The organism is Rhodoferax sp. ZS1R25 (assembly GCF_056521335.1).
Window position 1 is genome coordinate 792,329 of the sequence record NZ_JBWMAZ010000002.1, and the last position, 115,343, is coordinate 907,671.

Sequence of the window (115,343 nt, forward strand, 5' to 3'; positions counted from 1 at the left end):
CCTGCAGGCGCTTGTCGCCCTTCAGGCTGGGCTGCATCTCGGCGCGCAGGTTCACCAGAAAGCGGATGCCCTGCGCATCGACGCTGAAGCGCTGCAACAGGCGGCGGCGCGGCGACACGGTGGCGCGGCGGTAGTGCACCTCGGCGGCGGCCTCGTCGGGCGTGCCCACGGCGGCGGCAAAGGTGGCTTGCGCGGCTTTCACCTTCTGCGCGTCGGCCACAAACATCTCGCTCATCAGCAGCCACATGTCGCGCCGGCGTGGCAGCGTGGCGCCGGCGTACCAGGCGGCCAGCGCCGTGGCGCGGCGCCCGCCTTCCACTTCGCTCACCCGGTCGTCGATCACGGCCTGCAGCTCATGCAGCGTGCGGCGCAGCATGCGCGGCGACAGGGCTTCGTCCCCATGGCGCAGCGTGGCGTGCAGGCGCTCGCGCGTGGAGCGCGCCGAGCCCGAGGCCTTGGTACCGGCCGCCGAGCCTGCCGGTGGTGGCGTGACAGGCGCTACGGTTTTAGGAGCTGCTGGCGCAGATTCTATGAGGGCTAGCGCCTCTTTTGGCTTGGAACTCTTGGGCAAGAGCCGCGCCACGTTGCGGTTGATCCACGAATCCTGGTTCATGCGAGCAACCTGCTTTTTTGGGTACGGGCCAACTCGCGCAGCGCCTCGCGCTGGCGCAGCAAATGGGTGCGCATGGCGGCGTCAGCCGCCTCGCCATCACGCGCCTTGATGGCGGCAAACACCGCCAGATGTTCACTCAGGCTTTGCTCCAGCCGCCCCGGCGCATGCAGCTGCTGCAGGCGTGCCAGCTTCAAAATCTTGCGCAGGTCGGCAATGCTTTGCGCCAGCCAACGGTTGTTGGCCAGGGTGATGATGGCTTCGTGGATGGTGAAGTTGGCCGCGTAGTAGTCGGTGATGCGTTTGGCCGCGGCGTGCTGCTGCAAGCTGGTGTGCAGGGTTTCCAGCGCGGCAATGTCGGCGTCTGTCGCATTGCGCGTGGCTTCCAGCGCGCAGCGGCCTTCCAGCAGCGCTATCACAGGGAAAATCTCATCCAGGTCTTGCTCCGTCACCTGGCTCACAAAGCTGCCGCGCCGCGGCTCATGCCGCACCAGACCCTCGGCCGCCAGCACCTTGAGCGCCTCGCGCAGCGGGGTGCGCGAGATGGCTAGGTCCGCACACAGTGCTACTTCGTCAATAAAGCTGCCCGGCGCCAGCACGCCATCGAAGATCCGCGCCCGCAGCCCGTCGGCGACTTCATCGTGCAGAGAGTTGTGGATCAGGCGCATGGGGTGGGCAATAAGATGACCATAATTTTCTGTAATTACCGATAATTACATACCTATGGCCTGCGCCGGTCAAGCCTTACCAGCCGGTGTTTACCCTCAATGGGGATCAGGATTGCACGCTGCGCCCGCCGGCCCAGCGCCACAGCAAGGCGCCGCCCACGACCATGGGCACGCACAGCCACTGGCCCATGCTCATGCCCAGGCTCAGCAGGCCCAGGTGGGCATCGGGCTCGCGGAAGAATTCGGCGATGAAGCGGAACACGCCGTAGCCGAACAAGAACGCCGCCGCCACCTGTCCTTGCTTGCGCGGCGTGCTGGCGTACCACCACAGCAGCACAAACAGCAGCAGCCCTTCCATGAGGAATTGGTAGACCTGCGAGGGGTGGCGTGGCAAATCACCCGCGCCGCGGAACACCATGCCCCAGGGCAAATCCGGGTCGCTCAGGCGGCCCCAGAGCTCGCCGTTGATGAAGTTGCCTACCCGGCCCGCCGCCAGGCCAGTAGGCACACAGGGAGCCACAAAGTCGGCCACCTGCCAGAACGGCTTGGCGCGCGAACGCGCAAACCAGGCCATGGAGGCAATCACACCCAGCATGCCGCCATGGAAGCTCATGCCGCCCTGCCAGACATAGAAGATTTCCAGCGGGTGGGTGGCGTAGAACACCGGTTTGTAGAACAGGCAGTAGCCAAGGCGCCCGCCCAGTACCACACCCACGACGCCGAGGAAGAGGATGTCTTCCACGTCCTTGAACGTCCAGGCCTGCGGGCCGGTCAGCGCATTGAACGGGGCGTGGCGCAGCCGACGGCTTCCCAGAAACATGAAGAGCGCAAAGGCCGCCAGGTAGGTCAGGCCATACCAGTGCACGGCCAGAGGACCCACTTGCAGGGCGACGGGGTTAATTTCAGGATGGATCAGCATGGGCCGCATTGTGCCCGCTGGATGCATGGGCGATCGCGTGAAAGGCCATGAAACGTTCCAGAGCCGGGCTGCTGCGCTGCCAGACCAGGCTGGTCTCGCAACCCGGCACTGTGCCCTGCACATGGCGGTAGACCACACCGGGCCGCTGGAACTGCTGCACGCTGGCCGGCACCCAGGCCACGCCCAGCCCGGCCGACACCAGATTCACAATGGTCTGCATCTGGATCGCCTCTTGGGCCACTACCGGCAGCTTGCCCGCGTCGTGGTACATGCCAAAGATGGCGTCGAACAGCGAGGGCACGATGCGCCGCGGAAACGTCACCAGCGGCTGCCCCCACACATCCTGCAGGCGCAGCGTCTTGCGCTGGGCCATGGGGTGCTGCTCTGGCATGGCCAGCACCAGTGGCTCTTGCGCCACGGTCAGGCGCTGCAGGCCTTCGGTGGCGAAACCACTGGCATGCAGCACAAAACCCGCGTCCACTTCGTCGGACTTCAGCAATTGCAACTGCACATCGCCCGTGGCTTCCACCAAATCGAGCTGCACGCCAGGAAACTCCTGGCGAAACGCCATCACCCACTGCGGCAGCAGTGAGAAGCCGACCGTGGACACAAACGCCAACCGCAGACGCCCCGACTCGCCCACCGCCAGCGCGCGCGCCTGCACCACTAGGCCCTGGGCGCGCTGCAGCAGTTCCTGCGCCTGCGGCAGCAGCGCCAGGCCTTGCGGCGTGAGCTGCACGCTGCGCTTGGTGCGCGCAAACAGCGGCAGGCCCAGGCTGCGCTCCAGCTGGGCAATCGCCTGGGTGAGCGGCGGCTGCGTCATGTGCAGCCGCAGCGCGGCTCGTCCAAAGTGCAGCTCTTCGGCCACAGTGACAAACTGGCGCCACAGGCGCAGTTCGATCCAGGGGGCAGATACAGGGGTTGTACTCATATGTAAAACATATTAATACACCTTGAATAATGGATTGGAAAGAATCAGTGACAACCGCGATACTCCGTCAGTCCTGAATTACCCCTGCCCCATTGGCAACCCCGAGAGAGACACCATGACCACCAAACCCATCGTCCTGAACCCCCGCAGCCAAAACATCACCCAGGGCAAGAGCCGCGCGCCTAACCGCTCCATGTACTACGCCATGGGTTACGAAGAAGGCGATTTCAAGAAACCCATGGTCGGCGTGGCCAACGGCTACAGCACCATCACCCCGTGCAACAGCGGCCTGCAGAAGCTGGCCGATGCGGCGATAGCCGGTATTGAAGAAGCCGGTGGCAACGCGCAGGTGTTTGGCACACCCACCATTTCCGACGGCATGGCCATGGGTACCGAGGGCATGAAGTATTCGCTGGTCAGCCGTGAAGTCATCAGCGATTGCATCGAGACCTGCGTGCAAGGCCAATGGATGGACGGCGTCGTCGTCGTCGGTGGCTGCGACAAGAACATGCCCGGCGGCCTGATGGGCATGCTGCGCGCCAATGTGCCCGCCATCTATGTCTACGGCGGTACCATCTTGCCCGGCACCTACAAAGGCAAAGACCTGAACATCGTCAGCGTGTTTGAAGCGGTGGGCGAAAACGCCGCGGGCCGCATGAGCGACGAAGACCTGCTGCAAATCGAACGCCGCGCCATCCCCGGAACCGGCTCCTGCGGCGGTATGTACACCGCGAACACCATGTCGTCGGCGTTTGAAGCCTTGGGCATTTCGCTGATTTATTCCAGCACCATGGCCAACCCGCACGACGAGAAAATGAACTCGGCCAAAGAGTCGGCCAAGGTGCTGATCGAGGCGATCAAGAAGGACCTCAAGCCGCGCGACATCGTGACGCGCAAGTCGATTGAAAACGCCGTTGCCGTGATCATGGCCACCGGCGGCTCCACCAACGCCGTGTTGCACTTCCTGGCGATCGCCCATGCAGCGGGTGTGGAATGGACGATTGACGACTTCGAGCGTGTGCGCGTCAAGACGCCCGTGCTGTGCGACCTGAAACCCTCCGGCAAATACCTGGCGGTGGACCTGCACCGCGCCGGTGGCATTCCGCAAGTGATGAAGACCCTGCTGGTCGCCGGCCTGCTGCATGGCGACTGCATCACCATCACCGGCCAGACCGTGGCCGATGTGCTGAAGGACATTCCCGATGTGCCACGCGCGGACCAGGATGTGATCCGCCCCATCACCAACCCCATGTACGCCCAAGGCCACCTGGCCATCCTGAAGGGCAACCTGAGCCCTGAGGGCGCCGTTGCCAAGATCACTGGCTTGAAGAACCCCGTGATGACCGGCCCCGCTCGCGTGTTTGAGGATGAACAGTCCGCGCTCAAGGCCATCCTGGACAACAAGATTGTTCCGGGCGATGTGATGGTGCTGCGCTACCTGGGCCCCAAGGGCGGCCCCGGCATGCCCGAAATGCTGGCGCCCACGGGAGCGCTGATCGGCCAGGGCCTGGGCGAAAGCGTGGGCCTGATCACCGATGGCCGCTTCTCCGGCGGGACGTGGGGCATGGTGGTGGGCCACGTGGCACCCGAGGCCGCAGCCGGTGGCGTGATTGCGCTGGTGGAAGAAGGGGACTCCATCACCATCGACTCCCGCCAGTTGATTCTGGAACTGAATGTGCCCGAGGCCGAGATTGCCAAGCGCCGTGCCGCGTGGAAGGCCCCCACGCCGCGCTACACGCGTGGTGTGCAGGCCAAGTTTGCGTTCAATGCATCGTCGGCCAGCAATGGTGCGGTGTTGGACAACTACTAAACCAATACCAAACCTCAGCCCACACTAGGGGGCTGTGCCTACAAACGCCGTTCAACAGCGCAGGCTGTTGGCGGCTTTTTTAACGGCGTTTTTTGCTGCCCAAGGTGCCGATGGCCTGGCGGTTTTTGTCGATGCGGGCCTGCTTGCGGGCGTTTTCACGCTCCACGGCTTTGCGCTTGGTGTAACCCGTGCTGTCCGCCCACCACCACCAGAGCATTGCCAAACCAAAGGGCGTCAGCACCATCCACCACGCCCAGGTGGCCACGGGTCCGATCTCCATGTATTTCATGACCAACAACAACAAACCAATACCCAGGAAATACATTGCCTTCTCCTACTCTGTGTGGCCTTGAGAAAAACGGGGTCAACCCGCGTCACTACAATGGCGTTGAGTGACTGTAAACCAACCGACGAGGCCCTGATGAAAAAAACCCTGATCACCCTTGCGCTGAGTGCCACGGCTGTGCTGTCGGCAACACCCGCATTTGCCGACCTAGCGCTGGCCACCTCCAAGAACTGCCTGGCATGCCACGCCGTGGACAAGAAGCTGGTGGGTCCCGCCTACAAAGACGTAGCTGCCAAATACAAAGGCGACAAAACGGCTGCCGACAAACTGGCAACCAAGATCATCAAGGGCGGCAGCGGTGTTTGGGGCGCTGTGCCCATGCCCGCCAACTCGCAAGTCAACGAAGCCGAGTCCAAGAAACTCGCAGCCTGGATCTTGAGCCTCAAGTAAGCGCTCAATACAAAAAAGCCCGCTGCACCATCAGTGCAGCGGGCTTTTTCATGCCTGGCTCGCGCCCAGCGTCAGTCGCTCAATAGGCTTGGCCCAGCTGGTCCAGAATGGCGGGGTTTTCCAGTGTGCTGGTGTCTTGCGTGACGGCTTCGCCCTTGGCCAGTGAGCGCAACAGGCGGCGCATGATCTTGCCGGAACGCGTCTTGGGCAGGTTCTCGCCAAAACGGATGTCCTTGGGCTTGGCAATCGGGCCGATTTCCTTGGCCACCCAGTCGCGCAACTCCTTGGCAATGGCCTTGGCTTCATCGCCCTTGGGCATGGGGCGCTTGAGCACGACAAAGGCGCAGATCGCCTCGCCGGTCAGATCGTCCGGACGCCCCACCACAGCGGCTTCGGCCACCAGGTCGGTCTTGGACACCAGAGCCGATTCGATTTCCATCGTGCCCATGCGGTGGCCGGACACATTGAGCACGTCGTCAATACGGCCGGTGATGCGGAAATAGCCGCGGTCGGCGCTGCGCACCGCACCGTCACCGGCCAGGTACAGCGTACCGCCCATCTCTTCGGGGAAGTAGGCTTTCTTGAAGCGCTCGGGGTCGTTCCAGATCGTGCGGATCATCGACGGCCAAGGGCGCTTGACGACCAGGATGCCACCGGTGCCATTGGGAATGTCTTTGCCCACCTCGTCCACGATGGCGGCCATGATGCCGGGCAACGGCAGTGTGCAGCTACCGGGTACCAGCGGTGTGGCGCCGGGCAGCGGCGTCATCATGTGGCCGCCGGTTTCGGTTTGCCAGAAGGTGTCGACGATGGGGCAGTTCTCGTGGCCCACGTTTTTGTAGTACCACATCCAGGCTTCGGGGTTGATGGGCTCACCCACCGAACCGAGGATGCGCAGGCTGGAGAGGTCCGAACGATCCGGGTGCACGGCCGCATCGCTTTCCGCGGCTTTGATCAAGGAGCGGATGGCGGTGGGCGCGGTGTAGAAGATAGAGCACTTGTGGCGCTCGATCATCTGCCAGAAGCGGCCCGCATTCGGGAAGGTGGGGATGCCTTCAAAAATGATCTGCGTGGCACCTGCGGCCAGCGGGCCATAGGCCACATAGGTGTGTCCGGTGATCCAGCCGATGTCGGCGGTGCACCAGAACACATCTTCCGGCTTCAGGTCAAACGTCCAGTCCATGGTCAGCTTGGCCCACAGCAAGTAACCGCCAGTGGAGTGCTGCACGCCTTTGGGCTTGCCGGTGGAGCCGGAGGTGTAGAGGATGAACAGCGGATGCTCGGCGCCCACAGGCACCGGTGCACAGTCGGTGCTCTTGCCGGCCAGGGCTTCGGCGAAAGTCTTGTCACGGCCTGCCACCATATTGCAGGCGGTCTGGGTGCGTTGGTAGACGTAAACGGTTTTGATCGACTCGCAGCCCCCCATGGCCAAGCCTTCATCCACGATGGCTTTGAGCGGCAGCTCTTTGCCACCACGCATCTGGTAGTTGCTGGTGATCACGGCCACGGCGCCTGCGTCGATGATGCGTTCTTGCAAAGCCTTGGCCGAGAAGCCGCCAAACACCACGCTGTGGGTGGCGCCAATGCGGGCGCAGGCCTGCATGGCGATCACGCCTTCGAGCGTCATGGGCATGTAGACCAGCACGCGGTCGCCCTTCTTCACGCCATCGGCCTTGAGCGCGTTGGCAAACTGGCTCACGCGGGCCAGCAACTCTTTGTAGGTGGTTTTGGTCACCGTTCCATCGTCTGCTTCAAAGATCACGGCCACCTTGTTTTCGGTAGGCGTGCCGATGTGCTTGTCCAGGCAGTTGGCGGAGGCGTTGAGTTCGCCGTCGTCAAACCATTGGTAAAACGGTGCGTTGGATTCGTCCAGCGTGCGGGTAAAGGGTTTGTTCCAGACCACGTTCTCACGCGCCAGGCGGGCCCAGAAACCCTCGAAGTCTTTCTCGGCTTCGGCGCACAGGGCGTTGTAGCCCTCCATGCCGGAGACGCGCGCAGCCTTCACCATGGCTTCGCTAGGGGGGAACACGCGGTTTTCAACCAGCAGGGATTCCATAGCCGATGTCGATGTACTCATATTCTTGTCTCCTGGGACGAATCAAAACTGCCCGGACTGTGGTGGTTTGCACTTACAAGCCACTGACTTGCTGCAGGCTTACGAATTTACGCCAAAAACTGGCTCGGTTGGCGCTGGGCGGCGTGCCTTGGGGCCGGTGGCCTCATCAGTCCGCTGCGCGGCCAGCAAATCGGCTACCGACCCCAAGGCACACCGCCCCGAGCATGAGTGCCAGCAGGTTTTAAGACTTGTTTGCGAGCATCTTCTCAACTCGCCGGGGTGGGGCGTGCCCCAGAGCCGATTTGCTGGCCGCGCAGCGGACTGATGAGGCCCTGGGGCACACCCCACCCCGGCAGGCACATAAGCGCGACAACCCGCAATCAGCGCCCCACCATCTCCGAAGGCACCACCCACTGGTCAAACTGCTCCGCCGTCACATACCCACTGGCAACGGCAGCCTCACGCAAGCTACTGCCCTCCTTGTGCGCCTTCTTGGCGATGAACGCCGCCTTGTCATACCCGATGTGCGGGTTCAGCGCGGTGACCAGCATCAGCGAACGGCCCACCAACTCAGCAATGCGTTCCAAGTTGGGGGTAATTCCCACCGCGCAGTGGTCGTTAAAGCTCACCATGCCGTCGCTTAGCAGCCGCACGCTCTGCAAAAAGTTGTGCGCCACCAGGGGCCGAAACACATTGAGCTCGAAGTTGCCCGACGCGCCGCCGAAGTTGATCGCCACGTCATTGCCAAACACCTGGGCCGCCAACATGGTCAGCGCCTCGCTCTGCGTGGGGTTCACCTTGCCCGGCATGATGCTGGAGCCAGGCTCGTTCTCGGGAATGCTCAGCTCGCCAATGCCGCTGCGTGGGCCGCTGGCCAGCCAGCGCACGTCATTGGCAATCTTCATCAGGCTTGCGGCCAGCGTTTTGAGTGCGCCATGCGCATGCACCAGCGCGTCCACGCTGGCCAGCGCTTCAAACTTGTTGGGGGCGGTGACAAACGGCAGGCCGGTCAGCCTAGCCAACTCGGCTGCCACCTGCTCCGCATACCCCTTGGGTGCGTTCAGCCCCGTACCCACCGCCGTGCCGCCCAGTGCCAGTTCGCACAAATGCGGCAACGCGGCACGCACATGCGCCTCGCCATGCATCAGCTGGGCCACATAGCCCGAGAACTCCTGGCCTAGGGTCAGCGGCGTGGCGTCTTGCAGATGGGTGCGACCTATCTTCACGATGTCGTCAAACGCGGCAGACTTCTGCGCCAGCGTCGCGCGCAGCTTGGCGATCGCGGGCAGCAGCCTGTGCGTGATCGCATCCACGGCCGCCACATGCATGGCCGTGGGGTAGACGTCATTGCTGGACTGGCTGCGGTTCACGTCGTCATTCGGGTGCACCAGCCGCTTTTCGCCACGTGCGCCGCCCAGCAGTTCGCTGGCGCGGTTGGCCAGCACTTCGTTCACATTCATGTTGGTCTGTGTGCCCGAGCCGGTTTGCCAGACCACCAGCGGGAATTCGTGCGGGTGCTGGCCGGCAATCACTTCGTCCGCTGCAGCCACAATGGCTTGCGTCTTGGCGGCGTCTTGCAGGCCCAGCGCGTGGTTGACCCGGGCCGCACTGCGCTTGGTTTGCGCCAAGGCCTTGATGATTTCTGTGGGCTGGCGTTCGCCCGAGATATCAAAGTTCTGCAGTGAGCGCTGGGTCTGTGCGCCCCAGAGCTTGTCGGCAGGCACTTCGATCGGGCCAAAGGTATCGCGTTCGGTACGGGTGTGCATGGCTGTATTCTCCGCCCGTCCGCGGCCTGGGGTGTATCCATGCGCAACCGCCACACCCAGCAAGCTTTTCTTGCCGTCTGCATGGCTTTAGGCATTAAACGTGCCCCTAGCCCCCGTCAACACTGCGCGAGCAGCTATGGTTAGGATAGCAAGTGGTTTCCCGCAATGGGGCTGTACCCCGCACCCGCGGCCAAGGGATAATTGGGGGCGTTTCGCTCCCCTCCACCCCAGCCAGGCCCTCCATGACCACGATCATCCGCCAAGCCGACCTCATCGAATCGGTGTCCGCCGCCCTCCAGTACATCAGCTACTACCACCCCGCCGACTACATCGCCCACCTGGCCCGCGCCTACGAGCGCGAGCAAAGCCCCGCGGCCAAGGACGCGATTGCACAGATCCTGACCAACAGCAAGATGAGCGCGACGGGCCACCGCCCCATTTGCCAGGACACCGGCATCGTCAACGTGTTCCTGAAAGTCGGCATGGACGTGCGCTGGGAAGGCTTTACCGGCAGCCTGGACGACGCGATCAACGAAGGTGTGCGCCAAGGCTACAACCACCCCGACAACACGCTGCGCGCATCCGTGGTGGCCGACCCTGAGTTCCTGCGCAAGAACACCAAGGACAACACGCCCGCGGTGATCTTTACCGAACTCGTGCCCGGCAACACCGTAGAAGTGACCGTCGCCGCCAAAGGCGGTGGCTCCGAGAACAAAAGCAAGATGTACATGCTGAATCCCGGCGACAGCGTGGTCGACTGGGTTTTGAAAACCGTACCGACGATGGGCGCAGGCTGGTGCCCGCCCGGCATGCTGGGCATCGGCATTGGCGGCACGGCGGAAAAAGCTGTGCTGATGGCCAAGGAAAGTCTGATGGACGACCTGGACATGTACGAACTGCAGGCCAAGCAGGCCTCCGGTGCGGCATTGGACAACGTCGAAAAACTGCGCCTGGAGTTGTTCGAGAAGGTCAACGCGCTGGGCATTGGCGCGCAGGGCCTGGGCGGCCTGACCACGGTGCTGGACGTCAAGATCAAGATGTACCCCACGCACGCGGCCAGCAAGCCGATTGCGATGATCCCGAACTGCGCGGCCACGCGCCACGCCCACTTTGTGATGGACGGCAGTGGCCCGGTCTACCTGACCCCACCTTCGCTGGACTTGTGGCCCAACGTCAACTGGACGCCCGACTACCAGCAAAGCAAAAAGGTCGACCTGAACACGCTGACCCCCGCCGAAGTAGCGAGCTGGAAGCCTGGCCAGACCCTGCTCTTGAACGGCAAGATGCTGACCGGCCGCGACGCCGCGCACAAGCGCATCAAGGACATGCTGGCCAAGGGCGAAAAGCTGCCCGTGGACTTCACCAACCGCGTGATCTATTACGTGGGCCCGGTGGACCCGATCAAGGGCGAAGCCGTCGGCCCCGCTGGCCCCACTACCGCGACGCGCATGGACGGCTTTACCGAAATGATGCTGGCGCAAACCGGCCTGATCTCCATGGTCGGCAAAGCCGAGCGCGGCCCGGTTGCCATCGAGGCGATCAAGAAGCACAAGAGCGCCTACCTGATGGCGGTCGGCGGTGCCGCCTACCTGGTGTCCAAGGCGATCAAACACGCCGAAGTGGTGGGCTTTGCTGACTTGGGCATGGAAGCGATTTACGAATTTGACGTGGTGGACATGCCCGTGACCGTGGCGGTCGATTCGGGCGGCACCAGCGCCCACATCACCGGCCCGGCCGAATGGCAGAAGAAGATTGCCACCGGCGAGTTCAAAAGCATTCCCGTCACCTCGCGCTAAGCCTTTGGACACCACCACGGCATTGCCCGCTGCCACACGCCCCATTGGGGTGTTTGACAGCGGCGTGGGCGGCTTGAGTGTGCTGCGCGCCTTGCGTGCCGAACTGCCCCACGAACACTTTGTCTACGTAGCCGACAGCGGCAACGCACCCTATGGCGAGCGGGACGACGACCACGTCACCACCCGCTCGCACGCTATTGCCGACTACCTGCTGGGGCAGCACCAGATCAAGGCGCTGGTGGTGGCCTGCAACACGGCCACAGCGGCGGCCATCAAAACCCTGCGCGCGGCCTACCCCAGCATTCCGCTGGTGGGCATCGAGCCCGCGCTCAAGCCCGCGGCGGCGGCCAGCCAGACCAAGACCGTGGGTGTGATGGCCACACGCGGCACGCTGCAGAGCGAGAAATTTCAGGCCCTGCTGGCCTCCCTGCACGGGCAAGCCACCTTCGTGCTGCAGCCCTGCGACGGCCTGGCGATCGCCATCGAACGCAACGACGCTACAAAAATAGAAGCACTCTGCGCAGAGTACACGGGGGCTATGGGCTTGTTTGGCTTAAATTCTTCCGCGATGGATACGCTGGTGCTGGGCTGCACGCACTACCCTTTTGTCGAGGCCGTGCTGCGGCGCTCCATTGGTACCCAGGTAGCCCTGCTGGAAGGCGGCGCACCCGTGGCCCGCCAAACACGGCGCTTGCTGGAGGCTGCTGGGTTGTTGGCGCCCGCGGCCGCAAACCAACCAGCGGCAGCTACCCAGTTTTTGACGACCGGCGAGGTCGAAGACCTGCGCAGCGCAGCCCTGCGCTGGTTGCAGCTGGACACCAGCGTCGGCGCCTTGGCGATATAAAAACAGGAAGGGAAGCGGAACAGAGCGCCGATTGGCCTGTCCGACAGGAATCGAACCTGTGACCTACAGCTTAGAAGGCTGTTGCTCTATCCAACTGAGCTACGGACAGAAAGAACAAAGGCCCTGGAAGGGCCTTTGTTTTTGAATAGTGGTCGGCGTACAAGGATTCGAACCTTGGACCCCCTGCTCCCAAAGCAGGTGCGCTACCAGGCTGCGCTACACGCCGACAGCTGGTATTCTAACCTCGGTTAGCGGCCCTCTTTGGCGAGCCGCTTCAATTAATTTGCTTCCCACGCGCACCATGGCTCCCCCCTCCCTCACCCTCCCCTGGCTGGAACCCGGCGATCCTTTTCCGGACGTCGCCACCGCCTGGGGTGCCGACAGCGAAGCCCCTGGCCTGCTGTGCATGGGCGCCAACCTGCAACCCCCTACGCTGCAGGCCGCCTACGCCCAGGGCATCTTCCCCTGGTTCAGCGAAGGCCAGCCCACACTCTGGTGGAGCCCCGACCCGCGCATGGTGCTGCAGGTAGCGGACTTTCGGCTACACCGTTCCCTGCACAAGACCATCAAGCGGCTGTTGCAAGAGGGTCGGCTGGAGATCCGCATGGACCATGCGTTTGGCGAGGTGATCCGGTCCTGTGCCCAGACCGCCCGTCGCGGCCAGCCCGGCACCTGGATTCTTCCCGAGATGGTGCAGGCCTATAGCCAGCTACACGCCCTGGGCACCGCCCACAGCGTGGAGACCTGGCTTGACGGCGAGCTGGTCGGCGGGCTGTACTGCATAGGCCTGGGTTGCGCGGTGTTTGGTGAATCCATGTTCACCCGCGTGCCCGACGCCTCCAAGATCGCGCTGACCGCCCTGATGGCGTTTTGCCGGCAGCACAGCATCCGCATGGTGGACTGCCAGCAAAATACCCCCCACCTGGCCTTCATGGGCGCCCGGGAGATGGCGCGGGGCGCGTTTTTGCAACATGTGCGCCACGCCCGTATAGAACCCGCGCCAGCATGGCGGTTTGACCCCGTATACTGGAATCAGCTTTTGTCTGCTTGATGCCGAATCACCATGACAAACCTGACCGACCTCCCTCTCCAGACGCTGCAGTTTTATGCGACTGCGCCCTACGACTGCAGCTACCTGCCGCAACGGCAAGCGCGCTCGCAGGTGGCCACCCCCAGCCATGTGATTGACAACGCCACCTACTCGGATTTGGTGGCCAAGGGTTTCCGGCGCAGCGGCATGTTCACCTACCGCCCCTACTGCGATGGCTGCCAGGCCTGCACACCGCTGCGGGTGCAAGCACAGCACTTCCAACCCGATCGCAGCCAGCGGCGCGCCTGGAAACAGCATCAGGCGCTGAACGTGCGGGTGCTGAACCTGGGCTTTGTGGCCGAGCACTACGCCCTCTATTTGCGCTACCAGACCAGCCGCCACGCAGGCGGTGGCATGGACGAGGACAGCGTGGACCAGTACACCCAGTTTTTGTTGCAAAGCCGGGTGAACTCGCGGCTGGTGGAGTTCCGCGAGCCCACTGGCGACGGGAGCCTGGGCACACTCAAAATGGTCTCGATTCTGGATGTGCTGGAGGACGGCATTTCAGCGGTGTACACCTTCTTCTCGCCAGAGGCTGGTACCAGTTTTGGCACCTTCAACGTGCTGTGGCAACTTGCCCAGGCCAAACGCCTGGGGTTGGAATTTGTCTACCTGGGCTACTGGATAGAACAAAGCCCCAAGATGCGTTACAAGTCCCGTTTTCAGCCCACCCAGGTATTCGTGGACGGGCAGTGGGTTGCGCAAGGTAACATCGGGCGCACAAACCCACCATGACCAAAAAAGACCTCGATCCCCCCAGCACCCCGGCCGTTCAGGTCATTGAACGCATGTTCACGCTGATTGACGTGCTGGCCTCCCGCGAAGAGGCGATTCCCCTGAAGGAGATCAGCGAGCGGGCCGGGCTGCACCCCTCCACCACCCACCGCATCCTCAACGATCTGGTATCAGGCCGTTATGTGGATCGCCCCCAGTCGGGCAGCTACCGGCTGGGCATGCGCTTGCTGGAGCTGGGCAATTTGGTCAAGGCACGCCTGAACGTGCGCGACGCCGCGCTCATTCCCATGCGCGAGTTGCACAAGCTGACACAGCAACCCGTCAACCTCAGCATGCGCCAGGGCGACGAAATCATTTATGTGGAACGCGCCTACAGTGAGCGCTCGGGCATGCAGGTGGTGCGCGCCATTGGGGGTCGTGCGCCGCTGCACCTCACGTCTGTGGGCAAGCTGTTCCTGGCTGCCGACGACCCGCAACGCATTCGCGCCTATGCCACCCGCACCGGTTTGCAGGGGCATACCAAGAACAGCATTACCGACCTAACCGCGCTGGAGCGTGAGCTGTCCAAGGTCCGCCAATATGGGCAGGCTGGGGATAACGAAGAGTTGGAGTTGGGGGTGCGCTGCATGGCCGCAGGCATTTACGACGACCAGGGCAAGCTGGTGGCAGGTCTGTCCATCTCGGCGCCCTCAGGGCGCCTGGAGGATGACTGGCTGCCCAAGCTGAAAGACACCGCCCGGCAGATTTCGCAAACCCTGGGCTACCACGGCACCTAGCCGCGGCCAAGGCCCACGGCCGCTCAGTTGGAGACGATACGGCGGTCCATCTCGTGGCTGGCCAACGGCGCAGAGCGCGTGGCAAGAGACGGAGTGGACTCGACCCAGCGACGCACACGCTCTGCATCGCCAATGCGGCTCAGTTTGCCCGCAGAGTCCAGAAACACCATGATGAGCTTGCGCCCAGCGATCTTGGCCTGCATGACCAAGCATTGGCCAGCTTCGGTGATGTAGCCGGTTTTTTGCAGGCCAATGTCCCACGCTGGGTTCTTCACCAGGCGGTTGGTGTTGTTGTACTGCAGGGTGCGATTGCCCACTTCCACCTGGTAGCCGGTCGAGGTAGACAGTTCACGCAATGTGGGATCGCTATAAGCGTAGTTCACCAGTGTGGCCAAGTCTTTGGCGCTGGACTGGTTGCGGCTGGACAGGCCCGTGGGTTCCACGTATTGGGTGTCGCGCATGCCCAGCATGCGCGCCTTGTTGTTCATCAAACCCACAAAGGTTTGCAGGCCACCGGGATAGGTGCGGCCCAGTGCATGGGCGGCGCGGTTTTCGCTGGCCATCAATGCCAGGTGCAACAACTCACCACGGCTCAGCTCAGTGCCTACGCGCAAGCGGGAGGAACTGCCCTTTTCGGTGTCCACATCCGCCTGGGTGATCTCGATGGTCTCGTCCATGGGCAGACGGGCCTCGCTCACCAACACACCCGTCATGAGCTTGGTGATGGACGCAATCGGCAACACGGCGGATTCGTTCTTGCTGAACAACACCTCTTTGGTGTCTTGGTCCACCACAAAGGCGACGCTGGACTTCAAATCCAACGCATCCTGGGCACCATGCAAACCGGCCAATTGACCAAATGAGGGGGCCTTGGGAGCAGCCACCACTTTGGCATGCACCACTTTGTGGTGGGCCTTCTTCTTTGCCACCACATGCTTGACCGCATGGGGCGCGATACGCACTTTTTTACGCTGGGTGGCGGAGGCCTCCAAGGGAAGCAACAACAAAGCGGCCACCAAACTGCCAAAACCGAGGTGTACAAGTGCGCGTTTCAACATACGTCCTTTGATTTGTGCAGGCTTACAGCGTGTAACACGGTGTACAAAAACCTGAAAGTGCCGACAGTTTAATCAAAAAAGTTACGTAAGATCAACTACTTGCGCACGAAAGTTCAAGAATATTTTGATGTACGCGCCCCACTAGCCCTGTGCAGCCACCCGATCTGCCTTGCTTTGCAGCTTGTTCAGGGCACTCAAATAGGCTTTGGCAGAGGCCACCACAATGTCGGGGTCCGCACCCACGCCATTCACCACGCGACCGCTGTTTTGCAGGCGCACAGTCACTTCACCCTGGCTTTCGGTCGATCCGCTGATGGCATTGACCGAGTACAAAACCATCTCAGCCCCGCTTTTCACGAATGACTCAATGGCTTTGAGCGACGCATCCACCGGGCCATTGCCATCGGAAGCGCTTTTGACTTCTTTGCCTTCTACCGTGAAGACCACGGCAGCATGCGGACGTTCACCGGTTTCACTGTGCTGGGACAGGGACACAAAGCTGTACTGCTCTTTGTCCAGCGTCACACTGTCGTCACTGACCAGCGCCAGGATGTCTTCGTCAAAGATGTCGCTCTTGCGGTCTGCCAGCTCCTTGAAGCGGGCAAACGCAGCGTTGATTTCAGCCTCGCTCTCCAGCTGCACGCCCAGCTCTTGCAAGCGCTGCTTGAAGGCATTGCGGCCACTGAGCTTGCCCAGCACGATTTTGTTGGCCGTCCAGCCCACGTCTTCGGCACGCATGATTTCGTAGGTGTCGCGCGCCTTGAGTACGCCGTCCTGGTGGATGCCGGACGCGTGCGCAAAGGCATTCGCCCCCACCACCGCCTTGTTGGGCTGCACCACAAAGCCGGTGGTCTGGCTCACCATGCGGCTCGCGGCCAGGATGTGTTTGGCATCAATGCCCAGCTCCAATCCAAAATAGTCCTTGCGGGTTTTGACCGCCATGACAATTTCTTCCAGGCTGCAATTGCCGGCCCGCTCGCCCAGGCCGTTGATCGTGCACTCCACCTGCCGTGCGCCGCCAATCTTCACGCCCGCCAGGGAGTTGGCAACCGCCATCCCCAGGTCGTTGTGGCAATGCACAGACCAGACGGCCTTGTCGGCGTTGGGAATGCGTTCACGCAGGGTCTTGATGAAGTTCCCGTACAACTCGGGGATCGCGTAGCCCACGGTGTCGGGCACATTGATCGTGGTTGCGCCTTCCTTGATCACGGCTTCCAACACGCGACAGAGAAAATCCACGTCGCTGCGGTAACCGTCTTCGGGGCTGAACTCCACGTCCGCCACCAAATTGCGGGCAAAGCGCACCGATTGCTTGGCCTGCTCAAACACCTGGTCCGGCGTCATGCGCAGCTTCTTCTCCATGTGCAATGGCGAGGTGGCAATGAAGGTGTGGATACGCGCGCTATTGGCGCCTTTGAGCGCTTCTGCAGCGCGCGAAATATCCCTGTCATTCGCACGCGACAAGGAGCAGATGGTGGAGTCCTTGATGGTGTTGGCGATGAGCTGCACCGCCTCAAAATCGCCATTCGAACTGGCAGCAAAACCGGCTTCGATCACATCCACCTTCAGGCGCTCCAGTTGGCGCGCAATGCGCAGCTTTTCGTCGCGGGTCATGGACGCACCAGGCGATTGTTCGCCGTCGCGCAAGGTGGTGTCGAAAATAATCAGTTTGTCAGCCATATTCGTTCTCCTGTTCTTCCAATCACATGTGCAAGCCGCGCTCTTCCGGCTCATCGGTCGAGGTGCTGATCACGCTGGTACGTACGCCACGGGCACGGCGCACGCCGTAGACCACATAGCCGCTGAAGCCATACACCACGAACACGCCAAACATTACGGTAGGCGGGTCAATATTGATCACGGCAATGCCCAAGGCGATCAGCACGATCACGGCAAAGGGCACGCTGCGCTTCATGCTTACATCCTTGAAGCTATAGAACGGCACGTTGGTCACCATGGTCAGCCCGGCATACAAGGCCAGCGCAAACATCAGCCACGGCACGGACAGCACAAAGGCCCCGAACTCGAGCACGCCGGTTCCCTTCAGGCCATTTTCGGTGAGCAACCAAATGAACCCGGCGACCAAGGCCGCAGCAGCGGGTGACGGCAAGCCCTGGAAGTAGCGCTTGTCCACCACGGTCGTATTCACATTGAAACGCGCTAGGCGCAGTGCAGCGCAGGCGCAATACACGAATGCCGCAATCCAGCCCCACCGACCCAGGCCCTGTAGTGCCCACACATAGGAAATGATGGCCGGCGCTGCACCGAACGACACCATGTCAGACAGCGAATCCATTTGTTCCCCAAACGCGCTCTGGGTATTGGTCATGCGTGCCACGCGACCATCCAGGCTGTCCAGCACCATGGCGCAAAAAACGCCAACCGCAGCCTGGTCAAAACGGCCATTGATAGCCATCACAATCGCATAAAACCCGCCGAATAGCGCTGCCAACGTGAACAGGTTGGGCAAAATGTAAATGCCCTTGCGACGCTTTTGCAGTACTACGCCCTCTTGGGGCGTTGACAGTGATTCAGATCCATCGTGCATAAATTCTCCTTGCGCTTGCAGCTATCAGTGTAAGTCAGCTGCGGACCTCTCTCGTCTGTGCGCCACCAACAACAAGGGCCACCGAAGTGGCCCTTGGCAATACGCGGCAAGCGTATTAGTTGCGGGTCTGGTCGACCAGCTTGTTCTTGGCAATCCAAGGCATCATGGCGCGCAGCTTGGCGCCCACGACTTCAATGGAATGTTCAGAGGTCAGACGGCGGCGAGCGGTCATGCTGGGGTAGCCGGTGCGGCCTTCCAGAATGAACATCTTCGCGTATTCGCCAGTCTGGATGCGCTTGAGCGCATTGCGCATGGCGACGCGCGATTCGGCGTTGATGACTTCAGGGCCTGTCACGTACTCACCGTACTCCGCGTTGTTGGAGATGGAGTAGTTCATGTTGGCAATGCCGCCTTCGTAGATCAGGTCAACGATGAGCTTGAGCTCGTGCAGGCATTCGAAGTAGGCCATTTCGGGGGCGTAGCCAGCTTCGGTCAGGGTTTCGTAACCCATCTTGATCAGCTCAACCGCACCACCGCACAACACGGCTTGTTCGCCGAACAAGTCGGTTTCGGTTTCTTCCTTGAAGTTGGTCTCGATGATGCCGGCCTTGCCGCCACCGTTGGCCATGGCGTAGCTCAGAGCCAAGTCACGGGCCTTTCCAGTCTTGTCCTGGTGTACTGCCACCAGGTGGGGCACGCCGCCACCTTGGGTGTAGGTGTTGCGCACGGTGTGGCCGGGCGCCTTGGGGGCGACCATCCACACATCCAGATCGGCACGGGGCACAACCTGGTTGTAGTGCACGTTGAAACCGTGGGCGAAGGCCAGCGAAGCGCCTTGCTTGATGTTGGGTTCGACGTTGTTCTTGTAGACGCCGGCGATGTCTTCGTCAGGCAACAGGATCATGACCACGTCAGCGGCCTTGACGGCGTCGTTGACTTCCATCACGTTCAGGCCGGCCTTGCCAACCTTGTCCCAGGAAGCGCCGCCCTTGCGCAGGCCGACCACGACCTTGACGCCGCTGTCGTTCAGGTTTTGTGCGTGGGCGTGGCCCTGGCTGCCGTAACCGATGATGGCAACTGTCTTGCCCTTGATCAGGCTCAGGTCACAATCCTTGTCGTAAAAAACTTTCATTTTTCTCTCCGAAATAAATATTGGCGAAAAGCGCCCAGTTGCAAAAACTACCCAAGCTCAGGGCGAACGGTAAACACTGTCGCCAAACAATCCCTGCGTGGTGAGCCAGCCGAAGCACACACAGGAAAACCGAGATCAAACCCGCAGAATGCGCTCGCCGCGGCCAATACCGCTGGAGCCCGTGCGAACCGTCTCCAAAATCGCCGCACGCTCGATGGCCTCGAGGAAAGCGTCGTTCTTGGATTGGTCACCCGTGAGTTCAATCGTGTAACTTTTTTCAGTGACATCGATGATGCGACCGCGGAAGATGTCCGCCATGCGCTTCATCTCTTCACGCTCCTTGCCAACCGCGCGCACCTTGACCATCATGAGCTCGCGCTCGATGTAGGCGCCTTCGGTCAGGTCAACCACCTTCACGACTTCAATCAGGCGGTTCAGATGCTTGGTAATCTGTTCAATGACGTCATCCGACCCGGTGGTCTGGATGGTCATGCGAGACAGGCTGGGGTCTTCCGTGGGGGCCACGGTCAACGATTCAATGTTGTAACCGCGGGCCGAGAACAGGCCCACCACGCGGGAAAGAGCACCAGGCTCGTTTTCCAGCAAAACTGCAATGATGTGTTTCATAAGTACCGATTCCTCTTTTCGTTGCCCTCCCCGTGCGGCGGTAACCGCACAGCTTGGCAGACAATAGATTCATTCAAAAATGATAGCAGCCAGCGCCCGCTCCACGGGGGCTAGACCGCTAAATGGCTTTCAACCGGGTTACAGATCCTCCGCACCCAGCAGCATTTCGGTGATGCCCTTGCCGGCCTGCACCATGGGGAACACGTTCTCCGTGGGGTCAGTGCGGAAGTCCATGAACACCGTGCGGTCCTTGAGCTTGCGGGCCTCGCGCAGTGCGGGCTCCACATCACCCGGCTTTTCGATCAGCATGCCGACGTGGCCATAGGCCTCGGCCAGCTTGACGAAGTTGGGCAACGCATCCATGTAGCTGTGGCTGTAACGGCCTTCGTACTCCACCTCTTGCCACTGGCGCACCATGCCCAGGTAGCGATTGTTCAAGGAACAAATCTTGATCGGCGTGTTGTACTGCAGGCAGGTCGAGAGCTCCTGAATGTTCATCTGCACCGAGCCTTCGCCGGTGATACAGAACACTTCGCTGTCAGGTTTGGCCAGTTTGATGCCCATGGCGTAGGGAATGCCCACGCCCATGGTGCCCAGGCCGCCCGAGTTGATCCAGCGGCGTGGTTCGTCAAACTTGTAATACTGCGCAGCCCACATCTGGTGCTGGCCCACGTCGGAGGTGATGTAGGTGTCTACGTCCTTGGTCATGTTCCACAGCGTTTCCACCACGTACTGGGGCTTGATCACATCGCCCTTGCCCATGCTGTACTTCATGCAATCGCGACTGCGCCAGCCTTCAATGGTGTCCCACCAAGCGCCCAATGCATTGGCATCGGGTTTGACGCTGCCTTCGCGGATCATGGCGATCATTTCGCTCAGCACATCTTTCACATCGCCCACGATGGGGATATCGACCTTGACGCGCTTGGAAATACTCGACGGATCGATGTCGATATGGATGATCTTGCGTTCGTTTTGCGCAAAATGCTTGGGGTTGCCAATCACGCGGTCGTCGAACCGGGCGCCCACGGCCAGCAGCACGTCGCAGTTCTGCATGGCGTTGTTGGCTTCCACCGTGCCGTGCATGCCCAGCATGCCCAGGAATTTGCGGTCACTGGCGGGGTAAGCGCCCAGACCCATCAGGGTGTTGGTGCAGGGGTAACCCAGCATGTCGACCAGGGTCCGCAGCTCTGCCGAGGCATTGCTCAACAACACGCCGCCGCCGGTGTAGATATAGGGGCGCTTGGCTGCCAGCAACAACTGCAGTGCCTTGCGAATCTGCCCGCCATGGCCCTTACGCACCGGGTTGTACGAGCGCATTTCCACGGTCTCGGGGTAGCCGTGGTACGGGACCTTCTTGAAGGACACGTCCTTGGGAATGTCCACCACCACGGGGCCAGGACGGCCCGTGCGGGCGATGTGGAAGGCCTTCTTCATGACCTCAGCCATGTCTTTGGCGTCCTTGACCAGGAAATTGTGTTTCACGATGGGGCGGGTGATGCCCACGGTGTCGCATTCCTGGAAGGCATCCAGGCCAATGGCGTGCGTGGGGACTTGCCCACTGATGATCACCATGGGGATGCTGTCCATGTACGCCGTGGCAATACCGGTCACCGCATTCGTCAAGCCAGGTCCGGAAGTGACCAAGGCCACGCCCACGTCACCGGTGGCGCGCGCATAGCCGTCAGCGGCGTGCACGGCAGCCTGCTCATGGCGCACCAGCACGTGCTGGATGGAATCTTGTTTGTAGAACGCGTCGTAAATGTGCAAAACCGCGCCGCCGGGGTAGCCCCAGACGAACTTCACGTTCTCGGCTTGCAGGGATTTGATCAATACCTCGGCACCGCGCAGTTCGGGAACAACGGGGGTGGCGGAAGATTTGGACGCAGAGGATGCCGAAGCGATTTCAGCTTTATTAATTTCCATGATGAACCTTTGTGAATTTCTCTAACGAAAAACCTTGGGTGCCCCTACGCAAACTCTTGTGAAGTCGTGTCGGAACTTGAGATCCAGGCCATGAGCGCACTGAATATTGCGCCGAACCAGGATCCGTTTGCCTTTTGATTTGCAACCCACATTATCGCATTGGTTTTCAACACCCGAAAATCCTCGTCCTGGCAGACCACCAAAATGCCATAATTGCGCCGCTCCGAAGCCTGCCAGCACGTGATTGACGCAGGCTATTTTTGACCCAACCTCCCAGCAAGGCTACTCCCGCTTGGCTACCGAACAAGAACTGTCTGATTTTTTGAAAAGCGTCGAGCGACGCGCGTTCAAACGTTCGGTCTACCACGTGCGCAACGACGAAGCCGCGCTGGACATCGTGCAAGACAGCATGATGAAGCTGGCCGAGCATTACGGACACAAACCCGTGGAAGAGCTGCCCATGCTGTTCCACCGCATCCTGTCCAACTGCACATTGGACTGGTTCAGGCGGCAAAAAACCCACAACGCCCTGTTTTCCAACTTGGGCGACTTCGAAGCCAGCCACGAAGACGGCGATTTCGACCTGCTGGAGACCCTGCACGCATCCAGTGCGCCCGAGCAAAACGAGAGCGCCGAAACCCAGACCGAGCGGGCACAGACATTGCTTTCTATTGAGGAAGAGATATTGCAGTTGCCCACGCGTCAACGCGAAGCCTTTCTGATGCGTTACTGGGAAGATATGGACGTTGCGGAGACTGCCGCGGCAATGGGCTGCTCGCAAGGCAGCGTGAAGACACACTGTTCTCGGGCGGTACACGCGCTCGGCGCGGCATTGAAAGCGAAGGGAATACGACTATGACGAGCAAATCGCACACCACCAATCGACCATTCAGCCAGGACACCCTGGGGCGGGCCATCACAGCCCGTCTGTCGGAGACAACCCAGGACCTGCCGCACGACATCACGCAGCGGCTCAAGGCTGCGCGCATGCTGGCGCTGGAAAAGCGCAAAGTCGTCAAGCTGAGCGTGGCCACAGGGGTGGCCGCGGCCGGTGGAAACGCCGCAGTGATGCACCTTGGTGATGCGCCGCAGGGTAAATGGCGCCAATTGGGGGCTTGGTTGCCCCTGTTTGCACTGGTTGCCGGCTTGTTGACGATCGGCTTTGTGCAAGATGACTACCGCGCGCGCGAAATTGCCGACGTGGACGCCGAAATCCTGATCGACGACCTGCCCCCTGCCGCTTTTACCGACCCTGGCTTTGCCCAGTTCCTGCGCGTGAACCGTGACGAGTAAGCTCTGAGCGCATGACACTGAGATTTTTGCCGTGAATTTCCGCCGTTTCAACCCGTTTTTGACCCAGGCCAGCCATGTCGCGCTGGCGGTGCTGGTTCTGGGTGCAAGTGCGTCCAGCGCGGCCCTGGCGCAAGCCGCCGCAGGAACCGGCAACAGCATGTCCTCCCCGCTCTCGGCCCTGGCCTGGACCGACCTGAGCAACCCTCAGCGCCAATCCCTGCAGCCGCTTGCGACAACCTGGGACACCTTGAGCGATGGCCACAAGCGCAAATGGATTGCCGTGGCCCAAAACTACGCCAACCTGGGCACTGCCGAGCAGACCAAGATGCACAGCCGCATGGCCGAATGGGCAGCCCTGAAGCCCCGTGACCGCGAACTGGCGCGGCTGAACTATGCCGAGGCCAAGAAGGTGGAGCCCGCCAAGCGCGCTGCCGACTGGGAGGCCTACCAGGCCTTGAGCCCCGAGGAGAAACAAAAGCTGGCCAATAAGGCCACAGGCAAACCCGCAGGCGCCGCGGTATCGAACAAGCCGCTGGTATCGGCCAGCAAACTCACACCGGTGCCCATCACACGGCACACGCCTGAAGAAGAGCGTTCCAAAATTACCGCCCAGCAGCAGGTAGACCCCAACACCTTGCTGCCGCTGGCGCCTCCCTGATTCGGTCGGGGCTGCGTTCAGCCCCCGAGCCCTCTCTACAATCGGCGCATGCTTTCTTCTGCGACCGCCTCCGAACTCCCCGTTTCCGTTCCTGACATCCCCGGCCTGGGCCGGCGCATGGCCTGCTGGTTGTATGAGGGGATTTTGTTGTTCGGCGTAGTGTTTCTGGCCGGCTACCTGTTCAGCACCCTGAGCCAGACCCGCCACGCACTGGACAACCGGCATGCGCTGCAGGGCTTTGTGTTCGTGATTTTCGGCATCTATTTCGTCTGGTTCTGGGCCCATGGCCAGACGCTGGCCATGAAAACCTGGAACATCCGTCTGGTAGACCGCAACGGCCAGCGCGTGACCCAGCTGCGCGCCCTGGGGCGCTATGTCTTGAGCTGGATCTGGTTTTTGCCACCGCTTGCAGCCGTGGCTCCCTTCCACCTGAGCGCCGGGGAAATCATTGTCATCACCATCGGCTGGGTGGCCGTCTGGGCATTGTTGAGCCGTTTTCACCCGCAGCGCCAGTTTTGGCACGATGCACTGGCCGGTACACGGCTGGTGACTTCCCTGCCCCTGAGCCGCTAGGCCAATACCTCCCTATGGAACCTACTTTGTCGTCTGCTGACACACCGGTAAACCCGCAAAAAGAACGCACCGGGCTAAACCGCGTGTGGCACGCCTTTGGCTATTCGCTGGCCGGGCTGCGCGCGGGCTGGGGCGAAACCGCGTTTCGCCAGGAATGCATAGCGGCCTTCGTGCTCGTACCGCTGAGTTTTTGGCTAGGCCGCAGCTGGGTGGAAGTCGCCCTGCTGGCGGGCAGCGTGCTGCTGCTGATGGTGGTGGAGCTGCTGAACACCGCGATTGAGACCGCCATCGATCGCGTGGGGCCCGAGTGGCACGACCTGTCCAAGCGCGCCAAGGATATGGGTAGCGCGGCGGTGCTGCTGAGCCTGCTGGTGTGTGCAGGCATTTGGCTGGCCGCGCTGGGCCAGCGCTTTCTTTAAACTGCCGATTCGTCCTGTTCGCCAGTGCGGATGCGGATGACACGTTCCACGCTGGTGACGAAAATCTTGCCGTCGCCGATCTTGCCGGTGTGCGCCGCCTTGACGATGGCGTCCACGCAGCGGTCCACGTCTTCGGTCTTCACGACCACTTCCACCTTCACCTTGGGCAAAAAGTCCACCACGTACTCGGCACCGCGGTAGAGCTCGGTATGGCCCTTCTGGCGGCCAAAACCCTTCACCTCGGTCACGGTCAGGCCGGTCACGCCACATTCGGCCAAGGCTTCGCGCACTTCTTCGAGCTTGAAAGGTTTAACGACGGCGGTGATTTGTTTCATGGTCTTGTCTCGGTGAAGGGATGAACGGGCAGGCTGGGCAGCTCAGGCCCGGAACTTACTGGTAATAGGATAACGCCAATCCTTGCCAAAGCTGCGGTGCGTGACGCGAATGCCCACGGGCGCCTGGCGGCGTTTGTACTCGTTGATCTTGATGAGGCGCGTCACCTTTTCCACATCGGCCCGCGCGAACCCGGCCGCGATGATGGACTCGATGCTCTCGTCGTTCTCCATGTAGCGCTCCAGAATGCCGTCCAGCACCTCGTAGGGCGGCAGACTGTCTTGGTCCTTCTGGTCGGGGCGTAGCTCGGCACTGGGCGGGCGCGTGATGATGCGTTCGGGGATAGGACTGGCGCCCGTGCCATACGGATCATGGCCATTGCGCCAGCGGCAGAGCTTGAACACCGTGGTCTTGGCCAGGTCTTTGATGACCGCAAAGCCACCCGCCATGTCGCCATACAGCGTGCAGTAGCCCGTGGCCATCTCGCTTTTGTTGCCCGTGGTCAGCACGATGCTGCCAAACTTGTTGGAGAGCGCCATCAGCAGCGTGCCGCGGATGCGGGCCTGGATGTTCTCCTCGGTCGTGTCTTCGGCGCGGCCCGCAAACTCCTTCGCGAGTGAAGCCTTGAAGGCTTCGAACTCCGGCACGATGGAAATCTCGTCGTAGCGCACGCCCATGCGGGCGGCCATGTCGCGGGCGTCAATCCAGCTGATGTCGGCCGTGTAGGGCGAGGGCATCATCACGGCGCGCACCTTGTCGGCGCCCAGCGCGTCCACCGCCACGGCCAGCACCAACGCGGAATCGATACCGCCGGACAAACCCAGCAACGCACCGGGGAAGCCGTTTTTGCCCACATAGTCGCGCACACCCAGCACCAGTGCGTCCCACAGGTCGGCCTCGGGACTGCGTTCAGGCTCCACCGATGCTACGATTTTTATAGCTGCTGGCGAACGTTCCACGCGGGCCAGGAACAAATTTTCCTTGAAGCTGGGGGCGCGACCGGCCACGGTGCCATCGGCATTCAGCGCAAACGAGTGGCCTTCAAACACCACCTCGTCTTGCCCGCCCACCAGGTGGGCGTAGACCAGCGGCAGGCCCGTGGACTGGCAGCGCTTCGCCATCATGGCCTCGCGCTCATAGCCCTTGCCCACGTGGAAGGGCGAGGCGTTGATGACGACCAGTAACTCGGCACCCGCCTCCTTGGCCAAACGCGCGGGTTCTTCAAACCAGGCGTCTTCACAGATCAGCAGGCCCACCTTGACGGCGTCAGCGCCCTCGCCCGCGGTAAACACGCAGACACCATTGCCGGGCGTGAAGTAGCGGCGCTCGTCAAACACCTGGTAGTTCGGCAGCTCGCGCTTGGCGTAGGTGGCGACCACCTGGCCTTCGCGCAGCACGCTGGCCGCGTTGTGGCGCTGCTGCACCGCGGTGGAGCGCGTTCGGCTGTCGCCACCCTGGGGGTGGCCCACCACCACGCTCAGGCCTTTTAACCCGGCAAGCTGCTGGGCCAGGGCTTTCACGGCATCATCGCAGGCGGAGATAAAGGCGGGGCGCAGAAACAGGTCTTCGGCCGCATAGCCGCAGATGGAGAGTTCGGGGGTCAACAGCAGGCGCGCGCCGTCCGCATAGGCCTGGGTCGCCGCATCCACGATTTTTTTGACGTTACCGTCCAGGTCGCCAACGATGAAATTGAGTTGTGCAACGCACAGTGAAAGAGTCATGAACCAGCCAGTCATTGTTCACAGCAGCGCCGCGGGCGCAGCCATCGCGCCAGCCATCGAGAAGAAGGCGCTCCATGGGTGAAGCCAATTATGTCATTGGGGTCCATGCCTCGGTGCTGGAGGTGGACGCTGCCGCCTGGGACGGCCTGCTGGCCGCGCAGGCCCAGCCCAGCCCTTTCATGCGCCACGCCTACCTGGCCGCGATGGAGGAAAGCGGCAGCGCCACCGCCGACACCGGCTGGGCGCCGCACTGCATCACGCTGCATGCAGGCGGCCTGCTGCAGGCCGCCTGCATGGTCTACCTGAAGCAGCACTCCTACGGCGAATACGTGTTCGACTGGGCCTGGGCCAGCGCCTACCAGCAGCACGGCGTGCCCTACTACCCCAAGGCCGTGATTGCCGTGCCCTTCACGCCAGTGCCGGGTGCGCGTCTGCTGGCGCGCAACGCACAGGCGCGTGCCGCACTACTTAAGGCCGTGGTGAGCTGGTGCGAGGACGTGGGCGCGTCGTCCCTGCACACGCTGTTTGCCAGTGACGACGATGTGCAGACCAGCGACGACGCTGGCTTGATGCTGCGCCACACCGTGCAATTCCACTGGCAGAACACCGCCCCCGGCTACGCTGACTTCGACGCCTTCCTCGCCAGCTTGGCGCAGGACAAGCGCAAGAAGATCCGCCAGGAGCGGCGCAAAGTAGCCGAGGCCGGTGTGACCTTTCGCAATGTGCAGGGCGCTGAGATTTCAGAGGCTGACTGGGATTTCTTCTACCGCTGCTACGAGCGCACCTACCTGGAGCACGGCAACCCGCCCTACCTGAACCGCGACTTCTTTACGCGCATGGCCCGCACCATGCCGGAAAACTGGTTGCTGTTTGTGGCGCAGCGCAACGGGCGCCCCATTGCTAGCAGTTTGATAGCTGTTGGCGCATATTCCACGGGGGCTAGCGTGGCCTATGGCCGCTACTGGGGGGCGCTGGAGCCGGTGGACTGCCTGCACTTTGAGGCCTGCTACTACCAGCCGCTGGCCTGGTGCATTGCCAACGGCTACCAGCGCTTTGAAGGCGGTGCCCAGGGCGAGCACAAGATGGCGCGGGCGCTGCTACCCGTCAAAACCACCAGCACCCACTGGCTGGCGCACCCGGCCTTTGCCGACGCCGTGGCCCGCTTTCTGGAGCGTGAGGGCCAGGGCATCGGCCACTACCTGGACGAGCTGAACCACCGCTCGCCGTTCAGGCACCCGACTTAGAAGGTTTCCCAATCATCGTCCCCACCCGCGGGGGTAAGCTTGGTGCTGGTCTTGGGCACCACGGTGGTGGGGGCGTGCGCCGCCGCGGCGGGCTGCACCTTGGGCTTGGCCGCAGGCGCTTTGGCAGTGTGCGCATGGGTTGCGGCGGGTTTGGCAGCCGCGGCAGCCGGTTTGGTGTCCCCACGGCGCTCCGGCCCCTTGAACGCTGGCACCTTGGGCGCGCTGGAACGCACCTTGGCGGGGGGCAGGTGCACACCCGCGGCATGACCCGGTGCTTCGTTACCCAACTTGAACACCGCCACCACCTGCACCAGGTCCTGCGCCTGGCTCTTCAGGCTGGAGGCTGCTGCGGCCATTTGTTCGACTAGCGCTGCGTTCTGTTGGGTGGCCTGGTCCATCTGGGTGACGGCTTCTCCTACCTGCGCCACTCCACTGCTTTGTTCACTGCTGGCTGCACTGATTTCTCCCATGATGTCAGTGACCCGTTTGATGCTGGTAACAACCTCGGTCATGGTGGAGCCGGCTTTGTCGACCAGGGCGGTTCCCTGTTCCACCCGCTCTACGCTGGTGCCGATGAGGGTTTTGATTTCTTTGGCAGCTTCTGCAGAGCGTCCGGCCAAGGATCGGACTTCAGATGCAACGACCGCAAAGCCGCGTCCCTGTTCTCCGGCTCTTGCGGCTTCTACGGCTGCGTTCAGGGCCAGGATGTTGGTCTGGAAGGCGATTCCGTCGATGACGCTGATGATGTCGGCGATCTTGCGACTGGACTCATTGATGCCTTTCATGGTTTCAACGACTTGGCCGACGACTTCTCCGCCTTGGATGGCGACGGTAGAGGCATTCATGGCTAGCTGATTGGCCTGGCGGGCGGAGTCGGCGTTTTGTTTGACGGTGGAACCGAGTTCTTCCATGGAGGCGGCGGTTTCTTCCAGGGCGCTGGCTTGTTGTTCGGTGCGGGCAGACAGGTCGTTATTGCCCTGCGCAATCTCTGCACTGGCCAGCGCCACGTTGTCGGCGCTGCTGCGCACCTGGCGCAGCACCTGCTGGGTTTTCTCCACAAACTGGTTGAAGCCACCGGCAATGCTGGCCAGCTCGTCGGCACCTGATGTAGCAATGCGGCGCGTCAAGTCGCCCTCGCCCGAGCCAATGTCCTGCATGGCGTTGCGCAGGACCACCAGCCGGCCTAGCACCTTGCTCAGCACCGCACCGATCACCAGAATGGCCAGCACCGCGATCACCACGCTCCATACGGCCGACGACCACACCATGGCCACGATGCCGCCCATGGCCTCCTGGCGGTTCAGCGCGACCAGCAGCGTCCAGTCGGTGCCGGGAATGGCCTCGGCATAGACCAGGCGGTTTTCGCCGCGGATCACTACATCGCTGAGCGCTGCGGTTTTCACCAAGGCATCCACACCGCCACTGCCCAGGCTGGGCGCGATGTCGGTCACGGGCTTGAGCACCAGCGCCGTGTCTTCGTGCACCACGATCTTGCCGTCCTTGGCGACGATGAAGCCGTAGGTGCCAGGCGTGGGCCGGATGGACGCCACATTGCGCACCACGCCGTCCATGAAGACGTCCAGCGCCGTGACCGCACTCACCTGGGTGCCGTCTTTCACGGCGGAGGCGAAGGTGATGACGAGCTTCTTGGTGCCGGCGTCCAGATACGGCTCGGTGACCACCGAGCCGGCCGCCTTGGCTGCCAGCTGGTACCAGGGGCGCGAGGTGGGGTCGTAGTCTGGCGGCAGGGTCTGCGGGCTGGAGAAGGCGGTGCGTTTGTCCGCATAGCCGATGTAGGCCGTATCCACATCACCAGCGATCTTGGCCTGTTGCAGGAACTTGAGGGGGTCGGCCTCGGGCACAGCACCGGCGAAGGACTTGACCACCTGCTGGCGGGCAGCCACCCAGTCGCCCACGCCCGCCGCATGCGAATGCGAGAGCGCCCGGGTCTGGTTGCCCAGCGACTCCAGCGCGTAGCTGCGTGCGGTCAACACATTGGTGATGGACAGGCCCAGCAATCCCGCCACCACAAGCAGGCCCACGGTGGCCACAATTTTCCCGCGCAGGGAGGTTAAAAAGCCCAAGGTCATCGTCTTTGCTCCAATGCGTTATCCAACTTATCACTCGTAAAAATCGCCCACCTGGGCGCACCCGTTGTCTGCCGGGTGTTCAGCGGAGCTACGCAGCCACCATGCCGATCTCTGCGTTGCCCATCAGGGCCTCCATGTTCATCACGATCAGCATGCGCTCGCCCACATGGGCCAGCCCGATGATGAAACGGGAATCCAGCGCCGACTCAAACTGCGGCGCCTGCTTGATGGCTTCGGCATTGAGCGTGACCACGTCAGACACCCCATCCACCACGGCGCCGACCACCTTGCCGCGCACGTTGAGGATGATGACCACGGTGAAGTCGTTGTAGAGCACCTGCGCCAGGTTGAGCTTGAGCCGCAGGTCGACGATGGGGACGATGACCCCACGCAGGTTGATCACGCCCTTGACGAAGCTGGGCGAGTTCACCATCTTGGTGGGCATCTCGTAGGAGCGGATTTCCTGTACGCGCAGGATCTCGATGGCGTAGTCCTCGTCGCCCAGTTTGAGCGTGAGGTACTGGCTGGTGTGTGTTGCGCTGCTGCCGTGGCTGGTGTCCAGCGTTGGAGAGTTGTGAAGAGCTTCCATAGCGTCACCTCAGCGGCACAGGGGTTGGAATTCCAGCGTTCTGCAATTCATCATACACGCGCAATTTCATTTCAGGGGCGGCCAAACCTGCTGGTTTTCCAGCATGGCACAGCCCTTGGCAAACCCTAGCTGTCGGGCGTGGTTTCGGCTGGTACGCTGCGTGCAGGAGACCTCCCCATGCAGACCTTGAGCGGCCTTGACGCCACCTTTTTGTACCTGGAAACCCCGCAGATGCCCATGCACGTGGGCACCTTTTGCCGCTACGCCCTGCCCGCCGTGCCGCGCTACAGCTTCCACAAGGCGGTGACCGAACACATCGGCAAGCGCATGCACCTGGCCGAGGTGTTCAGCCGCAAGCTCGGGCTGATGCCGCTGGACCTGGGCCACCCCGTGTGGCTGCGCGTGGACGATGTGGACCTGGGCTTTCATATCCGCAAGGTGAAGGGCCGCACGATGACGCTGGCCCAGGCGCAGGCGCACGCCACGGCGCTGCACACCGAACTGATTGACCGCAGCCGCCCGCTGTGGGAGTTCCATGTGTTTGACCGCGTGCTCTGCCCCGACGGCACGGTGTGCGGTGCCATGTACGCCAAGATCCACCACGCCACGCTGGACGGCAAGGCCGGCACCATCCTCAGCCAGGCCATGTTGGACGTAAGCGCCACCCCGCGTGAGGTGCCGCCGCCCAGCGCCCGAACGCGCAAGCCGCAGGACCTGAAGATTGGCCAGATGCTGGGCGCGGTGTTTTCCAACACGCTGGCGCAGTACGCCAAGCTGGCCCGCGCCCTGCCGCAGGCCGCGCAGGCGCTGGGCAGCACCGTGGCCCAGCAAACGCTGAAGGGCACAGGCACGGGGCTGCGCGCCAAGTCGCCCATAACGCTGGCGCCGCTCACCGTGTTCAACGTGGCGGTGGGCACCGAGCGCAGCTTTGGCACGGCCAGCGTGCCGTTTGCCGACTGCCGTGCCATGGCGCAGGCCGTGGGTGGTTCGTTCAACGACATCGTGCTGTGGATCTGCGCCACCGCGCTGCGCAGCTACCTGGCGCAGCACAGCAGCATTCCGCGCAAGCCCCTGCTGGCCGCCATGCCCGTGAGCCTGCGCGAAGCGGGGAACAACGACTACAGCACCCAGGCCTCCATGACCGTGGTGGAGCTGGGCACCCACCTAGCCCACCCGCTGAAACGGCTGCAAGCCATCATGGCCTCCACCGCCAAGGTGAAGAACGCCATGGCCAACCTCAAGACGATGCTGCCGACCGACTACCCCTCGTTGCTGGCGCCGTGGGTGGTGGGCGGGGTGGCCAAAGCCGCGTTCAAGACCTACAGCGCCACCGGCCTGTCCAAGCGGCTGCCCATGATGGCCAACCTGGTCATCAGCAACGTGCCAGGCCCGCAGGTACCGCTGTACCTGGCCGGTGCGCGCATGCTGAGCTTCCACCCCATGTCCATCGTGGTCCACGGCATTGCGCTCAACATCACCATCCAGACCTACGCCGGTAGCGTGGAGTTTGGCGTGATTGCCGACCGCGACGCCCTGCCCCAGGTGCAGGACCTGACCGGGGCGCTGGAAGCCGCGTTTGAGGAAGGCCGCGCACTGCTGGCCCGCGCCAACGCCGAAAAAGCGCCACAAACCGCCCCCGCAGTCACCAAGGCGACGAAAAAACAGAGTGCCCCAACTAAAGCCGCTGCACCACGGCGGGGCGCAGCGGCAAAAGCTGCTACTGTGAAAACCCCTTCTTCAAGAAAGCGGCCAGCGAAGGCCGCCTGAACAACGTCGTATGGCAAAAGCAAGCGCACCGGAAACCGATCACCCCCCTGCCCCGAACGCCTGGCTGATGGCGCTGGAAATGCGAGCCCCCTGGGAGCTGTGGTCTTTGCTACCCAGCTGGCCCGCCCTGGCCAAAGCCCCGACGGGCGATGGCCACCCGGTCATCGTGTTCCCCGGCCTATCGGCCAGCGACGGCTCCACGCTGCCGCTGCGCAGCTACCTCAAAAACCTGGGCTACGACATTTCGGGCTGGAACCAGGGCTACAACTTTGGCCCACGCGCCGGTGTGCTGGAAACCGCCAAGCGCCAGGTGCAAGAAACGGCCGAGGCCAGCGGCGAGAAGGTGAGCCTGGTGGGCTGGAGCCTGGGCGGCATCTATGCCCGCGAATTGGCCAAGGCCCTGCCCGACCACGTGCGCAGCGTCATCACCCTGGGCAGCCCGTTTTCCGGCTCGCACAAAAGCACCAACGCCTGGCGCCTGTACGAGCTCACCAGCGGCCGCAGCATCACCCAGGAGGTGGAAAACTTCGACCTACCGGCCGCACCGCCCGTGCCCACCACCTCCATCTATTCGCGCACCGACGGCGTAGTCGCCTGGTCCGCCAGCCTGCAGGCCGCCAGCCGCACCAACCCGCACACCGAGAACGTGGAAGTGTTCGCCAGCCACATCGGTCTGGGCCTGAACCCCACGGCCTGGTGGGTGGTGGCGGATCGGTTGGCCCAGGCGCAGGGCGCCTGGAAACCGTTTGAACCCACGGGCCGGCTGCAGCAGTGGGTGTTTCCGGACGCCAAACACAAAGAGCGCTGACCCGGCTGGGTCAGCGCTCTTCTTTTGATAGCTGCTCGCGCAGTATCGACGGGGGCTAGAGGCCTATTTGACCCCTAAACCCTGCCGCAGCCGGTGTTACGCCTGCTGCTTGTTGTAGTTGGCAATGCCGTCCATGATTTCCTTCTGGGCGGACTCTGGGCCTTCCCAGCCTTGCACCTTGACCCACTTGCCTTCTTCCAGATCCTTGTAGTGTTCAAAGAAGTGGGCGATGGTCTTCAGGCGGAAGGGGTTCAGGTCTTCCGGCTTCTTCCACTGGCTGTACAGCGACAGGATCTTGTCGACGGGCACGGCCAGCACTTTGCCGTCTTCGCCGGCTTCGTCGGTCATCTTCAGGATGCCGATGGCGCGGCAGGTCACCACCACACCAGGAATCAGGGGTACGGGGGTGATCACCAGCACGTCCACGGGGTCGCCATCGCCGGAAATGGTCTTGGGCACATAGCCGTAGTTGGTGGGGTAGTGCATGGCGGTGCTCATGAAGCGGTCCACAAAAATGGCGCCAGAGTCCTTGTCCACCTCGTACTTCACCGGATCGGCGTTCATGGGAATTTCGATGATGACGTTGAACGCCTCGGGGACTTTGCTGCCAGGGGTGACTTTGTCGAGGGACATGCGTGTGCTCTTTGTTGAAAGTAAGAAACGGGAAACCTTCGGGGAAACCTAGGGATTAACCCGGATTTTACTGACTTGGCACTTGCGTTTTCCCGGGACTGTCATCAAAGCACGCTACATTCGGCCCGTTGGCCAATCATCTCCCCTTGCATCGTGGGGTTGGAGCACTGAGGAAGCAACGCAGCGGGGGCATCGCTAGCGTTGTTCCCTCCTTCGCGAAACAACCATAGAGGAGTATTTCTATGACGGGCAACACAGCGCTATTTCTAGCGCTTGGCTGTGGACTGATCGCCGTGGTGTACGGTGTTTGGGCACGCAGCTGGATCCTTTCCCAAGACGCCGGCAATGCGCGCATGCAAGAGATTGCAGCCGCCATCCAGACCGGCGCCGCAGCCTACCTTTCTCGCCAGTACAAGACCATCGCCATTGTGGGCGTGGTGCTGGCGATTTTGATTGGCGTGTTTCTGGACTCCTTAAGCGCCGTGGGCTTTGTCGTGGGCGCGGTGCTTTCGGGCGCCTGCGGCTTCATCGGCATGAACGTGTCGGTGCGCGCCAATGTGCGTACCGCCCAAGCAGCGACCAAGGGCATCGGCCCCGCGCTGGACGTGGCCTTCCGCGGCGGCGCCATCACAGGCATGCTGGTGGTGGGACTGGGCCTCTTGGGCGTGACCGGCTTTTACTGGTACCTGGTGCCGGACGGCATGGTGACCACCGCCAAGCTCAATCCGCTGATCGGCTTTGCGTTTGGCTCGTCGCTGATTTCCATCTTCGCCCGTCTGGGCGGTGGCATTTTCACCAAGGGCGCCGACGTGGGCGCCGATCTGGTGGGCAAGGTGGAAGCGGGCATTCCCGAAGACGACCCGCGCAACCCGGCCGTGATTGCCGACAACGTGGGCGACAACGTGGGTGACTGCGCCGGCATGGCGGCCGACTTGTTTGAAACCTATGCAGTGACCCTGATCGCCACTATGGTTTTAGGAGCGCTTCTCGCAAGTGCAGCGGGGGCTACAGCCGTTTTATACCCTCTGGCACTCGGTGCGGTGTCGATTGTGGCGTCCATCATTGGCTGCTTCTTCGTCAAGGCCTCGCCCGGCATGAAGAACGTGATGCCAGCGCTGTACAAGGGCCTGGCGATTGCCGGCGTGCTGTCGCTGATTGCGTTCTACTTTGTCACGCAGTCGCTGTTCCCTGCCGCTGTCACCCTGACCGATGGCCATGTGATCACCGCTGGTAGCCTGTTCGGCGCCTGCACCGTGGGCCTGGTCTTGACCGGCGCGCTGGTCTGGATCACCGAGTACTACACCGGCACGCAGTACGCGCCCGTACAACACATCGCCCAGGCGTCCACCACCGGCCACGGCACCAACATCATTGCCGGCCTCGGTGTGTCCATGCGCTCCACCGCCTGGCCGGTGCTGTTTGTATGTGCGGCCATCTACAGTGCCTTCAGCCTGGGTGGCCTGTACGGTATCGCCATCGCAGCCACCTCCATGCTCAGCATGGCCGGCATCGTGGTGGCGCTGGACGCCTATGGCCCCATCACCGACAACGCCGGCGGCATTGCCGAGATGGCTGAACTCCCCGCCAGCGTGCGTGACATCACCGACCCGCTGGACGCGGTGGGCAACACCACCAAGGCCGTGACCAAGGGCTACGCGATTGGCTCCGCCGGGCTGGCCGCGCTGGTGCTGTTTGCCGATTACACCCACAAGCTGGACGCATTTGGCAAGCACATCACCTTTGACTTGAGCGACCCCATGGTCATCATCGGCCTGTTCATCGGTGGCCTGATTCCCTACCTGTTTGGTGCCATGGCGATGGAGGCCGTGGGCCGCGCTGCCGGTGCGGTGGTGGTGGAAGTGCGACGCCAGTTCAAGGAAATCAAGGGCATCATGGACGGTACCGGCAAGCCCGAATACGACACCGCAGTGGACATGCTGACCACGGCGGCCATCAAGGAAATGATGATTCCGTCCCTGCTGCCTGTGGTCGTACCCATCGTGGTTGGCCTGGTTCTCGGCCCCGCCGCCCTGGGGGGGCTGCTGATGGGCACCATCGTGACCGGCCTGTTTGTGGCGATCTCCATGTGCACCGGCGGCGGTGCCTGGGACAACGCCAAGAAGTACATCGAGGACGGCCACCATGGCGGCAAGGGCTCCGAGACGCACAAGGCTGCCGTGACCGGTGACACCGTGGGTGACCCCTACAAAGACACGGCCGGCCCAGCGGTGAACCCGCTGATCAAGATCATCAACATCGTGGCGCTGCTCATCGTGCCACTGATGATGAAGATCCACGGCGGCTGAGTTCTCCCCGCTTCCTGCAAAGGCCCGCCTCGGCGGGCCTTTTTCATGTAACAAACTGTCTTCGCTTTACGCTACCATGGCGCTTTGGGGCAGCCCCGCCCGTCTCGAAGCGACCCGTGAAAATACTCGTAATTGATGACCATGCCCTGGTGCGCGAAGGCCTGCACCAGGTGCTCAAAGGACTGGACGAAAACGTCAGCGTGCTGCAGGCGGGCACCTGCGCGCAGGCATTTGCCATTGCCGATGCCCACCCGGACATCGATCTGGTGTTGCTGGACTACCACTTGCCCGACATGACCGGCCTGCAGGCCCTGGATGTATTTGGCAAAGACCACCCAGAGCTGCCCATCGTCATGCTGTCGGGCTCGGCCAACATCCAGGTCATGCGCCAGGTGCTGCAGTCCGGTGCCTCGGGCTTTGTTACCAAATCCACCCTCAGCGACGAGTTGTTGAACGCCGTGCGCCTGGTACTGGACGGCGACGTCTACTCACCGTTAGAGCTGGAAGGCGATTTCGGGGCCCTGCCCTTTGATGCCGCGTCCTCCAAACCCCCGCTGACCCAGCGCCAGGAGCTGGTGCTGCGCGAGCTGCTGGATGGCCGCTCGAACCGCGAAATTGGCACCAGCCTGAACGTCTCCGAAGAAACTGTCAAAACCCATGTGGCCGCCATCCTGCGCTACTTTGATGTGCAGAACCGCACCCAGGCCGTTGTGGCCGCTGCGCGCAGCGGCTACCGCGCCAGCCAGGCCAACTAAGCCGGCCGCCTAAGCCTCGTCCACCACAGGCCCGGCCGCCATGGCCAGGCGGCGCAACAGGCTGCGCAGTTTGGCCGGACGCACCGGTTTGTGCAGCAGCGTCAGCCCGGCGTCCTTGGCAGCCTGAATCAGCGTGGCGTCCGTATCGCCACTCATCAAACACGCAGGAATCTCACGCCGGGCCGTGGCCCGGACCATGGCGATCACGTCCAGGCCATTGCGATCCTCACCCAGCCGGAAATCGCTCAGCACCACATCGGGTGGGGCATAGCCATTGGCAAAGTCCAACGCCTGCGCCACAGACGCCGCTGCATGCACCACGCAACCCCATGAGGTCAACAGATCGCTGATCGCCTCCAGCGCAAAGCCGTCGTCCTCGATCACCAGCACCCGCATGCCCTCCAGCCCCAGCAGCCCAGCGGGCTCTGGCGCCACCACCGCACTGAGGCTGTCCACCGCCTGCGCCACTGGCAGAAAAATAGAGAAGCGCGTGCCACACCCCAGGTCCGAGCGCAGGGCAATCGGGTGGCCCAACAGCTGCGCTGTGCGCTCCACGATGTTGAGACCCAAGCCCAGGCCCTGGGCCCGGTCCCGGCCCGAATTGCCCACCTGGTAGAACTCTTTGAAAATGTCCGCCTGGTGCGTGGGCGAAATGCCAATGCCGCTGTCGGACACGTCCAGCCGCAGGGTGGGCCCGCCCTCCACACTGCGGCAACTGATGAGCACCGTACCGCGCTCGGTATAGCGCAGGGCGTTGTTGGCCAGGTTCATCACCATGCGCTGCAGCAGCATGGGGTCGGTCAGTGCCCAGTGGCGGCTAGGGCGCACCCGCAGCCGCAGGCCTTTGCCCTCGGCCAGGGGCAGCAGCGCCTTGCGCAGGCTGGTGAACAGTTCGCCAATGTTGACCGCACCGCGCTGCACTTGCACAGCACCGGCGTCCAGGCGCGAAATGTCCAGCAGGCCGTCCAGCAAATCCTGCATGGACTGCACCGAGGCCTCCAGACTGGCCACCAGCTGGCGCGTGGGAATATCCAAGGGCAACTGCCCCAACCGGGCCACAAACATGCCCAATGCATGGGTGGGCTGGCGCAGGTCATGGCTGGCGGCTGCCAAAAACCGCGACTTGGCCAGCGTGGCGGTTTCGGCCTCTTCTTTTTTCAACCGCAATTCGCGTGTGGCCGACTCCACCCTGAATTCCATTTCCTCGCGGCCCCAGGCCAAGCGCTGCGCCATCTGGTTCAAACGGGTTTGCAACACATACAGGGGATCGGTGGGCAAGGCTTCCGAGCTAGGCGTCAGGTCACCCTCGCCGATACGCTCGATCATGCGTGACACGCGCAGCACGGGCCGCACCACACCTTCCCCCATGCGGGTGGCCAAAAATCCGCCCAGCACCAAGCCGGCAAAGCCCACGGCCAGCGCCACCAGCAGCAACTCGCGCTCACGCGCCAATAGGCGGCCCCGGGAAATCTCCACCACCACGTGGCCCAGCACCAGGGGGGCCGGTGGCGTGGGCGGGGCGACACTGGAGCCAAAGAAATCATCCAGCGGCACACTGCTGGAGGCCACCGGCTCGGCCAGCACATCCACGTCACGGCTGCGCTGGAAGGCCTGGTACACCGCGCCCTTGGCTTCTTGCAGACCTTTGTACTGCAGAACCCCGGTGCTGGCCAGCATGCGGCCATCCACGTCAAACACCGCCACGGAGCGCACATCGGCCTCGCGCTGTACGCCCCCCAGCACCACCTGCAGTGCCGACACGTTGCCAGAGAACAGCCCGTACTCGCTGGCCAGCGCCGCCTGGCGCGCCATCAGCTTGGCGCGCAGGTCGTGCGATTCGTCCAGATCCGCGACGCGGCTGGTCCAGAAAATGCCGACCAGTGCCACCACCACCAGGAAGACCGGGAGCAGCGCCGCAGCCAGCATGCGGGCGCGAATGCCTGGAAACATCATGGGCGCCTCTCCAGGCGGCGCAGGCGCTCACTGAGCACGCCTTCGTCCAGTGTCAACCCCAGCGACCGGGCCACGTAGTCGTTCACCACCACGCTGAACTCCTGCGGGTACTGCGATACGGGTACCGCCCCGCCCTGCAGCAGAACCCGGGCCATGGTGGCCGCCTGCCCGCCCACCTGGCGTGGAGCGCTGTGCAAAGACATCAGGGCCCCTGCCTTGGTATAGGCCGGCGAAAACGCCACCAAGGGGACACGAGAACGGTAGGTCGCCAGCAGAATATTGGAAATCGTGGTGCCGTTGTAGACGGCAGGATCGGCTACGGCCAGCAGCACATCGGTGTCGCTCAACACGGTTTTGAGCCCCGCGTACAGGGTGATGGGCGACGTCACGGTGCCGCCCACAATTTCCAGCCCGCGCGACTGCGCGGCGGCGATCAGCCCGGCCTGCTGCAGCATCGACTCATGGCCCCACAGCACACCTACCCGTTTGGCATCGGGCAGGGCCAGGTGCAGCAGGTCCAGCTGGCGCGTAAATGGCTGGTCCAGGTACAGCGCGGCCACACCGGCCGTGGACTTGTGCACCGTCTCGCGCACGATGCGCTCAAATCCCAGGCGCGGAATCAGGGCCGCAATGATGGGCGGGCGCCCCTCGCGCGGCAAGGCTCGGCCGAGGGCTTCTGCCCCCAAGGTAATCCAGACCTTGCCGCCCTGCAGGCCCACGACCTCGGCACCCGGCACGTCCGGTACCACCAGCTGTGCAATGTCGGCACGGTCCACCCCTGAGCGCACCAGCTCGGCCACCACGGCTTGGGCGGCTTCGGAATAGCCGGCGCTGCGTTCGCTGCTGAGAATGACAACGTCCGCGCCCCAGCACGCACCGGCACACCATAGCGCCAGCGCAGCCAGACATCGCGGAAGCACTGCCAGACCCAACATCCGTTCAGTTCTCCACACGCAGGCTCACCAGGGCCCTGCGTTCAAACATGAACTTGGCGTCGCCATCGCGTGAGGGCACGTCGAGGTTTTGTAACGTGAAGGCCCACTCGGCCTTGTTCTTGCCCAGCAAAAAGCCTTTGGCAATACGGAAGTCGGTGCGTCCTACGGAGTACAGCTTGTCGCTGCCCGACATGAGGCCAATGTCCTCGGACTGCTGGTGCATCAGCGACAACGTGGTGCCGGACGACAGCGTATGCACCGCCATCAACGATGCCGCAAAGCGTGCCGCGCCATGGGTGGTCTTGAAGCGCTCGGCGCCAGCAATTTGTGTCCAGGCCTGGGTGGCAAACAGCTGGGTAGCGGCGCTGGGCTTCCACTGGATCTGGTGCTCCACCCCGGTGATGCTGAAGTTCTCGATGTTCTGGTAGTCCTCCGGCGACAGATTGGCTGGGCGCTCAATGCCATCCGTGATGCGCTCGTCGAAGAAACGCACATCCCCTGAAACGCCCTGCTTCTGCAGGTTGTAGTTGTAGCCCAGCTCGCGGGTGAAAATTTTCTCCGGTAGCAGCTGTCCAGTGCTCTGCACCGTAGTGAGGGGGTTGGCGCCGTTGGCATCGTAGTAGCGCACCGCCGCGTATTTCTCGTACGCACTGGGCGGACGAAATGCACTCGACACCCCGGCACGCAGCGTGTGGCCAGGCAGCGCGTGCCAGTTCAACATCAGCCGCGGTGAAAAAGTGCCACCGCCCATATCGCTTTGCTCGGCCATGGCACCCGCGTTCAAGACCCAGTCGGGCTGCAAACGCCACTCGGCGCTGCCAAACAGGCGAGAGAAATTCGATACCACCTCGTTCCGCGTATCGAAACTGGAGTGCGAGGTCACCTGCTCCCGCCGGACCTCCAGCCCCCACACCGAACGCAGGCTCAAGGTATGCACCACGGTGTGCTGCAATGACAGCGCGTCATTCAGTTCCTGGGCGCCAAAGTCGACCAGGGCTCCGAAGTAATTGACACCATTGATGAGGTCTGTACTTTGGTAGAGAAAGTTGTCTTTGTGCGTGTTCTGGGTGTGAGAAAAACTCAGCTGTATATCCTGGTCACCTTCGAGTGGTTTACGCCAGTCGACCTGCACAAACTGCGAGCCCAGGAACCGCATACGCGCAATGTTGCCCGGCGAGTCGGCAGACCCGCGCCCGGAATCAATGCCCAATGCGCCCACGCGCATGTCCAGCTCCGCCCCGCCCCCAGCATCCAACGAAGCCACAGCATTCACCCGCGACACCCGGTTGCCGCCATAGGTGCGGCGCAGTCCCTGGTCACCCCGGCTGTCTACACTGAGCCGGTAGGTAGCGCCAGGCAAGCCCCAGCCGATACTGGCACCTGCGTCTGCCACATTGTTATCTCCCAGCGTCAAAGAGGCAGTGGACCCCACATCTCTAGCGTCTCTGGAAATGATGTTGATCACCCCCAAAAAAGCACGGGCGCCGTAGGTGGCGGAGTTGGACCCCCGCAAAACCTCGATGCGCGCAATGTCGTCCAGCGCCAGGGTCTGCAAGCCCAAGCCGGCCGAGCCCTGCAAATGGCCGGAGTACACCGAGCGACCATCCACCAGCACCTGGATGCGGTTGGCCCAGTCATCGCTACGGCCATGGTAGGAGGCCAGTGGCGCATCGGTTTCAAAGGACGTGGTGGTCTGAAAACCGGGCACCAAGCGCAGCAAATCTGCCACATCACGCGCGCCGGAGTTGCGGATGAATTGCCGGTCTAGCACGGTGACAGCGCCCGGCGCTTCGTCCACCGGTTGCGACAGACGCGACACCGACAACACCACAGGCATGTCGCCCAGAAAGTCGCGCTCGCTCACCGCCGCGCCCGTTTGGGCCTCGACCAGCGTACTGGACAGCAGGAAGGTGACAGCGATAAGTTTGGTAGACATAGGCGTTTCCCCAACGAAAGACCTTGTAATACTTGTAGGGTGATTTTGCACTGGGTTTCAGGGCGCACCAGGCAAGGCGTGGACAATATGCCCATGGCTGCACCCAGTACACAACGGATAGTCCCTCTGGTCGACCAGCGCTCGGCAGCGTTGCAGGTGCCGCGCTCTGTGCTGGAGTCGGCCGTGCAGGTCCCAGCAACCGGTCACCTGGGTGACCGCCTGGGCCGGCCTCTGCATGATTTGCGCATCAGCGTGACGGACCGCTGCAACTTTCGCTGCAGCTACTGCATGCCCAAGGACGTGTTCGACAAGGACTACGCCTACCTGCCCCACAGCGACCTGCTCAGCTTTGAAGAAATCACCCGCCTGGCGCGCCACTTTGTCGCCCATGGAGTGTCCAAAATCCGCCTGACCGGCGGTGAGCCCCTGCTGCGCAAAAACATTGAAGTACTGATTGGCCAACTGGCACAGTTGCGCACGCCCGAGGGACATGCCCCGGACCTGACACTGACCACCAACGGATCGCTGCTCGCACGCAAAGCCCAGGCATTGAAGGACGCCGGACTGCAACGGGTCACGGTGAGCCTGGACGGACTGGACGACACGGTGTTTCGTCGCATGAACGATGTGGACTTCCCGGTGGGCGATGTGCTGCATGGCATCGACGCTGCGCTGGCGGCAGGCCTGGGCCCGGTGAAGGTCAATATGGTGGTGAAACGCGGTACCAACGACCAGGAAATTTTGCCCATGGCCCGCCACTTCAAAGGAACCGGCGTGGTGCTACGTTTCATTGAATACATGGACGTGGGCGCCACCAATGGCTGGCGCATGGACGAGGTGCTGCCTTCGGCCCAGGTGGTGGAACGCATCCGTGAGGAATTTCCCCTGCTGGCGCTGGAACACAGCGCACCGGGAGAAACCGCGGAGCGCTGGGGCTATGCCGATGCAGAGGGTCTCCATGACACCACCGCCGGAGAAATTGGCGTGATCAGCAGCGTGACCCAGGCGTTCTGCGGCAGCTGCAACCGCGCCCGACTCTCGACCGAAGGCCAGCTCTACACCTGCCTGTTTGCCAGCCAGGGCCACGATCTGCGCAGCCTGCTGCGCGGTGGTCACAGCGAGGCAGAGCTGGCATCGGCCATTGCCCATATCTGGCAAGGTCGAAGCGACCGCTACTCAGAGTTGCGGGCCAGCCAGCCCGCGGACAGCACCACCAGCGCCCGCCGTGTGGAGATGAGCTACATCGGCGGCTGAAAAGGCAGAGAGTCTCGTCTCAGGCGGTGTCTTTCTTGGCGCCCGGTGCGTGCTTGCGTGCCAACAGGGTGTACATGGTGGGTACCACAAACACCGTGAGCAAGGTACCCACGGTCATGCCACCCACAATCACCCACCCAATTTGCTGCCGGCTTTCGGCCCCGGCGCCCTTGGCAAACGCCAGCGGAATGGCACCCAGCACCATGGCACCGGTGGTCATCAAAATCGGACGAATGCGCTGCGAAGCCGATTGCTGGATCGCCTGCAAGGTCGCCATGCCCTGCTCTCGCAGCTGGTTGGCAAACTCCACCATCAAAATGCCGTGCTTGGTGATCAGCCCCACCAGGGTGATCAAACCGATCTGGCTGAACACGTTCAGCGTCCCACCCGACCATTTGAGCGCCACCAAGGCGCCCGCCATGGACAGCGGCACGCTCAGCATGATCACCAAGGGGTCTACAAAGCTTTCAAACTGCGCTGCGAGCACCAGAAAAATGAACACCAGCGCCAGCAAGAACACCAGCGTCAGTGAATCCGACGACTTCTTGAACTCGCGGCTGGAGCCGTTCACGTCGGTGGCGTAGCCGGGTTTCAACACCTTTTTGGCCGTCGCATCCAGAAAATCCAGCGCCTGTCCCAGCGAGTAGTCGGCAGACAAGTTGGCGGTGATGGTGGCAGAGCGCCGCTGGCCAAAGTGGTTGAGCTCGCGCGGCACCACCACCTCACGAATTTTCACCAAGGCCGACAAGGGCACCATGGCATCTCCCTTGGCCCGCACAAAGATCCTGTCAATGTCTTCTGGCGCGTCATGGCCGCTGGCCAGGGTCTGCACCACCACGTCGTACTGCTCGCCCTCCCGTTTGTAGCGGGTCACGTTGCGCCCGCCCAATATGGTCTCTACCGAACGCGCAATGGTGTCCACGCCCACACCCAGGTCTGCCGCCCGCTCCCGGTCCACCTCCATACGGAATTCGGGTTTGTTCAGGCGCAAATCGGTATCCACTTGCAGAAAGCCGGGGTTCTTGGCCAATTCGTCCTGGAACGCACGCACGGCTTGCGACAGGTTCTGGTAGCTCTCGGAAGTGATGATCACGAAGTTCACCGGACGCTGGGTAAAGCCCTGTCCCAGGGACGGAGGCGTCACGGGAAATGCGGTCACGCCGGACAGGCCCGAAATGCGCGGCGTCATCTCCTTGGCCATTTCCAGCGTGCTGCGCTTGCGCTCCTCCCAGGGCACGGCCCGGAAAAACACGTTGCCCTGCGCCACGGTGGGGTTGCCGATGGTGGAGAAGACGCGGTCAAACTCCGGGTAGCTCTCCCCCACCTTTTCGATGGCACGTGCATAGCGGTTGGTGTAGTCCAGCGTCGAGCCATCGGGTGCATTCAGCTGTGCCAGCACCACGCCCCGGTCTTCCAGCGGAGAGAGTTCGCGCTTGATGTCGGACATCACCGACCACGACACCACACCGCTGCCCACCATCACCAACACCACCAGCCAGCGATGGCGCAACGTCCATGCCAGCACCCAGCCGTAACCCTTGGTAAAGGACTCCAGCAGATGCTCCATGGTGCGGTCAAACCACCCAGGCTTGGGGTTGTGACGCAACAGCACGGAAGACATCATGGGCGAGAGCGTTAGCGCGACCACGCCCGACACCGTCACCGCGCCCGCCAACGCCAGCGCAAATTCGGTGAACAGGCGGCCCGTGCGCCCTGGCGCAAAGGCCAGCGGCACATACACGGCCACCAGCGTGAGCGTCATCGCCACAATGGCAAAGCCCACTTCGCGCGCACCGCGGATGGCCGCCTGGAACGGCGGCATGCCATCTTCAATGTGGCGGTAAATGTTTTCCAGCATCACGATGGCATCGTCCACCACCAGGCCAATCGCCAGCACCAGGGCCAGCAGTGTCAGCGTGTTGATACTGAACCCGGCCAATGCCATCAGCGCAAAAGTGCCGATCAGGGCGACCGGAATCGTAACCAGCGGGATGATGGCCGCACGCAGCGTGCGCAGGAACAGAAAGATCACCAGCGCCACCAACACCGAGGCTTCCACGATGGTCTGGTACACCGCCTTGATGGAGCGGTCGATAAACACTGAGTTGTCGTTGGCCACATCCACGGTCACACCGGGTGGCAGGTCTTTCTGGATCTTGACCATCAGCTGGCGCACGCCAGCAGACAGGTCCAACGGGTTAGCCGTCGCCTGGCGAATCACGCCGACACCGATCGCATCGCGGCCGTTCAGCCGCACGCTGGTGCGTTCGTTGGCCGGGCCCTGCTGCACGCGTGCCACATCGCCAATGCGCACCGGAAAACCGTTCACCGACTTCACTACCACCTGCGCAAACTCCTGCGGGCGGCGCAAATCGGTAGCTGCCGTCACATTGAATTCGCGCAAGGTACTTTCGATGCGCCCCGCGGGTACTTCAATATTGGACCGGCGCAAGGCGTCTTCCACGTCCTGTATTGTCAGGCGATACGCGGCCAGCTTGGCGGGATCCAGCGCGATCTGCATGGAGAACTTGCGCTCCCCCTGCACCGTCACATCGGCAGCACCGGGTGCCGTCTGCAAAATGGGTTTGACCAGCGTGTTGGCCATTTCCGAGAGTTGCAGCGCCGAATGCGTGTCCGAACTCAGCGACAGGAAAATCACGGGAAAGGCATCCGCCTCCACCTTGGCAATCACCGGCTCGTCAATGCCCTGCGGCAGGCGCTGGCGCACGCGCGAGGTCTTGTCGCGCACATCGGCCGCGGCCGAATCAGCATCGCGTGACAGCGCAAAGCGAATCGATATCTGACTGCGCTCCTGGCGGCTGCTGGAGGTGATGACATCCACCCCTTCGATACCAGCCAAGGAGTCTTCGAGAATCTTGGTGACCTGGGCTTCCACCACCTCACTCGAGGCGCCGGAAAACTGCGTTGTGACCGTCACCACGGGCTCGTCGATCTTGGGGTATTCGCGCACCGACAACCGATTGAACGACACCGCGCCCACCAGCATGATCAGCAGGGACAGCACGGTCGCGAAGACCGGGCGACGAATGGAGGTTTCCGCCAACTGCATGGTGCGTCTGCCTCAGAAATTAACGGGAAGACGAGGCCGCGGCCTGCGGCGCAGATGCGGCGCCCGCAGGGGCAGCGGCGGGACGACCGAGCTCGACGATGCGCAGCGGGGTACCGTCTTTTTGCAGGCGCTGCTGGCCGGCCACCACAATGGTCTGGCCCTCGCTCACACCTTCCTGCACCTCCACCTTGCCCTGGCGGCGCACCCCCAGCTTGACCTCCTGGCGCAACGACACCCACTGGGTGTCGGCCGGCAGGCCAGTGGCAGTCGGAACCTGCGAAGGCTCCACCACCCGAATCACGAACTGCTTGCCACCCTGGGGAACAATCGCTTCCTCGGGCACTACGAGTGCCGAATCATTGACGCCAAACACGGCGGTCACGCGTGCAAACATGCCGGGACGCAACGGCCCGGTAGCGCCACCCTTGGCAGCACTTGCCGGTTGAGCTCCGCGTGCAGACTTCTGTACAGGTTGTGCGGGAGCTTTGGCAGCCTCCTTGGTCGCAGGCACAGCTGCCTCTCCCGCCGTATTGGGCAGCATGGCCCGGATGCCAATGGAACGGCCATTGGCATCAAGCAACGGGTCAATCGCCTCAATGCGTGCCTTGAACACGCGCCCCGGAAACGCGTCCAGCACCATTTCAACGCCCTGGCCCAGCTTGATCTTGCGCTGGTAGCGCTCTGGCAGGCGGAAGTCGACCAGCATGCTGCCGGTGTCTTCCAGGTTCACCAAATCCGCACCATCTTTCACATAGTCGCCCAGGTTCACATTGCGCAAGCCCACGGTACCGTCAAACGGCGCCACGATGGCCATGCGCCCCAGGCGAGCCTGGGCCAACGCCAACTGGGCTTGGGCCACCTGCACATTGGCGGCGCTCTCATCGAGCACACGCTGGGCCACGAAGTTCTGTGCCACCAGCTCCTGGTTGCGTTTGAGGTTGGCCTGGGCGATAGACACCTGGGCCTGGGCCTGGCTCAGCTCGGCGCGTTGCAGCGTATCTTCCAGTTGCACCAGCAGTTGCCCTTTGCGCACCGGCGCTCCGTCCTGAAACCCCAGACTCACCACACGGCCCGCCACTTCGGGGCGCAGCATCACGCTCTGGCGAGAGCGCAAGCTGCCCACCGATTGCGCATCGTCCTGCAAAGACACTTGCTCCACTTTGGCCACTTCCACCCCAGCTGCACGGGGAGCCGCGCCTGCCGGCGATTTACTGGCCGACGCGGCGTTGGCCGGGTTGGTCGTGATCTCTTGCGGGCCTTGTGGCCGGGATTGGTACCACCAGGCAGCGGCAGACAAGCCCGCAATGCCCAACACCGCGACCGAGGTATAGATAACTTTAGATGCCATGAAGTGGTAACCGAAAAGAATGGAAGTCAGCGCTCGCGAATGTAACAGGACGTTATTCCACCCCCATGTCTGCCGGGGGACGCGCGCCGGCTAGCGCGCTTTCAGCGCAACTTCTACGCCCTGGTTGGCCAAGGCGTCTGCGCGTTCGTTGCCCGGGTCTCCAGCGTGGCCCTTGACCCAGCGCCAATCGATCTTGTGGCCACCGCCTGATACCAGGGCGTCCAGCTGCTGCCAGAGGTCCACATTCTTGACGGGCTGTTTGGCCGCCGTTTTCCAGCCCTTGGCTTTCCAGCCCACCAGCCACTCAGTGATGCCCTTGAGCACGTACTGGCTATCCAGATGCAGCACCACGGCGCAGGGGCGCTTGAGCGCGGTCAGCGCCTGGATCACAGCCATCATTTCCATGCGGTTGTTGGTAGTACCCAGCTCACCGCCACATAGTTCCTTTTCGGTACCGTCGGGTGAGCGCAGCAACACGCCCCAGCCGCCAGGGCCGGGGTTGCCCTTGCAGGCGCCATCGGTGTAAATCACCACGGAATTCAAAGCTTGGTTCAATCGTTTTTCCTTGTTTCAATCGGGTGCATTCTCTGCGCTGCGGGGGCCGCCTGCTTCGCCAGTGCCGGTGTCGCACGCCAGGCCGCCCCCAGCATGCGCACACCGCGCACGCGTTTGACGGCCACCACAAAATAGGCGGCGCCAAAAATTGTCCACCAGCGCGGGCCAACGCTGTCCATCCAGGCCGTGCGCTGCAACCACTGCGGGCTGTCCACCGCCGGGCGGTAGCAGCCAAAGCGCCCCACTTCCACCTCGAAACTCAGCAGGCGCAGCCAATCGCGCAGGCGCCAGTAGCCGATATGGTCGCCACAGTCCGGCAGAAACAACGTGCCAAAGCCGAACTTTTGGTACAGGCGCGCGCGCCGCTGGCGCAGGCCCCATAGACTGGTGGGGTTCATTCCGCACAGCACCACGCGTCCGTCCGGCACCAGTACGCGCTCCACCTCGCGCAACGTCGCATGGGGGTCGGCGCTGAATTCCAGGGTGTGGGGCAGTACCACCAGGTCCAGGCTGCACGCCGGGAACGGCAGGGCCGCAAAGTCGGTCAACACATCAACGGTCTGCAGGCCCTCGCCCTGGGCGGCGTCGGTGTGCTGCACGGCCATCCAGCGGTGTGGCATGCGGTTGGCCTGCAAACCGGCCAGTTCGGGTACGCCCAGCTGCAGGGCGTGGTAACCAAAGATGTCCGCCACCGCGCTTTCCAACTGCTGGTGCTCCCATTCCAGCAGGTACTGACCCGCCGGTGTCTGGAACCAGTCCTGCAAACCTATAATTTGTTCGCTCATGAAGTTAATACCACTGCCCGCTTTTACTGACAACTACATCTGGATGTTGCACGATGGACAAGGGGCGCTGGTGGTGGACCCGGGGGACGCTGCGCCCGTATTGCAGGCGCTGCAGCGTGAAGGCGTACAACTTCGTGGCATTCTAGTCACTCACCACCATGCCGACCACACGGGTGGCGTAGACGCCTTGCGCGACGCCACCGGTGCCCAAGTATTTGGCCCGGCACGCGAAACCATCCCCGAACCCCTGCAACGCCTGACCCAGGGCGACCGCCTGGAATGCCTGGGGCTGCAATTCAATGTGATGGATGTACCCGGCCACACCGCCGGGCACATTGCCTACTTTTGCCCCGACATGGACGGGCTGCCGCTGGTGTTTTGTGGCGACACGCTCTTCAGCGGTGGCTGCGGGCGCCTGTTTGAGGGCACGGCGGCGCAGCTGGACCATTCCCTGCAAAGCTTGGCGGCGCTGCCACCGCAAACGCGGGTATGCTGCACCCACGAATACACCCTGAGCAACCTGCGTTTTGCCATGGAAGTCGACGCTGGCAATGCCGATCTGCAGGACTACCAAGCCCGCTGCCAAGCGCTACGCGCCCAAGGCCTGCCGACCCTCCCCTCTTCCATCGCGCTGGAACAACGCATCAACCCTTTTTTACGCAGCACGCAAGCCGCCATCCAGGCATCCGCCCGCCGCTTTGACAGCCGCAGTGTGGACCAGCATGGCGTGTTTGCCACCCTGCGACTATGGAAAAACGAATACCGATGAGCCTTTTCAAAATCGCTGGCCTGGCCGCCGTCCTGCTACTGGGCGCCTGTGCCACTACCGGCCCTGACACCACGGCAAGTACCGCCCCCCAGACCACCGCCTCCGCGCCAGCCCCTCGCTCCAACGATGGCCTGACCCTGCAATCCAGCCGCGAACTCAAACGCCCAGCCCCAGCGGCTGCGCCACGCCCCACCGACCGCAGCGCCGACAACAACGCGCCACTGAGCCCGATCGACACGCAGAACCTGTCGTCGCGCACCGTGGTCGCGCTGGCACCACCAGCCGACTTGTGGGAGCGCATTCGCCGTGGCTATGCCATGCCGGATCTGCAGAACGACTTGGTGCACGACCGTGAGCAGTGGTACGCCACGCGCCCGGACTACATCTTTCGGATGACCGAGCGCTCCAAGAAGTACCTGTTCCACATCGTGGAGGAGCTGGAGGTGCGTGGCATGCCGACCGAGTTGGCCCTGCTGCCCTTCATTGAGAGTGCCTTCAACCCCCAAGCGGTATCCGGTGCCAAGGCGGCCGGCATGTGGCAGTTCATGCCTGCCACTGGCAAGTACTTTGAACTCAAGCAGAACACCTTCCGCGATGACCGCCGTGACGTGCTGGCGTCTACCCGCGCTGCGCTGGACTATCTGCAAAAGTTGTACGGCATGTTTGGCGACTGGCACCTCGCCCTGGCCGCCTACAACTGGGGCGAAGGCAGCGTCCAGCGTGCTGTGGGCAAAAACAAGCGCGCGGGCCTGGCCACCAGCTATGTGGACCTGAACATGCCCATGGAGACCCGGTTTTACGTGCCCAAGTTGCAGGCCGTTAAAAACATCGTCTCCAACCCGGCCCAGTTTGGTTCCAAGCTGCCGCTGATTGAAAACCACCCCTACTTTCAGACCGTCACCATCCGCCGCGACATTGACGTGGCGCTGGCCGCCAAGCTGGCCGAGGTGCCGGTGGACGACTTTAAGGCGCTGAACCCCTCGATCAACCGCCCCGTGATCCTGGCCGCGGGCACGCCGCAAATTCTGCTGCCCTGGGACAACGCCGAGGTATTCCAGTCCAACCTGGAAGCCTATGGCGGCGGGCGCCTGGCCAGCTGGACCGCCTGGGTGGCACCGACCACCCTGCGCCCGGCCGATGTGGCCAAGCGCGTGGGCATGTCCGAGAGCGAATTGCGCAGCATGAACAACATTCCACCGCGTGTGCTGATCCGCGCAGGCTCCACCCTGCTGGTGCCGCGCTCGGCCCACATGCAGGACGTGACCGTCAAGGTAGCGGACAACGGCCAACTGTCCCTGGCGCCCGAGGTGGTGCTCAAGCGCAGCACCGTGCGCGCCGGCAAGGGCGAGACGGTGGCCAGCATCGCCCGCAAATACAAGGTGAGTGCGGCCACCGTAGCCGATTGGAACAAGGTGAGCGCCAGCGCCAGCTTCAAGGCGGGGCAGCACGTGGTGATTTACCTGCCCGCTGGCAAGGGCCATGCACGCAGCGCCAGCGCCAAGGCCGGCGGCAAACACGCAGGCACCAAGGTGGCGGCCAAGTCGGGCCACGCTGCTGCAGCCAAGGGCAAGGCGACCGCTAAAAAGAGTGGCAAGTCAGGCGGCACCAAGCTGGCCCGCCACTGACCTTGCCCGTGCAGCTGGGGCTTAGCGGTAGCCGACCAGCAAGATAGCGATATTCACCGCAAAGCCCGCCGTCCACACCACGGTGCGGGCCGTGCCCATGCCTGACACATACATCATGATGTAGAGCATGCGCACCACGACAAACAGGAAGGCCAGAATATCCAGCCGCGCCTGGTGGGCACCCAATTGGTGGGCAATGATGACCGCACCGATGAAGAACGGCAGTGCCTCAAAGCTATTGGCCTGGGCCGCGTTGGCGCGCGCGCGCCAATCGGTCTGGCGGGCCAGCCAATCACGTGGGTGCACATTGTCGAAACCGCCTTCGCGTCGCGGCATGTTGATGCGGCCGGACTTGGCCAGACCAGCGCAAACAATCGGCAGCACGGCGGCGATCAGCACACACCAATAGGCGACTGTGAAGTGGGCGTATTGCATGAACAACTTACTTTCTCAAAAACAAACGGAGGACTGCGCGGTTCAACGCCGGTCCACCAAAGCATGGGCAATGGTGCCCAGATCCACATACTCCAGCTCACTGCCCACGGGCACCCCGCGTGCCAGGCGCGTGGGCCGCAAGCCGCGGGCCTTCAGGCCCTCGGCAATCACATAAGCCGTGGCCTCGCCCTCGGCGGTGAAGTTGGTGGCCAAAATGACCTCCTGCACCACCCCATCGCAGGCGCGTTCGAACAGTTTTTTCAGCCCCAAATCATGGGGGCCCACACCGTCCAACGGACTCAGTTTGCCCATCAGCACAAAGTACAGGCCCTTGTAGGCCCCCGTGCGCTCCATGGCCGACTGGTCGGCCGGGGTTTCCACCACGCAGAGCTGGCTGCGGTCGCGCCGCACATCCTCACAGGTGGCGCAGACCTGCGCCTCGGTGAAGGTGTGACAACGTTCGCAGTGGTGCACCTGGGCAGACGCTTCATGCAAAGCCTGTGCCAGCAGCTGTGCGCCGGGCCGGTCATGCTGCAGCAGGTGAAACGCCATGCGCTGCGCAGACTTCACCCCCACACCCGGCAGGCGGCGCAGCGCCTGGATCAGGGCGTCAAGGGCGTTGGTGTCAGACACAACGGGGCCGCGGCGTCAGAACGGGAACTTCATGCCACCGGGCAGGCCAGGCATGCCCGCGGTGAGCTTGCCCATCTTCTCGGCCGAGGTTTCTTCAGCCTTGCGCACGGCGGCATTGAAGGCTGCTGCCACCAGGTCTTCCAGCATGTCCTTGTCGTCGGCCAGCAGGCTGGGGTCGATGGTGATGCGCTTGACGTCGTGCTTGCAGGTCATGGTGACCTTGACCAAGCCAGCACCAGACTCACCGGTGACTTCGATGTTGCCCAGCTCGTCCTGGGCTTTTTTCATGTTGTCCTGCATCGCTTGCGCCTGCTTCATGAGACCAGCGAGTTGTCCTTTGTTGAACATGGATTTCCTTGAGAGTGAGGGAGAGAAAAAGCAAAGCGCCCCGTTACAGGGGCTTGATGGAGCCGGGCACGATTTTGGCGCCGTAGTCTCGCATCATGGTTTGCACGAAAGGGTTGCTGAGGATTATCTTCTCGGCCGTGATCTGCTTCTCGGCCGAGGCCGCGGCGTTGCGCCGGCCCGGGCAGTCGGTCACGCGGCCAATTTCCACCGCCAGCGTGATGGGGAAGCCCGCGGCATTGAGCGCCTGCGTCAGTCGGTCCCGCGTGCCGGCCTGGTTCAGGGTTTCACGCTCCAGGCGCAGCAGCCACTGGTCGGTGTCGCGCGCCACCAGCTGGGATTGCAGGGCCAGTTCGCGCACAAAGGCGTTGATGGACTCGGCCGCGATCAGTTGCTGCACCGTGGCATGCCAGAAATCGCCCTCTTCGGTAGGAATCAGCACTGCGGGCGCTTGAGACGCCACGGCATCGGCCCGATTTTCCACTTGCGTGCGCACAGGAACCGCTACAACTTTAGTAGCTGCTGGCGCAATGGCTACGGGGGCTAGCGGCCCATTCTCCTCTTCATAGAGGTCGTCAGGCTCTTGCGGTTCGGCGGGACCGCTTTCACGCACCGACAGCACCTGGCCCGGCGGGATCACCTCGGGTTCTGCAGGGGCGTCCGATGCCACAGGGGGCACGGCGGGCGTGTCTTCCCAGGGCTGAACCACCGGGGTGGAGGGCTTCGCGACGACGGGCACGGCAGCCGGCACCGCGGGTGCCACGCGCACGGGAACCGGTACAGGGGCTTGCACCGGGGCGGGTACCGGAATCGGGGCGGCCGCTGCCGCCACCCGGGGCGCAGCGTCAGCTAGAGTTTTTTTTTCAGCCAGTGGCGCAGTGCCAACGCGGGGCGCAGCGCTGTCCGCCGCCGGCTTGAAGGCCAACAGGCGCAGCAACACCATGGTCAGCGCGGCGTATTCGTCGGGCGCCAGGCCCAAATCCGCCCGGCCGTGCAGGCAGATGCTGTACAGCAGCTGGGTTTCATCCGCCGCCATCAGGCCGGCCAGGCGCGCCGTGTCGGCAGCTTCAGGGTCGGAGTCGTCTGCCGCCCCGCCGCCCACGGCCTGCAGCACGGCCATGCGCTGCAGTACGGTAGACATTTCTTCCAACGTAGAGGCTGCGCTCAGGCCATTCAAGCGCAGCGCCTCAGAGGTCTCCACCACGGTCTTGCCGTCGCCCAGCGCCAGCGCCTCGATCAGGCGGAACACATAGCTCCGGTCCACGCTGCCCAGCATCTGGCGCACGGTAGCCTCTTGCAACTGGCCGGAGCCGAAGGCGATCGCCTGGTCGGTCAGGCTCAAGGCATCGCGCATCGAGCCCCGTGCGGCGCGGGCCAGCAGGCGCAGGGCCTGCACCTCGGAACTGACCTGCTCGACCTCCAGCACCTTGGTCAGATGCTCGCGGATGGTCTCGGGCGCCATGGGCCGCAGGTTGAACTGCAGGCAGCGGCTGAGCACGGTCACCGGCACCTTTTGCGGGTCGGTGGTGGCCAATACGAATTTCAAATACTCGGGGGGCTCTTCCAGCGTCTTCAACATGGCGTTGAACGCCGTGTTGGTGAGCATGTGCACTTCGTCGATCATGAAGACCTTGAAGCGCCCCTGCACCGGCTTGTAGACCGCCTGCTCCAGCAGGGCCTGCACCTCGTCCACACCGCGGTTGCTCGCGGCGTCCAGCTCGGTGTAATCCACAAACCGTCCGCTATCAATATCAGAGCACGCTTGGCAGACACCACAGGGGGTAGCGGTGATTCCGCCGTTGCCGTCCACGCCCTGACAGTTCAGCGACTTGGCCAGAATGCGCGACACCGTGGTCTTGCCCACGCCGCGGGTACCGGTGAACAGGTAGGCGTGGTGCAGTCGCTGGGTGGTTAGCGCATTGGTCAGGGCTTGCACCACGTGGTCCTGCCCCACCATTTCGGTGAAGTTGCGCGGACGGTACTTGCGGGCGAGCACGAGATAAGACATGGCTGGATTCTAGTGTGCTGGCGTCACCGCTCTCAGGTAGACTGGGCTGCAGGAAAGTCACTTTCTCTATCCACACCATGGTGTCCCGCCTGCGTCAACGCTTGCCACAGCTGCTCTGTGCCTGGCTGCTGTGCGTCTTGTCCTTGACGGTCCATGCCGGTGATGTGCTGCGGGTGCTGGCTTGGCCCGGCTATGCGGACCCTGATGTGGTCAAAGCCTTTGAGCAACGCACCGGCGCCAGGGTGGAGATCACCATCATCGATTCGGATGAAACGCTGTGGCAGCGCATCACCCAAAACCAGGCCGAAGACTTTGACCTGTTTGCCGTCAACACGGCTGAATTGCAGCGCTACATCCCCAAAGGCCTGGTGGTGCCCATCAACACCCGCGCCATCCCCAACACCCAGCGGCAACTGCCGCGCTTTCAGCAGCTCAAGCGCATTCCGGGCATCGTGCATGGCAACCAGGCCTACGCCGTGCCCTACACCTACTCTGAAATGGGGCTGATCTACGACCGCGCCCAGTTCCCCACCCCGCCCACCTCCATCCGGGCCTTGTGGGACCCGCACTACAAGGGCCGGGTGCTGGTCTACAACGGCGGCACGCATAACTTTTCATTAGCGGCCCAAATGCTGGGTGACACCACCCCCTTCCGGGTGGACGCCAAGGAGTGGCCCGCTGCGGTGCAACAGCTGCTGGCGCTGCGGCGCAACGCGCTCACCTTCTACACCCAGCCCGAAGAGTCGGTGGAATGGTTCAAGTGCAGCAAGGCGGCCCTGCTGTTTGCCAACTATGGCTCGCAGCAGGTCAAGCTGCTGAAGGCCGCGGGGGTGGATGTGGGCTATGCCATCCCCAAGGAAGGGGCGCTGGCGTGGTTGGACTGCTGGGCCATCACGCGCGGCGCCAAAAACATGGCGCTGGCCGAAGCCTGGATCGACTACATGCTGGAGCCGGAACAGGGCCAGGTGCTGCTAAGCCGCCAGGGCTTGGCCAACACCACGTCCGAGTCGCCCTACTTGCATCCCGGTGACCGGCTGATCTGGCTGGAACCCGTGGAAGACGTGGACCGCCGCAACCTGCTGTGGTCGCGCATTGTCTCGGGTGACCGGGCCAACAAGGTGCTGGCACCGTGAGGTTTGGCATCACCGCGCGCCTGGCGCTGGTACTGGCCCTGGTGGGCATGCTGGTATCCGGGTTCACAGGTTTCTATGCCTTCAGCGTGAGCCGCAGCCTGCTGGTGCAAAGTGCACAAAACGAGTTGCTCACCTCCACCCAGGTGCTGGCGCGGCGCCTGGCGCTGACCCGCCAGGAAATCTCGCGCAATCTGCTGGTGCTGGCCACGCACCCGGCGGCGCTGGCCAGCTTGCAGGGCAAAGACCCGGCATCCGAACAACAACTGCTCACCCTGTTCGAGTTGGTCATGGAGGCCAACCCGGCCTACTTTCAGGTGCGGCTGATCTCTGTGCAAGACGGTGGCCTCGAGCAGGTGCGGGTGGACCGGGACAGCGGCACGCTGCTGCACGTCACCGGCGATGATTTGCAGGAAAAAGGCCACTTCCCCTACGTCTACGAAACCCTGAAGCTGCCCTTTGGCGAAACCTACTTGTCGCCCATCACCATCAACCACGAGCGTGGCGCCCACGCCGGGCTGGAGCGCCCTACGGTGCAGCTGGCCACACCGGTGACCGATGCCAAGGGCACGGTGTTTGGCGTATTGGTGATCAATGTGGACCTGAACGGCGTGTTTGCCCTGTTGTCAGCGGACCTACCGCCGGATTTCCAGCTGTTTCTGGCCAACCGTAACGGGGATTTTCTGATCCACCCAAATCCCGCGCGTGCCTTCGGTTTTGACAAAGGTCGCCGGTACCAGGTGCAGCAGGAATTTCCTGAAACCGCAGATCTGGTCACCGGAAAGGCCACCAAGGCCATGGCCCAATCCAGCCAGGGTGCCTATGCCGACGCCCCCATTCTGGTCAGCTTCATGGGGCGCCCGTTGGATGTGGCCAGTGGCGAAGACCGGTTGATTTTGGGCTTGGGCCAACCGCTGGAGAGCGTGCTGCGACAGGCCGACCAGTTGGGTGCGGGCATCCTGCGCATCGTGGCACTGGTCTGTCTGGGCTGCCTGGTACTGGCCGTGTTTGTGGCACGCGCTGTTACCCGACCCATCAACATGATGAATGCGGCCGTCCAGCGCTTCTCCAACGACAACCACATGCTCACTCTGCCGGTGGCTAGGCAGGACGAAATCGGCATGCTGGCGCGCAGTTTTCAGCACATGCAAAACCTGATCAAGCGCCAGATGGAAGACCTGCAGGACAGCCGTGAAGAACTGGAGCACTTGGCCCAGCACGACATGCTGACCGACCTGCCCAATCGGCGCATGTTCATGGAGCGGCTGGAGCAGGCCATCGCGCGCGCGCTGCGCAATGACGAGGAATTTGCGCTGCTGTTCATTGACGTGGACAACTTCAAACAGATCAACGATACCCTGGGTCATGCTGCGGGCGATGCCGTACTGCGCTCCGTGGCCCAACGCCTGGGCGGCAGTACACGCAAAATAGACACCGTCGCCCGCCTGGGCGGCGACGAGTTTGTGGTGTTGCTGGACAATTTTTCGCAGCGTGAACAGATCGCAGGCTTCACCGAGAAGCTGCTGACGGTGCTCAAAACGCCGATCCCCTTTGGGGAGAATCCGATGCATGTGGAGTTCAGCATCGGCATCAGCCAGTTCCCGGAGAACGGGACCACCTCGGAAGACATCATCAACAACGCCGACCGCGCCATGTACAAAACCAAGGCCGGGGGGCGCAATGGCTACCGCTTCACCTCAGACGCCAACACCCAACCCAACTTGCTGTGAGAAGTCAGAAAGCGCAGCGCTGCATTGGGTACAATGCGTCTTGACGGGCCTTCCCGCATGGTGAAGCGGCCAACCGGGTCAGGTGGGGAACCAAGCAGCCCTAACTGTGGAGCCAGTGCCGGGGTCAGGCTCGTCAACTTCCCTTTCTCACCCTTGAGGAATTCCAGGATTGAGTTTCAAGGCGCTCTCTCGTTGGATTTTCTTGGTGTTGCTGGCGCTTGGCGTTAGCGCGGCCTGCGCACTCGCGGCGCCTGCCGACCCCACCTTCCCCTCACTCCTGCTGTCCGATGCCACCGGCACCAGCCACGACATTGGCACCCATATGGGTTACCTGGTGGACAGCAGCCGCGCGGCCAAGCTGGAACAGGTCAGCCTGCCGGGCCAGGACTGGCAAACCATAGACCGCACCAGCCCCAACTTTGGTTTTACCGACAAGGCCTACTGGTTCCGCTTTGCCATCGACAACCCTGGCGACAAACCGCTGCAGCGGCTGCTGGAGCTGCCCCGCCCCTTCTTGGACGACGTGCGCCTGTTCCACCTGGTCGACGGCCAGGTGCAGACCCGCTACGCGCTGGGTGACGAGCAACCCTTTGCCCAACGCGTGGTGCAACACCAGAATTTTGTGATGCCGCTGACGCTGGCACCTGGCCACCACGAAATTTACCTGCGCCTGGCCTCGAGTGGCACCATCGAGGCGCCCCTGCGCCTGTGGGAGCCCGCCGCGTTTTACGAGGCCGCCGCCCGCGAACACCTGCTGGCCGGCGCCGTGCTGGGCATGCTGGTGGTGATGATTGTTTACAACCTGTTCGTGTTCCTGTCCACGCGCGATGTGAACTACCTCTACTACATCGCCTTTGTGTCCAGCTACCTGTTGTTCTGGGCCACGCTGTGGGGCTACGCTTTTGCCTACCTGTGGCCCAACGAAATCCGCTGGAACAGCGAGGCGGTGCCCGTGTTCATTTCGACGGCCTGCATCTCGGCCTGCCTGTTTGCCAGCAGCTTCCTCAAACTCCAACGCTTCTCCCGGCCCGCCTACCTGTCGGTCAAGGCTCTGGCCTGGGTGAATGCCGCGCTGTTGCTCGCCAGCTTTTACCTGCCCTACCAGCTCGTCATCCGGGTGAACTCGGCCATGATCCTCGTGGTGGCGGTGGTGGCGCTGGGGATTGGCTACTGGCGCTGGTGGAAGGGTGCGCAGTTTGCACGCTTTTACTGCCTGGCCTGGACGTCGGTGTTGGTGGGCGTGTGCGTGCTGACGATTGGCAAGTTCGGCATTCTGCCGGCCAACTTCTGGACCGACAACGCCTCACAAATCGGCATCTTGATGCTGGTGGTGCTGCTCTCGTTCACGCTGGCCGACCGCATCAACACCGACCGCAGCCTGCGCATCGATGCCCAGGCGATTGCCCTGGTCCATGCGCGCAAGGCACGTGAGTCGCAGCGCGCGCTGATGGAGTCCACCGCCCAGGCCAACCGCGAGTTGGAAAGCCGGGTGCGCGACCGCACCGATGAGTTGAATGACGCACTGGCCAAGCTGCAGGTGGTGAACGCGGAGCTGCAACGCCTGTCCCACACCGATGGGTTGACCCAGGTAGGCAACCGCGCCTACTTTGATCTGGCGCTGGCGTCTGAACACAAACGCGCAAGCCGCCTCAAGCAGCCGCTAGCGCTGATGCTGTTTGACATCGACCATTTCAAATCCATCAACGACACCTGGGGCCACCCCGCGGGCGATGCCTGCCTGCGCTACCTGGCCGACTATCTGCGCCAGAAGGTGCAGCGCGCAGGCGATGTGCTGGCGCGCTACGGCGGAGAAGAATTTGTGGTGCTGCTGATCAACAGCACCCTGGGCGATGCGCTGGAACTGGCCGAAGAATTCCGCGAAGACATCGCCGGGCTAGTGATTCCGATTGAGGGGCAAACCCTGCGCATCACCGCCAGCTTTGGTGTGGCCAGTGCCATCCCCGATGCCAGCACCACCCCGCCCACGCTGGTGGCCGATGCCGACAAGGCCCTGTACGAGGCCAAGCACGGTGGGCGCAATTGCGTGCGTGCCGCTGCACCGCGCTTGCCGGTCTGAGCCTGCGGCAACGGGCGGGCGTTAGCCCCGCAAATGGGCCAGCGCGCCCTGCCCGGCTTTGGCGCCGCTGGCAAAGCAGGCTTGCAGCAGGTAGCCACCGGTGGGCGCTTCCCAATCCAGCATCTCGCCGGCACAAAACACGCCGGGCAGCTGGGACAGCATCAACTCCGGCGTCAGCACCTCAAACAACACCCCGCCGGCCGTGCTGATGGCTTCATCCTGCGGGCGCGTGGCCTGCAGGGTGATGGGCAAGGCCTTGATAGCCGCCGCCAGGCGCACCGGGTCATTCACGGCGTCCTTGGGCAGCAGCTCATGCAGGATGGCGGACTTGATGCCATCCAGGTGCAAGCGGCTCTTCAGGTGGCTGGACAGCGACCGGCTGCCGCGCGGGTGGCTGACCTCGGCCAGCACCTTTTCCAGCGGCATGGCGGGCAGCAGGTCCAGATGGAAGGTGGCGCTGCCACTGCGCGAAATTTCATCGCGCAACAGGCTGGACACGGCGTACACCAGACTGCCCTCCACCCCGTCGGCCGTGGCCACAAATTCGCCCTTGCGCTGAAACGTCACGCCCTCCGTGTTGGCAAATGCAATCGCCACGGATTTGAAGGGCTGGCCCGCAAACTTGGTGCGAAAAAATTCACTCCAGCCGCCCTGCACCTCAAAGCCACAGTTGGACGGCTGCAGCGGTGCCACGGTCACGCCCTGCCCCGCCAGCAAAGGCACCCAGGCCCCGTCGGAACCCAAGCGGGCCCAGCTGCCGCCGCCCAGCGCCAGCACCGTGGCTTTGGCGCGCACGGGCTGGCGCCCTTGCGGGGTATCCAGCAGCAGCGTGTGCCCATCCCAACCCACCCAGCGGTGGCGCATGTGAAACTGCACCCCCACGGCACCCGCGTGGGCCGGGTTGCGCAAGCGCTGCAGCCAGGCGCGCAGCAGCGGCGCGGCCTTCATGTCTTTGGGGAACACGCGGCCCGAGGTGCCCACAAAGGTCTCAATGCCCAGGCCCTGCGCCCAGGCGCGCAGGCCGTCTGCATCCAGCCCCTGCAGCAGCGGGGCCATGGCATCGCGTCGCACACCGTAGCGGCTGGCAAAGCGCTCAGCCTCGTCGGAGTGGGTCAGGTTCAGCCCACCCTTGCCGGCCAGCAAAAACTTGCGGCCCACGCTGGGCATGGCGTCAAACAGGTGTGCCGCCACGCTGGCATCGGCCAGCACCTGCGCGGCCATCAGGCCGGCGGGGCCACCGCCAATCACGGCCACCTCTACGTCCAGCACAGGGAGGGTTGAGAGGACGGCGGGCGAGGGATCAGAAACAGTCATTCAAGCAATATCCGGGGTGAGTTCGATCAGACGCCCTTGGGGCGTCAAAAAGGCAGCGCACACGGTCTGGCCGGGATAGGCCAGTTGCACGACACTGCGGTAGGTCAAAAGTTGGGCACGCAGCTCGGCCTGTTCTTGCGGTCGGGCGGTGGACTTGTAGTCCAGTACCCACCAGCTATTGTCGTCGCCCCGCTGCACCAGCCGGTCCATACGCAACACACGGCCCTGGTGCGTGATGGCCACTTCGTTCGCATGCCACTGCAGCGCCTGGGTGTCCCAAGCCCAGGCCCCCTCGCCTTGGAGAATGGCCAGCGCCATCTGGGCCGCGGTCTGGGTCTGCGCTGCGTCCAGTGCAAAGGCTTGTGCAGCACGTGCCAGCTGCTGCTCGGTCCACGGCGCCCACTCCAACAGCCGGTGCATGGCTTGGCCGATGCGGGAATCCAGGCTATCGGGCACCATCTCTGCTACTAAAACAGGAGCTGCTAGCGCAATGGATATGGGGGCTAGAGGCTGATTTGGCAATATTTTTAGCTGTACCACCCCGTGGGAGGCGTCCTGGGCATTCGCCGCGGCCGGCGGCGCGGCGACCGGTGCCTCGGCATATCCCAGAGGCCAGGGTGCCTCGCTGGCATAGGTCTGCAGGCGCTGCCACCAGCTGCCCGGGTTCTCGCGGTGCGGCGCCATGCTGGAGAGCACTAGCGTGGTTTGGGTGCGGGTCAGCGCCACGTAAAGGGCATTGAGTTCTTCGCGGCTGCGTGCCTGCTGCTCGGCGGCCAGCGTGTCAGCCACGCAAGCGGGCGGGCGCGACTCGCTGGCCAAAAACACAAAGCGGCGGGGGTAAGCGTCTTCGCCGGGCCAGTCCACCAGCACGCCCATGGTTTCGGACTTGTTGGGCTCGCCATCGGTGTCCAGCATCAGCACCAGCGGCGCCTCCAGCCCTTTGGCGCCGTGGATGGTTAGCAGGCGCACAGCGCGCGCATCGGCACGCACCGGAGCCGCAATGCCACCGGCGCGCAAGGCACGCACTAGCCCGTAGGCCGTGGTGTAGCGCCCACCGTCCACCTGCAGCACGGCATTGAGCAGCGCCCGCACATTGGCCAGCACGCTGTCGCGCAAGGTGGCGGGCGCCGCCGCGGCAAAGCGCGCCAACACATCACCATCGTCGTACATGGCACTCAGGGCGTCATGCGGCGGCAGCGTATCCAACCACTGCTTCCAGCGCGCCAGCGTGGTACCCAGGGGGCGCAAGGTGGGAGGCAAATCCGCAGCGGTCTGCAAGGTTTCCAGCCAGCCCACGGTGGGGGCGCTGTCATCCACCGCGCGGCGCTGGGCCTGCAAAGCGCGCTGCTGCAGCACCAGGGCCACCAGGTCATCATCACTGGCGCTGAACAGCGGAGACTTCAGAGCGCGCGCCAGCGACAGGTCGTGTTGCGGGGACACCAGCACGTCCAGCAGGGCCACTAGGTCCTGCACTTCGGGTGCGTCACCCAGCTCGTTCTTCTCGGGCTGCTGGGTGGGGATGTGCAGCTGCGCCAGCTCCTGCTGCATCAGCGCCAGGCGTTCGCGTTTTCGCGCCAGCACCATCACGTGTTGCGGCTGCAAGGTGTTGCCAGGCTGCGCCAGTTGCTGCGCCAGCCAGCGTGCGGCCTGGCGGCATTCCAGGGTTTTTCGCGTGTCTTCCACCTCGTGACGGGGCACGGTCAGGCTGTCGCGCCACGTGGCTTCTGGTGCGATTGATTCATCGGCATCACCCACATCGCGCTCCACGCGCGGCAGGCGCAGCACCGTGCCGACTGCTTGCGATTCGGTGCTGTGGTCACGGAACCCATCAAACGCACCCTCGCCCTGCGCCTGCAGCATTACGGCGTTCACCACGCCAATGATGCCGGGCGCATTGCGCCGCGTGTGGTCGCAGCTCAGCAGGTCGCCGCCCAAGCCCTGCACCACGAAGGCCTTGGCCGCACGGAACACCTGCGGCTCGGCGCGGCGAAAGCGGTAAATGCTCTGCTTGGGGTCGCCCACAATGAATACGCTGGGGGCATTGCCCGCCCCCGCGTATGACGACAGCCAGCTGCTGAGGGCCTGCCACTGCAGCGGGTTGGTATCTTGAAACTCGTCAATCAGCAGGTGCCGCACGCGCGCATCCAGCCGCTCTTGCACCCAGCCACTCAATGCTTCATCCGACATCAGCGTGAGCGCGGCACGCTCCAGGTCGCCCATGTCGATCCAGCCGCGCTCGCGCTTGAGCGCCGCATAGTCCTCCAGCAGACCGCGCGCCAGTCGCGCCATGCGTTGCTGGTGCAACCAGGCTTCATGCTGAGCCTGGGCATCCACCACCTGGGCCAGCAGCGCCTGCGCGGCTTGCACCGTGGCGAAGCCGGCCAGCTTGTCGCTGAACTTGCGTGGCGTGCCTTTTTGCGTCATCAGTGCGTCCACCACGCCGGCCAGGTCGCCATCGGTCAGCGCGCGCTCCAGGGCTGACGCCTGCTTGGTCGCTGTGACCAGCGTGCTGGCGCCCAGCGCACGCGCGCTGTCCCACAGCAGCTGTTGCACGGCGGGCTGCGCCAGACGGTCCTGCGGTGCGTCCAGGCCGGTAAAGTCTGGGTACTGCGCCGCGAAGTGGGTGACCGAGGCATCCACCACGCCGTGTGCATCGGCCAATGCAAATTCGGTGCGCTTGTTCAGCGCAGCCTCCAGCGCCTTGTGCGTCTGGTGGCGGCCAAAGGTGGCTACGGCCGCGCGGTAGTCGGCGCTGGCCACGTCGTCCTGCACGATGCGGCTTTGAAAACGCCCCCACACCTGCGCCACGGCTTGGGCATCGTTTTCCAGCAATTCATACTGTGTGGGCAGGCCCATCTGGTGCAACACCGACAGTGGCGCGCTGCGCAACAGCGCGGCAAACCAGCTGTGGAAGGTGCGAATCTGCACCGGCCGCCCGCTGCCCAACAGCTGGGCATGCAGGCCGCGAAGGGTTTGCAGCTGCGCGGCGGTGGGTTCACTCCGCAGGCCGCGCAGGTGCAGAGCCAGACGCAAGGTTGCGTCATCGGCCGCGGCAAATTCGTGCAGCCATTCCTGCAAGCGCTGGCGCATTTCGCCAGCGGCTTTTTTGGTGAAGGTAATCGCCAGAATGTCTTGTGGCGCAGCGCCTTCCAGCAGTGCGCGCACCATGCGCGAGACCAGCATCCAGGTCTTGCCCGCACCCGCGCAGGCCTCCACCGCCACACTGCGGCGTGGGTCGCAGGCAATCTCGTAGAAGCGTTGGCGCTCCACCAACACGCCGTTGTGTTCAAAGGCGGCGGTGCTCATGCGGTGGTCCATCCGTCTTTGCGACACAGGCCGCGCGCCTGGCAAAAGTCGCACGCCACGCCATCGCCCAGAGCCGGCAACGGCTCGCCCTCGGCGATGCGCTGCATATCGTCCAGCATGCCGGCAATCAGGGCGTCCCGCGCATGCACCACCTCGGTCTGCTCGCACAGCACCGTACCGTCGCGCTCGCCCACATTCACATAGGCCGCACGCAGCGTGTCGTGCGGCAGCAGCGCCGCATAGAACGCGATCTGCGTGTCCTCCATCGGGTCTTTCACACGCGATCGCGTCTTCGCCGTGGGCTCGGTCTTGTAGTCCAGCACCATGACAGCGCCGTCTTTCAAGGTGTCAGTACGGTCAATGCGCCCCACCAGCTTGAGATTGCCAATGCGCTGTGTGTGCGAGGTCTCGCCACTCGCAAACACGCCACCCTCCGCCTCGTACTTTTCCAACCACTGCAGATAGCCATCGCGCACCGCAGGCCAGGCCGCGGCAAACGGCAAAAACTCGCCCTGCGGCAAGGCCATGGCGCTGGTCTGCGCATCGGCCATCTGGTCCAGCGACACCGAACGCCCTACGCGCTCAGTCACGGGCTGCGCCGCCAGCGCTTCGTGGAAGCGTTGCAACACCGCATGCAGCCACAGGCCAAAGTCACGTTTGTCCACACCGGCATCCAATTCATCATCCGATTTCAGCCCCAGCTGGCGCAGCGCGAAAAAGCGGTAAGGGCATTGGCGCAAGTCTTCGTAGGCACTGGCGGAGAGCTGCGCTACGGGCACCTGGTCACCATGCGGCATGGGCGGCACCACGGGCACCACCGGCACTGCGCGCACGGCACGTGGCTCATCCGCCCAGGGCAGATCGGGATGGCGCAGTTGCAACAACTGCACCAGAGCGCTCGGCATCAAGACCTCGCCCGTGTCGTCACTGGTGCGCCAGAGCACATCGCACTGCGGCGACTGCAGCGCGAACTGCCAGGACGCGCGCAACTGCGCCTCCAGATCGGCGCGCGCGGGCAAGCCCAGCGCGGCACGCTGCGCCGGCGTCCAACCGCCGGGTGGTTCGGGCGAAGGGTTCAGGCGCACCTCGTCGCAGCCGGCCAACACCACGGCGGCAAACGGACGGGCCAGCATCTGGCTCATGGGCAAGATCACCACCTGCTCTTCATCGGGGTAGTCGGGCTGGAAGCTCGTGCTCTCCAGCGCCTGGTTGACCCAGGCAGTGAATTCGGCCAGGTCCCATTTGCTCTGGGCCCACAGGGCCTCCCCCAGCAATCCGGCCCAGCGTGCCGGGTCTTCGGGCGCCAGGCGCAGGGCCGCCAGTACTTTGGTACCCGCACCGTCCAGCTGCAACTGCTGCCACAGGCCACTGGCTTGCAGCGCTTGTTCCAAAGCGGCCAACCAGCCCTGCAGCGACTTGCGGCCCGCCAGACCACCGCGCCAAGCTTGCACCGTGGCATGGGCCTGCACCAGACCAGCGTCGCGCACCAAGGATGGCGTGGTCGCGGCATCGCGCCAGTCGGGCACCTGATCGCGCCGCAGTGCGCGCTCCAACCCATGCCCCCAGGGCTGGGCTGCGGGCGACTGCTTGAGCCAAGACAGGACCGCATCCGTCGAGGCATTCCACACGGCAGCCCGCAGGCCCGCCATGACCGATGCAGCCGCCAGACTGGTGGAAAGCTTCCATCCGTTCTCATCGCGCATGCGCACGCCAGCGCCTTCCAGCATGGCGCGCACCCGGCGCGTCAGCGCCCGGTCAGACGACACCAACGCCAAGGGAAACCGGTCTTCTGCAATATGGCTCAAAGCACACGCTGCGGTGCGTTGGGCTTCGTCTTCTGCATCCAGGCAGGCGTGCAAAGCCACGGCGGTGGCGTCAGGCTCCACTGCGCCCGTGGCCAATGGCAGCGCGACCAGCTTTTGGTGCCACAGTGGCTGCAAACCCGCGGCCAACGGGTCTGCAGCCAGCCCCTGCACCAGAATCAAGCAGTCCAGCGAAGCCACTGCATGGGCATCAAACAGGGCATCACTGGCATATGCCGAGGCGGCAGCCCACTCCACGGCCACGCGGGCGACCTGCGCCTCCCAGGCCAGGGCCTCGCTTTCCATACCCAGCACGGCCTGAAACCTTGCGGACTGCGCCCAGGCTGCGCGCCCCTGCGGCCCCGCCGCTGCGGCCAAGGGCGCCAGTTGACAGGCCGCCTGCACCAGCAAAGGCGCCAAGTCTTCGCGCCCCGCCATGCCACTGCGCGCCAGCAGGGCTTGCGCGGTCAGGGTATCCATCGCGGCGTCAAACGTAATGTCCAAAGGCCCAGGCGCAAACCCGCCGTTGGCCGCCACCCAGTTCAAGGTGGTTTCAAACCGGGGGGCAAACCCCAAAGGAAAAGTACTGGGCCACAGGCGCTGCGCCAGAGGCAGCAGCTGGGCATAGGGCAGTAGCACCAGCGTGCGGGCCGGGTGGGCGCCCAGACGCTGCATTTCGGCCGCAATACGTGCCAACAGCCCCGTTTCAGGGGCCACCCACAAGGCCATAGCGGGATGTTCTGCCCCATATGCAAAGGCCCTGAGCGCCTTTGGAAAATCGTTTTTGGCTATGCTGGCCATAGGCGCAAAGGCATCGGTGGTGGGCTTGGTTTCTGTCACAATGCCGCAACTTTAGCTGTTATAGCAATCTCCAAAGGAACCACCATGGCCAGCGAGCTCATCAAACACGTTACCGATGCCACATTCGAAGCGGATGTACTGGGTGCGGCACAGCCCATCCTCGTGGACTACTGGGCAGAGTGGTGCGGCCCTTGCAAGATGATCGCCCCCATCCTGGACGAAGTCTCGACCACCTACGAAGGCAAGCTGCAAGTCGCCAAGATGAACGTGGACGAAAACCGCGACATCCCCGCCAAGTTCGGCATCCGCGGCATCCCTACGCTCATGCTGTTCAAAGGCGGCCAATTGGCTGCCACCAAGGTCGGTGCACTGAGCAAGGCCCAGTTGACGGCCTTTATTGATCAGCAACTGGCCTAAAACGGCAAATCTGCAACCCGCAACCGTGACACTGCAGCACGGTTGCGTTTTCCTGTCATAATAAATCCCGTTCACCTGTCCATTCCAAGGCAGGCGCCGATTCCCGGCACAGAACGCAGAGGCGCTTACCCAGTTTTGCCTCTCCCCCATTCCCCCAGATTTTTGTAATTCGCCGAACATCGGTCAACGCCCTTACCGGGACCCACTCCATGCACTTAAACGAACTCAAGGCACTGCACGTGTCTGAAGTCCTCAAGCAAGCCGAAGAACTTGAGATTGAAAACACGGGCCGTATGCGCAAGCAGGAGCTGATGTTCGCGATCATCAAGAAACGGGCGCGTACCGGCGAGCAGATCATTGCGGACGGCGTGCTGGAAATCCTGCCGGACGGTTTTGGCTTTTTGCGCAGCCCCGACACCAGCTACACCGCCAGCACCGACGACATTTACATCAGCCCCAGCCAGGTGCGCCGCTTCAACCTGCACACCGGCGACATGATCGAAGGCGAAGTGCGAACGCCCAAAGACGGTGAGCGCTACTTTGCCCTGAACAAGCTCGACAAGGTCAACGGTGGCCCTCCGGAAGGCAACAAGCACAAGGTCATGTTTGAAAACTTGACTCCGCTGTTCCCCAAGGAGCAGATGAAGCTGGAGCAGGACATCAAGGGCGAAGAGAACATCACCGGTCGCGTGATCGACATCATTGCCCCCATCGGCAAGGGCCAGCGCGCGCTGATCGTGGCCCAGCCCAAGAGCGGCAAGACGGTGATGATGCAGCACATTGCACACGCCATTTCCGCCAACTACCCTGAGAGCTACCTGATGGTTTTGCTCATCGACGAGCGGCCAGAAGAAGTGACGGAAATGCAGCGCACCGTCAAGGGTGAGGTGATTGCCTCCACCTTCGACGAACCGGCTGCCCGCCACGTGCACGTGGCCGAAATGGTGATCGAACGCGCCAAGCGCCTGGTGGAACTGAAAAAAGACGTGGTCATCCTGCTGGACTCCATCACCCGCCTGGCCCGCGCTTATAACAACGTAGTTCCATCCTCTGGCAAGGTCTTGACCGGCGGCGTGGACTCCAACGCCCTACAGCGCCCCAAGCGCTTCCTAGGCGCGGCACGTAACGTGGAAGAAGGCGGTTCACTGACCATCATCGCCACAGCACTGGTCGACACCGGCAGCCGTATGGACGAAGTGATCTTTGAAGAATTCAAGGGTACGGGCAACTCCGAAATCCACCTGGACCGCCGCTTGTATGAAAAGCGTGTGTTCCCCTCGATCCAGCTCAACCGCAGCGGTACCCGCCGCGAAGAATTGCTGCTGCAGCCCGAAATCCTGCAAAAAACCCGCATCCTGCGCCAGTTCCTCTACAACATGGACGAAATCGAGTCCATGGAGATGGTGCTCAAGCAAATGCGTGCCACGAAGAACAACAGCGAGTTCTTCGACATGATGCGTCGGGGCGGATAAGCTATAATCTTGGGTTTAGCGACAAGTACACGGGTTTTGAATTGGGCAGAGGTTTGCCCGAGGGCCTGATGCGGCTAGCGCAACTGATGGAGAAGATATGAAAGAAGGCATTCACCCCAATTACCGCGAAGTGTGCTTCCAGGACATGTCCAACGGCTTCAAGTTCGTGACACGTTCCTGCGCCAACACCAAGGAAATGATCGACATGGAAGACGGCCGTAAACTGCCCCTCTTCAAGCTCGACACGACCAGCGAATCGCACCCCTTCTACACTGGCACACAAAAATCCGTGGATAACATGGGTGGCCGCGTGGAAAAGTTCCGCAACCGCTTTGGCAAGACCGCAGCCAAGTAATCTCTGGTTTCAGGCTTTGGCCTGTTGACCCGCAAGAGGCAGCCCGGAGAACCGAGCTGCCTTTTTTTTGCCTTACTTTGAATCCACCCGCCCGCCTGTGAACCACCCCAATCCCGCCATCGTGGCCCAAGCGGCCGTGCGCCGCCTCCCGCGCTGGCCTCTGGTGCTTTTGTGCCTGGCCTATGTATGTGCCGGCTTTCTCGGCCGCGAAGCGTGGCGCAGTGAGGACATGGCAGCGTTGGGCTACATGGGGGCATTGGCCCAGGGCGTAACAAACTGGATGCAACCAGAACTGCTGGGGCTCGCACCTGACAACGGCGCCCTGCTCCCCTACTGGCTGGGGGCTTGGGCAATCCAGTTGGCACCGTCAGGGGTACCACTGGACTTTGCGGCGCGTGTGCCGTTTGGCCTGTTGATGGCCCTGGCCCTGCTGGCCACCTGGTACGGCACCTACTACTTGGGCCGCAGCCCCTTGGCACAGCCGGTAGCCTTCGCTTTTGGCGGTGAGGCGCTGCCCACCGACTACGCACGTGCCATGGCCGATGCCGGAGTACTGGCCTTTGTGGCCAGTTTGGGTTTGGCCCAGCTGGCGCATGAGACTACGCCGGCGCTCGCCCAATTGGCATTCAGTGCCCTGCTGTTTTACGCCGTAAGCGCCTTGCCGTACCGCAAGGTTGGGCCAGCTGCGGCCATGGCCGTCGGGTTGGTTGGCCTGGCGCTCTCGGGGGCGCCGGCGCTTGCTGTGCTGTTTGGACTGGGTGGTGCCGTGGTGCACTGGCGGGAACAGCCTGAAGAAGGCTCTACCTCAGGCAATTTGCCACAACGCACCTGGGAAAGCCTGGCCATGCTGCTGGCCACCCTGGCTGTTGCCCTCTTGGCCCAACGGCTGAACCTGTGGCGCTGGAAAATTGTGTGGCCCAGCTGGAGCTGGGCGGACTGGAACGGCTACGCCCAGTTGCTGATCTGGTTCACCTGGCCAAGCTGGCCGCTGGCGCTGTGGACGGTGTGGCGTTGGCGCTACCAGTTGTTCACCCTGCGCATGGCACGCCACGTGGCTCTGCCCACCTGGTTTGCACTGGTAACGGTGTTGGCCACGCTGGTGTCCAGCGCGTCCGACCGCACCTTGCTGCTGGCGCTGCCCGCACTGGCTTCACTGGCAGCATTTGCATTGCCCACCCTTAAACGGCAAGTTGCGGCCCTGATTGACTGGTTCACGCTGCTGTTTTTCTCGGGCTGTGGTTTCACCATCTGGGTGGTGTGGATTGCCATGCAAACCGGCGTTCCCCACCAACCTGCCGCCAATGTGGCGCGTCTGGCCCCGGGTTTCGAACCCAACTTTTCCGCTGTGGCACTCGGCTTCGCTGTGGCGGCCACGCTGGCATGGGCGTGGCTAGTGCGCTGGCGCGTGGGGCGCCACCGTGCTGCCATCTGGAAAAGCCTGGTGCTGCCCGCAGGCGGTGCCGCACTGTGCTGGCTGTTGCTGATGACGCTGTGGATGCCGCTGCTGAACTATGCGCAAAGCTACACGCCTCTGGTGCGCAGCACGGCGCAGATCGTGGGCAAGAGCTGTGTGGAGGTGGGCAATGTCAACCCTGCGCACATCGCCGCCCTGCAGTGGTACGGCCACGTGGACTTGCGGAGCCGCAACCCCGCCACATCCTGCCCGTGGATGGTGAGCGAGCCGGGGTTTGACCTGGAAGTCAGCGAACAAATCGACACCACGGTGTGGGCACCCCACACGCTGGTACGCCATCCGGTGGACAAGGGCGAGGCGATCTGGCTGCTGCACCGCCGCTAGAGGTCTTGCGGCGGCCCGACTAGGCCGCGAGACGAATAGGTTGCAAGGTCGGACGCACTCGCAGTGGGGAGAAAAAGATCGAAAAACTCGATCCTTTGCCCGGCACACTCTCAATCGTCAACTCTGCCGCATGGCGTTGCGCCACATGCTTCACGATGGCCAAACCCAGACCCGTGCCGCCCGTATCGCGGGAGCGGCTGCGGTCTATCCGATAAAAGCGCTCGGTCAAGCGCGGCAAATGCTCAGGGGCAATGCCGGGCCCGGTGTCCTGCACGGATAGCATCCCACCGCCCGCAGGCGAGGCGCTCCACACCACGCGAATGCTCTTGTCCGCCGGTGTGTAGCGAATGGCATTGCCAATCAGGTTGAACACCGCGCTGTGCAGCTCGGTCAGTGAACCGGCGATTTCCGAGTCCTCACCCATGTCAAACGCGATGTCCTGGGCTTGACCCCACAGCATGCGTGACAAATCTCCAGCCTCTTGCCGGCACTGCCGCAACAGACCCTGCACCGACACCCAGTCTTGCACCGAGGGCAGAGGGCTACCCTCCAGGCGTGAGAGCATGAGCAAATCGTTCACCAAGGTCTGCATACGCTCTGCCTGCTGAGACATCAGACCCAAATAGCGCTGGCGCTCAGGCTCCTCCAGCGGCAAGGACTGCAAGGTTTCCACAAAGCCTGCCAACACCGTGAGTGGCGTGCGGATTTCGTGCGAGACGTTGGCCACAAAGTCGCGGCGCATGGCCTCAGCCTGCTCCACCGCGGTGATATCCCGTGACAGCAGCAGGTTGCGGCCTTCGCCATAAGGGTGCAAATGCACCGAAAGCCGAACCGGTTTGGAGCTGGTGCTGTCACGCCCTGGCATGACTACGTCGTGCCCAAAATCGCGGTCCGCGATATAAGCGGCAAAACCGGGGTCGCGCACCAGATTGCCAAAATGCTGCAGCATGTCGCGGCGCACATCGAACCCAAAGTGCTCGGCAGCGGTCTGGTTGAACCACTCGATGCGCCCTTGCGCATCGAGCAACACCACGCCGTTCGGAGACGCCTGCAGCGCCGCCAGAAAGTCCTGGAGCTTGCTTTCGCTTTCAATCACCTCGCGTTCGCGGGTTCGCAGCAGGCGACGCATGCGGTCTGCCGCCTCGCCCCATAGGCCCTGACCCAGCGCAATATCCGTGGACTCGCCGCGGCGCAACCACCCCAGCAGGCGCATGCCGCGCGATGCGTCCAGCAGCAGCCAGACATAACCACTGGCGACCGCAGCCACACTGGCGCCCCAGATTTGATCCGCCGCGGGAGAGAAATACCAACCCAAGGCCCCTGCTACACCTTGCAGAAGCACAAACGACAACAAACGCCACACCATAGGGGGGCGCCGCGTCAGGCGCTGGCCTTGTCAGGCACCACGGCAACGGCCGGCTTGGCAGTAAGGCGGTAGCCCGCACCACGCACGGTTTCCACCATGGCGCCAGCTTGGGCCAGCGCTTCGCGCAGCCGCTTCACGTGCACATCCACCGTGCGTTCTTCAATATACACATGGTCGCCCCATACCTTGTCCAGCAGCTGGGCGCGGCTGTGCACGCGCTCCGCGTGGCCCATGAGGTAGTGCAGCAGCTTGAATTCGGTAGGCCCCAGTTTCAGGGCCTGCTCCTGAAACGACACACGGTGCGTAGCGGGGTCCAGGCTCAGACCGGCAATCGCAATCACCTCGCCCGCATCCTCAGGCGCACGGCGGCGCAGTACCGCGCGCACGCGGGCCAGCAGCTCTTTGGTGGAAAACGGCTTGGCAATGTAGTCGTCCGCGCCCGCATCCAGTCCGGCAACACGGTCCGCCTCATCGCCACGGGCGGTGAGCATGATGATGGGGATGTCCTTGGTCCGCGGATCGGTGCGCCAGCGCTTGGCCAGGGTCAAGCCACTCTCGCCGGGCAGCATCCAGTCCAGCAGGATCAGGTCGGGCAGGCCCGCGTCAATCTCGCGTTGGGCGGAATCACTGTCCATGGCCCAGCGCGGACGAAATCCGTTGTGCCGCAGGTTCACGGCAATCAACTCGGCAATGGCCGATTCGTCCTCCACGATCAAGACGGCGGGCATGTTTCTCATTTGACGATGGACTCGATTTTTTCCATGGTGGAGTGGCGAACATCCTCGCCCTTGACCACGTAGATGATGAACTCGGCAATGTTCTTGGCATGGTCACCGATGCGCTCAATCGCCTTGGCCAGGAACAACAGGTCCAGGCTGGGCGAAATCATGCGAGGGTCTTCCATCATGTAGGTAACCAGCTTGCGCACAAAGCCATCGAACTCCGCGTCAATCAGGTCATCCTCTTTCAGGATGGTGACCGCTGCATTCACGTCCAGGCGGGCAAACGCGTCCAGCGCTTTGTTCAGCAGGCCCGAGGCCAGGTCTGCCGCGACCCGCAACTCCAGCGATGGCAGGCTGCGCGGCGCACCGCTCTGGATGATGGAGCGCACCATGCGGGCGATTTTCTCGGCCTCATCCCCCACGCGTTCCAAATTGGCCGTGGTTTTGGAGATGGCGATCAGCAAACGCAGGTCGCGCGCCGTCGGCTGACGCCGGGCGATGATGGAAGACAGATCGCGATCGATCTCAATCTCCATGGCGTTGACACGCGCTTCACGGACAGTCACCTCGTCGGCCACCTCCACGCTGAATTGCGAGAGCGCATAGATGGCCTGGCGAATCTGGGATTCGACCAGACCACCCAGTTCCATCACCTGCGATGACACGGAAGTCAGTTCGCTATCGAACTGCGTAGACAAATGTTTATCGGACATGGTTTCCTCTCTGCTCTCAACCGAAACGGCCGGTGATGTAGTCTTCTGTCTCTTTGCGTGTGGGCTTGAAGAACATCTGTTCCGTGGCACCGAATTCCACCAGATCGCCCAGGTACATATAGGCGGTGAAGTCGCTGCAGCGGGCGGCTTGCTGCATGTTGTGCGTCACGATGACCACGGTGTAGTCGTTCTTCAGTTCGACGATCAGCTCTTCCACCTTGGCGGTAGAAATCGGGTCGAGTGCCGAGCAGGGTTCGTCCAACAACAACACTTCAGGCTTGATGGCAATGCCGCGCGCGATGCACAGGCGTTGCTGCTGTCCACCCGACAGACTTGAACCACTTTGGTGCAGCTTGTCTTTCACCTCGGTCCACAAAGCAGATTTGCGCAGTGCCCATTCCACGCGCTCTTCCATGTCGGTGGCGTTCAGCGATTCGAACAGCTTCACGCCAAAGGCGATGTTGTCGAAGATGGACATGGGGAATGGCGTAGGCTTTTGGAACACCATGCCGACCTTGGCGCGCAGCAGCGCCACGTCCTCCTTGCTGGTCAGCAGGTTCTGACCGTCGAGCAGAATCTGGCCTTCCGCGCGCTGCTCGGGGTAGAGCTCGAACATGCGGTTGAAGATGCGCAGCAGGGTGGACTTACCACAGCCCGACGGGCCAATGAAGGCGGTGACCTTCTTCTCGGGGATTTCCAGGTTGATGCCCTTGAGCGCATGGAACTTGCCGTAGTAGAAGTTCAAATCCTTGACAGAGATCTTGGACTTGAGGGGGGTATTTGCAGTTTGAATCATGGTTTTACTCGGTTCGGGGTGGGCGCTTGGGCCTCAGGCCTTGCTACGGGTCAACACGCGGGCCAGAATGTTCAGGCCCAGCACAGCCATCGTGATCAGGAACACACCAGCCCATGCCAGTTGTTGCCAATTCTCATAGGGGCTCATCGCAAACTTGAAGATCGTGACCGGCAGGCTGGCCATGGGTTCGCTCAAAGACGAAGTCCAGAACTGGTTGCTCAGCGCGGTGAACAGCAGTGGCGCAGTCTCACCCGCAATGCGGGCCACGGCCAGCAGCACGCCAGTGATCACGCCGGCACGGGCCGACTTGAGCGTGATGCTCAAAATCACCTTCCACTTGGGTGCGCCCAGTGCGTAGGCCGCTTCGCGCAGGCCCGAGGGCACCAGCTGCAGCATGTTCTCGGTGGTGCGGATGACCACAGGAATCACGATCAGTGCAAGTGCCATCACACCTGCGTAGCCCGAGAAGGACTTGAAGCGCGACACCACCACGGCGTAGACAAACAGACCGACGATGATGGACGGTGCAGACAACAGGATGTCGTTCACAAAGCGCACCAGCGATGCCACCCAGCTCTTGGTGTCGAATTCGGCCAGGTAGATACCCGCCATGATGCCAATGGGCGTGCCCACAAAGGTGGCCAGCATCACCATCAGAAACGAACCATAGATAGCGTTGGCCAATCCCCCCGCCTCATTGGGTGGGGGCGTCATCTGGGTCAACGTGGCGAACGTCATGCCACCGATACCCAGGCGGAAGGTCTCCCACAGGATCCAGAACAGCCAGACCAGGCCGAAGGCCATGGCGGCCATGGCCAGGGTGGTGGCGACCACGTTAACCCGCTTGCGCTGGGCAAAACGTGCGGCGCGTATTTGGTGAAGTGCGGTACTCATGTTTTAACGCCTTCCGCCTTGCGCAAGCGCGACAACAGCAGTTTGGAAAGAGAGAGGATCACAAACGTGATGAAGAACAGCACCAGCCCCAGGTACATCAGCGCGGCCTGGTGCAGGCCTTCTGCAGCTTCGGCAAACTCGTTGGCCAGTGCCGACGTAATGCTGTTGGCCGCCTGGAACACGCTCAGCGAGTCCAGCTGGTTGAAGTTACCGATCACAAAGGTCACGGCCATGGTTTCACCAATGGCACGGCCCAGGCCCAGCATGATGCCGCCGATCACACCAGTCTTGGTATAGGGCAGAACCACCTTGTAGACAACTTCCCAGGTGGTGGCACCCAGACCGTATGCCGACTCTTTGAGCAGCGGGGGCGTGACTTCAAACACATCGCGCATCACCGCCGAGATGAACGGGATGATCATGATGGCCAGGATGATGCCGGCCGACAAGATGCCGATGCCCACGGGCGGGCCCGACACAAAGGCCCCCAGGTAGGGCACGCCGGTCAACAGGGCCTGCAGCGGCTGCTGCACATAGGTGGCCAGCACCGGGCCAAACACCAAGAGACCCCACATGCCGTAGACGATCGAGGGCACGGCGGCCAGCAGTTCAATGGCAGTGCCCAGCGGGCGCTTGAGCCAGGTGGGCGACAACTCGGTCAGGAACAAGGCGATGCCAAAGCTCACGGGCACCGCAATCAGCAGGGCGATCAGCGAGGTCGCCAGCGTGCCGTAAATCATGACCAGACCACCGAAGTCTTCCTGCACCGGGTCCCACACGGTTCGGGTCAGAAAGCTCAGTCCGTATTTGCTGATGGCAGGCCAAGCGCTGATGGTCAGCGACGTCAGGATGGCCAGCAGCAGGGCCAGTGTCAGCAGAGCCGCACCCTTGGCCATCCAGCCAAAAATGCGATCTGCCATGGGGCCCGAACGGGCACGTTTCACAGGCGGTGGTTGGATCATGGCACGCGAAGAAAAAGTGGCAGTCGGGCTGGACGGGGAATCCCCATGGACGAGTGTAGATGACATGGGGAGGTTCTCCATCAGGTCCGTGTCAACGCGCTTTTACTTGTAGGCAATGGCTTTGCCAGCGCCGTCCTTGATCTCACCCCAGGACTTCTGGATCAGTGCGATCACCGATGCAGGCATGGGCACGTAGTCCAGGTCAGCAGCTGTTTTTTCGCCGTTGGCGTAGGCCCAGTTGAAGAACTTCAGGGCTTCGGTACCGTTGGCGGGCTTGTCCTGCTTGGCGTGCATCAGGATGTAAGTGGCACCGGTGATGGGCCAAGAATCCTTGCCAGCTTGGTTGGTCAAGATTTGGTAGAAGGACTTGTTCCAGTCGGCACCAGCTGCTGCGGCCTTGAAGCTGTCGTCTTCAGGCTTCACAAAGTTACCCGCCGCGTTTTGCAGCACCGCGTAGTTCAGCTTGTTTTGCTTGACGTAAGAGTACTCGACGTAACCCATGGAGTTGGGCAGGCGAGACACGAAAGCGGCCACGCCTTCGTTGCCCTTGCCACCGGCGCCCACGGGCCAGTTCACGGCTGTGCCCTCACCCACTTTGGCTTTCCACTCGGCATTCACTTTGCTCAGGTAGTTGGTGAAGATGAAGGTGGTGCCGGAACCATCGGCGCGGCGCACTTGGGCGATGGCAGCATCAGGCAGGGGCAGCGTGGGGTTCAGCGCCTTCAGGGCGGGGTCGTTCCACTTGGCAATCTTGCCCAGGTAGATGTCGCCCAGCACTTGGCCGTTGAGTTTCAGTTGGCCCGGCTCGATGCCCTTGACGTTGATCACGGGAACCACGCCACCGATCACGGTGGGGAACTGCACCTGGCCCTTGGTCTTCAGTACGTCGTCGGTCAAAGGCATGTCGGAAGCGCCGAAGTCCACCGTCTTGGAGTCGATTTGCTTGATGCCGCCGCCGGAGCCGATGGACTGGTAGTTCACCTTCACGCCGGTGGCCTTGTTGTAGTCAGACGCCCACTTGGCATAGATGGGGGCTGGGAATGTCGCGCCCGCACCGGTGATTTCCTGCGCCGAAGCGCCCGTTGCAAAGCCCAGCATGGCCGTCATGGCGGTTGCCAAGGCTGCGCGTTGGAACAAGTTTTTCATGGATGACCTTCAGTCAGTTGGTTAAGGAACTAGGAACGGCTGAACTTTAAGAAGTTTTTATGACAAGTATGTGACATCTAGGGCGCCGAGCGCCTGCATTGCATTTTTGGCATTTGTCATCCATTTTTCAAACCAATGTCACAGAGTCGTCACACAAGCTTTCTACGCTGCGCGCTTGCCTGCTGCACACCCGTCTGGCTGAGGTTTATGTATCAAATAGCCCTCTAGCCCTCGTGGAATATGCGCGAGCAGCTCCTGATTCCATAGCAAAAAACACCCATGAACACATCGCTGGACACCGCCCCCCCCCTGCTCACCCGCCGTTGCCTTCTACGCGCCCTGCCCCTGGGCGCCGCTGCCTGCGCCTGGCCCGCCTGGGCCCAGGGCCCTAAGGCGGGCACGCCCGGCCCCACGGTACTGCAGGTGGTAGACACCTCGGCCGGCCAAATCGACGTGTCCAGGGACTTTCTGGTCGGTGCCCGTGCCGCCTGGCAGGACACCAATGCCCGCGGCGGCCTGCGCGGCAAAGCCGTGCGCCACCTGGTGCTGGAGGTGGACGGCAGCGCCAGCTCCATGCGCTCTACGGTGGACGCTCTGAAGAATTTGACCGACTGCGTAGCCGTAGTCGGCACCGCAGGCGACCGGGCGGCCAGCCAGTTGGCCAACCTGCTGCGCCGCGAAGCCCCGGAGATCGCCCATGTGGCCCCCTGGCTGCACAACGCCGGTGCGGACAACCAGGACAGCACCTTTGGCATTTTTGCTACGCGGCAGGAACAAATCACCCACGCCGTCAAATCGCTGTCTGTCATGGGCGTGTCTGAAATCGGTGCCGTGTTTGGTTCGCAGGCCGAATACGCCAGCTACCGCGATGACCTGGAGCAGGTGGCAAGCGGCCTGGGCATGCGCCTGAAAACCTACTACCCCTCCAATGGCCTGCAAGCCCTGGCCGGCACGCTGAACGCGCAAAGCCCGCGCATCCTGATCTTTCTGGGCGGCACACCCGAGCTGGTGCAGTTTGCCCAGGGCATCGAAAAACAGGCCGCACAGCGCTACATCGTGGCCATGTCTGACGTCAATCTGCAGGCCCTGCAGCAGCTGGGGGTGTCGCGCTTCACGCCGGTCATTGCCACCCAGGCCGTGCCTCTGATCAACGGCAACCAGCCCATTGTGCGCAGCTACCGCGAGACGCTCACCCGCCTGTACGACGAACCGCCCACGCCCCAAAGCCTGGCCGGCTACATCTCGGCCCGCTACGCGCAGGAGGTGCTGCAGTCTGTAGAAGGCCCACTGAACCGCGCCAGCGCCCTGCAGGCGTTTGCCCGCCGCACCCCCATGGACCTGGGCGGCTTTCGCATCAACCCCGACAACAAGCGCAAAAGCAGCGCCTTCGTGACCCAGAGCATGGTGGCCGCCGATGGCCGGCTGGTGGGCTGACGCAACGCCCCAGCGGCCAACGCCGGTGCTATGCTCCGCCACGCTTTTCAAACTTTTTACCTTTGGCAACGTCGATGCAAAATGGAAACCGCCTGGCCGCTGTGGACTTGGGCTCCAACAGCTTTCGCCTGGAAATTGGGCGGGTAGACCACGGTGAGTTTCTGCGCACCGAATACCTCAAAGAAACCGTGCGCCAGGGCGGCGGTCTGGACGAAGACCGCAACCTCACCCCCGCCGCCATGCAAGCTGGCTGGGAGTGCCTGGCCCGGTTTGGCGAGCGGCTGGCTGGCTTCAAGCCGCACGAGGTACGCGCTGTGGCCACGCAAACCTTACGCGAGGCGCGCAACCGCGATGCCTTTCTGGAGCGCGCCAACGCTGTGCTGGGCTTCCCCATCGATGTGATTTCGGGCCGTGAAGAAGCCCGCTTGATCTACCAAGGTGTGGCGCAGATGCTGCCAGCTTCGGACGAGCGTCGCCTGGTCATTGATATTGGCGGGCGCTCCACCGAGCTGATTTTGGGCACCGGCCTCACACCCACGGTGATGGAGTCGTTCCGCGTGGGCAGCATCGCCTGGTCCAAACGCTATTTCCCCGATGGCGGTTTCAGCAAAAAATCCTTCGAGATGGCAGAAATCGCGGCCAAGGCCGTGCTCGACGAAGCCCTGGATGCCTACCCACGCGATCGCTGGGACACCGCCTACGGTTCGGCCGGTACGGTTGGCGCCATTGGTGATGTGCTGGTGGCCGCGGGCTGGTCGGCGGGGGTTGTTACCCAAGACGGGCTGGACTGGTTGCAGGAGCGCCTGATTGCCGCCCAGAGCGCCGACCGCCTGCGCATGCCCGGCATGCGAGAAGACCGCCGCGCCATCATCGGCGGCGGCGTGAGCGTGATGCGCGCCGTCTTCAGCCTGCTGGGCATCACCGAGATGCAGCACGCCGCAGGCGGCCTGCGCCACGGCCTGATCTGCGACCTGCTGGGCGCCACCCAGCACTTTGGGGACATGCGCGCCAAAAGTGTGGAACGCCTGGCCCACAAATTCAGCGTGGACACGGCCCACGGCGAGCGCGTGGGCAAGGTCGCCACCTTGCTGCTACAACAAGCCTTGGGGGTGTCCAACGCCGCTGCCAAAGACGAAGAATCTGACGCGGGCCACCAGCTGCGCAAGCTGCAATGGGCAGCCATGCTGCACGAGATCGGCAGCCACATCTCCCACAGCGATTACCACAAGCACGGCGCCTACATCCTGGACAACGCCGATGCGGTGGGCTTTTCGCTCTCGGAAATGCACCGCCTGAGCCTGCTGGTGCTGGGCCATCGCGGCAAGCTGCGCAAGCTGGAGGCATCGTTGGGCCAGGATGATCTGGTGCTGCAGCTGCTGTGCCTGCGCTTGGCCGTGATCCTGTGCCACGCCCGCCGTGCGCCCGACCTGCAGGGCATGACACTGCGCCGCGTCAATGCCAAAAGCCGCCAGTTGGAATTGGTGTGCCGCCCCGGTTGGGCTGCGGCCTTCCCCCAATCGGCCCACCTGCTGCGCGAAGAAACCCAGGCCTGGCAAAAGACGCCCTGGAGCCTGGAGCTCAGCGGGCTCTAAGTTTCCGCTAGAAGCCAGCGGGCCCTTCAAACTGGGGCTGCAACGCGTCCAGCCACTGCTCCATCTCCGCTTCGCTCACGCGCAGGTGCGCCAGGCAGGCAGCACCATGCCGCTCCCACTCCTTGTGCACCTGCACGCCATCGTGCAGCAGCACCAGCCGCTCGGCCAGCAGCGATATGGCCACCAGCGCACGCACTTCGTCCGGAAAACGCGCATCGTCCAGCACACTGAAGTCGTGGTGCAGCCGCACCGCAATCGCCACGATGGGTGGCAACCGCCAAGTCTTGGCCACGATGGCGCCCACCACTGCATGGTCAGTGCGGTGGGCCGCGTTCTCCATGTCGGTGAAGGTGTGCTCCATGTGGTCGGTGGCCTCGGTCAGTGTGGCGCCATAGCCGGGCAGGCTCTGCAGCAAGATGGGCAGGCCCACATGGCAAAACAGGCCGCAGGTGTGGGCCACATCGGCGTTCATGCCGTACATCTGCCGCGCGATATAGCCCATGGCATAGGCCCGGCGCGTGGAATTTTCCCAGAATTGCTCCAGCAGCGGCGATGGCACGCGAATGGCATCGCGCAGCAAAAAGCCGGTGAGGATGGACACTGTGTGCGCAATGCCCAACAGGGCCACGGCATCGGCCACTGTGGTGGCCGTGCGCGAGCGCGCATAGACCGCGCTATTGGCTACCTTGATCAGGGCGGCGGCCATGGCCACATCGCGCGATGCAATGGCCACGATGGTGGCGGGTTCCGGGTCGGGCCGGCTGAACTCGGCGCGCAGGTCGATCAGCAGCGCCGGACAAGGTTGGATGACAATGTCACGCAGCGGGCCGTCGGCTTTGGCAGCGTCAATCTCCCGGTCCACATCGGCAACTCGCATGCGTGCTCCTTGTTGCACACATTATGCTAAAACGCGGCGTCTGCAGTGCACCGACACCTCACTTGCCGCCCCCTTTGATCGGAGACGTACACAAGTTTTCAGACAAAAATGCCAGCGGGCTGATCCGCCAGCACCGTCAAAGCACACATAACGCCCGCCTCTGTGTAAGTTCAAATACCAAGCTAGCCCACGCGAAAGATGCGCGAGGGCTACCATTTTGATAGCAACTAGCGTCGCTTCTTAGCCGCCTTCTTGGGCGCGGCAGACGCTTTGGCCCCCGCCTTGGCGTTGCGTGGAGGCTTGGCACTCGCGTGCTGGCGCACCTTGCTCTTGTAGCTGGTATTGCCGGGCATCTCCGCATCGGCACGGTCAGAAAACTCTGCACGCCCCTTGCCTTCACGCGCCGCGCCCTTGTCGGGGCCCGGGCGTGGTTGCAGGCTTTGCCCTTCTTGCACCAGGCGGAAGTCGATCTTGCGACCATCCAAATCTACACGGCTCACCTGGATGCGCACGCGTGTACCGATGGCGTAGCGGATGCCGGTGCGTTCACCGCGTAGCTCTTGGCGTGCCTCGTCAAAGCGGAAGTACTCGCCGCCCAGCTCGGTAATGTGAACCAAGCCTTCCACGTACATGGCGTCCAGCGTGACGAACAGGCCAAAGGTGGTGGCCGAGGTAACCACACCACCGTACTCCTCTCCCAAATGCTCGCGCATGTACTTGCACTTGAGCCAGGCTTCTACATCGCGGCTTGCTTCGTCGGCACGACGCTCGTTGGCGCTGCAATGCAGGCCGGCGGCCTGCCAGGCCATGCCCTCGGCATTCATTTTTTTGGGCTTGATACCGGGCTCCGCCACGCGGCTGGCCAAGTTCTTCTCCAGGCGGCGTGCCAGCTTGGCATGCGCTTCGCCCGGCGTGGGCAGGGCAGGCAGCTGGTACTTGGACTTCGCCAAAATCGCCTTGATAACCCGATGCACCAACAGGTCGGGATAGCGACGGATGGGACTGGTGAAGTGGGTGTAGGCGTCAAACGCCAGACCGAAGTGACCGCTGTTGATGGGCGTATAAATCGCCTGTGACATGGAGCGCAGCAACATCGAATGGATTTGTTGCGCGTCCGGCCGGTCCTTGGTCGCCATAGCGATGGCCTGGAACTCACCGGGCGAGGGCTTGTCGCTGATGCTCATGCCAATGCCACTGGCCTTGAGGTAGTTGCGCAGGGTTTCCTGCTTCTCGGGCGTAGGGCCTTCGTGCACGCGGAACAGGCCAGGGTGCTTGTTTTCCGCAATGAAATCAGCACTGCACACGTTGGCTGCCAACATCGCTTCTTCAATCAGGCGGTGGGCAGTGTTGCGGGTGCGCGGCACGATCTTTTCGATCCGGCCGTTTTCATCGCACACGATTTGCGTCTCAGTGGTTTCAAAGTCCACCGCACCGCGCTTGTGGCGAGACTTCAGCAGGGCTTGGTACACACCGTGCAGGTCCAACAACTGCGGCACCAGATCACGCCGCTTGCTAGCCTCAGGCCCACGGGTGTTGCCCAAGATGGCAGCCACCTCGGTATAGGTAAAGCGCGCATGGCTCCACATCACCGCGGGGTAAAACTGGTAGGCGTCGACGTCACCATCCTCCGTGACGAACATGTCGCACACCATGCACAAACGCTCCACCTCGGGATTCAACGAGCAAAGCCCGTTGGACAGCTTCTCAGGCAGCATGGGGATCACGCGGCGTGGGAAATACACACTGGTGGCGCGGTCGTAGGCGTCCACATCGATGGCAGAACCCGTTTCTACATAGTGGCTCACATCGGCAATGGCCACCAATAGGCGCCAGCCCTTCAGTGCCGTTTTGCCGCGGCCCTTGGCCGCAGGTTCGCAGTACACCGCATCGTCAAAGTCGCGCGCATCTTCACCGTCGATGGTGACCAGCGGAATATCGGTGAGGTCTACACGATGTACCTTGTCCTGCGGGCGCACCTTGTCGGGCAAGGTGCGCGCCAACGCCACGCAGGCGTCTGAAAATTCATGCGGCACGCTGTACTTGCGCACGGCGATTTCAATCTCCATGCCGGGGTCGTCAACCTCCCCCAGCACTTCCTTGATGCGGCCTACGGGTTGGCCGAACAGAGCAGGGGGCTCCACCAGCTCCACCACGACAACTTGGCCTGCTTTAGCGGCACTGGTCGCCCCCTTGGGGATCAACACGTCCTGGCCGTAGCGTTTGTCTTCCGGCGCTACCAGCCACACACCACTTTCTTGCAGCAGACGGCCAATGATGGGCTGCGTAGAGCGCTCCATGATTTCGGCCACACGACCTTCGGGCCGCCCCTTGCGGTCGCTACGAACAATGCGCACCTTCACACGGTCTTTGTGCAGCACTGCACGCATCTCGTTAGGGGGTAAATAAATGTCGGGGGCACCGTCGTCGCGGGACACAAAACCGTGCCCGTCGCGATGACCTTGCACAATTCCTTCAACTTCTTCCAGCAATGCGCTGTTGGGGCTTAAATTTTTGATATACTTCTCTCTTTCCTGAGATGCCCAGATGGCGGAATTGGTAGACGCACTAGTTTCAGGTACTAGCGAGTAACATCGTGGAGGTTCGAGTCCTCTTCTGGGCACCAACAATGGTAATGTAGATATAGAAAAGCCGCTGTGAAAACAGCGGCTTTTTTTTGCCTGTTTGATTCATGCCACTGACCTGTTGTTGCATGGGTCAGTGGCGCTGAAATTAAATGGGCAAGGCCACGAGATCGTGCCCCTGTGCGCTCACAATGCGCGCCTTGGTGAACTCACCCACCTTCAGCGTCTTGCTGATCTTCTCGGGAGGCAGCAATCGCACCACGCCGTCAATCTCGGGGGCATCCGCGTAGCTGCGCCCCACCCCACCCTTGCGGCCCAGAGCTGGCGCAGAATCCACCAACACCTGCATGACCGAGCCCACGCGGCGCTGCAAACGTGCGGCCGACACTTCCTCGGCCACGGCCATGAAACGGGCTCGACGTTCTTCGCGAAGCTCGATGGGCAACATACCCGGCAAATCATTGGCGGTTGCACCATTCACTGCGCTGTAGGCAAAACAACCAGCGCGGTCAATCTGGGCCTCACGAATGAAGTCCAGCAGATGCTCGAACTCAGCTTCGGTTTCACCGGGGAAACCAGCGATGAAGGTGCTGCGCACCACAAGTTCGGGGCAAGCCTCGCGCCATTGCTGCAGACGGTCCAGATTTTTCTCGCCGCTAGCAGGACGTTTCATGCGGCGCAGCACATCAGGATGGCTGTGTTGCAGCGGTACATCCAGGTACGGCAATACCCGGCCCGTGGCCATGAAAGGAATGATGTCGTCCACACTGGGGTAGGGGTACACATAGTGCAAACGCACCCAGGCACCATAGGGCTCGGCAATATCGCCCAGCGCCTGCACCAGTTCCAACATGCGCGTCTTGACCGGCTTGCCATCCCAGAAACCCGTGCGGTATTTCACATCCACCCCATAGGCCGAGGTGTCCTGGCTGATCACCAACAACTCTTTCACGCCACCTTCAAAAAGTGCTTTCGCCTCGGTCAGCACATCGCCAATCGGGCGAGACACCAGATCACCACGCATGCTGGGGATGATGCAGAAGGTGCAGCGGTGGTTGCAGCCTTCGCTGATCTTCAAATACGCATAGTGGCGCGGCGTGAGCTTAATGCCCGCCACACCAAACGACTGTGGGACCAAGTCAAGAAACGGGTCGTGGGGCTTGGGCAGGTTCAGGTGCACGGCATCCATCACCTCTTGCGTGGCGTGCGGGCCAGTCACGGCCAACACCTTGGGATGCATCTGGCGGACCATGTTTTCACCACCATCAGTGGTTTTGGCCCCCAGGCAACCGGTGACGATCACGCGGCCGTTTTCCGCCAGCGCCTCGCCGATCGTGTCCAGGCTTTCTTTGACCGCATCATCGATGAAGCCGCAGGTGTTGACGATAACCAGGTCCGCACCATGGAAGGTTTTGGAGGTTTGGTAGCCCTCGGCGCTCAGTTGCGTGAGGATCAATTCGGAATCGGTCAGGGCCTTGGGGCAACCCAGGCTGACAAAACCGACTTTAGGAACTTGGGAGGTGCTGACAGGGGATAAAACTTCGCTCATACCCCTATTGTCCCAGTATTCGGTCCCATCGCCCAGTCAGCGATGGGAAGCGCGCACCATCCACTCAGCGTTTGAGGCCAAAAGTACCCAGGAATTGTTCCGTCTGCTTTTGCATTTGCTCCTGCATCTGCTGGAACATATTGCTGCCCGCGACGCCTGGCACGATGGGCACTTGCATGTCCATCAGCGCCTGCATGTTTTTCTCCAGGTAGCCGCCCATCATGCCTTGCATGGTGTGCCCGTAAAACCGGATGATGTTGGCCAGCACCGGCGTAGTAAACATGGGAGAGCCATTGGCCTCCTCTTCCAAAATGATTTGGAGAAGGATGCTGCGCGTAATGTCTTCGCCAGATTTGGCATCGACCACCGCAAAGGCCTCGCTGTCCATCACCAAGCGCCGAATCTCTGCGAGCGTGATGTAGGTCGACGTATCGGTGTCGTAGAGACGCCGGTTCGGATATTTTTTGATAACCCGTTGCGACGGCTTGGAATCTTTGGAACTGGATTTTTGCATTGCGATCGCCGCCACTAAATGTGAAAGACAAAAAACTGTTGCACTGCAACACATTCTAGGGGTGTGCTGCATCGTTGCGACCTAGGATAACCCTAGCGCCCCGGCTACCACCCGCCTGAGAGCAGAAACCCAAAAACACCCACAACCCCTATCGGGGCTATTGCAACTGCAGCGGGATTTTCTTGAGCCGCTTGTGGATGTTGGGATATTGAAAAGCGATGCGCTTGAATTCAAGCTCTGCCTGTTTCAAGGTCAACTTCTTATTAAGGAACAAAGCCCCATAGAGCAAGGAAAAACTCTTCTCGAACAACCAGCGATGGTGCAGGTTGACGAACACCGTTTCTCGAGAGAGGGTTGCCGAGGTTCCAAACGTCCGCCAGGTGCCATTGCCGGTGCCCACCGCCCTGTCCGACTGGGTCAAGCCGGTGTACGAAACATCGCGCATGGCCCGGTAGTCCTCGGACTGGGCCAGCATTTCATCGTAACTGGCCAGTATCTGGAACTCGCCGAGCCTGAGCGTGTTGTTGAGCTTGGTACCCCAGTCTTGCAAAAAACTTTCCGCCAAATCACGCGTGACCTTGCCCGGGCCAAACAGGGTATTGACCCCTTTACCTCCATCGCGGCTAGCATTGCCGACCAATGTCGCATGGCGACCAGGCATGGTGGTGATGAAAAATTCGGTGTCTCTGGCAAGGGAGGGCAAGACGGGCGAGAAACCACGCGAACGCTCATCGGCGGCATAGACCGCGACATAGCGTTTGACATTCCGGCCCAGCGTGATCCTGTGGGTGTCAAAGTTGCCGGAACCCGGCACGGGGTCGCAGGCAAAGATATTGACCGGCACATTGGACCACCCTTCGGTTTCGGCCAGCGCGTTGGCAAACATATGGCAGGTCACGCCGCCCCGACTCCAGCCCACCACATTCACAGAGTCCACGGGCTTGTTCTTGCGCATGATCTGGATTTTTCTTTGCTGCAGTGCCTGCGGCGAGATGCGGGCATGCAAATCAAAGTTCACCGTCTTGGTGGATCCCAGCAGGGCGCGCCCGACCTTTCCGGTGCGCTCCACGGTATCCACACCAACGCCCGCCTCTCGCAGAATCCGCTTTTCAGTGCGGGTGTGCGCCGTACGCTCTTCGTAGTTAGTCCCGACAAGTACGGCGATTGCGTGCTTGACGTTCTCTTCCCAGCCTTTGCCCTGCAATGTGCCCCGAATGCCAGAATAATTGCCTGCAGGCACCCACTTCTCGGCCTCTTGGATGTTGCCGCTGCCAGGCCCATCGACAATGATCCAATCCACGAACTCATGCCCCGCATGGTTCTTTGCCAGGGTGGATATCAACTCCCCTTGGACGTAGTTCGTGTTCGCAAAGTCGTAACTGTTCGAACCGGTCCCGCAGAAGAAGATCGTGAATGCAGCCATTCGCCGCATTCTAGGGCCAAGGGAAACGGCTGCGACAGGCAACAAAAAAGCACTTAACGTTGCCGCTAAGTGCTTGGATTCTTTTCGAAATTTGGTAGGCGCAATTGGACTCGAACCAACGACCCCCACCATGTCAAGGTGGTGCTCTAACCAGCTGAGCTATGCGCCTACATATATCCGAGAGGCCGAAGTATAGCAGCAAACTTGCCCCTCCCGGACTGCCACGTGCGAAAGCTGGCGCTGGCCACGCACCGCTGCGCCATAATTGACGTTTACGTAAACGTAAACAAATCCAACCAACCCAAGGAGTTTTCTATGGATATCGCAGGCAAAGTCTTCATCGTCACAGGCGGCGCATCCGGTTTGGGCGAGGGCACCGCACGCATGCTGGCAGCCAAAGGCGGCAAGGTGGTGATTGCCGACATGCAGGCCGAAAAAGGCGAGGCCATTGCCAAAGACATTGGCGGCGCGTTTGTGAAATGCGACGTGAGCAACGAAGCCGACGGGCAGGCCGTGGTGGCCAAGGCCGTGTCCTTGGGCAAACTCATGGGCCTGGTGAACTGCGCCGGCATTGCCCCCGCAGAAAAGACCGTGGGCAAGAACGGCGCACACGCACTGGCATCGTTCAGCAAGACCATCACCGTGAACCTGATTGGCAGCTTCAACATGATTCGCCTGGCCGCAGACGCCATGAGCAAGAACGAGCCAGAAGCCACCGGTGAGCGTGGCGCGATGATCTCCACCGCGTCGGTAGCCGCCTACGATGGGCAAATCGGCCAAGCGGCCTACAGCGCTTCCAAGGGCGGCGTGGTGGGCATGACCCTGCCGATTGCACGTGATTTGGCGCGCAACGGCATCCGCAACATGACGATTGCCCCTGGCATCTTTGGCACCCCCATGCTGTTCAGCATGCCGCAGGAGGTACAGGATGCACTGGCTGCCGGTGTCCCCTTCCCTTCGCGCCTGGGCACGCCGCAGGACTATGCCAAGCTAGCGGTGCACATCTTTGAGAACGACATGCTCAACGGCGAAGTGATTCGCCTGGACGGCGCCATTCGCCTGGCACCGAAGTAAATCACCCACGCCTTCCGGGCCGCCCGCTTTTTAGCGATGTGCCCGGATGGACGCGACGATGCCCAACACGAACACCGCGCTGGCCAACAGTTGCAACCAGTGCGGCCATACGCCGTAACCCACAAAGGCGTAGAGCAAGGCAAACAGCGTCTCGCTCACAATCAGCTGGCCGCACAGACTGGCGCTCAGGCGGCGGCTTGCAATGTTCCACAGCACGGTGGCCAGCCAGGCTGATCCGACGCCGGTTGCTATACAAACCATAGCTGCCTGCGCAATATCTGCGCGGGCTAGTAGTTCTTTTGGCTCCGAACCCAACACTAACCACAGGGCGATAGCGCCGAGTCCGGACGCGACGCCCAGCCAGTTGGTCCAGTCCGTCACATTCACTTCGTGGTGGTGCTTGAGCCAGGCGGAGTTCAACACCGCGAATGCGGTCCAGCAAAGCATGGACAAAAGCGCGAAGCCAATGCCGCGCCAGTACACCCAACCCTGCGCGGCGTGCTCCGCGGCACCGGCTGTTTCCGTGCCCATCATCAACAACACGCCCGTGATCGTGAGCAGCAAGCCAGGCAACAGGCTGCGCCACAGCAGATGCGCTGGCTTGCCCAGCAGCATCACCCAGATAGGAATGGTGCCAATGATGAGCGTGGGCACTTCCACCCCCGCGTCGCGGATGGACAGCACCAGCAGCAGGTAGTAGCCCGAGAAGCCCAGCACGCTCAAACCCAGTGCTGCGCCCAACTGGCTCACAGTAGGCCAGCGCCGCTTGCCGCGGGCGAACAGCATCACCAGCAGCGCTGTGAAGCCATAGCTTGCAAAGCGGCCCGCGGCCAGATCTACCGCCGCCAAGCCTGGCGCCAGCGCCGGGGCCACAAACACCAGGCCCCACAACGCCCCGGCCGCCAAACCGGCCAGAATGCCGACTAGCAAACTGGTACCCGACCGTTCAAACGCAGGTCCTCAAATACCAAAGCCATCGTCCGCAGCAATCACCGCGCCGTTGATAAAGTGGCTTTGGTCCGAGCACAGTGTGACCAGAATGGCATCTAGGTCCTGCGGGTGACCGATGCGCTTGCGTGGCAGCATCTGCACCAGCTTCTGGCCCCCATCGGTCTGCCAGTGGTGGTGGTTGATTTCGGTGTCGATGTAGCCGGGGCACAGCGCGTTCACGTTGATGCCGAACTTGCCCCATTCCAGCGCCATGGCCTTGGTCATCTGGATCACGGCAGATTTACTCATGCAATACACCCCGATTTGCGGCAGCGGCCGCAAGCCCGCCATGGAGGCCACGTTCACAATGCGCCCACCCGTGTAGTTGCCCGGTGCCGCCCCCTTGGCGCGGGCCAACATGCGCTTGCCCACTTCCTGGGCCACAAAAAATGCGCCCTTCACGTTGGTGTTGAACATGAAGTCGTAGTCGTCGCTGGACACGTCCTGTAGGCGCTGTGTGGTGCTAACACCCGAGTTGTTCACCAAGATGTCGATAGAGCCCACTTCGGTCTCCGCACGCGCCACCGCGGCCTTGATGGAGTCCTGGTCCGTCACGTCCAGCTCAACCACATGGGCGTCGCCACCCATGCCTTCAATCTGCGCTCGCAGGTCTTTGAGTTTGTCCACTCGGCGACTGGCCAGCACCACCGCTGCGCCCGCAGCCGCCAAAGTTTTGGCAAACTGCGCGCCAAGTCCACCGGATGCGCCCGTGATGAAAGCGACACGTCCTGAGAGATCGATGCTGTAAGCCATTTAGAGTGCCTCCTCAAAATAAAAAGAACGACCGTTCTTTTTTGTGAATTCAGCGAATAAAATCCAACTCCAGTTCGGTGCACCTGTCCATGCGCACACCGATCAGAAGACCACCCATTATTAAGCGAGACACCCCATGACAAACCAGGAAATTCTGGCCCAGTTCGGCCCCCGTGAATCCATGGAATACGACGTGGTCGTCGTCGGTGGTGGCCCCGGTGGATTGGCGACCGCCATCCGCCTCAAGCAGTTGGCGGCCGACAAGGGCACAGACGTCTCGGTGGTAGTGCTGGAGAAGGGTTCCGAGCCCGGTGCGCACATTTTGTCGGGCGCCATCATGGACCCTAAGGCCCTGACCGAACTGATCCCGAATTGGAAAGAACTGGGTGCCCCGCTGAACCAGCCGGTGACCGACGATGCCTACGTCTTTTTGGGCGAGAAAACTGGCGTGCGTGTGCCCAATGTGGTCTTGCCACCGTTTGCCCACAACGACGGCAACTACATCATCAGCCTGGGTGCGGTCACCAAATGGATGGCGGAGCAGGCGGAAGCTCTGGGCGTGGAAATCTTCCCCGGCTTCACGGCTGCCGAAGTGCTCTACAACGACAACGGATCGGTCAAGGGCGTGGCCACCGGCAACCTGGGCGTTGGCAAAGATGGCGAACCCACCGAGAACTTCCAGCTCGGCATGGAACTGCTGGGCAAGTACACCGTGTTTGCCGAAGGCGCACGAGGACATCTGGGCAAGCAACTGATCGCCAAGTTCAAGCTCGATGAAGGCAAAGACCCTCAAAGCTGGGGTATTGGCATCAAGGAGCTGTGGGAGATCGACCCCGCCCGTCACAAGCCCGGCTTTGTGATGCACACCGCTGGCTGGCCCATGGAGTCCGACACCTATGGCGGCGCGTTTTTGTACCACTTGGAAGGCAACAAGGTTGCACTGGGTTTTGTCACCGGCCTGGGCTATTCCAACCCCTACCTGAGCCCGTTTGAAGAATTCCAGCGCTGGAAGACACACCCCAATGTGCGCTACTACTTTGAGAATGACAAGGGCGAAGTCAACGCCAAGCGCCTGGGCTATGGTGCACGCGCTATCAACGCCAGCGGCATCAACGCGCTGCCCAAGACCGTGTTCCCTGGCGGCTGCCTGATTGGTTGCAACGCAGGCTATCTGAACGTGGGGCGCATCAAGGGCAGCCACGCCGCCATCAAAACTGGCATGCAGGCCGCTGAGGCTGCGTATGACGCCGTGGTGGCCGGCCGCCAGCATGACGAGCTGAGCGCCTACCCCGAAGCGTTTGAAAAGAGCTGGCTGCACACCGAGCTGAACAAGGACCGCAACTTCAAGAACTGGTTCAAGTACGGCCTGACCGTGGCCACGCTGATGAACGGCTTTGAGCAGTTCGTGCTACGCGGCCATATCCCCTGGACGCTGCGCCGCACCAAGCCTGATTACGCCTACCTCAAGCCCGCGGCCGAATGCAAACCCATCGTCTACCCCAAACCCGATGGCAAGCTGACCTTTGACCGCCTCTCCAGTGTGTTCATCAGCAACACCAACCACGAAGAGCAGCAGCCTGCGCACTTGACGCTCAAAGACGCGTCGGTACCCGTGCGCATCAACCTGGCCAAGTACGCCGGCCCCGAGGCCCGCTACTGCCCGGCTGGTGTGTATGAGTTTGTGAAGAACGAGGACAACACCGACCGCCTGCAGATCAACGCGCAAAACTGCGTGCACTGCAAGACCTGCGATATCAAAGACCCGACCCAAAACATCGTCTGGGTCACGCCCGAAGGTGGCGGCGGACCGAACTACGCGGGGATGTAAAAAACGGGGCCTTGGGCCCCGTTTTTTTGTCATGCCGGGGCCGCGACGCTCCACTGCCGGGTGACCTCGCCCGCGCTGTTCACGCTCTCCAGCGCCACGCCAAAGCCCCAGAGCCGGGCCGTGTGCTTGAGCACTTCCAGCGTGCCGTCGCCCAGCGGTCGGTTTTGGTACTGGGTGTGCCGCAGTGTGAGCGTGCGGTCGCCGCGCAGGTTCACATTCCAGACCTGAATATTGGGTTCCCGGGTGCCGAGGTCGTACTGCTGGGACAGCGATTGGCGCAGCTCACGGTAACCAATCTCGTCGTGGATGGCCGCCACTTCCAGCTGCGCTTTTTTCTCGTCGTCGTGAACGGCAAACAGCCGCATGTCGCGCATGAGCTTGGGACTCAGGAACTGCCCGATAAAGCTCTCGTCCTTGAAGTTGCGCATGGCATGGTCTAGTGTGGGCAGCCAGGGGCTTCCGGCAATGTCGGGAAACCATGCGCGGTCTTCATCAGTCGGCGCGTCGCAAATGCGTTTGATGTCGGTGTACATGGCAAACCCCAGTGCGTAGGGGTTGATGCCGCTGTAGCCCCGGTGCCCCACGGGTGGCTGGAAAATCACATTGGTATGTGAACTCAGCCACTCCATCATCATGCCGTTGCTCAGATGGCCATCGTCGTACAGCGTGTTGAGCAACTTGTGGTGCCAGAACGTGGCCCAGCCCTCGTTCATCACCTGGGTCTGGCGCTGGGGATAAAAGTACTGCGCGATCTTGCGCACCAGCCGCACCACCTCGCGCTGCCAGGGTTCCAGCAACGGCGCATTCTTTTCGATGAAGTACAGCAGGTTCTCTTGCGGCTCGGCCGGAAAGCGTTGGCTCTCCTGCGTGTCGTCTGGCTTGTCTGCACCCTTGGGCACAGTGCGCCACAGATCGTTGACCTGCTGCTGCGCATAAGCCTCGCGGGCCCGGCGCGCGCTCAGCTCCTGCGCCAGGCTCTTCTTGCTGGGCCGGCGGTAGCGGTCCACGCCAAAGTTGGCCAGGGCGTGGCAGGAATCGAGAAACAGCTCCACCGTCTCCAGGCCATAGCGCTCCTCGCACTCGCTGATGTAGCGGCGCGCAAACACCAGGTAATCGATGATGCTGGAGGCGTCGGTCCACATGCGAAACAGGTAGTTGCCCTTGAAGAAGCTGTTGTGTCCGTAGGCTGCATGCGCAATCACCAGCGCCTGCATGGCCGTGGTGTTCTCCTCCATCAGGTAGCTGATGCAGGGGTCGGAGTTGATGACGATCTCGTACGCCAGACCCATGTGGCCGCGGCGGTAGCGTTTGTCGGTGGCGATGAACTCCTTGCCGTAGCTCCAGTGCCGGTAGTTGATGGGCATGCCAACGCTGGCGTAGGCGTCCATCATCTGCTCGGCCGTGATGATTTCCAGCTGGTTGGCATAGGTGTCCAGGCCAAAGCGGGCGGCTGTCTCGCGGATCACATCGTGGTAGCGCTCAATCAGCTCAAAGGTCCAGTCGCTGCTATCGGGCAATGGTTCTTTCGCCCGCGGTGGTGCGGGCATGGGTTCCTGCAAGACGAGGCGCGTGCGGCGCTCGCCACTCGGTGGAATGCGGGCCGGGTCGTCCAGATGCCGGTGCTCCACCGGGCGCTGCGCGAGGATGGGAAGCAGTTCGCTCATGCGGTTTCTCCTTCCTTTTTGAACAGGTCCCGGAACACCGGATAAATGTTCTCGGGTGTGGTGACCTTGCGGATCGCAAAGTTGGCGTGCGCCTCGGCCAATTGGGTGTACTCCTCCCACAGGTCCTGCTCGGTGTCAGCCACTTGCACGTAGGCAAAGTAGCGGCACAGCGGCAGCAGCGCATCGTTGAGCAGATCGCGGCAGCGCCCGCTGTCGTTGCTGAAGTTGTCACCGTCACTGGCCTGCGCGCCGTAGATGTTCCACTCCGCTGCGGGGTAGCGCTGCTCCAGGATTTTTTGCATGAGCTCCAATGCGCTGCTGACCACGGTTCCGCCGCTTTCGGTGGCGTGAAAGAAGGTGTCCTCGTCCACCTCTTGCGCCTGCGTGTGGTGGCGGATGAAGACGATGTCGATCTTCTCGTAGTGGCGGGTCAGGAACAGGTACAACAAAATGAAAAACTGCTTGGCCAGGCCCTTGCGCTCCTCGTCCATGGAGCCAGAGACATCCATCAGGCAAAACATCACCGCCTTCGAGGTCGGCACAGGCGTCTTCACCCGACCGCGGAACCGCAAGTCCACCGGATCCAAAAATGGAATTTTCTTGATCCGCAGTTCCAGGTCCTGAATCTCCTGGCACAGCGCGCGTATCTCGCGCTCATGGTCCAAAGGCGCGCGTTCTAACTGCGCCAGCAACAGCTTCTTCTGCGCAAGCTCCCGCCGCGTGCCCGTACCCAGTGCCAGACGCCGCCCCAATGCCCCGCGCATGGAGCGCAGGATATGCAGGTTGTTGGGCGTGCCGTCGCGTGTGTAGCCGGCACGGTGAGTCTTCCACTCCGGCGTGTCACCAATCTGGGTACGCATCAGGTGGGGCAAGGCCAAGCCTTCAAAAAACACCTGCATGAACTCTTCTTTGCTCAGGGTGAAGACAAAGTCGTCTTCGCCCTCCCCCGAGTCGCTAGCCTGGCCCTTGCCACCGCCGGCACCACCTTGTGGGCGCTTGATGCGGTCGCCGCGCAAGTGGTCGGTGTTGCCGGGGTGCACCGTGTCGCGCACACCGCCTTCGCCGTGGTGGAAGACGGGCTCGCTGATGTCTTTCTTGGGGATGGTGATGTTCTCGGCCTGCTCGATGTCGCGGATCCCGCGGCCTGTCACGGCCTTGCGTACGGCCTCGCGGATCTGATCCTGGTGGCGACGCAAAAACCGCTCCCGGTTGCCAATGGACTTGTTCTTGCCCGCCAGCCGGCGGTCAACGATTTGCAGGGCCATCTTCAACCTTTCGTATCGGACTCCTTACGAACTCTTGCGCACCCGCAGGTACCACTCGCACAGCAGGCGCACCTGCTTGGCGGTGTAGCCCTTCTCCACCATGCGCGTCACAAAGTCTTCGTGCTTCTTGGCCTCGTCCGCACTGGCTTTGGCGTTGAAGCTGATCACGGGCAGCAGCTCTTCGGTGTTGGAGAACATCTTTTTCTCGATCACCTGGCGCAGCTTCTCGTAGCTGGTCCATGCCGGGTTCTTGCCCTGGTTGTTGGCACGTGCCCGCAACACAAAGTTGACGATTTCGTTGCGGAAGTCCTTGGGGTTGGCAATGCCCGCGGGCTTCTCGATCTTCTCCAGCTCGGCATTCAAGGCCACGCGGTCAAACACCTCGCCGGTGTCAGTATCGCGGTACTCGTTGTCCTGGATCCAGTAGTCGGCGTAGGTCACGTAGCGGTCAAAGATGTTTTGTCCGTATTCGCTGTAGCTTTCCAGATAGGCCTTCTGGATTTCCTTGCCGATGAACTCGGCATAGCGCGGGGCCAGCAACTCCTTGATGAAGCCGGTGTACTTCTGCTCCAGGTCAGCCGGAAACTGCTCGCGCTCGATCTGCTGCTCCAGCACATACATCAGGTGCACAGGATTGGCGGCTACCTCGGCGCTGTCAAAGTTGAACACCTTGGACAAAATCTTGAAGGCAAAGCGGGTGGAGACCCCGTTCATGCCCTCGTCCATGCCCGCGTAGTCGCGGTACTCGTGGTAGCTCTTGGCACGCGGGTCGGTGTCCTTCAGGCTCTCGCCGTCGTACACCTCCATCTTGCTGTACAGGCTGGAATTTTCAGGCTCCTTCAGCCGCGTGAGGATGGCAAACTGGCTCATCATCTTCAGCGTGCCCGGGGCGCATTTGGCCTGGCCCAGTGACGAATCGCGGATCAGCTTTTCGTAGATCTTGATCTCTTCACTCACGCGCAGGCAGTACGGCACCTTGACGATGTAGATGCGGTCCAGAAACGCCTCGTTGTGCTTGTTGTTGCGGAAGGCCTTCCACTCGCTCTCATTGCTGTGGGCCAGCACAATACCGTCAAACGGAATGGCACCAAAGCCCTCCGTGCCCTTGAAGTTACCTTCTTGCGTGGCTGTCAGCAATGGGTGCAGCACCTTGATGGGCGCCTTGAACATTTCCACAAATTCCAGCAAGCCTTGGTTGGCCAGGCACAGGCCGCCCGAGAAGCTGTAGGCATCGGGGTCGTCCTGCGAAAAGCTTTCCAGCTTGCGGATATCGACCTTGCCCACCAGGGACGAAATATCCTGGTTGTTCTCGTCGCCGGGCTCGGTCTTGGCCACGCCAATCTGGCGCAGCGTGTTGGGGTAGCGCTTGACCACCTTGAACTGGCGAATGTCACCGCCAAACTCGTCCAGGCGTTTCACCGCCCAGGGCGACAGGATGCGCTGCAGGTAGCGCGGCGGGATGCCGTAGTTGTCTTGCAACACTGGGCCGTCTTCCACCGCGTCAAACAGGCCCAGCGGGCTTTCGTTCACGGGGGAGCCCTTGATGGCATAAAACGGCACCTGCTGCATCAGGTGTTTCAGCCGTTCGGCCAGGGAGCTTTTGCCGCCGCCCACAGGGCCGAGCAAATAGAGAATTTGTTTGCGCTCTTCCAGCCCCTGGGCGGCGTGGCGGAAGTAGCTCACCACCTGTTCGATGGCGTCTTCCATGCCATAAAACTCGGAGAAGGCGGGGTACACCTTGATCAGCTTGTTGGCAAAGATGCGTGAGAGCTGTGGGTTGTTGCGCGTGTCCAGCACCACCGGCTCACCGATGGCGGCCAACATGCGCTCAGCCGCCGTGGCGTAAGTGAGCGGGTTGCGTTTGCACTCAGCGAGATACTCGTCCAGAGTCATCTCTTCTTCGCGGCTGCGTGCGTGGCGGGCTACGTAGTTACCAATGGCGTCCATAAGACCTCCTGGCTGGAACAACAAACCTGAATCCCTAGCGGCGGATTCCTGATTTCAGTATATGCCTTGGACTGCAACACAGTCCAGTTGGTTCCCCATACCCATGTTGTTTGAAAAGCGAATAAACACCGTGCTATACCCCGCTTATCGCAGCACTCTGCAGTGCGCTAGGTCAGCTGCGCATCCAGCGCGTCCAAACCAGTCACCATCTGCATGCGGCAACGCTCCATCAAGACGGGCATGTCGTCCAGCGTCATGCCGGTGGTGGCGATAGGTGGCAGGGTTTGGATGACGATGGTGCCGCTGTGCCAGCGGTTGAGGTTCATGCTGCTTTTGTAGTTGCTGCAACACAAGGGGATGACGGGCACACCCGCATTGATGGCCATCTGGAATGCCCCTTTTTTAAAAGGGAGTAAGCCCTGCCCGAGGTTGCGCGTACCTTCGGGAAACACCCAGATCGAGGTGTCCTCATGCTGCATTACATCGGTGGTTTTGAGCATGGCCTGCTTGGCCTTGAAGGCATTGCCCCGGTCGATGAGGATATTGCCGGCCAGCCAGTAGATCTGGCCGAAGAAGGGAATCCACTTCAGGCTTTTCTTCCCCAGCGACACCGTGCGCCGTGGCACCGCACAGCCCAGCACAAACAAGTCCCAGTTGGACTGGTGGTTGGCCACGATGACGAAGGGGTTAGGCTGCGCCAGCATGTCCGCCGTGTCCAGCCGCACCGTGAGCCCCAGGATACGCAACGCCGGCGCCGAATACATCCAGCCGCACAGCCGCGAGTTGTCGGGGTTGAAGGGGCGGGCAAAGCAGATGATGAAGTTGATCGCCGAGGCCACCAGGAAATACAGGCCCAGTATGGCAAGGCGAAGAAGGTAGAGCATGGTGGATGGGCTGTGAGAACAGTGCAGGAGTTTAGGCGAGCTGGTTTAGAATCCGTCCAGTCAGGAGAGAGCTTCCCCCGCGGAGGCCGCCGAAGGCGCAGGACGGCTGATTGCAGCGGTCTGAACGCTCAGGCAAAAGGACTGACATCCGTTGGTGGCTTGGCTGCCAACGACACCCCACTGGAGAGAGGCTGCAGACCTTGCAGCCCACCGAAGGAGCAACCCGCAGTCTGCGCACACCGTGCACGCAGGCCCGGCGAATCTCTCAGGTAAAGCGGACAGCGGGGGCAGCACCGGGCGGGCGCAGCCATGCACTCGTCCCGGGTTTTGACTTGCCCCTACCTGGATTGCCGCCATGTCCGCCACCGACACCCCTTTGTTGACCACCCCGCTGAACGCGCTGCACATCGAGCTGGGCGCCCGCATGGTGCCGTTTGCCGGCTACTCCATGCCCGTGCAGTACCCGGCCGGCCTGATGGCCGAACACCACCACACCCGCAACGGCGCGGGCCTGTTCGACGTGTCCCACATGGGCCAGTTGCGCCTGGTCGGGCCCGACGCCGCAGCCGCGTTTGAGACGCTGATGCCCGTGGACGTGATCGACCTGGCCGTGGGCAAACAACGCTACGGCCTGCTGCTCAGCGACGAAGGCACCATCATTGATGACCTGATGTTCTTCAACAAGGGGAACAATGAGCTGTTCGTGATCGTGAACGGCGCGTGCAAGGTGGGCGACATTGCGCACATTCAGGCCAAGATTGGCAGCCGCTGCGACGTGATCCCCCTGCCCGACTACGCGCTGCTGGCGCTGCAGGGCCCGCAGGCTGTTACCGCCCTGTCCCGCCTGGCGCCCGGCGTCGAAAAACTGGTGTTCATGACCGGTGGCAATTTCACGGTCGACACGGGCACGCAAAAAATCGACGTGTTTTTGACCCGCAGCGGCTACACCGGCGAAGACGGGTTTGAAATCTCGGTGCACAACGACCACGCCGACGCGCTGGCCCGTGCGTTGCTAGCGCAGCCCGAAGTCAAGCCCATCGGCCTGGGCGCCCGCAACTCGCTGCGTCTGGAAGCCGGCCTGTGCCTGTATGGCAACGACATTGACACGACGACCAACCCGGTAGAAGCCAGCCTGTTGTGGGCCATGCAAAAGGTGCGCCGCGCCGGGGGTGCGCGCGAAGGTGGCTTCCCGGGTGCTACAAAAATACTAGCTGCACTCGCAGATTCCACGGGGGCCGGAGCCCGGAAACGCGTAGGACTGATCGCGCTGGAACGTATTCCCGTGCGCGACCATACCGAGCTGCAGGACGGCGCCGGCAACAAGATCGGCGAGGTCACCAGCGGCCTGCTCGGCCCCACGATTGACAAGCCCGTGGCCATGGGTTATGTGGATACGGCCTGGGCGGCTGCAGGCAGCAAAGTGGTGGCCATCGTGCGCGGCAAGCCCGTGCCCATGGAAGTCAGCGCCATGCCTTTTGTGCCAACCCGTTACTACCGCGGCTAAACCGCCGGGCCGGGGCGGCTAAAGTCTGTCCTGGCAGGTTCGTTTTTATTGTTTTATTTCTATCAATTACCCATTTTTCAGGAGTTCTCCATGCCCATCCAGTACACCCCCGACCACGAATGGCTCAACGTTGAAGGTGGCATTGCCACCGTGGGCATCACCCACCACGCGCAAGACGCGTTGGGTGACGTGGTGTTTGTGGACCTGCCCGAAGTGGGCGCCTCGATCGACGCCAAGGCCGTGGCCGGCGTGGTGGAGTCCGTCAAAGCTGCTGCCGACGTCTACATGCCCGTGACCGGCGAGATCACTGAAGTGAACGAAGCCCTGCGCGCCGACCCCAGCCTGGCCAACACCGACCCATTGGGCGCCGGCTGGTTCTTCAAGGTCAAGCTGTCCAACCCCGCCGAACTCGAAGGCCTGATGGACGAAACCAGCTACTCCGCCTTCTCCGCCAGCTAAACACCTGCCACCTGCCTGCCATGCCAACGACCTCTGCCCCCACCTCCGCACCCACGCTCAGCCAGCTGGAAAACGCCAGCGAATTCCACGCGCGCCACATCGGCATTGATGCCGCCGACGAAGCGCTGATGCTCAAGGCCATCGGCGAGACCTCGCGCCGTACGCTGATCGACAGCATCGTGCCGCGCAGCATTGCGCGCGCTAGCCGGATGGACATCCCCGCTGCGATTACCGAGGCGGCGGCGCTGGCCGAGATCAAGGTGCTGGCAGGCAAAAACAAGGTGCTGAAAAGCTTCATTGGCCAGGGCTACTACGGCACACATACACCCGGCGTCATCCTGCGTAACATCCTCGAAACCCCCGCCTGGTACACCGCCTACACGCCCTACCAGGCCGAAATTTCGCAGGGCCGCATGGAAGCGCTGGTGAACTTCCAGACCATGGTGTGTGACCTGACCGGCATGCCCATGGCCAATGCGTCCATGCTGGACGAAGCCACCGCCGCGGCCGAAGCAATGACGCTGGCCAAGCGCAGTGTCAAAAGCAAGAGCAATGTGTTTGTGGTGGCCGGTGACTGCCACCCGCAAACCATCGAAGTGATCCAGACGCGCGCCGCGCCGCTGGGCATCACCGTCATGCTTGCCAACTCCGCCCCCGAGTGGGAAGCCGCGCTGGCCAGTGACTACTTTGCCGTGCTAGCCCAGTACCCCGCCACCAGCGGCCGCATTGACGACCTGCGCGCCGACGTGGCGCTGGTGCACGGCAAACAGGCCGCCTTCATCGTGGCTGCCGACCTGCTGGCGCTCACGCTGCTGACACCGCCCGGCGAATTTGATGCGGACATCGTGGTCGGCACCACCCAGCGCTTCGGCATGCCACTGTGCAACGGTGGCCCGCACGCTGCCTACATGGCCTGTCGTGACGAATACAAACGCTCCATGCCCGGCCGCATTGTGGGCGTGAGCATCGACACGCACGGCAACCCGGCCTACCGCCTGGCGCTGCAAACGCGCGAGCAACATATCCGCCGCGAAAAAGCCACCTCCAACATCTGTACCGCGCAGGTGCTGCCGGCCGTCATCGCCAGCATGTACGCCGTGTACCACGGCCCCGAAGGCCTGACCCGCATCGCCCAACGCGTGGCCAAGTACACAGCAATCCTGGCCAAGGGTCTGGAGCAACTGGGTGCCCCGGTGCGCGCCCAAGCTACCTTTGACACGGTCACGCTGAAGACCGATGGCGCTACGAATTCGATAGCTGCTCGCGCAGTATCCGCGGGGGCCAACCTGCGAATTTACTTTGAAAACTACCTCTGCATCTCGCTGGATGAAACCACCACGCGCGAAGACATCACGCTGCTGTGGAGCCTGTTTGCGCAACCCGGCATGCCCCTGCCCAGCGTGGAAGCGCTGGAAGGCACAGCCGAGTCTTTGATCCCCGCCGCGCTGCGCCGCACCAGCAAGTTCCTCACGCACCCGGTGTTCAACACCCACCATTCCGAGACCGGCATGCTGCGCTATATCCGCATGCTGAGCGACAAGGACCTAGCGCTGGACCGCAGCATGATTCCGCTGGGCTCCTGCACGATGAAACTCAACGCGACCAGCGAGATGATCCCCATCACCTGGCCCGAGTTTGCGAACATCCACCCCTTCGCCCCCGCCGACCAGCGCCAGGGCTACACCGAGCTGGACGCACAACTGCGCGCCTGGCTGTGCGCCGCCACGGGTTACGCAGGCATCAGCCTGCAGCCTAATGCGGGCAGCCAGGGTGAATACGCAGGCCTGTTGGTCATTCAGGCCTACCACGCCAGCAAGGGCCAAGCGCACCGCAATATCTGCCTGATTCCCAGCAGCGCCCACGGCACCAACCCGGCCAGCGCGCAGATGGTGGGCATGCAAGTGGTCGTCACCAAGTGCGACGACAACGGCAACGTGGACATGGCCGACCTGCAAGCCAAGTGCGAACAGCACAGCGCCAACCTGGCCGCGGTGATGATCACCTACCCCAGCACCCACGGCGTGTTTGAAACGTCGGTCAAAGAGCTGTGCGCCCTGGTGCACCAGCATGGCGGCCGTGTGTATGTGGACGGCGCCAACATGAACGCACTGGTGGGCACCGCCGCCCCCGGCGAGTTTGGCGGCGACGTAAGCCACCTGAACCTGCACAAGACCTTCTGCATCCCCCACGGCGGTGGCGGCCCCGGTGTCGGGCCAGTGTGCGTAGTGGCCGACCTGGTGCCTTTCTTGCCCGGCCACGCCACGGGCGGTGTGCGTGGCACCGGCGCAGTCAGCGCCGCGCCCCTGGGCAATGCGGCGGTGTTGCCGATCAGCTGGATGTACTGCCGCATGATGGGCGCGGACGGCCTGCAGCACGCGACCGAAGCGGCCATCCTGGCAGCCAACTACATCAGCTCACGCCTGGCCGACCACTACCCCACGCTCTACGCATCGGCCAACGGCCATGTGGCGCACGAATGCATTCTGGATCTGCGCGGCTTCAAGGACACCTGCGGCGTGATGGCCGAAGACGTGGCCAAGCGCCTGATGGACTACGGCTTCCACGCGCCCACGCTGTCTTTCCCCGTGCCCAACACGCTGATGGTGGAACCTACGGAGAGCGAAACTCTGGCCGAGCTGGACCGCTTTATCAGCGCGATGATCGCCATCCGTGGCGAAATTGCACAAGTCGAAGCCGGAAGCTGGCCACAAGACAACAACCCCTTGAAGCATGCTCCCCATACCGCCGCCAGCTTGATGGGCGCCGAATGGGATCGTCCTTACAGCCGCGAGGTGGGCGCCTTCCCGGTAGCCAGCCTGAAGGCGGTGAAGTACTGGCCCAGTGTGGGCCGGGTGGACAACGTGTATGGCGATCGCAACCTGTTCTGCAGCTGCGTGCCCTTGTCGGAGTACGCTGAAAGCTAAGTTGAAGATTTCAGAGCGGCACTGCATTGCATGCAGCCGCCCTGGCCAGGCTGGACCTGGCATCGCAGCGGGAGAGCCTGGCGCCTGAAAACGCCAGCGCCGAAGGAGCAACCACCCCGGAAACTCTCAGGCAAAAGGACCGCTGCGATAGGGATGTTGAATCCCAGAGCACTCTGAAGAGCTGCCGTGGCTTAGTCACCCGGCACACCGCAGGAGCAAGCCGCTGGCCCACAAGGCCGGTGGTGAATCTCTCAGGTCTCAAACAGAGGGGGTCGTCACCTGCACATGGTGTGTGGGTTGGCGACTTCTTGGTTTGCGACTGATAAGCGAGAGCTCTATATGAAACACATAGCCATCATTGGCGGCGGCATCACCGGCGTCACCAGCGCCTACACCCTGGCCCAGGCGGGCTACCAGGTCACCCTGATCGAGAAAAACCGCTACGCGGGCATGGAAACGTCGTACGCCAACGGCGGCCAGCTGTCGGCGTCCAACGCCGAGGTCTGGACCCACCCCAGCACCATCGTCAAAGGGCTGAAGTGGATGTTCACCAAGGACGCCCCGCTCTTGATGAACCCCACGCCCACCTGGCACAAGCTGAGCTGGATGGCCGAGTTTGTGGCTGCCATACCCAAGTACCGCGATAACACCGAAGCCACCACGCGCCTGGCCATTGCCGCGCGCGAGCACCTGTTTGGCTGGGCCGAGAAAGAAGGCATTGACTTCGACCACAAGCGCAAAGGCATCTTGCATATCTACCGCAACAAGGTGGGTTTTGCGCACGCGGGCACCGTGTCCACCATGCTGGCCGCCGGCGGCCTGCCGCGCCGCGCCGTCACCCCCGATGAGATGCGCGCGATTGAACCTACGCTGCAAGGCCAGTACTTTGGCGGCTATTACACCGAGAGCGATTCGACCGGCGACATCCACAAATACACCCACGGCCTGTCCAAAGCCTGCGCGCGGCATGGCGTGAAGTTTCTGTATGGCCACCAGGTGCATAGCGCCTGGGCCAATGGCCACAGTGCACAGCTCACGCTGCGGCACGAAGGTGGCACCGAGACGCAGGTGTTTGACGGCGTGGTGGTGTGTGCCGGCGTGCATGGGCGTGGCATCGCCGCGCAGCTGGGCGACCGGCTCAACATTTACCCGGTCAAGGGCTACTCCATCACCGTGCAGCTGAATGACGAAGCCAGCCAGCAGGCCGCGCCGCAGGTGAGCCTGCTGGACGACGAGACCAAGCTGGTGACCAGCCGACTGGGCCAGGACCGTTTCCGCGTGGCGGGCACGGCCGAGTTCAATGGCATGAACCACGACATCCGCGCCGACCGCATACGCCCGCTCGTCCAATGGGTGAACCAGTGCTTCCCCGGCGTGAGTACGCGCCGTGCGGAACCCTGGGCCGGCCTGCGACCCATGCTGCCCAATATGCTGCCGCGCGTGGGCCGGGGCAGACGCGCCAACGTGTTCTACAACACCGGCCACGGCCACCTGGGCTGGACGCTGTCCGCCATTACCGCGCACCAGTTGGCAGGCCACGTGCAGCAGCACTTTGCAGTCTGAGTCAAACCCGTCCACACTACCCCCAGGAGTCCACCATGGCAGTCTCTGTTTTCGACCTGTTCAAGATCGGTATCGGCCCCAGCAGCTCGCACACCGTGGGCCCCATGCGGGCGGCGCGGCAGTTTGTGGCGCGCCTGCAGCACAGCGGCGTGCTGGAGCAAACCGCCACGGTGCGCTGCTGGCTGCACGGCTCGCTGGGCGCCACTGGCAAAGGCCACGCCAGCGACGTGGCCGTGCTCCTGGGCCTGAGCGGCCATGAGCCCGACACGGTGGAGGTGGACGTGATCCCCGCGCTGCTGGCCGAAGTACGCAGCAGCCAGCAGCTCAGTCTGGGTGGCACGCACCGCATTGCCTTCCACGAGAAGGACGACCTGCTCTTCATGCGTGCGCCCCTGCCCTTCCACGCCAATGGCATGCGCTTTGTGGCAATGGATGCGTCGGGCAAGGAACTGTCGGAGCGCATCTACTACTCCGTGGGTGGCGGCTTTATCGTGAGCGACGAGGTGGCAGCCGATGGCACGCGGCAGAAGGTGATCGCACCCGACGCCACCGTGCTGCCCCTGCCCTTTACCAGCGGCGATGCGCTACTGCAGTTGGCCGCGCAGCAGGGCCTGAGCATCGCGCAGATCATGCGACGCAACGAGCAGCACTGGCGCAGCGATGCCGAGATTGACGCGGGCTTGCTACGCATCTGGCAGGTCATGCAGGACTGCGTGAAGCGCGGCTGCGCCGCCGACGGCGTGCTGCCCGGCGGCTTCAAGGTCAAGCGCCGCGCCAAGGCGCTGCTGCAGGCGCTGACCGCCAACCCCGAACACGCGCTGCGCGACCCGCTGCAGGTGATGGACTGGGTCAACCTCTACGCGCTGGCTGTGAACGAGGAAAACGCTGCCGGTGGCCGCGTGGTGACCGCGCCCACCAATGGCGCGGCCGGCATCATCCCCGCCGTGCTGCACTACTACACGCGCTTTGTGCAAGGGGCCACAGACGCAGGCGTGATCGACTTCCTGCTCACCGCGGCGGCCGTCGGCATCCTCTACAAAGAAAACGCATCCATCAGCGGCGCAGAAGTGGGCTGCCAGGGCGAAGTGGGCGTGGCCTGCAGCATGGCCGCAGCCGCCCTGTGCGCCGTGATGGGCGGCACGCCGGAGCAGGTAGAGAACGCGGCCGAGATTGGCATGGAGCACCACCTGGGCCTCACCTGCGACCCTGTGGGCGGGCTGGTGCAGATCCCGTGCATCGAACGCAACGCGATTGCGTCGGTCAAAGCCATCAACGCCGCCCGCATGGCGCTGCGCGGCGACGGTTCACACTTTGTGAGCCTGGACAAGGTCATCAAGACCATGCGAGAAACCGGGGCAGACATGAAGACCAAATACAAGGAAACCGCGCGCGGCGGGCTGGCGGTGAATATTGTGGAGTGCTGAGGCATTTATCATGGCTGGATGACGTTTCACCGCTTCGCCAACAGCCTGGGCACCCGCATCATCTTTATTGGCATGTGCCTGCTTCTGGTGGGCAATGTATTGCGCTATATGGCCCTGAGCAGTTACCTTCGCGAAGACATCACCACAGTGATGGCCGCGCAGCAGCTGACGCTGGCCAACTACGTTGCCCGCGAGGTGGACCAGAAGCTGCTGGAACGCCAAGCCCTGCTGACCCAGGCGGCGGCCACCCTGCCGCTGGGCTTGCTGGAACGCCCCGCGGCCCTGCAAAGCTGGCTGGCAGTGCGGCAGCAATACCAGCCCTTGTTTTCCCACGGCCTCATCGCCTACACACCCGACGGCAAAGTGCTGGCAGGCTCTGCGGCCCCCACCACCAAACCGCTTCCCAGCTATGCGGATGCAGAGCTGTTCCAGGCCGTCCAATCCGGCGCATTGACCGTGGGGCGCCCCATACGGAACACCACCACCCAGGAAGCTGTGCTGCCCATGGCGATCCCAGTGAAAGACACCGCAGGCAAGGTACGCGCGGTGTTGATGGGCGTCACCGCGCTGGCGACTCCAGGTTTCCTGTCCTTCACGGACCAGGACCGCATTGGCAAGCAAGGTGGCTTTTTGCTGATCTCGCCGCGCGACAAGCTGTTCATCGCGTCCACCGTGCCCAGCATGGTGCTCAAGCCCACACCGCCACCGGGCGTCAACGCCTTGCACGACCGCGCCATGCAGGGCTACCGCGGCACGGGAACCACCCTCAATGCCTTTGGGGTGGAAGAGATTTCTGCCATGGCGTCGGTCCCCAGCACCGGCTGGTTTGTGGTGGCCCGCCTGCCCACCACCGAGGCTTTGTCGGTGCTGGCGCGTACCAAGCGCTATATGACGCTGCACGGCAGCTGGGCACTGTTTGCCTTCGTCGCCATTGCGTCCGTTCTGCTGTACTACGCGCTGCGCCCGCTGCTGCAAGCCGCTCAGCAGGCCGACCGCATGACCCGCGGCGAAGTGCCCTTGGAACCCCTGGTGGTGGCGCGCCAGGACGAGGTGGGACATTTGACGGAGGCCTTCAACCGCCTGCTGGTCAAACTGCAAGCCAGCCAGTCAGAAATGGTGCACATGGCCCACCACGATGTGTTGACTGGCCTGCCCAACCGTGCGCTGCTGGCCGACCGCCTGGCCCAGGCTCTTGCACGTGCGCACCGCCGTGGCTGCCACGTCGCTTTTCTGTGCATTGACCTGGACCACTTCAAGCCCATCAACGACCAAATGGGCCACGCCGCGGGCGACCAGGCGCTGGTGGAAGTCGCGCGGCGCCTGAACGCCGTGGTGCGCGAGTCCGACACGCTGGCCCGCATCGGCGGGGACGAGTTCGCCGTCTTGCTGGCCGATCTGGACGCCGACCCGGCCACTGCCGAGCAAGCCGCCACCGCCGTGGCTGCCAAATGCCTGGCCGCGATCGCGCCGCCCATTGCCCTGGACACAGAGACGCGCATTCTGAGTGCCTCGATTGGCATTGCCATGGGTGACGGCACGGTGTCGCCGCATCCCCTGCAGCTGGCCGCCGACCGCGCCATGTACCAGGCCAAAAACGCCGGGGGGCAGCGTTATCTGGTGGCTACTTCGGTCTGATTGTTGTTCGCGTTCCCACGCGTCTGACGCTGTAGCCGCTCACAATTCAGGAGCGCCTCGCGCATAGTCCACGGGGGCTAGAGGCCTCAATGAGGCTTAAACGCCCTCTCAGACCTTGAACTGATCCACCGCGTTCTGCAGGCTGCGCACGCGCTCGCTCATGGCGGTGGCGGCGCTGGCCGTGTGGCCTACCTGCTGGGTGTTGTGGGTGGTTTCGGCCTGCATCTGCACCACCGATTCGGTGGCCTGGCGCACGCTCTGGCTTTGCTGCATGGAGGCCGCCGAAATCTCGCTCAAGATGTCGGTCACCTGGCGCACAGCGCCCACGATGTCTTGCATGGTGTGGCCTGCCCGGCCCACCAACTGCGAGCCACTCTCCACCTGCTGGGCCGAGTGGCTGATGAGATGGCGAATTTCCTTGGCGGCGTCGGCACTGCGGCCGGCCAGACTGCGCACCTCGCTGGCCACCACGGCAAAGCCGCGGCCCTGCTCGCCGGCGCGTGCGGCTTCCACCGCCGCATTCAGCGCCAGGATGTTGGTCTGGAACGAGATGCCTTCGATGACGGCAATGATGTCCACCACCTTGCGCGAGCTGTCGGCAATCGCGTGCATGGTTTGCACCACTTCGCCCACCACCTCGCCGCCGCGCTGGGCAATGCCCGAGGCGTTCACGGCCAGCGCATTCGCACTCTGGGCGCGCTGTGCGTTTTCTTGCACCGTAGACGTCAACTCCGACATGCTGGAGGCCGTGGCACTCAGCGCATCGGCCTGCAGGCGCGTGTGCTGCAGCAAGTCTGCGCTGGACTGGACGATGTCCTCAGAAGAGGCTGTCAGCGGCGCTGTGTTTTCCTTGATCTGGGTGACCAGGTCGGTCAGCGTGTCTTCCATGGTGCCCATGGCGTCCAGCAGGCGGCCAAACTCGCCACCGCGGGTGTTTTCAAAATCGTGGCTCAGGTCGCCCGAGGCCACGGTTTCCGCAATCTGGATCGCGTCGGCCAGGGGCAGCGAGATGCCGCGTACCTGGTTGAAGGTGGAGACCACGCCCACCAGCACTGCCAGCCCGGCCAGCACCAGCATGGTGGTCTGCGCCTCGTCTGCAAGCACACGAAACTGCGCGGCCTGCGCCGCTACCGATGAAAGCGTGCTGTAGCCGGTGTACAGCACCGCAAGCAACAGGGACAGAACGATGGCAGAGGTCAGCGACAGGCGGGTGCCGACCGATAGAGACTTGAGGAACTGCATGCGCTTCCAATACGGTTATGAAAGTTCTTGGCGCTAAATCGGCGCAGTGTAGCCCAGCCCCCTGCGCAACCGACTGCCGATTACCCTAGCCCAACCCACCCTCACCCCACAAATTCGCTACTAATTTAATAGCTGCTGGCGCAATGAATACGGGGGCTAGAGGCCACTTTCTGTCATTTTCTTGACGGCACCACCAAGTCCAGCACGCAACCGATCATGGCCTTGGCCAGCTCGCGCTCCCCCACGAACACCGTGCCCGCGCCATCGTTCTCCAGCCGCGCGGCCTCTTCGGCGTTGTGGCTGCGCACGACCACGTGGATGTTGGGGTTCAGCGTGCGTGCCACCTCTACCATGCCGCGCACCTGGAGGGTCTCCGGTGTGGCAATCACGAGTGCGCGCGCCTCACGGATGTGCGCCTGGACCAGCACCATGGGCTCGGTGGCATCGCCCCACACGGCAGGGATACCCTGGGCCCGCAGCGCCTCGACCGAGTCGCGGTTGGATTCGGCCACCACGAAGGGAATGCCTTGCTCAGTCAGCGCGCCGGCAATGAGCTTGCCCACGCGGCCCCAGCCCACGATGACCACCTGGTTGGCAAGGTACTTGGCATCCGTGGTCATGGGCAATTCGGCCAGCGGGTTGACCGCCAACTCCAGCCGTGCGGCCAGCGTGGGGTGGCGCTGCAGCCACTGCAACACCGGCTGCACCGCGCTGAACACCAGCGGGTTCAGCGCAATCGAAATCAAGGCGCCGGCCAAGATCAGGCTGTTGCCTTCCTTGGGCAGCAAGCCCAGCACCATGCCCAAGCCGGCCAGGATGAAGGAGAACTCCCCCACCTGCGCCAGGCTGGCCGCCACCACCAGCGCGGTGCGCGCCGGGTAGCCCAGCATCAGCACCAGCACCACGGCAGCCACCGTCTTGCCCAGGATGATGACCGCCACCGTGGCCAGCACATGCAGCGGCTCCTGCACGATGACCATGGGGTCAAACAGCATGCCCACCGATACAAAGAACAACACGGCAAACGCGTCCTGCAGCGGCAGCGTTTGTTCGGCCGCGCGGGCGCTGAACTCGGACTCGCGCAGCACCATGCCCGCAAAGAACGCCCCCAGCGCAAACGACACGCCGAACAGCGCCGCGGAGCCATAGGCAATACTTACTGCCGCGGCCACCACGCTGAGCGTGAACAGCTCGCGCGAGCCGGTCTTGGTGACCTGCCACAAGATCCACGGAAACAGGCGCCGCCCCACCACCAGCATGAAGGCCACAAAGCCGCCCACCTGCGCCAGCGTGATGACGATGGTCATCGCCGTGCTGCGGCCGGTGGTGGTGGCGGTACCGCCCAGCGACGGCGCCAGCGCGGGCAGCAGCACCAGCACCAGGACCATGGCCAGGTCTTCCACCACCAGCCAGCCAATGGCGATACGGCCGTCGGCCGCATCCGTCAGGCCCTGGCTCTCCAGCGCCTTGAGCAGCACCACGGTGCTGGCCACCGACAGCGAAATGCCAAACACCAGCGCCGCCCCCAGTGACCAGCCCCAGAACATGGCCACGCCCGCGCCCAGCGCCGTGGCTACCACGATCTGCACGATGGCCCCGGGCAAGGCAATCTTGCGCACGGCCAGCAGGTCGTCGATGGAGAAGTGCAGGCCCACGCCAAACATCAGCAGCATCACACCCACCTCGGCCAGCTGCGAGGCAATCTGCGCGTCGGCCACAAAGCCCGGCGTGGCCGGGCCAATCACGATGCCGGCCAGCAGGTACCCCACCAGCGCAGGAAACTTCAGCTTCACCGCGACGAAGCCCAGGACGAGCGCCAAGCCAAAGCCGGCGGCCAGGGTGGTGATAAGGCTGACGGAATGGTCCATGGATGTGGGGTCTGCGGGGGCTCAGGATGGGGAATGCGTGCGTGCGGCATTGCCGTGCGTGCGCAGGTAGGCATCGACGGCCTGCTTGGAGATACGGCGGTGGCCGCCCTCCGACCGCGTCACCTCGCCCAGCTTGCCCTGGTCGCACAGCATGGAAACATAGGGCCGGCTCATACCGAGTTGTGCAGCCACTTCGGCCGTGGTGAGCAGGTCGCCAGCGGCATCCGAACGGCGGGCGTGGCCCTGCCCGGGCGAAGTGCCAGCAGAGGCCTCCAGCAGCGCCAGCGCACTGACCAACGCCATGCGTTGGCGTGTGCCCTGGGGCGACGCATCGGTCAGCGCCGTGGTCACGCCAAAGGCCGCCACTTCTGCCAGCCGTTCGCACACGGTGGCGACCAGCTCCGCGGCGCTGCCGGCCACCGTGGGCACCCGCAGCTCCAGCCCGGCTACGCGCAGCACGCGGGAATCTGGCGCGTCTTCCACCTCCACGTGCTGGGCAAAGGTGGCCTTCAGCTGCGCAAACAGCCCATCCAATGCGGGAAGCGTGTGGCTGGTACTACCGGTGAATGCGCTGGCGTCGGACATGGGCAAAGGCGCATCGGCTGCGCAGGGTGTTTAGCCCCCCATTTTCACCGCCAAAACCCATAAATTCGAAATAATCGAAATTAATTTGTATTAATTCGAAAAAATCACTGCAGCGTGAACGCGTCCATCGCCAGCATGCTGTACATCACCTCGCGGCTCAGGTAGTCCGGCCGCGCATCCGCGCCCGCAGCGCCCAGCGCAAAGAACAGCGGCAGAAAGTGGTCTTCACTCGGGTGGGCACGGCTGGCGTGTGGCGCCTGGGCGCGGTAGGCCAGCAGCGCGTCCAGGTTGCCGGTGCTGAGCTGCTTCTCAATCCAGCGGCTGAACTCGGTCACATAGGGCGCCACGGCGCGCTCGCCCCCAAAAAACTCGCCCAGGTTGTGCGTCATGGACCCAGAGCCCATGACCAGCACCCCCTGCGCACGCAGACCGGCCAGGGCGGCGCCCATGGCGTAGACCTCGCGCGGGCCGTAACCCATGGGCAGGGCCACTTGCACAACCGGCACATTCGCCTGTGGCAGCATGTGCATCAGTGGCACCCAGGTGCCGTGGTCCAGCGGGCGGGTGTCGTCAGGCTGGGCGGTGATGCCAGCGGCCTTGAGCGCAGCAATCACTTCAAAGCCCAGCGCCGGGCTGCCCGGTGCGGGGTAGTTCAGTTCATACAGCGCGGGCGGAAAGCCGCCAAAGTCGTGCCAGGTGCTGGGTTGGGGCGTGGTCATCACCGCGGGGCTGCGCGCCATCCAGTGCGGCGACATGATGACGATGCCGCGCAAGTCGGCCGGCAACGTGGCACCCCAGGCCTGCAGCGCAGGGCCGGTGGTACCGGCGTCCACCGCAAACAGCGGGGCACCGTGGGAGACAAACAGGCTGGGCAGTGCGGTCATGGTGGGTTCCTTGTGCATATTCAAAAGCGATACCTGCACTGTAAAAGCCTGGAAAACAAAGATAAATAGCCGCCCCATTGATTCAATGTCTCTGTTTTGTTGACAATAGAGGCATTCACACCTTGAAAGAAAGCCCTGCCATGCAAAAGCACGCTCCCCTGCCCCTTTGGTCTGTGGCCTGGCCCGTGGGCGGCTGGGTGTTGTTGGGGGGCAGCCTGCTAGGCCTGGCCGGTGGCTGGTGGGTGGCCCTGTTGGCCGCCGGGCTGGTGGGCACCGTGCTATCCGCCGTACACCATGCCGAGGTGGTGGCGCACAAGGTGGGTGAGCCCTACGGCACGCTGGTGCTGGCGCTGGCCATCACGGTGATCGAGGTGGCGCTGATTGTCTCGATGATGCTGGCCGGTGGCCCCGAGACCACAGCGCTGGCGCGCGATACCGTGTTTGCCGCGGTGATGCTGATCTTGAACGGCATCGTCGGCCTGTGCCTGCTGGCCGGCGGCAGCCGCTACCGTGAACAAACCTTTGGCCAGCTGGGCGTGAGCGCCTCACTCACCACGTTGGCCGCCATCGCGGTGCTGACACTGGTGCTGCCCAACTACACCACCAGCGTGATCGGCCCGGTCTACAGCCCCAGCCAGCTGGCGTTTGTGGCCATCGTCTCGCTGGTGCTGTACGGCACCTTTGTGCTGGTGCAGGCCGTGCGCCACCGCGATTACTTTTTGCCCCCCGAGGCCAAGACCGACGAAGAAGTCCATGCGCAGCCCCCTGGCGGCAAGCTGGCCGCCATCAGCGCGGGCCTGTTGTTGCTGGGTCTGGTAGCCGTGGTGCTGTTGGCCAAGGCGCTGGCGCCCACGATCGAGGCCGCCGTGGCCGGCGCAGGCGCACCCAAGGCGGTGGTAGGCATCATCATTGCCATGGTGGTGCTTTTGCCCGAGGGCCTGGCCGCCTACCGCGCAGCCCGCGCCAATCGGCTGCAGACCAGCCTGAACCTGGCGTTGGGCTCGGCCCTGGCCAGCATTGGACTCACCATTCCCGCCGTGGCCATCGTGTCGCTGGCTACGGGCTGGACACTGACGTTGGGCCTGGACATCAAGTCCAGCGTGTTGCTGTTGCTGTCGCTCTTTGTGTCCACGCTGTCGCTCAGCACCGGGCGCACGACGGTGCTGCAGGGCGTGGTGCATCTGGTGCTGCTGGCCACCTATTTGTTCACCACCATCGTGCCCTGAGGCGCGCGCCGCCATGGACCAGTTTCGCCAGATGCAGGCCTTTGTGGCCGTGGTGCAGGCCGGCAGCTTTGTGCAGGCGGCGCAGCGGTTGGACACCTCCAAGGCCGTGGTCTCGCGCTTGGTGCTGGAGCTGGAAGCGGCCCTGAACACCCGGCTGCTGAACCGCACCACACGCCGCCTCTCACTCACCGATGCGGGCAGCGACTACCTGGAGCGCTGCCGCCAGATTCTGGAAGACGTGAACGATGCCAACGCGGCAGTGAGCGAAGGTGCGGGCGCGGTGACCGGCCGCCTGAAGATCAATGCACCGCTGACGTTTGGCAACCTGCACCTTGCGCCGCTATGGGGCGAGTTTTTGAAACTGCACCCGCGCGTGGAACTGGACATTGCGCTGACCGACCGCGTGGTGGACTTGGTGGAAGAAGGCTTTGACATGGCGGTGCGCATTGCGCTGCTGGCCAACTCCACGCTGGTGTCCCGCACGCTAGCGCATGACCAGGTGCTGCTGTGCGCCTCCCCCGCCTACCTACGCTCCGCACCGCCCATCACCACGCTGGATGACATTGCCCAGCACAGCGTGATGGCGTATTCGTGGTGGTCCGGCGGCGATGTGTGGACGCTGACCGACGCCCAGGGCAAAGCCCACAGCGTGACCACGCACCCCCGCCTGCGCGCCAACAGCGGCGACACCTGCCGCGCCGCCGCGCTGGCCGACCAGGGCCTGATTTACCAACCCGGTTTTCTGGTGGGTGACGATGTGCGCGCGGGCCGCCTGGTGCGCGTGCTGCCCACACTGCAGGGCCCCACGCTGGGCATCCACGCCATGTACCCCACGCGCAAGCATTTGCCGAGCAAGGTGCGCGCCATGGTCGACTTTCTGGCCCACTCGTTCCAGACACCCGCCTGGGCCTGAGCTAGCGCAGCTGGGCCAACCCGGTCAGCGCGGCGTGCTGCAGCAACATGATGGTCTTGCCATCCTGAATCGCGCCGCTGTGCACCATGGCCAAAGCATCGACCAGGGGCAGCTCCAGCACTTCAATGTCCTCGCCCTCGTGTGCCATGCCACCGCCCTCGCCCGTCTGCTGGTGGGCCTGGTACTCGGCCACAAAAAAGTGCAGCTTCTCAGTCACCGAGCCCGGGCTCATGTAGGCCTCAAACAGCTTGCGTGGCGACTGGATCTGGAAGCCGGTTTCCTCCTGCACCTCACGGCGTATGCAGGCTTCGGGGTCGTCGCCATCGAGCAGGCCCGCGCAGGCCTCGATCAGCATGCCATCGGCACTGCCGTTCACAAACGCGGGAAAGCGGAACTGCCGCGTCAGGACCACCGTGCCGCGCTCAGCGTTGAACAGCAACAGCACCGCGCCATTGCCGCGGTCGTAGGTCTCGCGGCTCAGGCGCTGCCAGCTGCCATCGCGGCGCTGGTACTCAAAGGTGGTTTTCTTCAGCGTGTACCAGTCGTCAGACAGCACCTCGCTCTGAAGGATGCGCACGGCAGGCGCAGTGGCGTAAGAAAGGGAGGTATTCATGGCTTCTCCTGAAATATGCAGTATCATGCATTATTACGTAATTTCGTGCAAATACAACAGGCCATGCTGACCACCCAACGCAAACAACTGATCCTGACCCGCCTGGCGGCCGACGGGCAAATTCTGGCCAAATCCCTGGCCGCCGAGCTGGGCACGTCCGAAGACACCATTCGCCGTGACCTGCGCGAGCTGGCCCAAGAGGGAAAGTTGCAGCGCGTACATGGTGGCGCCCTGCCCGCCTCCGCTGCGGTGGCCAATCTCGCGGTGCGTGCCGAGGTATCTCCGGAAGACAAAGTGGCGCTGGGCCGTGCCGGTGCTGCCATGGTCCAACCCGGGCAACTGGTCATGCTGGACGGCGGCACCACGGCACTGCAGGTAGCGCGCCACCTCGCGCCCGATCTGCGCGCCACCGTGGTGACCCACAGCCCCACCGTGGCTGTGGCGCTGGCGCAGCATAC

Annotated in this window: 95 protein-coding genes, 4 tRNA genes, 1 other RNA gene and 4 riboswitches (2 of these 104 running past the window's edge); of the genes, 42 read left to right on the plus strand and 58 right to left on the minus strand. The window is 62.6% G+C overall.

The window, feature by feature from the left end; all coding sequences use genetic code 11:
- The 4 genes from AC097R_RS14535 to AC097R_RS14550 form a co-directional block, all read right to left on the minus strand.
- Nucleotides 1-613: the 5' portion of a malonyl-CoA decarboxylase domain-containing protein gene (locus AC097R_RS14535; protein ID WP_479598848.1), read on the minus strand. Its footprint begins 902 nt before the window's first position; only the first 613 of its 1,515 coding nucleotides appear in the window; the start codon lies at nucleotides 611-613; the stop codon falls past the left edge of the window.
- A complete protein-coding gene (locus AC097R_RS14540) occupies nucleotides 610-1,278 on the minus strand; it encodes a GntR family transcriptional regulator (RefSeq protein WP_479598849.1) in 669 nt (222 codons plus the stop codon). The genes AC097R_RS14535 and AC097R_RS14540 overlap by 4 nt, the downstream gene beginning before the upstream one ends.
- A gap of 106 nt (nucleotides 1,279-1,384) precedes the next feature.
- Entirely contained in the window at nucleotides 1,385-2,197 is an 813-nt protein-coding gene (gene lgt, locus AC097R_RS14545; RefSeq protein WP_479598850.1) for a prolipoprotein diacylglyceryl transferase, read from the minus strand.
- Nucleotides 2,181-3,128 carry a LysR family transcriptional regulator gene (locus tag AC097R_RS14550; RefSeq protein WP_479598851.1) on the minus strand — a complete coding sequence of 316 codons (948 nt, stop codon included), beginning with the start codon at nucleotides 3,126-3,128 and terminating at the stop codon, nucleotides 2,181-2,183. Before AC097R_RS14550 ends, lgt begins: the two co-directional genes overlap by 17 nt.
- A 115-nt stretch (nucleotides 3,129-3,243) precedes the next feature.
- On the opposite strand from AC097R_RS14550, the gene ilvD reads away from it, so the two are divergent.
- Nucleotides 3,244-4,938 carry a dihydroxy-acid dehydratase gene (gene ilvD, locus AC097R_RS14555; protein WP_479598852.1) on the plus strand — a complete coding sequence of 565 codons (1,695 nt, stop codon included), beginning with the start codon at nucleotides 3,244-3,246 and terminating at the stop codon, nucleotides 4,936-4,938.
- Nucleotides 4,939-5,017: 79 nt separating this feature from the next.
- On the opposite strand, the gene AC097R_RS14560 is transcribed toward ilvD, so the two are convergent.
- The gene (locus AC097R_RS14560; RefSeq protein WP_479598853.1) at nucleotides 5,018-5,263 is read right to left on the minus strand and encodes a TIGR04438 family Trp-rich protein; all 246 of its coding nucleotides are present in this window, start codon (nucleotides 5,261-5,263) and stop codon (nucleotides 5,018-5,020) included.
- A gap of 96 nt (nucleotides 5,264-5,359) precedes the next feature.
- On the opposite strand from AC097R_RS14560, the gene AC097R_RS14565 reads away from it, so the two are divergent.
- Complete coding sequence (locus AC097R_RS14565) at nucleotides 5,360-5,674, plus strand: c-type cytochrome (RefSeq protein WP_310345898.1); 315 nt, start codon at nucleotides 5,360-5,362, stop codon at nucleotides 5,672-5,674.
- A 79-nt stretch (nucleotides 5,675-5,753) separates the two neighbouring features.
- Here the strand turns inward: AC097R_RS14565 and acs are convergent, their stop codons facing one another.
- Entirely contained in the window at nucleotides 5,754-7,751 is a 1,998-nt protein-coding gene (acs, locus tag AC097R_RS14570) for an acetate--CoA ligase (protein WP_479598854.1), read from the minus strand.
- 359 nt (nucleotides 7,752-8,110) lie between these two features.
- Nucleotides 8,111-9,496 carry a class II fumarate hydratase gene (fumC, locus tag AC097R_RS14575; protein WP_479598855.1) on the minus strand — a complete coding sequence of 462 codons (1,386 nt, stop codon included), beginning with the start codon at nucleotides 9,494-9,496 and terminating at the stop codon, nucleotides 8,111-8,113.
- Between the two features lie 242 nt (nucleotides 9,497-9,738).
- On the opposite strand from fumC, the gene AC097R_RS14580 reads away from it, so the two are divergent.
- A complete protein-coding gene (locus AC097R_RS14580; RefSeq protein ID WP_479598857.1) occupies nucleotides 9,739-11,292 on the plus strand; it encodes a fumarate hydratase in 1,554 nt (517 codons plus the stop codon).
- 22 nt (nucleotides 11,293-11,314) lie between these two features.
- Nucleotides 11,315-12,136 carry a glutamate racemase gene (gene murI / locus AC097R_RS14585; protein WP_479599556.1) on the plus strand — a complete coding sequence of 274 codons (822 nt, stop codon included), beginning with the start codon at nucleotides 11,315-11,317 and terminating at the stop codon, nucleotides 12,134-12,136.
- A gap of 32 nt (nucleotides 12,137-12,168) precedes the next feature.
- Here murI and AC097R_RS14590 read toward each other — a convergent pair.
- Both AC097R_RS14590 and AC097R_RS14595 read right to left on the minus strand, forming a co-directional pair.
- Nucleotides 12,169-12,245, minus strand: a tRNA-Arg gene (locus tag AC097R_RS14590).
- Nucleotides 12,246-12,285: 40 nt separating this feature from the next.
- Nucleotides 12,286-12,362: transfer RNA gene (locus tag AC097R_RS14595), tRNA-Pro, on the minus strand.
- A 75-nt stretch (nucleotides 12,363-12,437) separates the two neighbouring features.
- Here AC097R_RS14595 and aat point away from each other — a divergent pair.
- From aat to AC097R_RS14610, 3 genes are read left to right on the plus strand one after another with little or no spacing between them, the layout of a single operon-like run.
- Nucleotides 12,438-13,187, plus strand: coding sequence for a leucyl/phenylalanyl-tRNA--protein transferase (gene aat, locus AC097R_RS14600; RefSeq protein ID WP_479598858.1), 750 nt, complete (start codon nucleotides 12,438-12,440; stop codon nucleotides 13,185-13,187).
- A gap of 12 nt (nucleotides 13,188-13,199) precedes the next feature.
- Nucleotides 13,200-13,961, plus strand: coding sequence for an arginyltransferase (locus AC097R_RS14605; protein ID WP_479598859.1), 762 nt, complete (start codon nucleotides 13,200-13,202; stop codon nucleotides 13,959-13,961).
- Entirely contained in the window at nucleotides 13,958-14,737 is a 780-nt protein-coding gene (locus tag AC097R_RS14610) for an IclR family transcriptional regulator (protein WP_479598860.1), read from the plus strand. The genes AC097R_RS14605 and AC097R_RS14610 overlap by 4 nt, the downstream gene beginning before the upstream one ends.
- A gap of 23 nt (nucleotides 14,738-14,760) precedes the next feature.
- Here the strand turns inward: AC097R_RS14610 and AC097R_RS14615 are convergent, their stop codons facing one another.
- The 6 genes from AC097R_RS14615 to AC097R_RS14640 form a co-directional block, all read right to left on the minus strand.
- Complete coding sequence (locus tag AC097R_RS14615) at nucleotides 14,761-15,795, minus strand: serine hydrolase (protein WP_479598861.1); 1,035 nt, start codon at nucleotides 15,793-15,795, stop codon at nucleotides 14,761-14,763.
- 141 nt (nucleotides 15,796-15,936) lie between these two features.
- Nucleotides 15,937-17,475 carry a 2-isopropylmalate synthase gene (locus AC097R_RS14620; RefSeq protein ID WP_479598862.1) on the minus strand — a complete coding sequence of 513 codons (1,539 nt, stop codon included), beginning with the start codon at nucleotides 17,473-17,475 and terminating at the stop codon, nucleotides 15,937-15,939.
- 22 nt (nucleotides 17,476-17,497) lie between these two features.
- Nucleotides 17,498-18,343, minus strand: coding sequence for a CDP-diacylglycerol--serine O-phosphatidyltransferase (gene pssA / locus AC097R_RS14625; RefSeq protein WP_479598863.1), 846 nt, complete (start codon nucleotides 18,341-18,343; stop codon nucleotides 17,498-17,500).
- Nucleotides 18,344-18,458: 115 nt separating this feature from the next.
- Nucleotides 18,459-19,475 carry a ketol-acid reductoisomerase gene (gene ilvC, locus AC097R_RS14630; RefSeq protein WP_105259631.1) on the minus strand — a complete coding sequence of 339 codons (1,017 nt, stop codon included), beginning with the start codon at nucleotides 19,473-19,475 and terminating at the stop codon, nucleotides 18,459-18,461.
- 135 nt (nucleotides 19,476-19,610) lie between these two features.
- Nucleotides 19,611-20,102, minus strand: coding sequence for an acetolactate synthase small subunit (gene ilvN / locus AC097R_RS14635; protein WP_294768691.1), 492 nt, complete (start codon nucleotides 20,100-20,102; stop codon nucleotides 19,611-19,613).
- Between the two features lie 138 nt (nucleotides 20,103-20,240).
- Nucleotides 20,241-22,028, minus strand: a complete 1,788-nt coding sequence (locus tag AC097R_RS14640; RefSeq protein WP_479598864.1) for an acetolactate synthase 3 catalytic subunit — start codon at nucleotides 22,026-22,028, stop codon at nucleotides 20,241-20,243.
- 292 nt (nucleotides 22,029-22,320) lie between these two features.
- Here AC097R_RS14640 and AC097R_RS14645 point away from each other — a divergent pair, with 292 nt between their 5' ends.
- From AC097R_RS14645 to AC097R_RS14665, 5 genes are read left to right on the plus strand one after another with little or no spacing between them, the layout of a single operon-like run.
- Nucleotides 22,321-22,887 carry an RNA polymerase sigma factor gene (locus AC097R_RS14645; protein ID WP_479599557.1) on the plus strand — a complete coding sequence of 189 codons (567 nt, stop codon included), beginning with the start codon at nucleotides 22,321-22,323 and terminating at the stop codon, nucleotides 22,885-22,887.
- Nucleotides 22,884-23,321, plus strand: a complete 438-nt coding sequence (locus tag AC097R_RS14650) for a DUF3619 family protein (RefSeq protein ID WP_479598865.1) — start codon at nucleotides 22,884-22,886, stop codon at nucleotides 23,319-23,321. The genes AC097R_RS14645 and AC097R_RS14650 overlap by 4 nt, the downstream gene beginning before the upstream one ends.
- A 31-nt stretch (nucleotides 23,322-23,352) precedes the next feature.
- Nucleotides 23,353-23,979: a DUF3106 domain-containing protein gene (locus AC097R_RS14655; protein ID WP_479598866.1), complete on the plus strand. Its 627-nt coding sequence runs from the start codon at nucleotides 23,353-23,355 to the stop codon at nucleotides 23,977-23,979.
- Between the two features lie 48 nt (nucleotides 23,980-24,027).
- Nucleotides 24,028-24,552: an RDD family protein gene (locus AC097R_RS14660; RefSeq protein ID WP_479598867.1), complete on the plus strand. Its 525-nt coding sequence runs from the start codon at nucleotides 24,028-24,030 to the stop codon at nucleotides 24,550-24,552.
- A 14-nt stretch (nucleotides 24,553-24,566) separates the two neighbouring features.
- Nucleotides 24,567-24,971: a diacylglycerol kinase gene (locus tag AC097R_RS14665; RefSeq protein WP_479598868.1), complete on the plus strand. Its 405-nt coding sequence runs from the start codon at nucleotides 24,567-24,569 to the stop codon at nucleotides 24,969-24,971.
- On the opposite strand, the gene AC097R_RS14670 is transcribed toward AC097R_RS14665, so the two are convergent.
- Complete coding sequence (locus AC097R_RS14670; protein WP_479598869.1) at nucleotides 24,968-25,306, minus strand: P-II family nitrogen regulator; 339 nt, start codon at nucleotides 25,304-25,306, stop codon at nucleotides 24,968-24,970. The two genes, AC097R_RS14665 and AC097R_RS14670, sit on opposite strands and share 4 nt — an antisense overlap.
- Nucleotides 25,307-25,348: 42 nt before the next feature.
- The gene (locus AC097R_RS14675) at nucleotides 25,349-27,025 is read right to left on the minus strand and encodes an NAD+ synthase (protein ID WP_479598870.1); all 1,677 of its coding nucleotides are present in this window, start codon (nucleotides 27,023-27,025) and stop codon (nucleotides 25,349-25,351) included.
- A gap of 74 nt (nucleotides 27,026-27,099) precedes the next feature.
- Here AC097R_RS14675 and AC097R_RS14680 point away from each other — a divergent pair, with 74 nt between their 5' ends.
- Entirely contained in the window at nucleotides 27,100-28,269 is a 1,170-nt protein-coding gene (locus AC097R_RS14680) for a GNAT family N-acetyltransferase (RefSeq protein WP_479598871.1), read from the plus strand.
- On the opposite strand, the gene AC097R_RS14685 is transcribed toward AC097R_RS14680, so the two are convergent.
- Nucleotides 28,266-30,359, minus strand: coding sequence for a methyl-accepting chemotaxis protein (locus AC097R_RS14685; RefSeq protein ID WP_479598872.1), 2,094 nt, complete (start codon nucleotides 30,357-30,359; stop codon nucleotides 28,266-28,268). The two genes, AC097R_RS14680 and AC097R_RS14685, sit on opposite strands and share 4 nt — an antisense overlap.
- 88 nt (nucleotides 30,360-30,447) lie before the next feature.
- Nucleotides 30,448-30,948, minus strand: a complete 501-nt coding sequence (locus AC097R_RS14690) for a chemotaxis protein CheW (RefSeq protein ID WP_479598873.1) — start codon at nucleotides 30,946-30,948, stop codon at nucleotides 30,448-30,450.
- 177 nt (nucleotides 30,949-31,125) lie between these two features.
- On the opposite strand from AC097R_RS14690, the gene AC097R_RS14695 reads away from it, so the two are divergent.
- Together AC097R_RS14695 and AC097R_RS14700 are read left to right on the plus strand one after the other, a co-directional pair.
- Nucleotides 31,126-32,715, plus strand: a complete 1,590-nt coding sequence (locus AC097R_RS14695) for a wax ester/triacylglycerol synthase family O-acyltransferase (protein WP_479598874.1) — start codon at nucleotides 31,126-31,128, stop codon at nucleotides 32,713-32,715.
- Nucleotides 32,716-32,725: 10 nt separating this feature from the next.
- Nucleotides 32,726-33,523, plus strand: coding sequence for an esterase/lipase family protein (locus tag AC097R_RS14700; protein ID WP_479598875.1), 798 nt, complete (start codon nucleotides 32,726-32,728; stop codon nucleotides 33,521-33,523).
- A 96-nt stretch (nucleotides 33,524-33,619) separates the two neighbouring features.
- On the opposite strand, the gene ppa is transcribed toward AC097R_RS14700, so the two are convergent.
- Nucleotides 33,620-34,156 (minus strand): inorganic diphosphatase, encoded by a 537-nt coding sequence (gene ppa, locus AC097R_RS14705; protein ID WP_105259644.1) that lies wholly within the window; start codon nucleotides 34,154-34,156, stop codon nucleotides 33,620-33,622.
- Between the two features lie 242 nt (nucleotides 34,157-34,398).
- On the opposite strand from ppa, the gene AC097R_RS14710 reads away from it, so the two are divergent.
- A complete protein-coding gene (locus tag AC097R_RS14710; RefSeq protein ID WP_479598876.1) occupies nucleotides 34,399-36,462 on the plus strand; it encodes a sodium-translocating pyrophosphatase in 2,064 nt (687 codons plus the stop codon).
- A gap of 116 nt (nucleotides 36,463-36,578) precedes the next feature.
- Nucleotides 36,579-37,217: a response regulator gene (locus tag AC097R_RS14715; RefSeq protein WP_479598878.1), complete on the plus strand. Its 639-nt coding sequence runs from the start codon at nucleotides 36,579-36,581 to the stop codon at nucleotides 37,215-37,217.
- Between the two features lie 9 nt (nucleotides 37,218-37,226).
- Here AC097R_RS14715 and AC097R_RS14720 read toward each other — a convergent pair whose 3' ends face one another.
- The 3 genes from AC097R_RS14720 to AC097R_RS14730 are packed head-to-tail and all read right to left on the minus strand — an operon-like array spanning nucleotide 37,227 to nucleotide 42,041.
- Entirely contained in the window at nucleotides 37,227-39,170 is a 1,944-nt protein-coding gene (locus AC097R_RS14720) for a hybrid sensor histidine kinase/response regulator (RefSeq protein WP_479598879.1), read from the minus strand.
- On the minus strand, nucleotides 39,167-40,105 hold the full coding sequence (locus AC097R_RS14725; protein WP_479598880.1) for an ABC transporter substrate-binding protein: 939 nt from the start codon (nucleotides 40,103-40,105) through the stop codon (nucleotides 39,167-39,169). Before AC097R_RS14725 ends, AC097R_RS14720 begins: the two co-directional genes overlap by 4 nt.
- Nucleotides 40,106-40,109: 4 nt before the next feature.
- Nucleotides 40,110-42,041: a TonB-dependent receptor plug domain-containing protein gene (locus tag AC097R_RS14730; RefSeq protein WP_479598881.1), complete on the minus strand. Its 1,932-nt coding sequence runs from the start codon at nucleotides 42,039-42,041 to the stop codon at nucleotides 40,110-40,112.
- Between the two features lie 93 nt (nucleotides 42,042-42,134).
- On the opposite strand from AC097R_RS14730, the gene moaA reads away from it, so the two are divergent.
- Nucleotides 42,135-43,295 carry a GTP 3',8-cyclase MoaA gene (gene moaA / locus AC097R_RS14735; protein WP_479598882.1) on the plus strand — a complete coding sequence of 387 codons (1,161 nt, stop codon included), beginning with the start codon at nucleotides 42,135-42,137 and terminating at the stop codon, nucleotides 43,293-43,295.
- A gap of 19 nt (nucleotides 43,296-43,314) precedes the next feature.
- On the opposite strand, the gene AC097R_RS14740 is transcribed toward moaA, so the two are convergent.
- From AC097R_RS14740 to AC097R_RS14755, 4 genes are all read right to left on the minus strand, one after another.
- Nucleotides 43,315-46,365: an efflux RND transporter permease subunit gene (locus AC097R_RS14740; protein ID WP_479598883.1), complete on the minus strand. Its 3,051-nt coding sequence runs from the start codon at nucleotides 46,363-46,365 to the stop codon at nucleotides 43,315-43,317.
- Nucleotides 46,366-46,384: 19 nt separating this feature from the next.
- The gene (locus AC097R_RS14745; RefSeq protein WP_479598884.1) at nucleotides 46,385-47,713 is read right to left on the minus strand and encodes an efflux RND transporter periplasmic adaptor subunit; all 1,329 of its coding nucleotides are present in this window, start codon (nucleotides 47,711-47,713) and stop codon (nucleotides 46,385-46,387) included.
- Nucleotides 47,714-47,803: 90 nt separating this feature from the next.
- On the minus strand, nucleotides 47,804-48,256 hold the full coding sequence (rnhA, locus tag AC097R_RS14750) for a ribonuclease HI (RefSeq protein WP_310342130.1): 453 nt from the start codon (nucleotides 48,254-48,256) through the stop codon (nucleotides 47,804-47,806).
- An 8-nt stretch (nucleotides 48,257-48,264) separates the two neighbouring features.
- The gene (locus AC097R_RS14755) at nucleotides 48,265-49,053 is read right to left on the minus strand and encodes a class I SAM-dependent methyltransferase (protein ID WP_479598885.1); all 789 of its coding nucleotides are present in this window, start codon (nucleotides 49,051-49,053) and stop codon (nucleotides 48,265-48,267) included.
- Between AC097R_RS14755 and gloB the strand changes: the two genes are divergently transcribed.
- Both gloB and AC097R_RS14765 read left to right on the plus strand, forming a co-directional pair.
- The gene (gene gloB / locus AC097R_RS14760) at nucleotides 49,052-49,822 is read left to right on the plus strand and encodes a hydroxyacylglutathione hydrolase (protein ID WP_479598886.1); all 771 of its coding nucleotides are present in this window, start codon (nucleotides 49,052-49,054) and stop codon (nucleotides 49,820-49,822) included. The genes AC097R_RS14755 and gloB overlap by 2 nt on opposite strands.
- The gene (locus AC097R_RS14765; RefSeq protein ID WP_479598887.1) at nucleotides 49,819-51,447 is read left to right on the plus strand and encodes a transglycosylase SLT domain-containing protein; all 1,629 of its coding nucleotides are present in this window, start codon (nucleotides 49,819-49,821) and stop codon (nucleotides 51,445-51,447) included. Before gloB ends, AC097R_RS14765 begins: the two co-directional genes overlap by 4 nt.
- Before the next feature lie 21 nt (nucleotides 51,448-51,468).
- On the opposite strand, the gene AC097R_RS14770 is transcribed toward AC097R_RS14765, so the two are convergent.
- From AC097R_RS14770 to dnaX, 4 genes are read right to left on the minus strand one after another with little or no spacing between them, the layout of a single operon-like run.
- Nucleotides 51,469-51,882, minus strand: coding sequence for an MAPEG family protein (locus tag AC097R_RS14770; RefSeq protein WP_479598888.1), 414 nt, complete (start codon nucleotides 51,880-51,882; stop codon nucleotides 51,469-51,471).
- A 42-nt stretch (nucleotides 51,883-51,924) separates the two neighbouring features.
- A complete protein-coding gene (gene recR / locus AC097R_RS14775) occupies nucleotides 51,925-52,515 on the minus strand; it encodes a recombination mediator RecR (RefSeq protein WP_479598889.1) in 591 nt (196 codons plus the stop codon).
- Between the two features lie 15 nt (nucleotides 52,516-52,530).
- On the minus strand, nucleotides 52,531-52,863 hold the full coding sequence (locus AC097R_RS14780; protein WP_479598891.1) for a YbaB/EbfC family nucleoid-associated protein: 333 nt from the start codon (nucleotides 52,861-52,863) through the stop codon (nucleotides 52,531-52,533).
- A 43-nt stretch (nucleotides 52,864-52,906) separates the two neighbouring features.
- Entirely contained in the window at nucleotides 52,907-54,868 is a 1,962-nt protein-coding gene (gene dnaX, locus AC097R_RS14785; RefSeq protein ID WP_479598892.1) for a DNA polymerase III subunit gamma/tau, read from the minus strand.
- A gap of 77 nt (nucleotides 54,869-54,945) precedes the next feature.
- Here dnaX and AC097R_RS14790 point away from each other — a divergent pair, with 77 nt between their 5' ends.
- From AC097R_RS14790 to AC097R_RS14805, 4 genes are all read left to right on the plus strand, one after another.
- Nucleotides 54,946-56,001 (plus strand): extracellular solute-binding protein, encoded by a 1,056-nt coding sequence (locus AC097R_RS14790; RefSeq protein ID WP_479598893.1) that lies wholly within the window; start codon nucleotides 54,946-54,948, stop codon nucleotides 55,999-56,001.
- Complete coding sequence (locus AC097R_RS14795) at nucleotides 55,998-57,728, plus strand: diguanylate cyclase domain-containing protein (protein WP_479598894.1); 1,731 nt, start codon at nucleotides 55,998-56,000, stop codon at nucleotides 57,726-57,728. The genes AC097R_RS14790 and AC097R_RS14795 overlap by 4 nt, the downstream gene beginning before the upstream one ends.
- A 42-nt stretch (nucleotides 57,729-57,770) precedes the next feature.
- An RNA gene (ffs, locus tag AC097R_RS14800) (signal recognition particle sRNA small type) lies at nucleotides 57,771-57,866 on the plus strand.
- 31 nt (nucleotides 57,867-57,897) lie between these two features.
- Nucleotides 57,898-59,805, plus strand: a complete 1,908-nt coding sequence (locus AC097R_RS14805) for a sensor domain-containing diguanylate cyclase (RefSeq protein ID WP_479598895.1) — start codon at nucleotides 57,898-57,900, stop codon at nucleotides 59,803-59,805.
- A 21-nt stretch (nucleotides 59,806-59,826) separates the two neighbouring features.
- Here AC097R_RS14805 and AC097R_RS14810 read toward each other — a convergent pair whose 3' ends face one another.
- From AC097R_RS14810 to AC097R_RS14820, 3 genes are read right to left on the minus strand one after another with little or no spacing between them, the layout of a single operon-like run.
- On the minus strand, nucleotides 59,827-61,119 hold the full coding sequence (locus AC097R_RS14810; RefSeq protein WP_479598896.1) for a TIGR03862 family flavoprotein: 1,293 nt from the start codon (nucleotides 61,117-61,119) through the stop codon (nucleotides 59,827-59,829).
- Nucleotides 61,120-64,425, minus strand: coding sequence for a UvrD-helicase domain-containing protein (locus tag AC097R_RS14815; RefSeq protein WP_479598897.1), 3,306 nt, complete (start codon nucleotides 64,423-64,425; stop codon nucleotides 61,120-61,122).
- Nucleotides 64,422-66,956, minus strand: a complete 2,535-nt coding sequence (locus tag AC097R_RS14820) for a PD-(D/E)XK nuclease family protein (protein WP_479598898.1) — start codon at nucleotides 66,954-66,956, stop codon at nucleotides 64,422-64,424. Before AC097R_RS14820 ends, AC097R_RS14815 begins: the two co-directional genes overlap by 4 nt.
- Nucleotides 66,957-67,112: 156 nt before the next feature.
- On the opposite strand from AC097R_RS14820, the gene trxA reads away from it, so the two are divergent.
- The 4 genes from trxA to AC097R_RS14840 all read left to right on the plus strand — a co-directional run bounded on the left by trxA (nucleotide 67,113) and on the right by AC097R_RS14840 (nucleotide 71,070).
- Nucleotides 67,113-67,445: a thioredoxin TrxA gene (gene trxA / locus AC097R_RS14825; RefSeq protein WP_310342054.1), complete on the plus strand. Its 333-nt coding sequence runs from the start codon at nucleotides 67,113-67,115 to the stop codon at nucleotides 67,443-67,445.
- A gap of 209 nt (nucleotides 67,446-67,654) precedes the next feature.
- Entirely contained in the window at nucleotides 67,655-68,917 is a 1,263-nt protein-coding gene (gene rho / locus AC097R_RS14830) for a transcription termination factor Rho (RefSeq protein ID WP_479598899.1), read from the plus strand.
- 97 nt (nucleotides 68,918-69,014) lie between these two features.
- Nucleotides 69,015-69,272 (plus strand): type B 50S ribosomal protein L31, encoded by a 258-nt coding sequence (locus tag AC097R_RS14835; protein ID WP_138516054.1) that lies wholly within the window; start codon nucleotides 69,015-69,017, stop codon nucleotides 69,270-69,272.
- A 97-nt stretch (nucleotides 69,273-69,369) separates the two neighbouring features.
- Nucleotides 69,370-71,070, plus strand: coding sequence for a hypothetical protein (locus tag AC097R_RS14840; RefSeq protein ID WP_479598900.1), 1,701 nt, complete (start codon nucleotides 69,370-69,372; stop codon nucleotides 71,068-71,070).
- Nucleotides 71,071-71,089: 19 nt separating this feature from the next.
- Here the strand turns inward: AC097R_RS14840 and phoR are convergent, their stop codons facing one another.
- The 7 genes from phoR to pstS form a co-directional block, all read right to left on the minus strand.
- Nucleotides 71,090-72,436 carry a phosphate regulon sensor histidine kinase PhoR gene (gene phoR, locus AC097R_RS14845; RefSeq protein WP_479598901.1) on the minus strand — a complete coding sequence of 449 codons (1,347 nt, stop codon included), beginning with the start codon at nucleotides 72,434-72,436 and terminating at the stop codon, nucleotides 71,090-71,092.
- 14 nt (nucleotides 72,437-72,450) lie between these two features.
- Nucleotides 72,451-73,173, minus strand: coding sequence for a phosphate regulon transcriptional regulator PhoB (gene phoB / locus AC097R_RS14850; RefSeq protein WP_479598902.1), 723 nt, complete (start codon nucleotides 73,171-73,173; stop codon nucleotides 72,451-72,453).
- Entirely contained in the window at nucleotides 73,170-73,871 is a 702-nt protein-coding gene (gene phoU / locus AC097R_RS14855) for a phosphate signaling complex protein PhoU (protein WP_479598903.1), read from the minus strand. Before phoU ends, phoB begins: the two co-directional genes overlap by 4 nt.
- Before the next feature lie 16 nt (nucleotides 73,872-73,887).
- Entirely contained in the window at nucleotides 73,888-74,667 is a 780-nt protein-coding gene (gene pstB / locus AC097R_RS14860) for a phosphate ABC transporter ATP-binding protein PstB (protein ID WP_479598904.1), read from the minus strand.
- A 33-nt stretch (nucleotides 74,668-74,700) separates the two neighbouring features.
- On the minus strand, nucleotides 74,701-75,561 hold the full coding sequence (gene pstA, locus AC097R_RS14865) for a phosphate ABC transporter permease PstA (RefSeq protein WP_479598905.1): 861 nt from the start codon (nucleotides 75,559-75,561) through the stop codon (nucleotides 74,701-74,703).
- On the minus strand, nucleotides 75,558-76,523 hold the full coding sequence (gene pstC / locus AC097R_RS14870; protein WP_479598906.1) for a phosphate ABC transporter permease subunit PstC: 966 nt from the start codon (nucleotides 76,521-76,523) through the stop codon (nucleotides 75,558-75,560). The genes pstA and pstC overlap by 4 nt, the downstream gene beginning before the upstream one ends.
- A gap of 102 nt (nucleotides 76,524-76,625) precedes the next feature.
- Entirely contained in the window at nucleotides 76,626-77,669 is a 1,044-nt protein-coding gene (gene pstS / locus AC097R_RS14875; RefSeq protein ID WP_479598907.1) for a phosphate ABC transporter substrate-binding protein PstS, read from the minus strand.
- Between the two features lie 279 nt (nucleotides 77,670-77,948).
- Here pstS and AC097R_RS14880 point away from each other — a divergent pair, with 279 nt between their 5' ends.
- Nucleotides 77,949-79,103 (plus strand): ABC transporter substrate-binding protein, encoded by a 1,155-nt coding sequence (locus AC097R_RS14880; RefSeq protein WP_479598908.1) that lies wholly within the window; start codon nucleotides 77,949-77,951, stop codon nucleotides 79,101-79,103.
- Nucleotides 79,104-79,177: 74 nt separating this feature from the next.
- On the plus strand, nucleotides 79,178-80,695 hold the full coding sequence (locus AC097R_RS14885; RefSeq protein WP_479598909.1) for a Ppx/GppA phosphatase family protein: 1,518 nt from the start codon (nucleotides 79,178-79,180) through the stop codon (nucleotides 80,693-80,695).
- A 7-nt stretch (nucleotides 80,696-80,702) separates the two neighbouring features.
- Here the strand turns inward: AC097R_RS14885 and AC097R_RS14890 are convergent, their stop codons facing one another.
- Nucleotides 80,703-81,572, minus strand: a complete 870-nt coding sequence (locus AC097R_RS14890; protein WP_479598910.1) for an HDOD domain-containing protein — start codon at nucleotides 81,570-81,572, stop codon at nucleotides 80,703-80,705.
- A gap of 227 nt (nucleotides 81,573-81,799) precedes the next feature.
- On the minus strand, nucleotides 81,800-84,061 hold the full coding sequence (rnr, locus tag AC097R_RS14895) for a ribonuclease R (RefSeq protein WP_479598911.1): 2,262 nt from the start codon (nucleotides 84,059-84,061) through the stop codon (nucleotides 81,800-81,802).
- A 49-nt stretch (nucleotides 84,062-84,110) separates the two neighbouring features.
- Between rnr and AC097R_RS14900 the strand changes: the two genes are divergently transcribed.
- A tRNA-Leu gene (locus AC097R_RS14900) sits at nucleotides 84,111-84,195 on the plus strand.
- Between the two features lie 107 nt (nucleotides 84,196-84,302).
- Here the strand turns inward: AC097R_RS14900 and rimO are convergent.
- From rimO to AC097R_RS14920, 4 genes are all read right to left on the minus strand, one after another.
- On the minus strand, nucleotides 84,303-85,703 hold the full coding sequence (gene rimO / locus AC097R_RS14905) for a 30S ribosomal protein S12 methylthiotransferase RimO (RefSeq protein WP_479598912.1): 1,401 nt from the start codon (nucleotides 85,701-85,703) through the stop codon (nucleotides 84,303-84,305).
- 64 nt (nucleotides 85,704-85,767) lie between these two features.
- Nucleotides 85,768-86,217, minus strand: a complete 450-nt coding sequence (gene phaR / locus AC097R_RS14910) for a polyhydroxyalkanoate synthesis repressor PhaR (protein WP_479599558.1) — start codon at nucleotides 86,215-86,217, stop codon at nucleotides 85,768-85,770.
- A 157-nt stretch (nucleotides 86,218-86,374) separates the two neighbouring features.
- Nucleotides 86,375-87,640 carry a hypothetical protein gene (locus tag AC097R_RS14915; RefSeq protein WP_479598913.1) on the minus strand — a complete coding sequence of 422 codons (1,266 nt, stop codon included), beginning with the start codon at nucleotides 87,638-87,640 and terminating at the stop codon, nucleotides 86,375-86,377.
- 92 nt (nucleotides 87,641-87,732) lie between these two features.
- A tRNA-Val gene (locus AC097R_RS14920) sits at nucleotides 87,733-87,809 on the minus strand.
- 146 nt (nucleotides 87,810-87,955) lie between these two features.
- On the opposite strand from AC097R_RS14920, the gene AC097R_RS14925 reads away from it, so the two are divergent.
- Entirely contained in the window at nucleotides 87,956-88,714 is a 759-nt protein-coding gene (locus tag AC097R_RS14925) for a 3-hydroxyacyl-CoA dehydrogenase (RefSeq protein WP_479598914.1), read from the plus strand.
- Between the two features lie 30 nt (nucleotides 88,715-88,744).
- Here the strand turns inward: AC097R_RS14925 and AC097R_RS14930 are convergent, their stop codons facing one another.
- Both AC097R_RS14930 and AC097R_RS14935 read right to left on the minus strand, forming a co-directional pair.
- Nucleotides 88,745-89,644, minus strand: a complete 900-nt coding sequence (locus AC097R_RS14930; protein WP_479598915.1) for a DMT family transporter — start codon at nucleotides 89,642-89,644, stop codon at nucleotides 88,745-88,747.
- A 30-nt stretch (nucleotides 89,645-89,674) separates the two neighbouring features.
- Complete coding sequence (locus AC097R_RS14935; protein WP_479598916.1) at nucleotides 89,675-90,457, minus strand: SDR family oxidoreductase; 783 nt, start codon at nucleotides 90,455-90,457, stop codon at nucleotides 89,675-89,677.
- Between the two features lie 136 nt (nucleotides 90,458-90,593).
- On the opposite strand from AC097R_RS14935, the gene AC097R_RS14940 reads away from it, so the two are divergent.
- Nucleotides 90,594-92,285 carry an electron transfer flavoprotein-ubiquinone oxidoreductase gene (locus AC097R_RS14940; protein ID WP_479598917.1) on the plus strand — a complete coding sequence of 564 codons (1,692 nt, stop codon included), beginning with the start codon at nucleotides 90,594-90,596 and terminating at the stop codon, nucleotides 92,283-92,285.
- 29 nt (nucleotides 92,286-92,314) lie between these two features.
- Here AC097R_RS14940 and AC097R_RS14945 read toward each other — a convergent pair whose 3' ends face one another.
- The 4 genes from AC097R_RS14945 to AC097R_RS14960 form a co-directional block, all read right to left on the minus strand.
- Nucleotides 92,315-93,949, minus strand: a complete 1,635-nt coding sequence (locus AC097R_RS14945) for a SpoVR family protein (RefSeq protein ID WP_479598918.1) — start codon at nucleotides 93,947-93,949, stop codon at nucleotides 92,315-92,317.
- Nucleotides 93,946-95,214 (minus strand): YeaH/YhbH family protein, encoded by a 1,269-nt coding sequence (locus tag AC097R_RS14950; protein ID WP_479598919.1) that lies wholly within the window; start codon nucleotides 95,212-95,214, stop codon nucleotides 93,946-93,948. Before AC097R_RS14950 ends, AC097R_RS14945 begins: the two co-directional genes overlap by 4 nt.
- Before the next feature lie 24 nt (nucleotides 95,215-95,238).
- Nucleotides 95,239-97,161 carry a PrkA family serine protein kinase gene (locus AC097R_RS14955; protein WP_479598920.1) on the minus strand — a complete coding sequence of 641 codons (1,923 nt, stop codon included), beginning with the start codon at nucleotides 97,159-97,161 and terminating at the stop codon, nucleotides 95,239-95,241.
- Between the two features lie 167 nt (nucleotides 97,162-97,328).
- The gene (locus tag AC097R_RS14960) at nucleotides 97,329-98,045 is read right to left on the minus strand and encodes a lysophospholipid acyltransferase family protein (protein ID WP_479598921.1); all 717 of its coding nucleotides are present in this window, start codon (nucleotides 98,043-98,045) and stop codon (nucleotides 97,329-97,331) included.
- A 51-nt stretch (nucleotides 98,046-98,096) separates the two neighbouring features.
- Nucleotides 98,097-98,199: riboswitch (glycine riboswitch) on the plus strand.
- Nucleotides 98,200-98,215: 16 nt separating this feature from the next.
- A riboswitch (glycine riboswitch) is annotated at nucleotides 98,216-98,337 on the plus strand.
- 63 nt (nucleotides 98,338-98,400) lie between these two features.
- On the opposite strand from AC097R_RS14960, the gene gcvT reads away from it, so the two are divergent.
- The 6 genes from gcvT to AC097R_RS14990 all read left to right on the plus strand — a co-directional run bounded on the left by gcvT (nucleotide 98,401) and on the right by AC097R_RS14990 (nucleotide 107,554).
- The gene (gene gcvT, locus AC097R_RS14965; protein ID WP_479598922.1) at nucleotides 98,401-99,549 is read left to right on the plus strand and encodes a glycine cleavage system aminomethyltransferase GcvT; all 1,149 of its coding nucleotides are present in this window, start codon (nucleotides 98,401-98,403) and stop codon (nucleotides 99,547-99,549) included.
- Between the two features lie 90 nt (nucleotides 99,550-99,639).
- Nucleotides 99,640-100,008 carry a glycine cleavage system protein GcvH gene (gene gcvH, locus AC097R_RS14970; RefSeq protein ID WP_479598923.1) on the plus strand — a complete coding sequence of 123 codons (369 nt, stop codon included), beginning with the start codon at nucleotides 99,640-99,642 and terminating at the stop codon, nucleotides 100,006-100,008.
- A 20-nt stretch (nucleotides 100,009-100,028) separates the two neighbouring features.
- On the plus strand, nucleotides 100,029-102,932 hold the full coding sequence (gene gcvP, locus AC097R_RS14975) for an aminomethyl-transferring glycine dehydrogenase (protein ID WP_479598924.1): 2,904 nt from the start codon (nucleotides 100,029-100,031) through the stop codon (nucleotides 102,930-102,932).
- A gap of 58 nt (nucleotides 102,933-102,990) precedes the next feature.
- Nucleotides 102,991-103,084: riboswitch (glycine riboswitch) on the plus strand.
- An 11-nt stretch (nucleotides 103,085-103,095) separates the two neighbouring features.
- Nucleotides 103,096-103,208: riboswitch (glycine riboswitch) on the plus strand.
- Between the two features lie 63 nt (nucleotides 103,209-103,271).
- A complete protein-coding gene (locus AC097R_RS14980) occupies nucleotides 103,272-104,495 on the plus strand; it encodes a D-amino acid dehydrogenase (protein ID WP_479598925.1) in 1,224 nt (407 codons plus the stop codon).
- Between the two features lie 35 nt (nucleotides 104,496-104,530).
- Nucleotides 104,531-105,919, plus strand: coding sequence for an L-serine ammonia-lyase (locus tag AC097R_RS14985; RefSeq protein WP_479598926.1), 1,389 nt, complete (start codon nucleotides 104,531-104,533; stop codon nucleotides 105,917-105,919).
- Nucleotides 105,920-105,937: 18 nt separating this feature from the next.
- Nucleotides 105,938-107,554, plus strand: a complete 1,617-nt coding sequence (locus AC097R_RS14990) for a diguanylate cyclase domain-containing protein (RefSeq protein ID WP_479598927.1) — start codon at nucleotides 105,938-105,940, stop codon at nucleotides 107,552-107,554.
- Nucleotides 107,555-107,662: 108 nt separating this feature from the next.
- Here the strand turns inward: AC097R_RS14990 and AC097R_RS14995 are convergent, their stop codons facing one another.
- The 4 genes from AC097R_RS14995 to AC097R_RS15010 all read right to left on the minus strand — a co-directional run bounded on the left by AC097R_RS14995 (nucleotide 107,663) and on the right by AC097R_RS15010 (nucleotide 112,133).
- Nucleotides 107,663-108,796, minus strand: a complete 1,134-nt coding sequence (locus AC097R_RS14995; RefSeq protein WP_479598928.1) for a methyl-accepting chemotaxis protein — start codon at nucleotides 108,794-108,796, stop codon at nucleotides 107,663-107,665.
- 173 nt (nucleotides 108,797-108,969) lie between these two features.
- Nucleotides 108,970-110,664 (minus strand): cation:proton antiporter domain-containing protein, encoded by a 1,695-nt coding sequence (locus tag AC097R_RS15000; protein WP_479598929.1) that lies wholly within the window; start codon nucleotides 110,662-110,664, stop codon nucleotides 108,970-108,972.
- A gap of 21 nt (nucleotides 110,665-110,685) precedes the next feature.
- Nucleotides 110,686-111,249 carry a helix-turn-helix domain-containing protein gene (locus tag AC097R_RS15005; RefSeq protein WP_479598930.1) on the minus strand — a complete coding sequence of 188 codons (564 nt, stop codon included), beginning with the start codon at nucleotides 111,247-111,249 and terminating at the stop codon, nucleotides 110,686-110,688.
- Nucleotides 111,250-111,353: 104 nt separating this feature from the next.
- Nucleotides 111,354-112,133 (minus strand): DODA-type extradiol aromatic ring-opening family dioxygenase, encoded by a 780-nt coding sequence (locus AC097R_RS15010; RefSeq protein ID WP_479598931.1) that lies wholly within the window; start codon nucleotides 112,131-112,133, stop codon nucleotides 111,354-111,356.
- Nucleotides 112,134-112,273: 140 nt separating this feature from the next.
- On the opposite strand from AC097R_RS15010, the gene AC097R_RS15015 reads away from it, so the two are divergent.
- Together AC097R_RS15015 and AC097R_RS15020 are read left to right on the plus strand one after the other, a co-directional pair.
- On the plus strand, nucleotides 112,274-113,359 hold the full coding sequence (locus AC097R_RS15015; RefSeq protein WP_479598932.1) for a calcium:cation antiporter: 1,086 nt from the start codon (nucleotides 112,274-112,276) through the stop codon (nucleotides 113,357-113,359).
- A gap of 13 nt (nucleotides 113,360-113,372) precedes the next feature.
- A complete protein-coding gene (locus AC097R_RS15020; protein WP_479598933.1) occupies nucleotides 113,373-114,272 on the plus strand; it encodes a LysR family transcriptional regulator in 900 nt (299 codons plus the stop codon).
- Between the two features lies 1 nt (nucleotide 114,273).
- Here AC097R_RS15020 and nudK read toward each other — a convergent pair whose 3' ends face one another.
- Nucleotides 114,274-114,885, minus strand: a complete 612-nt coding sequence (gene nudK, locus AC097R_RS15025; protein WP_479598934.1) for a GDP-mannose pyrophosphatase NudK — start codon at nucleotides 114,883-114,885, stop codon at nucleotides 114,274-114,276.
- A gap of 63 nt (nucleotides 114,886-114,948) precedes the next feature.
- On the opposite strand from nudK, the gene AC097R_RS15030 reads away from it, so the two are divergent.
- Nucleotides 114,949-115,343 carry the 5' portion of a DeoR/GlpR family DNA-binding transcription regulator gene (locus AC097R_RS15030; RefSeq protein WP_479598935.1) on the plus strand. 364 nt of this gene lie beyond the right edge of the window, so 395 of the gene's 759 nt are visible here — the first part of the coding sequence; it begins with the start codon at nucleotides 114,949-114,951; the stop codon falls past the right edge of the window.

Coding starts and splice junctions, on each gene's coding strand:
- rimO (WP_479598912.1), bottom strand. CDS start 85,703: ATGAGCGAAGTTTTATCCCCTGTCAGCACCTCCCAAGTTCCTAAAGTC.
- AC097R_RS14955 (WP_479598920.1), bottom strand. CDS start 97,161: ATGGACGCCATTGGTAACTACGTAGCCCGCCACGCACGCAGCCGCGAA.
- AC097R_RS14580 (WP_479598857.1), top strand. CDS start 9,739: ATGACCACGATCATCCGCCAAGCCGACCTCATCGAATCGGTGTCCGCC.
- AC097R_RS14680 (WP_479598871.1), top strand. CDS start 27,100: ATGGGTGAAGCCAATTATGTCATTGGGGTCCATGCCTCGGTGCTGGAG.
- AC097R_RS14640 (WP_479598864.1), bottom strand. CDS start 22,028: ATGGAAATTAATAAAGCTGAAATCGCTTCGGCATCCTCTGCGTCCAAA.
- gcvT (WP_479598922.1), top strand. CDS start 98,401: ATGTCCGCCACCGACACCCCTTTGTTGACCACCCCGCTGAACGCGCTG.
- phaR (WP_479599558.1), bottom strand. CDS start 86,217: ATGCAAAAATCCAGTTCCAAAGATTCCAAGCCGTCGCAACGGGTTATC.
- AC097R_RS15020 (WP_479598933.1), top strand. CDS start 113,373: ATGGACCAGTTTCGCCAGATGCAGGCCTTTGTGGCCGTGGTGCAGGCC.
- nudK (WP_479598934.1), bottom strand. CDS start 114,885: ATGAATACCTCCCTTTCTTACGCCACTGCGCCTGCCGTGCGCATCCTT.
- AC097R_RS14605 (WP_479598859.1), top strand. CDS start 13,200: ATGACAAACCTGACCGACCTCCCTCTCCAGACGCTGCAGTTTTATGCG.
- AC097R_RS14940 (WP_479598917.1), top strand. CDS start 90,594: ATGACAAACCAGGAAATTCTGGCCCAGTTCGGCCCCCGTGAATCCATG.
- AC097R_RS14755 (WP_479598885.1), bottom strand. CDS start 49,053: ATGAGCGAACAAATTATAGGTTTGCAGGACTGGTTCCAGACACCGGCG.
- AC097R_RS14565 (WP_310345898.1), top strand. CDS start 5,360: ATGAAAAAAACCCTGATCACCCTTGCGCTGAGTGCCACGGCTGTGCTG.
- gcvH (WP_479598923.1), top strand. CDS start 99,640: ATGCCCATCCAGTACACCCCCGACCACGAATGGCTCAACGTTGAAGGT.
- moaA (WP_479598882.1), top strand. CDS start 42,135: ATGGCTGCACCCAGTACACAACGGATAGTCCCTCTGGTCGACCAGCGC.
- AC097R_RS14950 (WP_479598919.1), bottom strand. CDS start 95,214: ATGGCCCTGCAAATCGTTGACCGCCGGCTGGCGGGCAAGAACAAGTCC.
- acs (WP_479598854.1), bottom strand. CDS start 7,751: ATGAGTACATCGACATCGGCTATGGAATCCCTGCTGGTTGAAAACCGC.
- AC097R_RS14935 (WP_479598916.1), bottom strand. CDS start 90,457: ATGGCTTACAGCATCGATCTCTCAGGACGTGTCGCTTTCATCACGGGC.
- AC097R_RS14980 (WP_479598925.1), top strand. CDS start 103,272: ATGAAACACATAGCCATCATTGGCGGCGGCATCACCGGCGTCACCAGC.
- AC097R_RS14765 (WP_479598887.1), top strand. CDS start 49,819: ATGAGCCTTTTCAAAATCGCTGGCCTGGCCGCCGTCCTGCTACTGGGC.
- lgt (WP_479598850.1), bottom strand. CDS start 2,197: ATGCTGATCCATCCTGAAATTAACCCCGTCGCCCTGCAAGTGGGTCCT.
- AC097R_RS14665 (WP_479598868.1), top strand. CDS start 24,567: ATGGAACCTACTTTGTCGTCTGCTGACACACCGGTAAACCCGCAAAAA.
- fumC (WP_479598855.1), bottom strand. CDS start 9,496: ATGCACACCCGTACCGAACGCGATACCTTTGGCCCGATCGAAGTGCCT.
- AC097R_RS14890 (WP_479598910.1), bottom strand. CDS start 81,572: ATGCGAGTTGCCGATGTGGACCGGGAGATTGACGCTGCCAAAGCCGAC.
- AC097R_RS14610 (WP_479598860.1), top strand. CDS start 13,958: ATGACCAAAAAAGACCTCGATCCCCCCAGCACCCCGGCCGTTCAGGTC.
- AC097R_RS14710 (WP_479598876.1), top strand. CDS start 34,399: ATGACGGGCAACACAGCGCTATTTCTAGCGCTTGGCTGTGGACTGATC.
- phoB (WP_479598902.1), bottom strand. CDS start 73,173: ATGAGAAACATGCCCGCCGTCTTGATCGTGGAGGACGAATCGGCCATT.
- AC097R_RS14550 (WP_479598851.1), bottom strand. CDS start 3,128: ATGAGTACAACCCCTGTATCTGCCCCCTGGATCGAACTGCGCCTGTGG.
- pstS (WP_479598907.1), bottom strand. CDS start 77,669: ATGAAAAACTTGTTCCAACGCGCAGCCTTGGCAACCGCCATGACGGCC.
- AC097R_RS14660 (WP_479598867.1), top strand. CDS start 24,028: ATGCTTTCTTCTGCGACCGCCTCCGAACTCCCCGTTTCCGTTCCTGAC.
- AC097R_RS14790 (WP_479598893.1), top strand. CDS start 54,946: ATGGTGTCCCGCCTGCGTCAACGCTTGCCACAGCTGCTCTGTGCCTGG.
- AC097R_RS14835 (WP_138516054.1), top strand. CDS start 69,015: ATGAAAGAAGGCATTCACCCCAATTACCGCGAAGTGTGCTTCCAGGAC.
- AC097R_RS14945 (WP_479598918.1), bottom strand. CDS start 93,949: ATGAGCGAACTGCTTCCCATCCTCGCGCAGCGCCCGGTGGAGCACCGG.
- AC097R_RS14810 (WP_479598896.1), bottom strand. CDS start 61,119: ATGACTGTTTCTGATCCCTCGCCCGCCGTCCTCTCAACCCTCCCTGTG.
- gcvP (WP_479598924.1), top strand. CDS start 100,029: ATGCCAACGACCTCTGCCCCCACCTCCGCACCCACGCTCAGCCAGCTG.
- AC097R_RS14925 (WP_479598914.1), top strand. CDS start 87,956: ATGGATATCGCAGGCAAAGTCTTCATCGTCACAGGCGGCGCATCCGGT.
- AC097R_RS14650 (WP_479598865.1), top strand. CDS start 22,884: ATGACGAGCAAATCGCACACCACCAATCGACCATTCAGCCAGGACACC.
- AC097R_RS14985 (WP_479598926.1), top strand. CDS start 104,531: ATGGCAGTCTCTGTTTTCGACCTGTTCAAGATCGGTATCGGCCCCAGC.
- AC097R_RS14695 (WP_479598874.1), top strand. CDS start 31,126: ATGCAGACCTTGAGCGGCCTTGACGCCACCTTTTTGTACCTGGAAACC.
- AC097R_RS14620 (WP_479598862.1), bottom strand. CDS start 17,475: ATGGCTGACAAACTGATTATTTTCGACACCACCTTGCGCGACGGCGAA.
- AC097R_RS14670 (WP_479598869.1), bottom strand. CDS start 25,306: ATGAAACAAATCACCGCCGTCGTTAAACCTTTCAAGCTCGAAGAAGTG.
- AC097R_RS14960 (WP_479598921.1), bottom strand. CDS start 98,045: ATGCTCTACCTTCTTCGCCTTGCCATACTGGGCCTGTATTTCCTGGTG.
- pstC (WP_479598906.1), bottom strand. CDS start 76,523: ATGATCCAACCACCGCCTGTGAAACGTGCCCGTTCGGGCCCCATGGCA.
- AC097R_RS14720 (WP_479598879.1), bottom strand. CDS start 39,170: ATGATGTTTCCAGGCATTCGCGCCCGCATGCTGGCTGCGGCGCTGCTC.
- ilvD (WP_479598852.1), top strand. CDS start 3,244: ATGACCACCAAACCCATCGTCCTGAACCCCCGCAGCCAAAACATCACC.
- AC097R_RS14995 (WP_479598928.1), bottom strand. CDS start 108,796: ATGCAGTTCCTCAAGTCTCTATCGGTCGGCACCCGCCTGTCGCTGACC.
- gloB (WP_479598886.1), top strand. CDS start 49,052: ATGAAGTTAATACCACTGCCCGCTTTTACTGACAACTACATCTGGATG.
- phoR (WP_479598901.1), bottom strand. CDS start 72,436: ATGGTGTGGCGTTTGTTGTCGTTTGTGCTTCTGCAAGGTGTAGCAGGG.
- AC097R_RS14780 (WP_479598891.1), bottom strand. CDS start 52,863: ATGTTCAACAAAGGACAACTCGCTGGTCTCATGAAGCAGGCGCAAGCG.
- phoU (WP_479598903.1), bottom strand. CDS start 73,871: ATGTCCGATAAACATTTGTCTACGCAGTTCGATAGCGAACTGACTTCC.
- AC097R_RS14675 (WP_479598870.1), bottom strand. CDS start 27,025: ATGACTCTTTCACTGTGCGTTGCACAACTCAATTTCATCGTTGGCGAC.
- AC097R_RS15010 (WP_479598931.1), bottom strand. CDS start 112,133: ATGACCGCACTGCCCAGCCTGTTTGTCTCCCACGGTGCCCCGCTGTTT.
- AC097R_RS14915 (WP_479598913.1), bottom strand. CDS start 87,640: ATGGCTGCATTCACGATCTTCTTCTGCGGGACCGGTTCGAACAGTTAC.
- ilvC (WP_105259631.1), bottom strand. CDS start 19,475: ATGAAAGTTTTTTACGACAAGGATTGTGACCTGAGCCTGATCAAGGGC.
- AC097R_RS15015 (WP_479598932.1), top strand. CDS start 112,274: ATGCAAAAGCACGCTCCCCTGCCCCTTTGGTCTGTGGCCTGGCCCGTG.
- pssA (WP_479598863.1), bottom strand. CDS start 18,343: ATGCACGATGGATCTGAATCACTGTCAACGCCCCAAGAGGGCGTAGTA.
- AC097R_RS15005 (WP_479598930.1), bottom strand. CDS start 111,249: ATGTCCGACGCCAGCGCATTCACCGGTAGTACCAGCCACACGCTTCCC.
- dnaX (WP_479598892.1), bottom strand. CDS start 54,868: ATGTCTTATCTCGTGCTCGCCCGCAAGTACCGTCCGCGCAACTTCACC.
- AC097R_RS14685 (WP_479598872.1), bottom strand. CDS start 30,359: ATGACCTTGGGCTTTTTAACCTCCCTGCGCGGGAAAATTGTGGCCACC.
- AC097R_RS15000 (WP_479598929.1), bottom strand. CDS start 110,664: ATGGACCATTCCGTCAGCCTTATCACCACCCTGGCCGCCGGCTTTGGC.
- AC097R_RS14880 (WP_479598908.1), top strand. CDS start 77,949: ATGAACACATCGCTGGACACCGCCCCCCCCCTGCTCACCCGCCGTTGC.
- ppa (WP_105259644.1), bottom strand. CDS start 34,156: ATGTCCCTCGACAAAGTCACCCCTGGCAGCAAAGTCCCCGAGGCGTTC.
- aat (WP_479598858.1), top strand. CDS start 12,438: ATGGCTCCCCCCTCCCTCACCCTCCCCTGGCTGGAACCCGGCGATCCT.
- pstB (WP_479598904.1), bottom strand. CDS start 74,667: ATGATTCAAACTGCAAATACCCCCCTCAAGTCCAAGATCTCTGTCAAG.
- AC097R_RS14770 (WP_479598888.1), bottom strand. CDS start 51,882: ATGCAATACGCCCACTTCACAGTCGCCTATTGGTGTGTGCTGATCGCC.
- AC097R_RS14740 (WP_479598883.1), bottom strand. CDS start 46,365: ATGCAGTTGGCGGAAACCTCCATTCGTCGCCCGGTCTTCGCGACCGTG.
- AC097R_RS14990 (WP_479598927.1), top strand. CDS start 105,938: ATGACGTTTCACCGCTTCGCCAACAGCCTGGGCACCCGCATCATCTTT.
- trxA (WP_310342054.1), top strand. CDS start 67,113: ATGGCCAGCGAGCTCATCAAACACGTTACCGATGCCACATTCGAAGCG.
- AC097R_RS14820 (WP_479598898.1), bottom strand. CDS start 66,956: ATGGCCTTGTGGGTGGCCCCTGAAACGGGGCTGTTGGCACGTATTGCG.
- AC097R_RS14540 (WP_479598849.1), bottom strand. CDS start 1,278: ATGCGCCTGATCCACAACTCTCTGCACGATGAAGTCGCCGACGGGCTG.
- AC097R_RS14700 (WP_479598875.1), top strand. CDS start 32,726: ATGGCAAAAGCAAGCGCACCGGAAACCGATCACCCCCCTGCCCCGAAC.
- AC097R_RS14560 (WP_479598853.1), bottom strand. CDS start 5,263: ATGTATTTCCTGGGTATTGGTTTGTTGTTGTTGGTCATGAAATACATG.
- AC097R_RS14815 (WP_479598897.1), bottom strand. CDS start 64,425: ATGAGCACCGCCGCCTTTGAACACAACGGCGTGTTGGTGGAGCGCCAA.
- AC097R_RS14725 (WP_479598880.1), bottom strand. CDS start 40,105: ATGTTGGGTCTGGCAGTGCTTCCGCGATGTCTGGCTGCGCTGGCGCTA.
- rho (WP_479598899.1), top strand. CDS start 67,655: ATGCACTTAAACGAACTCAAGGCACTGCACGTGTCTGAAGTCCTCAAG.
- AC097R_RS14615 (WP_479598861.1), bottom strand. CDS start 15,795: ATGTTGAAACGCGCACTTGTACACCTCGGTTTTGGCAGTTTGGTGGCC.
- AC097R_RS14690 (WP_479598873.1), bottom strand. CDS start 30,948: ATGGAAGCTCTTCACAACTCTCCAACGCTGGACACCAGCCACGGCAGC.
- AC097R_RS14885 (WP_479598909.1), top strand. CDS start 79,178: ATGCAAAATGGAAACCGCCTGGCCGCTGTGGACTTGGGCTCCAACAGC.
- AC097R_RS14745 (WP_479598884.1), bottom strand. CDS start 47,713: ATGGCATCTAAAGTTATCTATACCTCGGTCGCGGTGTTGGGCATTGCG.
- pstA (WP_479598905.1), bottom strand. CDS start 75,561: ATGAGTACCGCACTTCACCAAATACGCGCCGCACGTTTTGCCCAGCGC.
- ilvN (WP_294768691.1), bottom strand. CDS start 20,102: ATGAAACACATCATTGCAGTTTTGCTGGAAAACGAGCCTGGTGCTCTT.
- AC097R_RS14730 (WP_479598881.1), bottom strand. CDS start 42,041: ATGTCTACCAAACTTATCGCTGTCACCTTCCTGCTGTCCAGTACGCTG.